Here is a 102,150-nt window from a genome sequence, read left to right as displayed (position 1 = left end):
CCGCCCCGCGCCCCCCCGCCGCCCCCCCCCCCCCCCGCGCCGCCCCCCGCCCGCCCGCCCGGGGGGCCGCCCCCCCCCGGGGGGCGGCCCGCCCCCCCGCCTCTTCGTGCGGGGGAGGCCCCCGGGGTCAGCGCCTGGGCACGTCCATCGGGCGGTTGCGCCAGGGCCGGCAGACCAGCAGGAAGCAGGCCATCGCGGCGACCGCGCTGGACAGCTGGACCACGGCCATCGGCGTCGCCGTGGACTTGCCGGCGACCCCGACGAGCGAGGACGCGATCGCGCCCATCACGAAGCACGACGTCCCCACGAGCGCCGAGGCGGAGCCCGCGGCGTGCGGGGTGCGCATCAGGGCCAGGGCGTTGGTGTTGGGCAGGATCAGACCCAGCGAGGAGATCATCACGAACAGGCAGGTCGCGATCCCGACCGTGCCCGCGTCACCGAAGACCTCCGTCGTCACCAGCAGCAGCGCCAGCCCGCCCGCGGCCAGCAGCCCGAGCCCCGCCCCGAGGACCTTGTCCAGCCGGACCCGGCCCACCAGCAGCTTGCCGTTGATCTGGCCGACGAGCAGCAGACCGAACGAGTTGAGGCCGAACAGGAGCGAGAAGGCCTGCGGGGACGCCCCGTAGATGTCCTGGATCACGAACGGCGAGGCGGCGATGTAGGAGAACAGCGCCCCGTACGCGAAGCCGTTCGCCAGCAGGTACCCGGTGAACACCCGGTCGATGAACAGCCCTCGCATGACCCACAGCGCCCCGCGTACCCCGCCGTGCTGACGCCGCTCCGGCGGCAGGGTCTCCGGCAGACGCCGCCACACCAGCGCGGTGAGTGCGACGCCGATCACGGTCAGGACGACGAAGATGCCCCGCCAGTTGGTGAAGTGCAGGACCTGGCCGCCGATCACGGGCGCCACGATCGGCGCCGCACTGGATATCAGCAGCAGCGTGGAGAAGAAACGGGCCATAGCGAGCCCGTCGTACAGGTCGCGGACCACGGCCCGCGCGATCACGATGCCCGCCGACCCGGCCAGCCCCTGCACCACCCGGAAGGCGATCAGCAGCTCGGCGTTGGGCGCCAGCGCGCACATCGCGGCGGCGACGACGTACACCATCAGTCCGGCCAGCAGCGGCCCGCGCCGCCCCCACCGGTCGCTCATCGGCCCCACCACGAGCTGTCCGAGCGCCATGCCGATCAGACAGGCGGTCAGCGTCAACTGGACGGTCGTGGCGGTCGAGTCCAGGGCCCGGGTGACCTCCGGCAGGGCGGGGAGGTACATGTCCATCGACATCGGCGGCACGGCGGCGAGGGCGCCGAGCAGGACGGTGACGAACAGCCCCGTCCGGCGCGTCGACCGGTCGCCGGCGGTGGCTTCCCGGCCGCGCCCGGCAGAGGACCGCAGCCCTGGGAATCGCCTGCCTTTGGCGGTGGCTTCCTCGGCTTGCTGAGACATGCGCCCTCCGCGTCAGGTTCGTTTCGTGGCCAGGCGGTGTTGCGGAACTTTCGCAACACCGCCTAGCGCCGATGCTCGCAGCAGACCGCTACAGAACCGGCAGCGCGGCGGTTGCGCCTGAGGTGAGGCGATACTCCGGCAAGGCTGATGATCTTGCGGGGTGGAGGGCCGTCAGCGCGCTGCTCGAGTTTCCCTCGGGACAGCGCGGATCGCTTTCGGACGGTCTTGGCGCGGGGAGTTCGGACGTGTCACTATTCCTGCACGCCTTCCCTGCCCGAAATCATTTCCGGGACAGGGGATTGAGCATGCGTCCACCGGTTCCGAACCGGTGAGAACGCCGCCGTGCCGGATTCGGCACGGTTTCTCTCGCATCGAATCCCCGCGCGCCGCGGTGTTTTTCCCGTGCGCTGCGCTCTCTCCGGAAGCTGTGCGCAGATTCTTCACGTACAGAAGGCAGACTCTAGAGAAAGTAGAGCCCAGATATGCCCAGGCTATGCAAGCCCGCGGTGAGCGCGCCGGAACACATCATCACCATCGACGAGACCCTCGAGTTCGCCGCGCAAGCCCATGCGGGAAAGCCGCAGCTTCCCTTGGCGCTCCGGCTGATCCGAAACACCGGTGTGCTGAAGCGGCATATCGTCCAGCCCATCGAGCAGACCCTCAAGCACCCGGGCCTGACCGAACGCAACCGCATCTACGAGGCCGAGTCGAGGAAGCTGACCCCGCCGGTCATCCAGGACGCGCTCAGGAACGCCGACCTCGCCGCCCGTGACATCGACGCGATCATCTACGTGTCCTGCACCGGCTTCAGCATGCCGTCGCTGACGGCCTGGCTGATCAACCAGCTCGGCTTCCGCTCCGACACCCGCCAGATACCCATCGCCCAGCTCGGCTGCGCGGCGGGCGGCGCTGCCGTCAACCGGGCGCACGACTTCTGCCTGGCCCACCCCGGCAGCAATGTCCTGATCGTCTCCTGCGAGCTGTGCTCGCTGTGCTACCAGCCCGACGCCGACGACATCGGCTCCCTGCTCTCCGACGGTCTGTTCGGCGACGCGGTCGCCGCCGCCGTCGTCCGCGGCAACGGCGGTGTCGGCATCGAGCTGGAGCGCAACGCCTCCTACCTCATCCCGCACACCGAGGACTGGATCTCCTACGCCGTCAAGGACACCGGCTTCCACTTCCAGCTGGACCGCCGCGTCCCCGGCACGATGGAGCCCCTCGCGCCGGTGCTGCGTGAGTTCGCCAAGGACCACAGCTGGGACGCCGGCAGCCTCGACTTCTACATCGTCCACGCCGGTGGCCCGCGCATCCTCGACGACCTCGCCAAGTTCCTGGAGGTCGACCGCACCGTGTTCCGGCACAGCTGGTCGACGCTGACCGAGTACGGGAACATCGCCAGCGCCGTCGTCTTCGACGCGGCCCGCAGGCTGTTCGAGGAGGACACCCCCGTCCAGGACGCCACGGGTCTGATCGCCGGCTTCGGACCCGGCATCACCGCCGAGATGGCGCTCGGCCGCTGGAGCGTCGACGGACCCGAAGAGCTGGACTGATTCCGGCACCGGAACGCGGCTCAAGTGAAACTCTGCGCCGACAAAGGAAGCTGAGCACATGACTGGCCTCATCCTCCCGCCCGGTCAGGGGCGAAAGCTGATCACCAAGGCGCAGGAAGTGACCTTCAAGGCCACGCAGGACCATGGATCCTCCATATCGATATTCGAGGTGGTCGTACCGCCCGGATTCGATGTGGGGGCCCATGTCCACAGCGATGCGCAGGAGTTCTTCTACGTCCTGGAAGGGGAGCTCCAGCTCCTGGCCTTCGAGCCGACCCGGCGCACCGAACAGGACTGGCACGAATGGCGGTCGCCCGACGGCGACGGTGCCGTCCAGGCCGCCGAGGGTGCCTTCATGTTCGTACCGCCCGGAACTCCGCACGCCTTCAGGAACTCCTCGGACAAACCGGCGCGGATGCTCTTCCAGTGCTATCCGTCGCCCGTCCACGAGTTGTACTTCGAGGAGATCGCAGAGATCTGGGCGGCCGGCGGGATCAATCCCGACGCCATCGACGAGATGCGCAAACGCTATGACGTCGACCAGATCACGCCGCAGCGCTACAACCCGCCAGCCTTTCTCGATTCCCCGTCCTCCGAACCGCGCGGAGCGTAAACAGAGATGAGCGACATCGACAAGATCCCACTGGTTTTCGCCAGCCTGGGGGAGCAGGAACTGGCGGCGGTCGCCGAGGTGTTCGCCTCGGGCTGGCCGGCCGGCCAGGGACCGAAGGGGAAGGCCCTCGAAGCGCAGTTGAAGGAGCGCTACGGGGCCGGTGACGCGGTCGCGATGAGCAACTGCGGCGCCGCCCTGCACGCGGCGATGATCGCGCTCGGCGTCCAGCCGGGCGACGAGGTCATCGTCGCCGACTACACCTTCCCGGCGCCCGCGCACGCGGTGTGCTACGTCGGCGGGACCCCCGTTTTCGCCGACGTCCGGCCCGACACCGGCACCGTCGACCCGGACGCGGTCGCCGCGCTGGTCACCGAACGGACCGTGGGCATCATCGCCGTCGACGTCGTCGGACTGCCCGCCGACTACACGGAGCTCCAGGCGATCGCCGACCGGCACGGCCTGTTCCTCGTCGAGGACGCGGCCTGCGGTGTCGGCGGCACCTACCAGGGGCGGGAGGCGGGCTCGCTGGCCGAGGTGGCCTGTCTGTCCTTCCACGGACGCAAGGGCGCCACCAGCGGCGAGGGCGGCGCCCTCATCGCCACCGACCCGGCGATCGGCGCGAAGGTGCGCCAGCTGTCGTCGTTCGGCATCGGCAGCATCTTCGACATGGGCCAGGTCATCGGCCTGCCGATCCCCGAGTTCACCGAGATCGGCTACAACTTCAAGCTCTCCGACATCGCTGCGGCGATCCTCGGCGTGCAGCTCGGCCGGATCGAGGAACTGATGGCGCGGCGCAACGCCGTCGCCGCCCGCTACGCCGAACTCCTTGCCGACGAGGAGCTGTTGACGGTGCCGTTCGTGCCCGCCGACCGCACCCACTCCTGGCAGTCCTACCTGGTGACCCTCGACCCGCGCGTGGACCGCGGGGCCGTCGCCACCGAACTGCGCCGCCAGGGCATCGGCACCCTGCACGGCACCTGGGCCAGCCACGTGCAGCCCGCCTTCGAGTCCCGGCAGGTCTGCCCGGTCTCGGCGGACCTCTTCACACGCAACCTCGGCATACCCATGCACGCCGAGCTGACCATGAGCCAGGTCGAGCGGGTCGCCGAGGTGCTGCGCAGCGCGCTGCGCACCCACGCGACGCCCGCCCGGACCCTGAAGGGAGCGGCATGACGAGCAACCAGCCTGCACCGGACGGTGTGATGAGGCTGATCAACGGCTACTGGAACACCGGCGTCATCGGCGCCGCGGCCACCCACTCCGTCTTCACGCACCTGGAGAACGGCGCGGAGACGGCCGCACAGGTCGCGGCCCGGGCCGAGATCTCCGAGCGGGGTGCCCAAAGCCTCCTCGACGGTCTCGTCAGCGTGGAGCTGGTGGTGCTCGAAGGCGGGCGCTACCGCAACACCCCCGAGGCGACCGAGTTCCTCGTGGAGGGCAAGCCCGCCTCCCTCGCCGGGTTCGCCAGGCTCAAGCTCCAGCACACCGGCAGCCTCATCGACCTGCCCGAGGTCGTCCGCATCGGCGGCCCCCTCGCCGGCGGTGAGACCGAGGTCGCCGACAACCCGCACTGGGAGGGCATCGTCCCGGCCATCGCCGCGGTGTCGGTGCCCGCCGCGGACGCCGGTGTCGAGGCCCTCGGCATCGCCGACGCCGGGGAGATCTCCATCCTCGACGTGGGCGGCGGCTCCGGCATCTACTCCTCGATCTGGCTGAAGGCCAACCCGCGGGCCCGCGCCACCCAGCTCGACTGGGAGCCGATCAACGCCATAGCCCACCGCCTGGTCGGCGAGCACGGCGTCGGCGACCGGTTCACCACCCTCGACGGTGACTTCCACACCACCGACTTCGGCACCGGGCTGTACGACATCGCGGTGTACTCCCACATCGCCCACCAGGAGAACGCCGACAGCAACATCGAGGTGTTCACCCGGCTGCGCAAGTCCCTCAAGCCCGGCGGCGCCCTGGTGGTCGCGGACTACGTCGTCGACGACGACCGTGCCGCACCCGCGTTCCCGCTGCTTTTCGCCCTGGAGATGCTCCTCAAGAGCAACGAGGGCGGCACCTGGCGGCGCGCCGATTACCGCGAATGGCTCCTCAAGGCGGGCTTCGAGGACGTCTCCTTCCACGCCGCGCCCCCCGCGACGATGGTCATCGCCCGCTAGGGCCGGTCCGGTTCGCCGGGCCGGCAGCCGAACGGTGGCAGCATGGGTCAGGTCGGTCCCGACCGCCTACGGGGGCACCCTCGGCCAAGCCGTGGTCGCCTCCGGGTGGCGACGGCGGAACGTGACGTGGGCGACCTCGACTGCCGCTCCACGTCGCTGCCGCCCGACCCGGACCCGTACGCGGTCGCCGTGCGGCACGGGCCGGTCGAGGCCACGGACCACCCCGTCGCCAGCCTGCCCGGGGAACGGCACGCGCGGTTCCCCAACGGGTTCAGCGGCATCGGCTTCGGCGTGGTCGGCGGCTTCGAGAAGACCTGGTCGTCCTTCCCGCTGGACGATCCGAAGCCGCCGTTCGAACCGGTCGACGCCCTCCCGTCGTTGCCGGCCGCCGCGGCCGGCGGCCTCGGACGGCCCGCGCCCAGCGAACGGCTCCTGCGGATCACCGCCGCCGCGATGACCGACGACCCGCTGTCCCTGCCGGCGGCGAGTGCCACAAGCTCCAGTCCTGCTACCGGTGGTGCTCCCAGGTGGAGCCCACGCTGCCGGTGCCGGACAGCCGCAGAGGCATCCGCACGGCTGTCCGGCACCCACCCGCACCACCGGCTCACCGGACCCGCACCCGGCCGAACCCGTCGAAGGAAAACGTTGATGAACATTGCCCTGTGGATCGTCGCCGGGGTGCTGGGCGCGGCCTCGCTCGCGGGCGGAGCCATGAAACTGGCACAGCCCAGGGAGAAGCTGGCCGCCTCCGACTGGGGCTGGGTCGAGGACTTCGACCCCGGCACCGTCAAGTTCATCGGCGCCCTGGAGGTGCTGGCCGGGCTGGGGCTGATCCTGCCCGCCGCGCTCGACCTCGCCCCGGCGCTGGTGCCGCTCGCCGCGACCGGTCTCGTCCTGCTGATGATCGGCGCGGGCCTCACGCACCACCGCCGCCACGAGATCCAGTCGATCGCCGTGAACGCGGCCCTGCTCGCCGTGGCCGCCTTCGTGGCGTGGGGCCGCTTCGGGCCGTACTCCTTCTGACGACCGCACACCCCTCAAGTCACCGGATCAGAAAAGGAGACAGCCCCCATGAAGGGCTCCGTGGCCTACAAGTCGATACAGAAGCGCGGTCTGCACATCGGTCTGCTGCCAGAGATGGCCGCCGCCGTGAACCCGCGCACCCCCATCACGCTCGACCACGACCTGGACGTCCTGCCCGAGGCGGGCCGGCATCTGACGGTCGCCCAGTACGCCGACCACGTCGACGACCTGGCGGCCCGGTTGTGGGCGGCCGGCGTACGGCCCGACGAGCACGTCGTCATCTACAAGACCGCCAACGCCGACCACTGGATGCTCGCCGCCGCGATCTCCCGAATCGGCGGCATCGTCGTCAACCTGTCGCCCGCGCTGGACCCGCAGACCGTCGCCGTGCTCCTGGAGCGGGTCGACCGGCCCACCCTGCTCACCGACGGCACCAAGCTCGACACCCTGGACGGCGTCCCTCTCACGGACCTCACCCGGCGGGTCATCACCTCCGCCTTCGACCGTCCCGGCTCCGTCTCCCTCGCCGAACTCGCGGGCTCGCCGCGCGTGAAGCCGGTGGTACGGCCCATCGACGAGGCCGCCGTCATCACCCACACCTCCGGCACCACCGGCATCCCGAAGCTGGTCGTGCACACCGCCCGCACCCAGGGCATCCGCCTCGTACCGCAGTGGCGGCTGCTGAAGGGGCTGCGCAAGCAGGAGACCGTCGCCATCCACGTGCCGTTCGTGCACTCGCGGATGGTCGCCGCGATGTCGCTGGCGCTGCTGCGGGAGTACCCGGTGCTGCTGCTGCGCGAGACGGACCCGGCCGTCGTTGCCGAGCAGTTCCTCAGGCACCGGCCGGTCCTCGTCGAGGCGCTGCCCAACTCCTTCATGGACTGGGAGCACCTGGCCGACGACCCGCGCGCCCCGTTCTCCTCCGTGAAGGTGTTCAGTTCCACCTTCGACGCCATCCATCCCGGCACCATGAGCCGGCTGCTGAAGGCATCCGACCGGCGCGGCGCCCTGTTCTTCCAGATCTACGGGCAGAGCGAGGTCGGACCGGCCGTCGGCCGCGCCTACTTCCGAGGCTCCGCGCACAAGGCCAACGGCCGCTGCGTCGGCTGGGCCATGCCGCTGGGCGCCGCCCGTATCCGGGTCGTCAGCCGCGACGGCGGGACGCCCACCGAGCAGAGCCCCGGCCGGATCGAGGTCGCCTGGCCCGGCATCGCCAAGACCTACCACGGTGAGCAGGAACGCTACGACGCGAACTGCGACGGCGAGTGGTGGGGCACCGGAGACGTCGGCTACCGCACCCGGTTCGGCTGTCTGCACATGCTCGACCGGGAGATCGACATGATCCCCGGTGTGACGTCCTCCCTGGAGATCGAGGACGTCGTCCTCGGCAGGCTCGACGAACTCACCGAACTCGTCGTCGTCAAGGGCCCGAACTCCGAGGCCGTCCCCGTGATCTGCACCGTCGACGACAAGCCGCTCGACCTGAACCGCTGGCGCGCCGCAGTGGCCGCCGAGTTCCCCCAGCTCGCCGAACCCGTCCAGATCCCGCAGGCGGAACTGCCGAGGACGGCCACGCTGAAGGTGCAGCGCGTCGCGCTGGCCCGACGCTTCGAGGAACGGACCCGGGACCGGACATGAGCGGTGATCCAGGCACCGTGACGGCCGGGGGAACCACCTGCTCGAAAGCGGCCGACGCCTTGAGCACACGAGCCGTGCTCGCCCGGTTCCGGGAGCACGTAGTGGGGCCGTCACGGTGCGTGATCCTGCTGTCCGTCTTCCGGTCGGGCGTCCTCCGCACCCTGCGCGAGACACCCGGCCAGACCGCCGACGACCTCTCGGCGCGCACCGGCGTCAGGCCCGACGTCCTCGAACACCTGCTGTTCCTGCTGGTCGAGGAGGGGTTCGTCGCCCACGACAGGACCACGGGCGGCCACCGCCTTGACGGTCTGGCCGGGGTGCCCGAGAGCGGCCTCGCGCGGGCGCTCGTCTACATGAACCTGATCAAGGGCACCGCGCTGAGGCAGCTCTTCCACCTCACCGAGTCCGCGCGTACCGGCACGGTCGTCGGCCTGCGCGAGCTCCACGGCGCAGAGGCCCCCCAGGGGTCCGACGCCGTGCTGATCAAGCACTTCCTGGACATGTTCGACAAGGAGAACGTGCTCAGGATCGTCGAGGGGGCGGGGAAGCCCTCGAATCCGGCGGCCGAGCCTGCTGGAGCGGGCCGGCTTCGAGGTGATGCAGGCGATCACCAAGGACGCCGCCGAGGTCCCGCCGGACGTCATCCCCGTCCAGGCGGTCCTGTCCGCCACGAAGGTCGCCTGACCCCGACGAAGGTCGCCTGACCGCGACGCGGGTCGGCCGGCCGCGAGGAAGGCCGGCCGGCCCGCACCCACCCACGTCTCCTGGAGAGTTTGGAGAGTCATGTCCCGCCGCCTGTTCACCTCGGAGTCCGTGACCGAGGGCCACCCTGACAAGATCGCCGACCAGATCAGCGACGCGATCCTCGACGAGCTGCTCCGCCAGGATCCCGCCTCGCGCGTCGCCGTCGAGACCCTGATCACCACCGGCCAGGTGCACATCGCTGGCGAGGTGACCACCAGCGCGTACGCCGACATCGCCGCCCTCGTGCGGGGCAAGGTCCTGGAGATCGGCTACGACTCCTCCGCCAAGGGCTTCGACGGCGCCTCCTGCGGGGTGTCGGTGTCCATCGGCGCGCAGTCCCCGGACATCGCGCAGGGCGTCGACACCGCCTACGAGTCGCGGGTCGAGGGTGCCTCCCGGAGCGAGGAGGGGGACGAGCTGGACCAGCAGGGCGCGGGCGACCAGGGCCTGATGTTCGGCTACGCGACGGACGAGACACCGACGCTGATGCCGCTGCCGATCTTCCTCGCGCACCGTCTGTCCCGGCGGCTGACCGAGATCCGCAAGGACGGCACGGCCCCCTACCTGCGCCCCGACGGCAAGACGCAGGTCACCATCGAGTACGACGGCGACAAGGCCGTCCGCCTCGACACCGTCGTCGTCTCCTCGCAGCACGCGAGCGACATCGACCTGGGCTCCCTGCTCACCCCGGACATCCGCGAGCACGTCGTCGAGCACGTCCTCGCCGAGCTCGCCGACGAGGGCATCAAGCTCGACACCGAGGGCTACCGGCTGCTGGTGAACCCGACCGGGCGCTTCGAGATCGGCGGCCCGATGGGCGACGCCGGCCTCACCGGCCGCAAGATCATCATCGACACGTACGGCGGCATGGCCCGGCACGGCGGCGGCGCCTTCTCCGGCAAGGACCCCTCCAAGGTCGACCGCTCGGCCGCCTACGCCACGCGCTGGGTCGCCAAGAACGTCGTCGCGGCGGGTCTCGCCTCCCGCTGCGAGGTCCAGGTCGCGTACGCGATCGGCAAGGCCGAGCCCGTCGGCCTGTTCGTCGAGACCTTCGGCACCCACACCGTCGACGTCTCCCGGATCGAGGACGCCATCACCGAGGTCTTCGACCTCCGCCCGGCCGCGATCATCCGGGACCTCGACCTGCTGCGCCCGATCTACGCGCAGACCGCCGCCTACGGCCACTTCGGCCGTGAGCTGCCCGACTTCACCTGGGAGCGCACCGACCGCGCCGACGCCCTGCGCAAGGCCGCGGGCGAGGGCTGACCCACCCCGCACCCACTTCAGTACCTTCTGGTGAACCACCCCCCGGCCCCCGGCCGGCGGGGAGCGGCGCCCCTTCCCCCCGGCGCCGTCGCTCCCCGCCCGCCGGGGGCCTCTTCCTGTCTTCGTCCCGCCGCGACGGTCTCCCCGCCCCATCCTCCTCCCCCCGCCTCAAGGCCTGCTGGAAGGCGGCTCGGCGCCCGCTCGGCGCGCGGCGACTCCCCGCCCGGGGGCGCGCACACTGACGGAGGAAATGTCTGCCCAGGTTCCACGTCAGGCGCAACACGCCGGTGGAGAGGGAGAGTTCACGGATGCCGAACGAGAGGGTCGACGCCGGTGCCGCGAGCCCCGGCACCCCCGATGCGTGGCGCATCGCGGAACTGGAACGCGAGGTCCGCGAACTCCGCCGCACCAACCGGGCACTGCGCGGTCGCGTGGCCGGGGACCACGTCCCCGAACCCGCGCCGACGCCCCGCGCCCGGGTCGCGTTCCGCGCACTCGGCCCGATCGAGGCCGTCGTCCAGGACCGGCTCGTCGACCTGGGCGCGCCCAAACAGCGCGCCCTGCTGGCGCTGCTGGTCAGCAAGGTGGGGCGGCTGGTCGCCTTCGACCTGATCGTCGAGGAGCTGTGGACCGGGCACCCGCCGCCCGCCGCGGTCTCCTCCCTCCAGGCGTACGTCGCCAACCTGCGCCGGATACTGGAACCCGGCCGCGCGCCCCGTACCCAGCCGACCGTGCTGCGCACCTACGGGCGCGGCTATCTCCTCGACGACCGGGTCGTCGAGGTCGACGTCCAGCGGTTCGGCGAACGGGCCGCCGCCGGCTGGCAGACACTGGACCGAGGCGACGCGCGGTACGCGGTGCACGAGTTCGAGGGCGCGCTCGCCCTGTGGCGCGGCCCCGCCTACCCTGAGGTCGCCGACACCGGCTCGGTGCGGCCGGACGTGGCGCGGCTGGAGGAACTGCGGCTGTCCGCGGTCGAGGGACGCTGCGCGGCCCTGCTCGCGGCGGGCGTCCACGAGATTGCCGCGGCCGAACTAGAGGCGTTCGTCCAGGACCATCCGCTGCGCGAGTACGGCTGCGAACTGCTGAGCCTGGCCATGTACCGGGCGGGACGGCAGGCCGACGCCCTGGCCGTGCTGCGCACCAACCAGCGGCGGCTGGTGGAGGAACTGGGCATCGACCCGCGCCCCGCGCTGCAACTGCTGGAGCAGCAGATCCTCAACCACGCCCCGGTCCTGGACTGGCGACCGCGCCCGAGGACGGCCATGGAGCCGCCCTGGGAGCCGCTCCCGCTGCCCGACGGCGGCCACGCCCCGCACGGGACGCCCCGTCTCCACCCCCTGCACGCGACCCCCTGACCGACCACGGCCATACCCCGCAGGCACCTCGACGCCCCACCCCCCGATCAGGGGTGGGGCGTCGACGTGACGGACGGTCGAGCCGGGTCAGGCCTTGGCCGTCTCCGGGGTGGTCGGCTGCGCGGAGGAGGCGGACGACTGCGGGGCGGCGGCCGTCTCCTTCCCCGCCACACCGAGGGCCTCGGCGTTGGCGTCGCGCTTCTCGGCGCTCACCTTCCCGAGCAGGGCCAGCGCGATCACACCCGCGGCGGCGAGCACGCCCGCGGCGCAGTACAGCGCCAGCGCGTAGCCGTCGGAGGCGACCACCGGGAGGTTGCCCTCCGAGGCGTGGTCGGTGACGTAGCGCAGGGCGACGGGCACCAGGACGGCGAGACCGAGCGCCGCGCCGATCTGCTGCATCGAGGTCTGCACACCGGAGGCGAGACCCGCCTCCTGCCCGCTGACCTCGTGCAGACCGCCGTTGATCAGGAGCGGGAAGCCCATGCCGTTGAAGAAGGCGAAGAAGATCAGGCCGGGCATGACCCCGCCGACGTACGTGGCGTCGGGACCGAAACCGCTCGCGGCGATGACCTGGCCCACGGCGGCACCGAAGAAGGCGATGACGACGAGGGGCTTCACCCCGACGCGGGGTGCCAGCGCGGTCGACAGGCCCATGCCGACACCGGTTGCGATGGTGAGAGGGATGTAGGCCAGACCCGTCTCCATCGGCGAGTACCCCAGCACGTGCTGGAGATACAGAGTGGCCACGAAGGCGTACGTGTAGAACGACGCGAACGACATCATGCTGATGACGTTGCTCGTCACCCGGGTGCGGTTGCGGAAGAACCGCAGCGGGATCATCGGGTCCGGTACACGGGCCTCCCACACGATGGTGAAGGCCAGCGCGGCGAGTCCGCCGAGCAGCGGCAGCAGCACCGTCGAGGAGCCCCACGCGTGGTCGGTCGCCTTCAGCAGGCCGTACACGACGGCCACCAGGCCGACGGTCGTCCCGAACGCCCCGACCCAGTCCAGGCGCTGGCCCGCACGGCGGGCCATCCGGCTCTCCGGCATCAGACGCGGGATGGCGAGCAGCGCCAGCACCACGACCGGGATGTTGATGTAGAACACCCAGCGCCAGTCGATGAAGTCGGTGACCAGACCACCGGCGACCGAGCCGACGGCCCCGCCGAGCGCGGACAGTCCGCCCCAGATGCCCAGGGCCTTGGCCCGCTCCTTGCCGTCGGTGAACAGCACGGCGATCAGGCCGAGCGCGGCCGGTGCCGCGAGCGCCTCGCCGAATCCCTGGAGGAACCGGCCGGCGACGAGCAGACCGGGGGAGTTGGCGGCGCCGCACATGATCGAGGAGACGCCGAAGAGCAGGACGCCCGCCACGAAGATCTTGCGGCGGCCGAGCAGGTCGGCGATCCGCCCGCCCAGCAGCAGGAAGCCGGCGGCCATCAGCAGATAGCCGTTGACGACCCAGGCCAGACCCTCGGTGGTGAAGCCGAGGTCGTCCTGGATGTTGGGGAGCGCGATGTTCACGACGGTGACGTCCAGCATGAGCATGAACTGCACCGCAGTGAGGACAGCCAGCGCTTTCCAGCGCAGAGGGCTGCCACCGCTGTCGCCGCCCACCTGCCCCTGTGAGTCTGTGCTTACGGTACTCATGACGTTAGTTGTCTCCCATGGTCCGAGGCCGGTCGGTGCCTGCCGCTGGTCGGTGTTTCCGCTGGCCGTGTGTCACACGAGCACAGGCGTGTAGTAGCGCTGGATCGTGGGCGCGATGAGCGCGAGGATCTCCTCGTGCGACGCCGACGCGATCGGCTCGATCTTGAGGATGTAGCGCAGGATGATCAGGCCCCAGACCTGGCCCGCCGCCGCGTTGGCGTGCAGCGGCGGCACCTGGAGCAGCTCCGCCGACGCCTCCTTGAGGCCGTTCACCGACTTCCCGAGCGCCGCGGCGCCCTGGGCGGGGAGCTGGGACAGCATCCACTCGCGCATCCGCGTCGCCCCCTCCTCGGTGGCGACGGCGATACGGAACGCCTCCAGCGTCCGCGGCCCCGTCCCGGGGTCGTCGAACGTCTTCAGGAGCGCGCCGACGAGACGTTCGCCGAGCTCCTCGCGCGGCCCGGTGAGCGCCGCCGCCCCGGCCTGCGCTATGGCGCGCCCGTACGCGGCCAGGGCGGCCGAGCCCTCTTCCACCGCAACTGCTTCAGACATTTTCTTCCTCCAGGTATCCGCACTATCGGCCACGCGCACAGCACAGTCGGTCGGGTGAGCGCCAATACTGTTGCCCACCCCGCTAGTCATCCGCTCGACAACCACTCGAAATCGGCTAGGACGCGCTGTCCTTCTGCTCGGTCGCGAAAGCGGCGTTCGAGGTCTCTCGTGCCTTCTGGTAGTAGGCGGCGAGTTTGTAGTAGGGCTCGCCGGACGGTGCCAGGGCGACGGCGGAGACGAATTCCCGGCCGCCCTCGTACGCGTGCGGCACACCGCTCGCGAACTTCTCGATCTCCGGGTGGAAAGGCGCCGGGAGTTCCGCCGGATTCTGCGTCTTCACCGAGAAGCAGATGCGTTCGACCGCCGAGGAGTCCCAGTTGAACGTGGGATACACGGAGAACGACCGGTCGACGAACTCTGCGACCGCGGCGTCCGGCTCCGGGAACCCGAACGCGCGCATCAGCGCGAGCTTGTTCTCCGTCGCCACGTCCTGGGAGGCGAGGTAGAGGTTCAGGGTGCGCTTCTCGTAGTTGACCCCGAGGGCCGACAGCTTCCCGTCCAGGCTCAGCCCGGTCAGCGTGTCCACGTACTCGGCCAGGCAGGACGGCGCGGACGGCAGGGCGGCGAACCGGGCCAGCGGCGGGAAGTCCCCGAGCGGGAAGAACACGTAGGACTTCTTGAAGCCGCCGACGATGCCGTACTCGACACCGTAGCTCGCGACGGCGAACTCCTTCTGGAGATCCGTCAGCAGGGCGCCGACCGGGTGGTCCGTCGGCTCGATCAGACCGTGCGCCAGCGCGGTGGCATAGGGGTCGGCGCCCTTGGGGCTCACCGAGAAGTCGAAGTCGACCTCGCCGCGGTGACTTTCACCGGCCGCCATGCTGAAAACGATGTGCGCCGAGGGGAGTTCGTCACCGAATGCCTTCAGGGCCGGCTCGACCTGTTCAGGCGAGCAAGGCACGCCCAGCAACCGGGACGTCGCCTCAACCGCCGAATAGACCGCATCCAATCCAGCGGGTTCTGGCATGAGCTCCTCCAAGGGTCAGCCTACGTATGCGACACAACCCTCGCTCACCCCACTTGGCGATGACTTGGTGACCTGTTTTCCCTTCCCTTTCTGCCGTTCCGCTTGGTTTCCGCTCCAACCACGCTCCACCTCCGCTGCATTCACGGCGCGCACGCTGACGCAGCCAGCACCTCCGCGTTGTCGCCGCAGCGCACGAGCCCGTCCAAGGAGATGTGTCGTGACCACTGAAGTGACCCGCCGGGTCGTCACCGACCAGGAGCAGGCCGCCGCAGCGCGGCGCACCGTCGAGGAACTGCTTCAGCGCGTGGACCACCGGCTGCACTCCTTCCTCTCGGCCGAACGCGCCCGCTACGCCGCCGTGCACAGCCACGCCGTCGTCGCCGTCGACGCGCTGCTGGACCTCGTCTCCGCCGGCGGGAAGCTCATCCGCCCCGCGTTCTGCCTCACCGGCTACCTCGCCGCGGGCGGCGACCCCGAGAACCCCGGCATCGTCGACGCGGCGGCGGCCCTCGAACTGCTGCACATCTCCGCCCTCGTCCACGACGACGTCCTCGACGACTCCCGCACCCGCCGCGGCAAGCCCGCCGTGCACCTCCTGCACAGCACCCTGCACCGCAGCCGCGGCTGGCAGGGCGAGTCCCGTCGCTTCGGCGAGGGCGTCGCCCTCCTCGTCGGCGACCTCGCGCTCGTCTACTCCGACGAGCTGATGTCGCACGCCCCCGCAGGCGGCTTCCCCGAATGGCACCGGCTGCGCTCCGAGGTCATGATCGGCCAGTACATGGACGTCGCCGCGGCGGCCGAGTTCAACATCGACCCCGACCTGTCCCGGCTGATCGCCCTCATCAAGTCCGGCCGCTACACCATCCACCGCCCTCTCGTCGTCGGCGCCTCCGCCGCCGGCCGCCCCGACCTCGCCCCCGCCCTCGTGGAGTACGGCGAGGCCGTCGGCGAGGCGTTCCAGCTCCGCGACGACCTGCTCGACGCGTTCGGCGATCCCGCGCTGACCGGCAAGACCGCCGGACTCGACTTCAGCCAGCACAAGATGACCCTGCTCCTCGGCTGGGCCATGCAGCGCGACGCCCGCATCCGCGACCTCGTCACCGAACCCGGCCACACCCCGGACGAGGTCCGTCTGCGCCTGCTGGACACCGGCGTTCCCGAGGACGTCGAACGGCACATCGCCGGCCTCGTCGAGCGGGGCCGCGCCGCCATCGCCGACGCGCCCCTGGAACCGGTGTGGCGCGGCGAACTCACCACCATGGCCCTGCGCGTGGCCTACCGCGACAAGTGACCAGCCCGAGCACGACAGTTGGAGGAAGAATGTCGGGAACCACCCAGCCGGTGGACGTCTACGCGGCGGTCGAGGCATCGGCGGGACTCATCGACGTCACCTGCGCCCACGACAAGGTCTGGCCCGTCCTGAAGGCGTACGAGGACGTCCTCCCGCAGGCCATCATCGCCTTCCGGGTGGCGACCAACGCCCGCCACGAAGGGGAGTTCGACTGCCGCTTCACCATGCCCGTGAGCATCGACCCCTACCTCAGGGCCCGCGCCCACGGTTTCGTCACCGAGACCGGCCGCCCCGCCGAGACCCTCCTCGCCGACATCCAGCGCACCTGCCCCATCGACAGCTACGGCATCGACTTCGGGGTCGTCGGCGGCTTCCGCAAGATCTGGGTGTACTTTCCCGGCGGCCACAGCCAGAGCCTCGCCGCCCTGCGCGACCTGCCGTCCATGCCGCCCGCCCTCGCCGAGAACTTCGACTTCTTCGCCGAACGCGGCCTCGCCGACAAGGTGGACGTCGTCGCCGTCGACTACCGCAGCGGCACCGTCAACCTGTACTTCACCGGATTCACCGGCGAGGTGAGCCGCCCCTCCGAGGTTCTCGCCATGCACCGCGCCATGGGCATGCCCGACCCCAGCGAGCAGATGCTCCGCTTCTGCGAGAAGGCCTTCGGCTTCTACACCACCCTCAGCTGGGATTCCCCGCACATCCAGCGCTTCGCGTTCAGCGTGAAGACCCAGGACCCGCTGTCACTGCCCGCCCGCCTCGGCCCGAAGATCGAGCACTTCCTCCAGAACGTCGCCTACGGCGGCGACGACCCGAAGATGGTATACGCCGCCATGACGTCCTCCGGCGAGGAGTACTACAAGCTCCAGACGTACTACCGGTTCCGGACGCGCAGCCGCCTGGACCTGATGCCGTCGATCGACCATGCCACCGACGCCGCGTGACCCGGGCGGACCCGTCGAGTTCCGGTTCGGCCGCCTGCGGCGCCTGTCGCGCCGCCGGCCGGTCCGCACCGTGCGCGTGGACGGCGAGCCCGCCGAGTTCCTCACCGACCCGGCCCTGGTCCGCCGCGTCCTGGTCACCGACGGCAAGCTGTACGGCAAGGGCGAGCTGTTCCAGAAGGCCAGGATCCTCAGCCGGGCGGGACTGCTCGCCCCCGACGACTCCCAGCACCGGCACTACCGGCGTCTCGCGCACCCCTACCTGCGCACGGCGGCGGTCGCCGGGCACGCCCCGCTGATGGAGCGGATCGCCCGTGACACGGTCGCCGCCTGGCGCCCCGGCCGGCCCGTTGACGTCCAGGCCGAGATGGGCCGGGCCGCCGCCCGTATCGCGCTGGCCACCCTCCTCGGGACGCCGCCGCACGGGCGGGCCGACGAGCTCGCCGAGCGACTCGCCGTCCTGTCCTGGGAGATGAGCAGAAAACCGCTGCACGGCCGGGCGGCCCGCCGCCAGGATCCGTCCCGGCGCCTCGCCAGGGCGTTCGGCGGCTTCCGGACGCTGCTCGCCTCCCACGTCGCCGACGCGCTCACCGCCCCCGCCCAGGACGTCGCACCCGGGTACCTGTCGGCGCTGCTGGCGGACGCCGGGCACGGGGACGCCGACGCGCTCGGCGCCGACGAGATCTGCGCCGAGGCCGTCATGATGCTGGTCGCCGCCACCGTCACCACGGCGTCGGTGATGTCGTGGTCGCTGTACCTGCTCGCCGAACACCCCCTCGTCGAGGAGAAGGTGCTCAAGGACCTCGCGCGGACGGCCGCCGAGGACCCGGGTGAGACCGGGACCGCCCCGGCCGGCCACGGGCACGGCGGACCGCCCGGCTACACCCTGCGGTTCCTGACGGAGGTCCTGCGGCTCTACCCGCCCGTGTGGGTCACCTGCCGCAAGGCCCTGACCGAGGTTGCCCTCGGAGAGCGCACCTACCCCGCGGGCACCCACGTGATGTTCAGCTCCTACTTCCTGCACCGGGATCCGGTCCGCTACCCCGACCCGCACCGCCTCGACCCCGACCGCTGGCTCACCGCCCGCCCCACGGCACACGACGGGGCGTACCTCCCCTTCGGTGCCGGGGCTCGTGGCTGTGTGGGGGAGGCGTTCGCCTGGCGGGAGCTGGAGATCCTGCTCGGCACGGTGGCCCGGGAGTGGCGGCTGACCGTCCCGCCCGGCAGCCGGATCACGGCGTCCGCCGACACCACACTGCACCCGCGGCGGCTGGTCATGATCCCGCAGCCGCGTTGACCCTCCACCCCGGCCCGGGAAACGGCCGGACCCTCGACCTCCGCGGCAGCCGTGCTCGAACTCCCCTAGCGGGCAAGAGACATGACCGCGGACCGATCCTAGGGTGGGACCGCAGGCCGTCCCGCCCGTCTCCCTCCCCCCGGAGACGGGCGGGCGCGTCGGCCCCCGTACGTTCCGCGGCTCCACCCCCTCTGCCGCGACGTACGTCCGCCGACCCGGTACGGCGGCGCGGGCGGCGCGGAGGTCACGCCGCACAGAGGAAGCCGGCCCCGCCGCCGACCGGGAGACGCGCACCGGGGACGGCGGCCCGCCGCCCGCCCGGATCCAAGGAGGGGCCCGCATGAGCCGGATCGAGGAGTTCGAGGAGGCCCGACCCCTGCTGCTGTCGGTCGCCCGCCGCATGTTGGACGGCGCCGGCCGCGCCGAGGACGCGGTCCACCAGGCCTGGCTGCACTACGAGGCCGCCCCCGGACAGCCCGCCCCGGGAAAGGAGTTCCTCATGGCCGCGGTCACCCGGATCTGTCTCGACGCCCAGCGGCGGCGGGACGGACCGCACGGACCCACGGCCTCCTCCACGGCAGCCCTGTCGCTGCTGGCGAGACTCCCCCCGCTGGAGCGCGCCGTGTTCGTGCTGCGGGACGTCCTCGGCTGCGGCCCCGCGCAGATCGCGTCCGCCGTCGGCTGCTCCGAGGCCGCCTGCCACCGCCTGGCCGCCGCCGTGTCCCGGGCCGGCGACGGCGGCACCCCGCCCTGGCCGCGCCGCGTCGTCGGCGCCGACCACGTCGCCGAGGTCCTCGCCGGGATCGTCCCGCCGCTGGTCCGCGTCGGCGTCACCCTGGAGCCCCGCCAGGTCGACGACCGTCCCGGCGCCGTCTTCCGCGACCGCAACGGCACCGTCCTCAGCGCCCTCGCGCTCGACATCCTCGACGGGCGGATCCAGACCATCCGCTGGGTGGGCGACCCCGGCCCGCCTTGGGACCGCAGGACCGTAGAAACACAGAAGGAGGAGTCCGCGTGACCCGCACCGAGGAGTTCGAGGAACTGCGGCCGCTGCTGTTCGCGATCGCCTACCGCATCCTGGGCAGCGTGAGCGAGGCCGAGGACGCCGTCCAGGAGAGCTGGCTGCGCTGGGCCGCCTCCACGACCGTACCCAGGTCCGCCAAGGCCTACCTGTCGACGACGGTCACCCGGATCGCCATAGACGTGCTGCGCTCCGCCCGCGTCCGGCGCGAGACCTACGTCGGGCCCTGGCTGCCCGAACCCCTGCTCACCGACTCCTACGACGACCCGGCGCGCTCCGCGGAACTCGCCGACTGCCTCTCCGTGGCCGCGCTGCTGCTGCTGGAGCGGCTCTCCCCGCTGGAGCGGGCCGTGTTCGTGCTGCGGGAGGTGTTCACGTTCGGCTTCCCCGAGGTCGCCGCCGCCGTGGGCCGCTCCGAGTCCGCATGCCGCCAGCTCGCCGTACGGGCCCGTCGGCACATGGACGAGGGCAGGCCCCGCTTCGAGGCCGACCGCAAGGAGTGCGAGGCGCTCGCCGGCCGCTTCTTCGACGCCCTCAAGGACGGCGACGTCGACGGACTGCGCGAACTGCTCGCCGCGGACGTGCAGCTGGTCGGCGACGGGGGCGGCAAGGCACCCCAGCTCGCCCGGACGATGGTCGGCGCCGACACGGTGGCCCGCCTCCTCACCACGTTCCTCCAGCACCTGTCCCGCGTCGATGTCACGCTCGAGACCCGCGAGGTGAACGGGCAGCCGGGCGCCATGCTGCGCGACCGCGACGGCAAGGTCCTCAACGTGTGGATGCTCGACGTCCGCGACAGCCGCGTTCACACCGTCCGCTCCGTCACCAACCCCGACAAGCTCGCCCACCTGGGCGAGGTGGCGGACGCCTGGGCCCTCAACCGGGAGGTCCACGAGACCTACCGGGCACTGAGCTGACCCGACGGCCCGCCCCCTCTCACGCCGCGCGCGGCCCTCACAGGGCGATCGTCTCCTGGAGGTGCCGGCGGCGCAGCGCGCCGGAGGAGGTGCGGGGCAGGGCGCCCCGCAGGAGGAGCCCGGCGGGCAGATGCGCGGGCGGGACGCCCCGGGCGGTGAGATGCTCACGGAGCTCCGCGAGGGTCGGCGGCGTCCCGTCGGGGACGACGACAGCACAAGCCAACTCGCCGTGCCGGGGGTCCGCGCGGGCGACGAGCGCGGCCTCCGCGACCCGGGGATGGACCGCCAGCAGCGCCTCGATCTCGGTGACCGGTACCAGGAACAGTCCGCCGACCTCGTCGGTGTGGTCCGGGGCCACCACCGCACCCGCACCGTCGCGCCCCCAGGTCGGGGCGAGACTGCCGTCGCGCCGCCACACCGCGAGCGGCGAGGAGGGGCCGGGCCCGTCCTCGGCGCGGGCCGCCGGACCGGGCAGGGCCCGCAACGGCACCCCCAGGGCGGCCCGCGCCCCGCGGGCCAGCGCGGCGGGCACACCCGCCGGATCGGAGACGAACGCGCCGTACAGCCCGGCGCCCGCCTCCCGGGGCCCGCGCTCCCGCTCGGCGACCAGGTCCGCCCACTGCGCGGGCGTCGCGTACACGTGACCCACCTCCTCCGCCGCCAGCAGCGCGAGCGCGGCCCGCGCGTCCCACACGTCCTGGAGGACGGCCGTCCCGCCGCGCGTCAGCGGAGCGAGCACCCCGTGCGCCAGCGACGGCGACGCGGCCAGCGGCAGCGCGGAGAACGCCGCCTCCGCCCACCCCACACCTCCCGGCAGGCCCGCGTGCAGCGTGTTCGGCGTGTACAGGGCCATGGTGTGCGCGGACCGCAGCCCCAGCGAGGTCACCGCGAGACAGACCTGGTCCGCTGGCCCGGACGGCAGCCGGAGCCACCCGGCGGACCGGTACCGCTCGTGCGGCGAGCGCACGAAGTGCCGTACGAAATCGATCGCGCCCGCGTCCACGGCGTCCGCCCCCGCCACCGCGTCGGCCAGCACCACCCGGTGCCGCAGCCACGGCAGCCGGGGCGCGAGGGAGGCCAGGACCCGGGCGGGCTCGGCGCCCTCCCACCGGTCCGTCACCACGCACAGCCGCGCCTCGGACGCCCCGAGCACCGCCTCCAGGTCCCGCGCCCCGTACCCGGTCATCACCGGCACGGCCACCGCACCCGTGCGCAGACACGCCAGCAGCAGCGCCACCGTCTCCCACCGGTTGGGCAGTTGCAGCGCGACCGGGTCCCCGGGCCGCACCCCGAGCGCGTCCAGGGCGTGCGCGAAACGGCCGGTGTACGCGGCGAGCTGGGCGTACGAGATCCGGGTCACCCGGCTGCCGTCAGGGCGGTGCGCGCGGTGCGAGACGACCGCGGCGCGGTGCGGATGCCGGGCCGCGCCCCGGTACACGTCGTGCAGGACCGTCTCCGTCCGCCAGCGGCCCCGGCCGACGAAGCCCCGCCCGGCCCCGGCCGGCGGTCCCAGCTCCCGCAGGAGTTCCGCGAACGGCACCGTCACCGGCTCCTCCCCACCGCCCAGGCGATCTGCACCCGGGAACCGCACCCCAGCTTCCGCATCACGCCCCGGACATGGTTCACGACCGTCCACTCGGCGATGTCCAGATGCCGGGCGATCTGTCGGTTCGTCATGCCGTCGGCCACCAGCAGCGCCACCTGCAACTGGCGCGGGGTGAGCGCGACGCCCTCCGTGCCGCCCTCGTCACGGCCCGGCTCCGTCGCCGCGAGCGCCTCGGCGGCCATCGCCTCGGGGCGCAGCCGCAGCCCCTCGGCCCACGCGGTGGCGAACACCGCCCCGCCCAGCCGGCGCCGCAGCTCCTCCACGGCGGCCCCCAACCGGTCCGCGCGCTCCCGCTCGACACCCACCCCGGTACGGGAGCGCAGCGCGCCGGCCGCCGCCAGCAGCCGCGCGGCCCGCTGCGGCTGGCCCGCCTGCTCCAGGACCAGCAGCGCGAACAGCTCCAGGACAGCAGGCAGTTCGGTGCGCTCACCGATCGACTCGTACAGCCCGATGCTCTCCTTCAGCGCCGCCCGCGCACCGGCGTCGTCGCCCTCGCACACGCACAGCCGGGCCCCGATGTGCACGGTGCGCGCCAGGTCGCGGACGGCGCCGTTCTGCCGCTGGATGCGCCCGACCCGCTCCAGCAGGACTCGCGCCCGTTTCGTCTCGCCCACCGCGAGATGCACCTCGGCGAGCGCGGCGGCGGCCTCCGCGGACCCGGCGGTGTCGCCCTGGGCGTCGAGGGTGACCAGCGACGCGGACAGCAGCGCCTGCCCCTCGGCCCGCTCCCCGCACCGGAACAGCGCGTGCCCGAGCCGCGCGGAGGGCAGGGCGGCGGCCTGCGGGTCGCGCAGCCGCCGGTACAGCGCGACGGCCCGGCGGTGGCGGTGCGCCGCCCCGTCGTGGTCGCCGAGCGCCGCGGCCAGCACCCCCGCCCCCGAGTACAGACGGGCCCGGGTGCGCAGCCACTCCTCGTCCTGGGCCCGCTCGGCGCGCCCGGTGCCCTTCAGAGCCTGCCCGGTGGCGTCGAACCAGCGCAGCCCCTCCTTCAACTCGCCCCGCACGAGCCAGGGTTGCAGACACGCGGCGACCAGCCCGGCCCGTTCCGGCAGCGCGGTCCCCCGCTCGTCCGCGTCCCCACGGTCCTCCAGGTGACGCAGCGCGGCGAGGATGTTGTCGTGCTCGGCGACCGCCACCCGCAGCCAGTGCTGTTGTTCCGAGCCCTGGAAGCGGCCCTCCAGGGCGGGCAGCAGCCGCTGGTAGTGGCGGGCGTGCGCCTGCCGGGCGGCCAGAGCCTGCTCCTCGCCCGCCGCGTCGAGCAGGGCGAGGCCATGGGCGCGGATCGTGCGCGGCATCGTCAACCGGCTCTCCGCGCGCGGCTGTTCGTCGAGGGTGAGCAGCCCCAGGTCGAGCAGGTGGTCCAGTGCGACGGCGGTCTCCACCGGCCCCAGCGGCGACACCTTCTCCGCCGTCGCGAGGGTGGCGCCCCCCTGGAACAGGGCGAGCCACGACAGCAGCGTGCGGTGCGGCCCGCTCAGCGAGCGGCAGCTCCACTCGGCGACCGCGAGCGGGGACCGCTGCCGCTCGGGCAGGTCCACCGGCCCGGGAAAGCGCCGGTCGCCGCCGCGCCGCAGCCAGCCCAGCAACTCCTGCGGCGGGTACAGCCGCAGCCTGCGCGCGGCGAGCTCCAGCGTCAGCGGGACGCCCTCCAGCAGATTGCAGATGTCGACGACCGCGCCGACGTTGTCCTCGGTCAGCGCGAAGCCCGGGTCCGCCAGCCGGCCGCCGCGGACGAACAGCCCGACGGCCGGATTGTCCTGGACGTCGGCGACGTCGGCCTCCGCCAGCGGTCCGGGAGTCGGCAGCGGGGCCACGGGCAGCACGCACTCGCCGTACACGCGCAGGATCTCCTGCCCGGTGGCGAGGACGGTCAGCCGGGGCGTCGCGGTCAGATGCCGGGCGAGTGCCGTGGCGAGGTCCCGGGCCACGTGCTCGACACCGTCGAGGAGCAGCAGGGTGCGGTCGGTGACGTCCCGGACGGTCTTGTCGATGCCCTCCAGCGCCGACTCGAGGTCGACGCACGCGGGCAGGTCGATGACGTGGATCCCGCCCGGGAACAGGCCCGCGACCCCGGCGGCGGCCTCGGTCGCCAGCCGGCTCTTGCCCACACCACCGGGCCCGGTCAGCGTGACCAGCCGCACGGAGGGGTCCTGGAGCCGGCCCTGGACGGCGACCACGTCGAGTTCCCGGCCCACGAGTTCGGCCGCCGGCCGGTACGTCCACAGATCCGTTTCCGTTGGCATACCTTCCCCCGTACGGCAGTCGGCGCCGATCCTTGCCTCCGAGGATTGCCAAGGACGCTCGAACAGGGCTCAAGACGGGGCTGAGACACCCTCGCGCCGACGGCGCGCGCCCCGCAGCAGACCGCTCTCCCAGGCGATGGCGACCAGCTGGGTACGGGTACGCGCGCCCAGCTTCACCATGGTGCGGCGGACATGGGTCTTCGCGGTGACCTCGGCGACGACCAGCCGGTCGGCGATCTCCTGCGTCGACAGGCCCGTGCCGACCAGGGACAGCACCTCGCGCTCGCGTGGGGTCAGCCGCCCCAGGTCGGGCCCGACGACGGTGACCGCCCCGTGGACGCACGCCTCGATGAGGGGCCGGGTCAGCCGGGGCGACACCAGCGCCCCGCCGGCCGCCACGAGCCGTACCGCACGCGGCAGTTCACGCCCGTCGGCGTGCTCGACCAGACCGCGCGCGCCCGCCCCGAGCACCGCGAGCGCCAGCGGCACCGGCGCCCCGTCGACCAGCGCCACGACGCGCACCCCCCGCGCGGCGGCCCGGCGGGTCAGCTCGACCCCGTCGAGGCCCGGCAGCCGCAGCCCCGTCACCAGCACATCGGGGGGCAGCCGGCCGGCCAGCGCGAGCGCCCGCGTGCCGTCCGCGCACGCCCCGACGACGTCGAGGCCGTCCTCGGCGGCGAGCAGTGCGGCGAGCCGGGCCGCGGTGGCCTGGCTGGGGTGGGCGAGAAGGACCTCGACGGGCATGTGGCGACTCCGGGGGAGGGGGATCAGTCCGGTTGCAGGGGGAGCACCGCCGTCGCGGACAGACCGCCCGAGGCCGCGCGGGCCAGTTCGAGACGGCCGCCGGAGGCGGTCAGCAAGGAGGAGGCGATCGACAGGCCGAGCCCGCTGCCGGTGCGTCCCGCACCCGCCTCACCGCGCCAGAACGGGCGTCCCGCGTAGGCGAGTTCGGCGTCCGACATGCCGGGCCCCTCGTCGGTGACGCTGACCCGCGCGTAGCGGCCGGCCGCATGCACGGCGCAGGTCACGGTGGTGCCGGGCGGGCCCGCCTGGACCGCGTTGTCCAGCAGCACGTCGAGGGCGTGCTCCAGCGCGCCGTGCGTGTGCAGGGCCGTCACCGCGGTCCCGGTGAGGTCGACCCGCACGTCCCGCGCCCCGGCGACCACGCTCCAGGCGTCCACCCGCGCCGCAGCGACGTCCAGTGCCTCCACCGGCTCGGGGCCGGGAGCGGAAACCCCCGCCGCGCCCCATCGCAGGATCTGGTTCAGGAGCGCGGCGAGCCGGTCCACCTCGCGCAGCACACCCGGGAGTTCGGCGACGTCGGGCAGCCGCTCGCCCAGCAGCTGCAACCGCAGCCGGATCGACGACAGCGGCCCCCGCAACTGGTGCGCGGCGGCCGCCGCGAGCCCGTACGGCCCGGCGTCGGCGTGCGCGGTCACCTCTCGCACCCCGCGCCCAGCGCCGTCGGCACGGTCAGCCGGTAGCCGACGCCCCGGACCGTCTCGATCCACCGTGTGCTGCCCAACTTGCCGCGCAGGGAACCGACATGGACGTCGAGGGTGCGGGTGGAGCCGAACCAGTTCTCGTCCCACACCCGGGCCATGATGTCCTCGCGCTGCATGACCGCGCCGGGCTCCTCCAGCAGCATCGTGAGGAGGTCGAACTCCTTGCGGGTGACGTGGATCTCCTCGTCGTCGAGGACCACCCGACGGGTGCGCGCGTCCAGCCACAACGGGCCCGCGCTCAGACGTTCTTGGACCCCGGCAGGCTCCCCGGCGGCCTCCTGCGGGGCGGGCCGCCGACGCGGCTCCTGCACCGGGAGCGACGCGGGGTCGGCGGCCGGGCCGTCCTGGGGGCGCCCGCAGCGGCAGGCGCTGCGCCGCAGCACCGCCTCGATCCGGGCGAGCAGTTCATACCGGCTGAAGGGCTTGGGGACGAAATCGTCGGCGCCCGCGTACAGCGCCGTCACCCGGTCCAGTTCGTGGTCGCTGCCGCTGAGGACCACGATCGGTACGTGCGAGTTCTCCCTGATCCGCCGGCACACCTCGTGCCCGGCCAGGTCGGGCAGGCTCAGATCGAGCAGCACGAGCGTCGCACCGCTCAGGCTGGCCAGGGCCTCGCCGCCGGTACCGGTGCGACGGGTGTCGTAGCCGTGCTGGCCGAGCATCTGCTGGAGTGCCTCGGCCATCCCGTCGTCGTCCTCGACGACCAGTACGTTCATTGCGCTCACGCTCCTCTCGGGTAATCCGGGGGAGAGTCCGGCGATATCCCGGGAGTTCCGGGAGATCCGGGGGAGTCCGTCCACATGACCGGATGCCTGCGAGGTTGATGAGCGGGCGCGACGGACGTCAACGTTCCGCGGTCGCGACCGGAAAACCGTGCGCTTGACCGGTAGTTTCATGGCTGGCCTCTGCCATGGGCGACGGGGCGCGCCGCCGGTCTGTCATACGGGGTGCGGTCCGCGCCGGGACCTTGTCATACCCCTGGGAAGATCATCAGGAAAGCGCAGCTCACAGCGGGTGTGCGCCCGGCGGTCACCTGGCGCGCGACCGCGTTTCGCGGGGGTGTCCGAGGGTGATCCGCGGTGGTCCGCAGCGGCTGCGGGCGATCTTGTCATGCCGCCCGTGACGATCCGGTGCCGTCCGTCACGGCCGGCCAGTCGTCGAGGTCCGGCCCGCACACGGCGATCGAGACACCGCTGCGGGAACCGGCCAGGGCCAGACGGGTGCGGGAGGCGGCGAGGGAGGTCAGGGCGCGGGCGACCGCGGCGGGCACGCTTGCGCCCACCACTGCCCGGTAGGGGTCGGCGGCGGTGGCCAGCGCGAACAGGTCCAGTGGCAGATCCGCGGTCGCCCGGTCGAGATGGACGGCCCCCTCGACCGCGTCCGCCACCGCCTCCCGCGCCACCGGCGCCGACAGCCGCGCCAGCGGACGCGGCTCGGCGCCCGCCGTCCGGTGCAGGACGCCGTCCAGACCGCCGTGCGCGGACAGCGCCGCCCGCACGGCGGCGCGGACGTCGTCGTACCGGCCGGGACGGCCCGGGACCCGCAGTACGCCCCGAACCTCGCCCTCGCCGGGCTGCAACAGGGTGACGCGGGCGCCCAGCCCACGCACCAACCGCAGCGCGAGGCGCTCGCCCAGGCCGCCCGCGTCGGACGCCACGAGATAGCGGCCGCCCCGGCGCAGCGGTGTCCGCGGAGTCCCGGGCCGCTCACCGGCCCGCAGCACCCGCACCTCACGGCCCGCCGGGGTGTAGCGCACCTCCGCCAACCCCGGCCGGGGCAGCGCCAGTTCGGCGCGTGCCACATGGAAGGGGTCCGCCGCCCAGCCGGGCAGCGCCGCCACCCGCACCGACACCGCGCGCACCCGGCCGTCCTCGACGGCGGCGATCTGCGCGACGGCGCCCAGCGCCGCCGCCAGCTCGGGCCGGGCCCGCCCGGTCGTCAGGAACGCCACGTGCAGCGGGCCGCCCCCGGCCGAACCGCAGGCCGCCCGCAGCAGCGGCAGTACCAGCTCCATCGTCCGTCCCGCACCGGTCGTCCCGGACGGCAGATCGACGACGACGCCCGCCGGGCGCAGCCCGTCCAGACACTCCGACCACGACAGGGCGCTGCCCGTGACGTCGCGGCCCGCCCGCACCGTGCGCACCGAACCCGGCACCCAGGCACGGGCGTTGTCCCGGCCGTCGACGACGAGCAGCAGCCCCGCCACCGGGAACAGCGGCGGACGCGAGGGATGCGCCGCGGCGGGCACCCACACCGGACGCCGCCCCGCCCCGTCCTCCGGCCCGCCCGGCCACGCCGTACGTCCCACCGCCGACACACTGTTCATGGTCATGGCTCCACTCCGTCGTCGTAGCCGGTGATCGGGAGGATCAGTGCTGCTGTCAGCATCGGGCGCCTCACGACAAGTCCACCGCACAGCCGTGCCAGGGCAGCCGCACCGGCATGTCAACCTTCCGCAAGCCGGACCCGGCGGCCCGCCCGTGTCGATGGCGAAGCCCGTGCCGCCCGTTGCGCATCCTCTGCACTTGCTCTGACCGGGGCTTGGCACGCGGTTTCCTAAAGTGGCCGAAATGCTGCACGCGCCTTGGAATCAGGCCACCCCGGAGGTGAGTCATGCGTCAGGCGACAGCCGACCTGCTCAGCCCACGACCACCGGCGCGCCGTGAGATGTCCGAGCTCACCGCGCCCACCTCGACCCCCGCCCACACCGCCTGGCGGGTTCTGATCGTCGACGCCCGCGCCGACGACGCCCAGCCGCTGGCCGAGGCCCTGCGCCGGCACGGTCACCACGTGGACCGTGCCCGCGACGGCTACGCGGCCCTGGAGACCTACGGCGAGACGGACGTCGACGTCGTCCTGCTCGACCTGGACCTGCCCGACGTCGACGGCCTCCAGGTGTGCCGTCAGCTCTCGTCGTCGGGGCGCACCGCCGTGATCGCGCTCACCGCCCGCGGCGGTGAACTCGACGTCGTCCTCGGCCTCCAGGCCGGCGCCGACGACTACCTCGTCAAACCCTGCGGGCTGCGCGAGCTGCTGGCCCGTATCGAGGCCGTGATGCGCCGCGTCCAGCCCCGCACCACGAGCCGCGTCCTGTCGATCGGGGCGCTGCGCATCGACGCGCAGCTGCGGGAGGTCCGCCTCGGCGGACGCACCGTCGCGGTCACCCGCAAGGAGTTCGACCTGCTGCACCTGCTGGCCTCACGGCCCGAGGCCGTCGTCACCCGCGAGCAGCTGCTGCGCGAGGTGTGGGCGGACTCCTGGTCCCGGCGCACCGTCGACACCCATGTCAGCAGCCTGCGCGGCAAGCTCGGCTCCCGCGACTGGATCGTCACCGTGCACGGGGTCGGATTCCGTATCGGCCGCGCCTGAGCCTTTCCCGCACTCGATTTTCCCGCACCGGTTGTGCCGTACCCGTCCTTCTCGTATCCGTCTTTCTCGTACCCGCTTTTTTCGCACCCGCCTGCCTCGCTCACGGCCTTTGTTCCGGCAACCGGCAAAGCCGTGCGCGCGCATGCCCTTTCAACCGTCCACGGGGGATTCGAATGAACCACGTCGACCTGCCAGGAATCGCCTCCACCGAGACCCGCACCCGCTGCGAGGGAACCGACTGCCGCACGAGCGACTCCGCCCGTCTCGCGGGACACCGCATGCGGCTGTGCCCCGACTGCCTGCGCCTGCTGGTGACCCGGCTGCGCGAACTGCCCGGCCTGCACGAGGACCTCGCGGACGCCCTCGGCGGCGCCCTCGGGGCGCGCGGCGACGACCCGCGCGAGCGCACCAGCGGCGGCCCGGTGCCGTCCGGACTTCCCTTCAACGCCGCCGCCGCCGACGTGCGCGCCGACATCGTCACCACCCTCAGCTCCTGGTGCGGGGTCGTCGTCGAGCAGCGCCGCGTGCCCACCCCGCTGCGCACCGTCGGATCGCTCGCCGCGCTGCTGGTGCGGCACGCCCCCTGGCTCGCCGCGCACCCGGCCGCCGCCGACTTCACCCGCGAGGTCGCCCGCCTGGTCCGCGCCGCCCGGCGGGTCGCCCACCACGAGGCGCCGCGCCGCGTGACGGTGGGGCGGTGCGTCGCCCCGGGCTGCGCCGGACGGCTGTCCACGGAGCTGGGCGACCGGGCCCGCATCCAGTGCGACACCGACCCCGCGCACTCCTGGCCGGGCGGACGCTGGACCGAACTGCGGCGCGCCATGCGGGACACGGAGGCGGCGCGGGACCGCTGGCTGAGCGCCGCGGACGTGGCCCGGCTGTGGTCCACCTCAACCGGCACCGTCTACCGCCTCGCCAGCGAACAGCGCTGGCGCCGGCGCACCCGGGCGGGCCGCACGTACTACGCCGAGACCGACGTCCACGCCCACTTCTCCCGCCGCGGCGGATCCGGAATCTGACGGTCCACGGCAGTCGCCTGAGAAAAATCTGACATGGATCTGCACGGATGCGCGTTGTTATCCGGACAAGGACCGAAGAAGCTGTAAGCGAGGATCCGGTGAACTGTCCGCACGGCGATGCGAATTCCACGAATTCCCGCCCGGTGCGCCCCAGATTCCCTAACGCATTCAACGAAATGCGCTCACGGAAACGCATCCCGAATTCCCCCAGGGAGACTACCCATGCACAGCACATTGATCGTGGCGCGGATGGACCCGGGAGCCGCCGCCGATGTCGCGCGGATCTTCCAGGAGTTCGACGGCACCGACATGCCGCACCTGATGGGGACCCGGCGCCGCCAGCTCTTCTCCTACCGCGGCCTCTACTTCCACCTCCAGGACTTCGACACCGACCACGGCGGCGAGCACATCGAACAGGCCAAGACCCACCCCCTGTTCATGAAGGTCAGCGACGACCTCAAGCCGTTCATCGAGGCCTACGACCCGGCCACCTGGCGCTCCCCGGCCGACGCGATGGCCTCCCGCTTCTACCACTGGGCCTCGTCCTGATGGCCCGCCAGGTAGTGATCACCGGCATCGGCGTGGTGGCGCCCGGCGGGGTCGGCGCCAAGGCGTTCTGGGAACTCCTCAGCGACGGCCGCACCGCCACCCGCACCATCTCCACCTTCGACGCCTCCCCGTTCCGCTCCCGCATCGCCGCCGAGGTCGACTTCGACGCCGAACTGCACGGGCTGACCCCGCAGGAGGTCCGGCGCATGGACCGCGCCGCCCAGTTCGCGGTCGTCTCCACCGCCGAGGCCCTCACCGACAGCGGACTGGCCCTGCCCGAACTCGACCCGTACCGCGTCGGCGTGACCGTCGGCAGCGGCGTCGGCGCGACCATGGCCCTGGACCGCGAGTACCGCATCGTCTCCGACGGCGGACGCCTCGACCTCGTCGACCACCGCTACGCCGTTCCCCACCTGTACGACTACTTCGTCCCGTCGTCCTTCGCGAGCGAGGTCGCCTGGAAGGTCGGCGCCGAGGGCCCCGCCGCCGTCGTCTCCACCGGCTGCACCTCGGGCCTGGACTCCGTCGGCTACGCCACCGAGCTGATCCGCGAGGGCAGCGCCGACGTCATGTTCGCCGGCGCCGCCGCCGCCCCCATCTCACCGATCACGGTGGCCTGCTTCGACGCCATCAAGGCCACCACCCCGCGCAACGACGACCCCGAGCACGCCTCCCGCCCCTTCGACCGCACCCGCAACGGCTTCGTCCTCGGCGAGGGCGCCGCCATGTTCGTCCTGGAGGAGCGCGAGCGGGCCGAGCGGCGCGGCGCGTACATCTACGCCGAGATCGCCGGGTTCGCGACCCGCTGCAACGCCTTCCACATGACGGGACTGCGCCCCGACGGGCTGGAGATGGCGGAGGCGATCCGCCTCGCCCTCGACGAGGCGCGGATCAACCCCGAGCAGGTCGACTACATCAACGCCCACGGCTCCGGCACCAAGCAGAACGACCGGCACGAAACCGCCGCGTTCAAGCACAGCCTCGGCGAGCACGCCTACCGCACCCCGGTCAGCTCCATCAAGTCCATGGTCGGGCACTCGCTGGGCGCCATCGGCTCCCTGGAGATCGCCGCGTCCGTCCTCGCCATCGAGAACGACGTCGTCCCGCCGACCGCCAACCTCCACGAGCCCGACCCCGAGTGCGACCTCGACTACGTGCCGCTCACCGCCCGCGAACAGCGCACCGACACCGTGCTCAGCGTCGGCAGCGGATTCGGCGGCTTCCAGAGCGCGATGGTGCTGCGGAGGGCGGCATGACCACGACCCCGGACCTTCAGGCCCCCACCCGGACCGCGTCCACGACCACCCGGGTCGTCGTCACCGGCATCGGCGTCACCGCCCCCAACGGCCTGGGCACCGACGCCTACTGGGCCGCCACCCGCGCCGGCACGAGCGGCATCGGCCCCATCCGCCGCTTCGACGCGAGCGGCTACCCGGCCCGGCTCGCCGGAGAGGTCCCCGGCTTCGTCGCCGAGGACCACCTGCCCGGCCGGCTCCTCCCGCAGACCGACCACATGACCCGCCTCGCCCTCGTCGCCGCCGACTGGGCGCTCGCCGACGCGGGCGTCACCCCCGAGGACTGGGCGCCGTTCGACATGGGCGTCGTCACGGCCAGCTCGGCCGGCGGCTTCGAGTTCGGCCAGCGCGAACTCCAGGCCCTGTGGAGCAAGGGCGGCCAGTACGTCAGCGCCTACCAGTCCTTCGCCTGGTTCTACGCCGTCAACACCGGCCAGATCTCCATCCGGCACGGCATGCGCGGCCCCTCCGGCGTCGTCGTCTCCGACCAGGCGGGCGGCCTCGACGCGCTCGCCCAGGGCCGCCGGCAGATCCGCAAGGGCGTCCCGCTCATCGTCTCCGGCGGCGTCGACGGTTCCCTGTGCCCCTGGGGCCACGTCGCCCAGCTCGCCGGCGGGCGCCTGTCCACGAGCGACGACCCCGCCCGCGGCTACCTCCCCTTCGACCCGGCCGCCGCCGGACACGTGCCCGGCGAGGGCGGCGCGCTGCTCATCCTGGAGGACGCCGCCTCCGCCCGCTCCCGCGGCGCCCGCGTGTACGGCGAGATCGCCGGATACGCGGCCACCTTCGACCCGCCCGCGGGCACCGGCCGCCCGCCGGGGCTCCAGCGGGCCATCCGGCTCGCCCTCGCCGACGCGGGCACCGCACCCGGCGACGTCGACGTGGTCTTCGCGGACGCCGCCGCCGTCCCCCACCTCGACCGCGCCGAGTCCGACGCGCTCGCCGAGGTCTTCGGCCCGGCCGGCGTCCCGGTGACCGCGCCCAAGACGATGACCGGACGCCTCCTGTCCGGCGCCGCCTCCCTCGACGTGGCCGCCGCCCTCCTCGCGATCCGCGACGGCGTCATCCCGCCCACCGTCCACGTCACCCCGGACCCCGCCCACCGCCTCGACCTGGTCACCGGCGCGGCCCGCCCCGCACCCCTGGACACCGCACTCGTCCTGGCCCGCGGCCACGGCGGCTTCAACTCCGCCCTCGTCGTGCGCCGGAGCACCGGATGAGCGCCGCCGACCCCACCCCCCAGCCGACGTCCGCGCAGGACGAGAAGAAGGTGACGCGTATGCCCAGCAAGGTCATGGCCCAGGGCCAGGCCAAGAAGTCCGACAACGTGACGCACTGCGACGTGTTCATCCTCGGCTCCGGCCTCGCCGGCTCCGTCAGCGGTGCCATCCTCGCCCGGCAGGGCGCCAAGGTCGTCCTCGTCGACGCGGGCCAGCACCCGCGGTTCGCCGTCGGCGAGTCGATGACCCCGCAGCTCATCGAGTGGCTGCACATCCTCAAGTCCCGCTTCGACGTCCCCGAGCTCGGCCACCTCCTCAGCGCCAAGGCCGTCGCCGACCACATCGGCCCCCACCACGGCAAGAAGCAGAGCTTCGGCTTCATCAAGCACGAGGCCGGCCAGGAACCGGACCCCGAGCAGGCGACGATGTTCGTCATCCCCAAGGTCCTCACCGACGCCAGCCACCTCTTCCGCCAGGACAGCGACCAGTACTACTTCAACGTCGCCGCCAAGTACGGCTGCACCACCCGGCAGAACTGGTTCGCCACCGACCTCGACTTCGACGACGACGGCGTCACCGTCACCGGCCGCAACGGCGAGGTGTTCCGCGCCAAGTACCTCATCGACGCCAGCGGCTTCCGCTCCCCCCTCGCGGAGAAGTTCGACCTGCGCGAGCAGCCCTGCCGCTTCAAGCACCACGCCCGCTCGATGTTCACCCACTACATCGGCGTGAAGCCCTTCGACGACGTCTCCCACCACCCGGTCAGCAAGCGCCCGCCCGCCCAGTGGCACGGCGGCACCCTGCACCACCTCATCGAACGCGGCTGGTTCTGGATCATCCCCTTCGACAACGTCAAGGGCTCGAAGAACCCGATGTGCTCCGTCGGCATCACCATGGACGAGCGCACCTACCCCAAGCCCAAGGACCTCACCCCCGAGCAGGAGTTCCGCTCCTTCCTCGACAAGTACCCGGCCGTCAAACGGCAGTTCGTCGGCGCCAAGCGGGTCCGCGAATGGGTCTCCACCGACCGCCTCCAGTACTCCTCCTCCCGCTCCATCGGCCCTCGCTGGTGCCTGATGTCGCACGCGGCCGGCTTCCTCGACCCGCTGTACTCCCGCGGCCTGTCCAACACCTTCGAGGTCGTCCACGCCCTGTGCACCCGCATCCTGGAGTCGATCGCCGACGACGACTGGTCCGTGGAGCGCTTCGAGTACGTCGAGCAGGTCGAGCGCGGGCTCCTGCGGCACAACGACGACCTCGTCAACGCCTCCTACATCTCCTTCTCCCACTTCCGCCTGTGGAACGCCGTGTTCAGGGTCTGGGGAGGCTTCCTCACCCCCGGCGTGATGCGTCTGCACCGCGCCCGCGCCCAGTACGAACTCACCGGCGACGAACAGCACTTGAAGGACCTGGAGAACACCCCGTACCCGGGCCTGTGGTGGCCGCACGACGAGTTCCGCAAGATCCTCGAACTGACCGCGGAGACCTGCGAGAAGTACGAGGTCGGCGAACTCGACGGCGACACCGCCGCCGACATCGTCTTCGCCGCCCTGCGCGACTGCGAGGGACTGAACCCGGTGTTCGGCTGGAAGGACGACGAGTCCACCCGGTTCGTGTACCCGAGCACCGCGATGGTCGCCAAGTTCATGAACTGGTCGCTGCGCAAGGCCCCCCAGGGCGAGATGCGCGACATCGCCCGGTCCCTGGTCAGCAGCGGCCTGCGCTCCGCGCTCCAGGGCAAGAAGGCCCTCTAGCCGTTCCGTGGAAGGAAGGCCCATGTCCCAGACCAGCACCCGGCCCGAGGACAAGGCGGCGCTGTCCTCCTGGTCGTCGACCCGCCCTCAGATGGAGAACACCAACCCGTTGGTCCAGGCGTTCACCCGGTTCAACGTCTACCTGTACTCCAAGCCCCCGAACAAGTACGTCAAGAAGGTCAACAAGTCCTTCCTGCACCTGCACCTGTTCCTCTACCGCAAGTCCCGCGGGCGCGTCATGGGCCACTTCGGCCGCCTCGACGCGATGCTCCTGACGACCAGGGGCCGCAGGACCGGCCTGGCCCGCACCCTGCCCATCGGCTACGTCTACGACAACGGCCGCTACATCGTGTGCGCCGCCCCCGGCCACTTCGACGTCCCCGGCGGCCCCCAGGCCAGCCACCCCGCCTGGTACCACAACGTGAAGGCCACCCCGCAGGTGACCGTCGACATCGGCCCCGAGCAGTTCCCGGCCACCACGCGCATCCTCACCGGCGACGAACGCGACCGCAGGTGGCGCGAGTTCTGCGAGGTCTTCCCGTTCATCGCCGAGTTCCAGAAGCGCGCGAGCCGCCCCATCCCGGTCATCGAGATCACCCCGGACGACCTCGACCCCCAACACCTCTGAGCCGAAAGGCAGCCATGAACATCCAGGCGCTGGACGAGTCCACCCCCCTGATGAAGCAGTTCCAGACCCAGACCGGCCCGATCACCCTGGTCAACGTCTTCGACGTCCCCGAGGACCTCTACGACGAGTTCCTGAAGATCTGGCGCGAGGACGCCGCCTACATGAAGGGCAGCCCCGGCTGCATCCAGACCCAGCTCCACAAGGGCACCGCCGGCAGCCGCCTCCTGGTGAACGTCGCCGTCTGGGAGTCCACCGAGGCCCTGTTCGCCGCGTTCAGCAAGCCCGAGTTCCAGCAGTCCGCCGCCAAGTACCCCGACGGCATCACCGCCTACCCGCACGTCTACGAGAAGATCGCCGTCGAGGGAATCTGCGTCGCCTGAACCGGCCGGACGGGCCCCCGCGCCCTGGCCGTCGCGGCGCCGATGGCGTACGACGGCCAGGACGCACGCACCCTCACCCCAGGAGCACGCCGTGACGACAGGCAGCGCACCCACCGCGGACCTCACCGGCTTCACCAGGCGGCCCTTCACCGCCGGACCGCACACGCACGACGTGTACGAGAAGGGCACCGGACCCGGTGTCGTCCTCGTCCCGGAGGCTCCCGGGATCACCCCGCAGGTGCTGGGACTGGCCGAGCACCTGGTCGCGGAGGGCTTCACGGTCAGCCTGCCCTCCCTGTTCGGCACCCCGGGCCGGCCGGAGTCGGTGCCGTACATGCTCGGCACGATCACCCGCATGTGCGTGTCCGCCGAGTTCAGGGCGTTCGCGACCGATGCCCGCCGGCCCGTCGCCGACTATCTGCGCGCCCTCGCCAGGGACCTCGCGGCGCGCACCCCCGGCCCCGGCGTCGGGGTGATCGGCATGTGCTTCACCGGCGGGTTCGCGCTCGCCGCGGCGGTCGACCCGGCCGTCCTGGCCCCGGTCGTCAGCCAGCCGTCCGTACCGCTCCCCGTCAGCGGGGCACGCAGGGCGGACCCAGGCCTGTCGTCCGGCGAACTGGACACGGTGACCGCCCGGACCCGCACCGAGGGCCTGTGTGTGCTGGGCCTGCGCTTCAGCGGGGACGGCCTGTCCCCGGCGGACCGCTTCGCCACCCTGACCAAGCGCCTCGGGGACGCCTTCGAGGTCATCGAGCTCGACTCCGGGCCCGGGAACGGCGGCGGCTTCGCCAAGGGCGCCCACTCCGTGCTGACCGCCGAGGTCCGCGAGACCCCCGGCCACCCGGCCCTCGCGGCCCGCACCCGGGTCGTCGCCTTCCTGCGCGAACGGCTCACCCCCACCCCCTGAATGTGACGTGCGTCTCACCGTCGGCCGGTCATGTCACACCTCACCGTCACCCGCCCTCTTGGGTGCACCGCCACACACCGTGCGCGCCTCATGCCGCAACAAGGAGAGGAACATGACTCGAGAACGGCAGACGAATCCGTGGGCGGTTCTGAGCGTCCTGTGTCTGGGGTTCGTGATGACCCTGGTCGACCTGACGATCGTGAACATCGCCATCCCGGACATGACCGACGACCTCGGCGCGTCACTCGACAAGGTCCTGTGGGTCGTCAACGCCTACACCCTGGTGCTCGCCACCCTCATCATCACCGCGGGCCGGCTCGGTGACATCCGGGGCAAGGGGAACCTCTTCCTCTCCGGCGTCACCGTCTTCACCCTGGCCTCCCTGGCCTGCGGCCTGGCCCAGGACCCGACCCAGCTGATCGCCTTCCGCGCCGTCCAGGGCATCGGCGCGGCGATGCTGATCCCGCAGACCCTCTCGATCATCACGGACGTGTTCCCCGTGGAGAAGCGGGGCGCGGCCTACGGCGTGTGGGGCGCGGTGGCCGGCGTCTCCGGCGCGATCGGCCCGACGGCCGGCGGCCTGCTGGTCACCCACCTCGACTGGCGCTGGGTGTTCTTCATCAACATCCCGGTCGGGGTGATCGTCCTGCTGGCCGGGATGCGGGTCATGCCGAAGCACACCCGGGTGGTGAGCCACCGCTTCGACCTGGTCGGCGTGCTGATCGCCTCGGCGGCCCTGTTCTGCCTGGCCTTCGGCCTCATCGAGGGCGAGCGCTACGACTGGAACGGCGGGATCTGGGCCCTGATCGCCGGGGCGGCGCTCCTGCTGGTCCTGTTCCTCCTCTACGAGAAGGGCCAGCAGGACAACGAACCCCTGCTGCCGTTCTCCCTCTTCAAGGACCGCAACTTCACCGTCGTCAACCTCGTCGGCATCGCCGTCTCCTTCGGTGTGCTCGGCATCCTGCTCCCGACGACGATCTACCTCCAGTCCGTGCTCGGCTTCAGCGCGATGAAGACGGGCCTGGTGCTCGTCCCCCTCGCCCTGGGCTCGATGTTCACGGCGGGCCCGGCGGGCATCCTGTCGGAGAAGCACGGCGGCAAGTACATCCTGACGGCGGGCCTGTCCCTGTTCGGCGCGGGCATCACCTGGATCTTCCTGGTCGCCGACACGGACAGCTCCTGGACGGCGTTCGTGGGCCCGCTGTTCGTCGCCGGGCTCGGCGCGGGCTGCACCTTCGCCCCGATGGGCTCCGAGGTCATGCGCAACGTCCCGCCCCGGCTGACGGGCGCGGCCTCCGGCGTCAACAACGCGCTGCGGCAGGTGGGTTCGGTGCTGGCGGGCGCGGTCATCGGAGCGGTGCTCCAGGCCAAGCTGGTCTCGGCGCTGCGCGAGGGGGCCACGACGGCCTCCCAGACGCTGCCCCCGGACTACCGCGCCGACTTCGTGGACGGCTTCGCCAACGGCGCCGACCACGTGGGCGTCGGCACCCAGCAGGGCGTGTCCCTTCCGTCGGGCGTGCCCGAGGACGTGGCGAACACCATCCAGAACCTCGCCTCCAAGGTGTTCTCCGAGGGCTTCGTGGACGCCCTCCAGCCCACCATGCTGGTCCCCGCCCTCACGATGTTCGCGGGCGCGGCGATCTGCCTGGCCCTCAGGAGCGGCCCCACCCCCTCCGCCCACGGCGCCCCGCCGTCCGACCCGGAACCCACCAGGACCGAGAAGAACGCGACCCCCGCCCACTGACCCCCACCACACCCCCCGCACACAGGAGCCCCCGGCCGGCAGGCCGGGGGCTCCGTCGTACCCGGCCGACTCGGCACCCGTACCCCCACACCCCGACTCGCTCCCGCCGACGGCGAATCCGCCCCACCGGGGTCGCCCGCACCTGACCCGCGCAAGCCGTACGCATCCCCCGAAGGGGCCCGCCATGCTCACCAGAAGAACCCTCCTCGGCGCCTCGACAGGCGCCGTCGCGCTCGCCGCCCTGCGCCCCGCGTTCGCCCACGCGGACGCCCCCTGGACCCAGCTCCGCTCCCACCTCACCGGCACCCTCGTGCTGCCCGGCGAGTCCGCCTACGCCACCGCCAAGCAGCTCGAACAGACCCAGTTCGACACGACCAACCCCCAGGCCATCGCCTACTGCGCCGGCCCGACGGACGTCACCCTGTGTCTGCTGTTCGCCCAGGACAACGACATCCCCGTGGCCGTCCGCAGCGGCGGACACAGCCTGGGCGGCTACTCCACGACGACCGGCCTGATCATCGACGTCTCCCGCCTCGACTCCATCACCCTGAGCGGGAGTTCGGCCACCTTCGGCCCCGGCGCCCACAACGTGGACCTGCTCACCACCCTCGCCCCCTCCGGTCTCGCGGTCACCGGCGGAGCCTGCCCCACGGTCGCCGCGGGCGGCTTCGTCCAGGGCGGCGGCCTCGGCTTCCTCACCCGCCCCCTCGGCATGGCCTGCGACGCCCTGACCTCCGCCCGCCTCGTCCTCGCGGACGGCCGCCAGGTTACCGCCTCGGAGAAGAAGAACAGCGACCTGTTCTGGGCGATCCGCGGCGGAGGCGGCGGCAACTTCGGCGTCGTCACCTCCTACACGGTGACCCCCTCCGCCGTCACCGACGTGGCCACCGCGACCCTCGTCTTCTCCTACGACAAGGCCCTCGACATGATCGACGGCTACGTCAACTGGCTCGCGGACGCCCCGCGGACGATCGGCGGCGCCTGCGTCGTCACCCTCGCGGACGCCGCCGCCGGAGCCGTCCCGGTCCCCGCGATCCGCCTCATCTCCACCGGCACGGCGGCCGAACTCACCGACGAGCTCGGCAGGTTGCTGGCGCTGACGGGCCAGCCGGTCGTCCGCCAGGAGGCCGTGATGCCGTACAGCACGCTGATGATGGGCGTGTACGGGTGCGCCACGAAGACCACCGAGCAGTGCCACCGTGTCGACGTCAGCCCCGAAGGGCAGCTCACCAGGCCGGAGTTCGGCCTGGAACGCAGCCGGATGTTCACCGCGCCGATCGCCCGCAACGCCTGGGCGTCCGCGCTCGCGGTCTTCGACGCCGACCGCCGAGCCGGGCAGATCCACCAGCTCCAGGTGCTGCCGCTGGGCGGCGCCGACTCCGACCTGGCCCGCTGCGACACCGCCTACGTCCACCGCGACAGCCTCTACACCACCAACTACCTGTCCACGATCCCCACGGCGGCCACCGACGAGGCCAGGGCCGCGGCCCGCGCCTGGGTGGACCGCGGGTTCGCCGCGATCGACCCCTACTCCGGCGGCGAGACCTACCAGAACTTCATCGACCCGGCGCTGACGGACTGGAAGTCGTCCTACTACGCCGAGAACTACCCGCGGCTCGCCGCGACGAAGGCCGCGTACGACCCGTACCGGGTCTTCTCCTTCGCGCAGGGCATCCGCTGACCCCAGGGCATCCGCCGACCCACCCACCCTCAAGGAGGCAGGTGTGACCCCGACCCACCAACAGGCCCCCGTCACCGGCATCGACGGCAAGCTGCTGCGCAGCGTGTGCGGCATGTTCGTGACCGGCGTGACCGTGATCACCAGCGGCAGCGGCTCCCAGGCGGCCGGCACCACCGTCAACTCCTTCACGTCGGTCTCCCTCGACCCGCCGCTCGTCCTGTTCTGCCTGCACAAGGACTCCCGGCTGCGCGCCGTCGTCGAGGAGTCCGGCGCCTACACCGTCAACTTCCTCGCCGGCCGCCAGGAGCCGCTGGCCTGGGCGTTCGCGGGCAAGCACACCGCGACCCTGGACGGCGTCGACCACCACTACTCCAGCGCGAACGTGCCGGTCCTCAGCCACGCGATGGCGTTCCTGTCGTGCCGCCTGGTCAACGCCTTCGAGGGCGGCGACCACACGATCTTCGTCGGCGAGGTGGCCGAACTCGGCGTCCCCAGCGGCGAGTCGGAGCCGCTGATCTTCTTCCGCGGCTCGATGGGCTGCCTGGAGGAGGAACAGCGCGGCACACATCCCATGTTCGACGCCTGACCCACCCCGCCCCGACTCCGAGGAGCTCCGGATGTCCGCCGTCCAAAGGCGACTGGCCCGCTTCAACCGCAACGTCGCCAACCGCTTCGTCGGCCCGGTCCTGACCCGCATGCCCGGGTTCGGCGCCGTCGTCCACACCGGCCGCAGGTCCGGGCGCGCCTACCGCACCCCGGTCAAGGTGTTCAAGCGCGGCCCGCACTACGTCATGAACCTCCCCTACGGCCCCGAGTGCGACTGGGTGCGCAACACGATCGCCGCCGGCGGCTGCGAGCTGCACACCCGGGGCCGCCGTATCCGTCTGACCGCGCCGCACGTCTTCAACGACCCCGCCCAGGCCGTCGTACCGGCGCCGCTGCGGCCGTTGATGCGCCGCTTCAAGGCGTTCGACTTCATCGAGCTGCGCCCGGTGGACGTGCCGGCACCCACCGCGGCCCGCCCTTAGGCCGTGTCCGCAAAGTCCCGCCCGTCCCACAGGATGTCCCACAGGAGAGAGAGCTGTGCCCCACTCCGAATGGATCAGCGTCACGGCGATCGGCGGCATCGCGCTGATCCTCGCCCTGGCGACCGTGTTCACCGCCCTGATCCGCAGGATCGGGCAACCCGCGGTGATCGCCGAGATCACCCTCGGCATCTGCCTGGGACCGAGCCTGCTCGGCCTGTTCCCCGGTGACCTGCCCGACCGGCTCTTCCCCGCCGAGATCCGCCCCCACCTCGGGGTCGTCTCCCAGGTGGCGCTGCTGCTGTTCATGTTCGTCATCGGCTGGGAGTTCGACGGCGGCAGCCTCAAGGGCCGTTTCCGCTCCAGCGGCGCCATCTGGATCAGCTCGCTGGCCCTGCCCATGGCGCTGGGCGTCGGACTGGCCTACCTCATCCACGGCTCGCACGACGTGGTGAACGGAAAGAGCGTCCCCTTCACCGAGTTCGCCCTCTACCTCGGTGTCGCGATGTCCATCACCGCCTTCCCGGTGCTGGCCCGCCTCATCGCCGAACAGGGTCTTCAGTCCACCCGCGCCGGCACCCTCGCCCTCGGTCTCGCCGCCGCGGACGACGTGCTCGCCTGGTGCATGCTCGCCGTCGTCGTCGCCCTGACCACCGCCACCGGCACCGCCGGATTCCTCACGGTGATGGCCTGGTCGGCGGTGTTCGTCGCGGCCATGCTGTGGCTGGTCCGCCCGGCGCTCGCCGCGCTCGCGGACCGGCTGAGGGTCCGGCACACGCCGTACGTGCCGGTCCTGGTGGCCGCCGGGGTGTTCGCGTCGGCGTTCGTCACCTCCCACATCGGCATCCACGCCATCTTCGGCGCGTTCATGTTCGGTCTGGTGATGCCCCGGCGCCACGACAGCCTGCTCGGCCGGGTCGCGCTCCCGCCGCTGGAGTCCGTCGGACGGCTGCTGCTGCCCGTCTTCTTCGTGGTGACCGGCCTGTCCGTGGACCTGACCACCCTCACCGCGGGCGGCGTCGTCCAGATGCTCGCCATCATCGCCGTCGCCTGCCTCGGCAAGCTGGGCGGTGTCACCCTGTCCGCGCGGCTGACCGGCATGGGCTGGAAGGACGCCACCGTCCTCGGCGTCCTGATGAACACCCGCGGACTGACCGAACTGGTGCTGCTGAACGTGGGGTTGAGCCTCGGCCTGCTGACCGTGCAGCTGTTCTCGGCGATGGTCCTGATGGCCCTGGTCACCACCGGCGTCGCCGCCCCGGTCCTCACCCTGCTCCTCAAGGACCGCACCGAGGCGCTCACCCCGCGGGACACCGACCGCGCGGCCGGGTCCCCGCTGGTGGGGAGCGCGGCAGGACGGCACGACGGCGCCGAGGCCGCCTGACGGCGGGGGAGTTCACTCCCCGCTCCCGCCGACGACCGGCTCGCCGTCCCCCTCGCCCACGGTGTCGTCGTCGCTCTCACCGCTGCGCACCCGGGCCAGCTTGTCCGGGTTGATCACCGCGTAGATGCCGCGCACCTGGGCGTCCTCCGGGGTGAGGTCCATGACCAGCACCGCGTACGGCGAGTCCTCGGAGAACACCACGGCCGACGGGTCGCCGTTGACGTGCCGGTAGTGGATGTCGATGTCCTGCGGCGCCCGCTGCGCGTACCCGGCGAGCAGCCGGCACACCTTCTCCCGCCCGACGACCGGACGCAGACCCGCGGTACGCACCTTGCCGCCGCCGTCGGTCCACATCGTCACGTCCGGCGCGAGCATGTGCATCAGCAGCCCCAGGTCGCCGCCGAGCGCCGCGTCGATGAACCGCTCGGTGACCTGTCGCTGGATCTGCGGATCGGCCTGGTAGCGGGGGCGGCGGGCCTGGACGTGGGCGCGGGCGCGGTGGGCGAGCTGGCGCACCGAGGACGGGTTGCGGTCGAGGATGCCCGCGATCTCCTGGTGCGCGTACCCGAACACGTCGTGCAGCACGAACACCGCCCGCTCCAGCGGGGACAGCGTCTCCAGCACGACCATCAGCGCCATCGACACCGACTCGGTGCGCAGGGCGCCCTGCGCGGCGTCGGCGGCCGAGCTCTCGGTGCCGCCCGTGCCGCGGGTGACCAGCGGTTCCGGCAGCCACGGCCCGACGTACGTCTCGCGCCGCCGCTTGAGGGCGGCCTTGCGGGCCAGCGCGTGGTTGACGGCGATCCGCACCAGATAGGCCCGCGGATTGTCGATCTCCGTGCTGCCCGAGCGGCTCACCTTCGCCGACCACGACAACCAGGTCTCCTGGAGGACGTCCTCGGTGTCGGCGACCGAGCCGAGCAGGTTGTAGACGATCGAGAACAGCAACTCCCGGTAGCCCACGAAGACCTCGGTCGAGGCTTCGACGGAGCTCGCGGCGTGGTCGTCCGCCGGACTGTCGTGATCGGACATCGTGCACCTCCCTGTGACGCTCACACCCGAGACGCCCTGGCCGCGGAAAATGTGACATCCCACCCGCGAATGTGATTCACGTCACATGAGTGGGTCTCCGTGTCACACCCGCCCCCCGACCGCCCCTCTCATTCGCGAGGGCGTCCCGGGCCGCCGGCCCACGGCGGCAGGTTCTCGTATCCACGGATCGGCCACCCGCCGACCACCCACGAAAGGCACGGCTCACCATGGCAGTCGCACAACAGACACCGATCAACTTCGCCGTCATGTACGCGACGCACGACGCCTTCCGGCGCGACCTCCAGCGCCTCGCCGCGGCCGTCGCCGCGGGCCGCGCGACCGCCCCGGAGGTACGGGACGGCTGGGAGAACTTCAAGCACCAGCTCCACGTCCACCACACCGTCGAGGACTCCGACCTGTGGCCCCGCGTCGCCGCCGCGGTCACCGACCGCCCCGACGACCAGAAGCTCCTCGACGAGATGGAGGCCGAGCACGCCCGCCTCGACCCGGCGCTCGCCGCCGTCGACGACGGCCTCGCCCGCAACGCCCCCGACCTGCCCGCCCGCGTCGCCGACCTCACGACCCTGCTCGGCGACCACATGCGGCACGAGGAGAGCGCGGCCCTGCCGCTCATCCAGGACGTCTGCACGACCAAGGACTGGGACGCCTTCCGCGGCGCGATGGCCCGCAAGCAGGGCCCCAAGGGCGCCGCCGTCTACTTCCCGTGGATCACCGACGGCCAGAACGCCACCGAACGCAAGGCGTTCCTCGACACGATGCCCGGCCCCGTGAAGGTCCTCAACAAGCTGTTCTGGGAGTCGAGCTACCGCAAGCGCCGGATGTGGGGCATCTGACCTCACCCCGGACGCCCGCGCCCTCGAGGCGCACCCGAGACACGCCCCTGCCGGCGACATCCCCCGCCCCGGCAGGGGCGTACTCATGCCCGCGCACAACCCCGGCCCGCCCCTCCACCCACCGAAGGAACCCCTCATGACCTCCTCCGCGTTCACCCTCGCCGACCTCAAGCGCATCCTCCTGGAGGGCGCCGGCGCCGACGACGGCATCGACCTGGACGGCGACATCCTCGACCTCGACTTCGACTCCCTCGGCTACGAGTCCCTCGCCCTGCTGGAGACCGGCGGACGCATCGAGCGCGAGTACGGCATTGCCCTCGACGACGACGTCTTCACCGACAACCGCACCCCGCGCACCCTGATCGCCGCCGTCAACGCCCTGCTCCCGACGGTCGCCGACGCCGCCTGACCCGGCCGGCCACGCCCGCATCACCAGACCACGGACAGGACAGGGAGAACCGCCATGCAGCAGGACCAGCGCACCGCCGTCATCACCGGCGCGACCAGCGGAATCGGCCTCGCGACCGCCCGACTGCTCGCCGCGAACGGCCACCGCGTCTTCATCGGCGCCCGCACCGCCGAGAACGTCACCTCCACCGTCAAGCAGCTCCGTGAGGAGGGCCTCGACGTGGACGGCGCCGCCGTCGACGTCCGCGACGCCGAGAGCGTCACCGCCTTCGTCACGGCCGCCGTGGAACGCTTCGGCACGGTCGACGTGCTCGTCAACAACGCGGGCCGCAGCGGCGGCGGCGTCACCGCCGACATCGCCGACGAGCTGTGGGACGACGTCATCGACACCAACCTCAACAGCGTGTTCCGCATGACCCGCGAGGTCCTCAACACCGGTGGCATGCGCGGCAAGGACCGCGGCCGGATCATCAACATCGCCTCCACCGCGGGCAAGCAGGGCGTGATCCTCGGCGCCCCCTACTCGGCGTCCAAGCACGGCGTCGTCGGCTTCACCAAGGCCCTCGGCAACGAACTCGCCCCCACCGGCATCACCGTCAACGCCGTCTGCCCCGGCTACGTCGAGACCCCGATGGCCCAGCGCGTCCGCCAGGGCTACGCCGCCGCCTACGACACCACCGAGGACGCCATCCTCACCAGGTTCCAGGCGAAGATCCCCCTCGGCCGCTACTCGACCCCCGACGAGGTCGCCGGCCTGGTCGGCTACCTCGCCTCCGACACCGCCGCCTCCATCACCGCGCAGGCGCTCAACGTCTGCGGCGGCCTCGGCAACTTCTGACACCCCCACCCCGGAAGGGAGTTCAGCCATGACGCTCCGCGAGGTCGAGCACACCGTCGACATCGACGCCCCCGCCACCGCCGTCTACCGCCTGATCGCCGAGGTGGAGAACTGGCCGCGGATCTTCCCGCCCACCATCTTCGTCGACCGCGTGGAAACGGACGACGACGTGGCGGGCGGCGAGCGCATCCGCATCTGGGCCACCGCCAACGGCGAACCGAAGAACTGGACCTCGCGCCGCACCCTGGACGCCGAGGCCCTGCGCATCACCTTCCGCCAGGAGGTCTCCACCCCGCCGGTCGCCGCGATGGGCGGCACCTGGATCATCGAGGCGCTCACCGCGTCCACCTCCCGGGTCCGCCTCCTGCACGACTACCGGGCCGTCGACGACGACCCCGAGGGCCTGGCCTGGATCGACGAGGCCGTCGACCGCAACTCCCGCTCCGAGCTGGCCGCGCTGAAGACGAACGTCGAACTCGCCCACGCCACCGAGGAGGTGACGTTCTCCTTCGAGGACTCGATCACCGTCGACGGCTCCGCGAAGGACGCCTACGACTTCGTCAACGAGGCCGGCCTGTGGCCCGAGCGGCTGCCGCACGTGGCCACCGTCCGCTTCGAGGAGCCCGCCCCCGGCCTCCAGAGCCTGGAGATGGACACCCGCGCCAAGGACGGCTCCACGCACACCACCAAGTCGTACCGGGTGACGTTCCCGCACCACCGGATCGCCTACAAGCAGGTGACCCTGCCCGCGCTGATGACCCTGCACACCGGCTACTGGACGTTCACCGAGGACGCCGACGGCACCACCACGGCCTCCTCCCAGCACACCGTCGTCCTCAACACCGCGAACATCGCCCGCGTCCTCGGCGCGGACGCCACGGTCGCGGACGCCCGGGAGTACGTCCACGGCGCGCTCAGCACCAACTCGCGCGCCACCCTGGGCCACGCCAAGGACCACGCCGAGAACCGGCGCTGACCATGGCAGGCCCTCGGCTCGACACCGACGTCGTCGTCGTGGGCGGGGGACCGGCGGGGCTGATGCTCGCCGGTGAACTCCGCCTCGGCGGCGCCGACGTCGTCGTACTGGAGACGCGCGAGGCCCCGACCACCGAGTCGCGGGCCTCGACCCTGCACGCCCGCACCATGGAACTCCTCGACAGCCGGGGCCTGCTGGAGGTCTTCGGCACCCCGCCCCACGAACTCCGCGGCCACTTCGGCGGCATCCCCCTGGACCTGACCCTCCCCAGCACCCATCCGGGCCAGTGGAAGGTCCCCCAGACGGAGACGGAACGCCTCCTGCAGGACTGGTCGGCGGATCTCGGCGCGAGCATCCTGCGCCGGCACACCCTCCGTGCCCTGCGCACCTCCTCCGAGGGCGTGGAGGCGGTCGCGGCGGGCCCGGACGGACCGCTCCGCATCCGGTCGGCGTACCTCGTCGCCTGCGACGGCGAGAACTCGACCGTACGACGGCTCCTGGACGCCGACTTCCCCGGCGAGGACGCGACCCGCGAGCTGCTGCGCGCGGACGTGGCGGGCATCGACGTCCCCGACCGCCGCTTCCAGCGCCTGGAACACGGCATGGCGGTCGCCGCACGGCGCCCCGACGGCGTCACCCGGGTCATGGTCCACGAGTTCGGCCGACCGGCGGAACTCCGCACCGGGGAACCGGACTTCAAGGAGGTCTGCGAGGTCTGGCACCGGGTGACCGGCGAGGACATCACCCAGGGCACCCCCCAGTGGGTCAACGCCTTCGGAGACGCCAACCGCCAGCTGGCCTCCTACCGCCACGACCGGGTCCTCTTCGCCGGCGACGCCGCCCACCGCCAGATGCCCATCGGCGGCCAGGCCCTCAACCTCGGCCTCCAGGACGCGATGAACCTGGGCTGGAAACTGGCCGCGGTCACCACGGGCAGGGCCCCGCACACCCTCCTGGACACCTACGCCACCGAACGCCACGAGGTGGGCCGCAGGGTCCTAGCCAACATCCGGATCCAGTCCCAACTCCTGCTGGGCGGACCGGAGTCCCGCTCCACACGGTCCCTGTTCCAGGAACTCGTCCCGTACGAGACGGTCCGCACCCACCTCGCCTCGATGATCGCGGGCCTGGACATCACGTACGGGGACGAGGGCTCCCGCCTCCCGGAACTGAGGCTGAGGGTGGACGGCCGGGCGCGCACGTCCACGGAGCTGCTCCGCCGGGCCCGGCCCCTGCTCCTCCTCCTGACCCCCGAGGCCACCGCCTTCGCGGCGGAGGCGGCGCCGTGGTCGGACTACGTCACCCCCGTCACGGCCACCACGGACGCCCTCCCCGGCACCACCGCACTCCTGCTCCGCCCCGACGCCCACCTCGCCTGGACGTCCCCCGGTCCCGCTCCCTTGCCCGAGACCCTGACCCGCTGGTTCGGCCCCCCGGCACCCGCCGCCGCGTAGCACCGGGGCAAGGCCCCCCGGAACCACCACCAGCAAACGCCCCCACCCCTCCCACACCCCCACCCCCGTCCCCCGACGCCCACCCACAGACCCCTCCGCCCCCGCCGAGGGCCCTCGATCCCGCAGCCGCCGACGGCGATCCCGCCCCGTCAGGGGCCACCCGCACCCGTCGCTGCCGACGGCGATCCCGCCCTGCCAGGGGCAGCCGCACCCGTAGCTGCCGACGGCGATTCCGCCCCCTCCCCGCAGGTGCACCCGCACCCGGTCTCCGAAGCCGCACCGCCCGGCCACCCCGCCGGGGGACCTCGATCCCGTAGCCGCTGACGGCGATTCCGTCCTGCCAGGGGCCACCCGCACCCGCCGACAGCGGATCCGCCCCTCCCCGCAGGTGCACCCGCACCAGGTTCCCGAAACCGCACCGCCCGGCCACCCGGCCACCCCGCCGAGGGCCCTCGATCCCGCAGCCGTCGACGGCGGTTCCGCCCTGCCAGGGGCCATCCGCGCCGGCAGCCGTCGACGGCGATTCCGCCCCGTCAGGGGCCATTTGCACCGGCAGTCGCCGACGGCGGTTCCGCCCTGCCAGGGGCCATCCGCGCCAGCAGCCGTCGACGGCGATTCCGCCCCGTCAGGGGCCACCCGCACCCGCAGTCGCCGACGGCGAATCCGTCCCACCAGGGCCACCCGCACCCGATCACGAAATCCGCACGGGCGGTGCGGGTGGGAATCCAGAAGTCGGCCGACGGCGGAGCCGAGGCCATCCATCAACTCCCCGAAGGGCGCCCCATGAAGAAGAACCCGCACAAGCGCCACGACGTAGCCATCCTCGGCGCCGGCATGGCGGGCGGCCTGCTCGCCACCGTCCTCGCCCGCCACGGCGTCGACGTCCTCCTCATCGACGCCGGCACCCACCCCCGCTTCGCCGTGGGCGAGTCCACCATCCCCTACACCTCGGCCATGACCCGCATCATCGGCGAACGCTACGACGTCCCCGAGATCGTCCACCTCGCCAGCTTCCGCGGCATCCAGGACCACGTCTCCCCGATGAGCGGCCGCAAGCAGAACTTCGGCTTCGTCTACCACCGCGAGGGCCGGCCCCAGAACCCCGACGAGGTCAACCAGCTCGTCGTCCCCGAATGGCAGCGCACGGAGAGCCACCTGTTCCGCCAGGACACCGACGCCTACCTGTTCCACCTCGCCGTGCGCCACGGCGCCACCCCCCTCCTCGGCACCCGTATCGCGGACATCGAGACCGGCCCGGACGGCGTACTGCTGCGCTCGGACCGCGGCGAGGAGTACCACGCCGAGTACCTCGTCGACGGCGGCGGCCACCGCTCCCCGGTCGCCGAGAAGTTCGGCCTGCGCGAGGAACCCACCCGCGCCCGCCACCACTCCCGCACCCTGTTCACCCACATGGTCGGCGTCACCCCCTACGACGACGCCCCCTCCGCCGCCGCCCACAAGCAGCCCAGCCCCTGGCACCACGGCACCCTGCACCACGTCTTCGACGGCGGCTGGCTGTGGGTCATCCCCTTCGACAACCACGACGGCGCGCTCAGCCCCCTGTGCAGCGTGGGACTCACCCTGGACGAACGGAAGTTCCCCAAGCCCGACCCCCAGGACCGCACGCCCCAGCAGGAGTTCGACGACTTCCTCGTCCGGTTCCCGCAGATCGCCGAGCAGTTCACGAACGCCCGCACCGTCCGCCCCTGGGTCGCGACGGGCCGCCTCCAGTACTCCTCCACCCGCACCGTCGGCGAGCGCCACTGCCTCACCGCACACGCCGCCGGCTTCACCGACGCGCTCTACTCCCGTGGCCTGACCAACACCACCGAGGTCGTCAACTCCCTGGCCTGGCGCCTGATCGAGGCCGCCAAGGACGGCGACTGGTCGACGTCCCGCTTCGAGTACATCGACCGCCTCCAGCAGGGCCTGTACGACGTCCACGACGACCTCGTCTACAGCTCCTTCGTCGCCTTCCGGCACTACGACCTGTGGAACGCGGTCACCCGGGTGTGGGAGTCGACGAGCATCATGCCGACGATGACCGTCGAGCGGGCCTACCGCCGCTTCATGGAGCACAAGGACGACCAGATCCTCAAGGACCTGGAGCAGACCACCACCCCCGGCCTGCCCGCACCCGTCGGCGAGGACATCAGCGCCCTGCTCACCCTGACCCGCACCACCTGCCAGGCGGTCGAGGCCGGCGGCCTGGAGGCGGCGGAGGCCGCGGAGCTCATCTTCGAGCAGCTGCGCGAGTCGAAGTTCCTCCCGGCACCGTTCACGCTCGGCGACCCCGCCAACAAGTGCTTCGAGGCGACCCCGGAACTGCTCGGCGAGGCCCTGGAATGGGGCCGCACCCAGGCCCCGGAGCACATCGCCGCCCTGTTCCGCTGACCACCATCCACCCCGCAGGGGAACCCACCCCGCAGGGGAACCCACCCAGCAGGAGAGAGGAGAGACCATGATGGACGCCGACGTCATCATCGTCGGGGCCGGCCCGACCGGTCTGATGCTCGCCGGAGAACTGCGCCTGGGCGGCGCCCACGTCGTCGTCGTGGAGCGCCTGGAACAGCCCACCGGCCAGTCCCGCGGGCTCGGCTTCACCGCACGCGCCATGGAGGTCTTCGAACAGCGCGGCCTGCTGCCGTGGTTCGGCGACCTGGAGAAGGCCCCCATGGGCCACTTCGGCGGCGTGCAGTTCGACTACACCGTCCTCCAGGACGCCCACTTCGGCGCCCGCGGCGTCCCCCAGTCGCACACCGAGGACGTCCTGGAACGGTGGGCGATCTCGCTCGACGCCGACATCCGGCGCGGCTGGGAGTTCCTCGAACTCGACGAGAAGGGCGACCACGTCGAGATCACCGTCGCCACCCCGCAGGGCGTCCAACGCCTCACCGCCCCCTACCTGGTGGGCTGCGGCGGCGGCAGCAGCCCCGTGCGCCGGGCGGCCGGATTCTCCTTCCCCGGCACCGACGCCACCCGCACCATGTACCTCGCCGACGTCGCCGGCTGCGAGCTGCGCCCGCGCTTCCTCGGCGAACGCCTGCCCGGCGGCATGGTGATGGCCGCCCCGCTCGGCGAGGGCGTGGACCGCATCATCGTCGTCCCCGACGTCGAACCCGGCCGCGAGCGCGAACGCACGGTCAGTTTCACGGAGGTCGCCGACGCCTGGCAGGACATCACCGGCGAGGACATCAGCGGCGGCACCGCCCACTGGGTCAGCTCCTTCACCGACGCCACCCGCCAGGTCACCGAGTACCGCAGGGGCCGCGTCCTCCTCGCGGGCGACGCCGCCCACGTCCACCTCCCGGCCGGCGGCCAGGGCCTGAGCACCGGAGTCCAGGACGCCGCCAACCTCGGCTGGAAACTCGCCGCCGAGGTCACCGGACGCGCCCCCATCGGCCTCCTGGACACCTACCACACCGAGCGCCACGCGGCCGGCGCCCGCCTCCTGATGAACACCCACGCCCAGGGCATGCTCTTCGTCGGCGGCCCCGAGATGAGCCCCCTGCGCGAACTCATGGGCGAACTCATCCAGTACGACGACGTCAAGCGCCACCTCTCCGGCCTGGTCTCCGGCCTCGACGTCCACTACGACGTGGGGGAGGGCACCCACCCGCTGCTCGGCCGCCGCCTGCCCCCACGCACCCTCACCACCCCCTCCGGCGACCCCGTCACCACGATGGAACTCCTCCACCAGGGACACGGCGTCCTCCTCGACCTCGCCGACGACCCGGCGTTGCGCGCGGCAGCCGCCCCCTGGCAGGACCGGGTGACGACGGTGACGGCCCGCCCCGACCCCACGGAACCCGTCCTGACGTCCACCACCGCCCTCCTGGTCCGCCCCGACGGCTACCTCGCCTGGGCCACCGGCACCACCCCCGACCCGGCCGGACTCCGCACCGCCCTGCACCGCTGGTTCGGAGACCCCGGGAACACCACGCAGGGAACCCCGCAGTGACTGTGGACGTCCCCCCACCGGGCGGGGCGCGCACGACAGCCGCCCCACCCGGCCCCCGCCGCATCACCCTGGACGCCGGCGGCACCCCTCTCTCCGCGCTCCTCGCCGCCCCGCCCACCGCCGCCGCACCCCGCGCCACCGTCCTCGCCCTGCACGGCGGCGGCATGACCGCCGGCTACTTCGACGGCCGGGCCCACCCCGGCCAGTCACTGCTCGCCCTCGGCGCCCGCCTCGGCTACACGGTCCTCGCCCTGGACCGACCCGGATACGGCGCCTCGACGCCCCACCTCCCCACCGGCCAGACCCTCACCGAACAGGCCGCCACGGTCCGCACGGCCCTCGCCGCCTACACGGCCACCCACACCCTGGGCGCCGGCCTGTTCCTCCTCGGCCACTCCTACGGCGGCAAACTCGCCCTGACCTGCGCCGCCGACGGCCTCCCGGCCCACCTGCTGGGCGTGGACGTCTCCGGCATCGGCCACCGTCTGGCCGTACCACCGCACACCCTGCCCTCCGCGTCGGCCGACCGCCGGGGCCAGTGGAAGCACAACTGGGGCGCCCTGCGCCTGTATCCGCCCGACACGTTCCGCCACTGCCCCGGCATCGTCGCCCCGATGCCCGAACGGGAACGCGCCGAAGTCCCCTCCTGGCCCGCCCGGTTCACCGCGACGGCCGCCCGCGTCCGGGTCCCCGTCCGTTTCACCTTCGCCGAGCACGAGAAGTGGTGGCGCCACGACGACCAGACCCTCGCCGAACTCCCCGGCCTGCTGCCGCACGCCCCCCGCGTCCTGGTCGAACGACAACCCCAGGCGGGCCACAACATCAGCCTCGGCTGGACCGCCCACGCCTACCACCTGCGCGCCCTGGCCTTCCTGGAGGAATCCCTGGCAGCCCGCGAGACCACGGCCGGCGCCACGGCACTCGCAGCCGCGTAGCACCGCACGCCCTGCCCCCTGTCCCGTCCACCCGACCGATGGAAGCGACCGTCGATGAACCACACCACCACCCCGCTGTTCGTACGGCCACCCGCACCGTCCGCGCTGCGTGCCCTGGACCACGACGCCCGTACCCGGACGATCGCCGCCTGGCTCTGCCGGGAACTGGCCCACGCCCTCGACGTACCACCGGCCCACCGGGTGGGCCAGGACCGCCCGTTGCACGCCCTGGGCGTGGACTCCCTGCTCGCCCTCTGCCTCAAGCGCCACCTGGAGGACGGACTCGGCGTCCGCATCAAGGCCCACGACCTGCTGCGCGACGACACGGCGGCGGAGATCGCGGCGTTACTGGCCGACCTGATAGCCGAACCCACCTACGGACGGGCGCGATGACCCCACTCCCCTCCCCGTACGCCACACGCACCGCCGCCGCCTCCCGCCCGGCCCTCGACCCCTCCCAGATCCACCTCTGGGTCATCGGCACCGAATGGGCGGGCGAGCACCCCGAACACATGGTCACCAGCGAGCTGGACGACCGGGAACGAGAACGCGCGGCGGCCTTCGTGCGCCCCGTGGACCGTCTCACCTACCTGATGGCCCACATCGCGTTGCGCCGCCTGCTCACCGCCTACACCGGCATCCGGCCCGCCGAACTCCCCCTGGGCCGGGACACCTGCCCCTGCTGCGGAGGCCCGCACGGCCGTCCCGTCCTGCACGGCACCGGCCTGCACTTCTCCCTCTCCCACAGTCACGGCATCGCCTTGATCAGCATCGCGACCGCCCCGCTCGGCGTGGACGTCCAGCGCGTGCCGACGCAGGAGACCGTGGAACTGTGCCTGCCCGAACTGCACCCGGCCGAGCAGCGGGAGCTGCGCGCCCTCCAGGACGCCGAACAGCCTCTGGCCTTCGGCCGGTTGTGGACCCGCAAGGAGGCCTACCTCAAGGGCCTGGGCACCGGCCTGGGCCGTGAGCTGAGCCACGACTACCTGGGCGAGCGCACCGACCCGGACGCCCCCGTCCGCCCCCGGGGCTGGCGTATCGAGAACATGCCGAGCTGCCCGGCGCACGTGGCGGCCGTGGCCCTCGCGACCCCCGCCGACAGTGTCGCGGAGCCCACCGACATCCTCGCCCGCCGGCTGCCCACCGAGTGCCTGTACACCGACGACGCCACCGAACGGATCGCCGCCGAGCGGCAGGTCTGCCCCAACTGGGAGTGATGGTCATGCACAGCACACCGTCCACCGCGGCGGCACTGGAGCTGAAGGAGATCAAGGACCGCATCCTCCAGGGCCCCGACCCCGCCGCCACGCAACGCCAGCACGACAAGGGCAAGTTGACGGCCCACGAACGCATCGGGCTGCTCCTCGACAAGGGCAGCTTCACCGAGATCGAGGCGCTGCGCCGGCACCGCGCGACCGGCTTCGGCCTGGAGGCCAAGCGGCCCCACACGGACGGAGTCGTCACCGGCTGGGGCACGGTCGAGGGCCGGACGGTCTTCGTGTACGCGCACGACTTCCGTATCTTCGGCGGCGCGCTGGGCGAGGCCCACGCCACGAAGATCCACAAGATCATGGACATGGCCATCGCGGCCGGCGCGCCCCTGGTCTCCCTCAACGACGGCGCGGGCGCCCGCATCCAGGAGGGCGTCTCGGCGCTGGCCGGCTACGGCGGCATCTTCCGCCGCAACACCCTCGCCTCGGGCGTCATCCCGCAGATCTCCGTGATGCTCGGCCCGTGCGCGGGCGGCGCCGCGTACTCACCCGCCCTCACCGACTTCGTCTTCACGGTCCGGGACATCTCCCAGATGTTCATCACGGGCCCGGACGTCGTGAAGGCCGTCACGGGCGAGGAGATCACCCAGAACGGCCTCGGCGGCGCGGACGTCCACGCGGCCACCTCGGGCGTCGCCCACTTCGTCTACGACGACGAAGAGACCTGCATGGCCGAGGTCCGCTACCTGATCGCGATGCTCCCGGCCAACAACAGGGAACTCCCCCCGGAGACGGTCACCGAGGACCCCGCGGACCGCCGCTGCCCCGCCCTCCTCGACACGGTCCCCGCCGACGGCAACCGCTCCTACGACATCCGGGCCGTCGTCGAGGAAATCGTCGACGACGGCGAGTACATGGAGGTCCACGCGGCCTGGGCCCCCAACCTGGTCTGCGCCTTCGCCCGCCTCGACGGCCGCACCGTCGGCATCGTCGCCAACCAGCCCGCCTCCATGGCCGGCGTCCTCGACATCAGGGCCAGCGAAAAGGGCGCGCGCTTCGTACAGTTCTGCGACGCCTTCAACATCCCGCTGGTCACCCTGGTCGACGTCCCCGGCTTCCTCCCCGGCGTCGACCAGGAGCACGAGGGCATCATCCGCCGGGGCGCCAAACTCCTGTACGCCTACTGCAACGCGACGGTGCCCCGCGTCTCCGTCGTGCTGCGCAAGGCGTACGGCGGCGCGTACATCGTCATGGACTCCCGCTCGATCGGCGCGGACGTGGCCCTGGCCTGGCCGACCAACGAGATCGCGGTGATGGGCGCGGAGGGCGCGGCGAACGTGGTCTTCCGCCGGGAGATCGCGGCGGCGGAGAACCCGGACGCGATGCGCGCGCAGAAGATCGACGAGTACAAGCGCAACCTGGTGCACCCCTTCTACGCCGCCGAACGCGGTCTGGTGGACGACGTCATCGACCCGGCGGACACCCGCGCCTCCCTGATCAGCGCCCTGACGATGCTCGCCGCGAAGGACGCCGCCCTCCCACGCCGCAAGCACGGCACCCCGCCCCAGTGAAAGGCGACCGATGACACCCTCACCCCTCCACATCAGGATCGAGCGGGGCGATCCGACCCCCGAGGAACTGGCGGCGGTCCTGGCGGTGCTCCACCAGCGCCTGGCGGCGGCCTCCTTCACCTCGCCGGCGAATAACCGCCTTCCTGCACCGGCCCGTTGGCACCGTCAGCAGCCCACCCCGATCCAGCCCAGGGCGTGGCGCAGCATCCAGTTCCAACGAGCAGCGTGACGAGCCCCTCCCACCCACGACGTGAGGAACGACCGCAGATGACTGCTTCCCTCCACCCCGAGGCCGGCCTGGAATCCCTCCACCGCCAGCTCCGACTCCTCAACGACCGCGACGAGTTGACCCGGCTCTGCGACCGCTACGTCCACCACCTCGACAAGGACCGGGCCAGCGACGCCTGGCTGGACGGCATCTTCACCGAGGACGTCCATCTCACCTTCCCCTTCGGCGAGTTCAAGGGCCTGGAGGGTCTGACGGACTTCCAGCGGATGGCCCGTACGACGTTCGCCCGCACCCACCACATCAGCGCGAACCACACGGTGGACCTGGACGGCGACGAGGCCCGTGTGACGGCCCACCTGATGGCGATCCACGTCCGCGCGGCCGACGAGCCGGCGGCCCACTTCGACATCGGCGGCCACTACGAGGCACGGGCCCGCCGCACCCCGCACGGCTGGCGCATCCACCGCTTCGTCTTCGACCTGGTCTGGCAGTCCGGCGAAGCCCCGCAGGCCAAGACGGCGGCCTCCTGAGCCACCAGAGGACTCCACCCACTCTCAAGTGGGCCTGTGGAAGGCTGAGGGAGCGAGTGCCCAAGACAGGAAATCCCACAACGCAGCCGTCCTGGAGTGACGAATGAAGCAAGGTCCGCTGTTCCCGATCGCGCGCTGGACAGGCCTGCTCTTCGGCGGAGTCTTCACGGGCTTCCTGGTCTGCGTCCTGGTCCTGGAGACCTCCCTGCGCGACTACGACGGCACGGTCTACACCCAGGTCCGCCAGGTGGAGCTGGACAACCTGGACACCCTGGCCTCGGCGACCCTGATCCCCACGATCATCGCGACGGCGATCGTCGTGCTGGGCGCCTGGCGGGCGAAGGGCCCCGCCCTCTACCTCCCCCTGGCGGCGCTGGTCCTGTTCCTCCTGATCCTCGTCCTGACGATCGCGGTCAACCTGCCGATCAACGCGGACCAGAGGGACTGGACGGTCACGTCCCCGCCGGCCGACTGGGCGGACGTCCGGGACAGGTGGCAGACCTCCCACGTGATCCGCACGATCGCCTCGGTCGTGGCCTTCGCCCTCCTCTCCCTCTCGGCCCTGACCCAGAAGGCCAGGTCCCTGACCACACCCTCCACCGAGCCGGCCCTCTCCACCCGTTCCTAGCTTCCCCGACAGCCGAACACATCCGGCCCGCCGGCATCCGCCGGCGGGCCGGACGCGTTCGTGACCCACGAGGACACCCCATGACCGCCTACGTCATAGCCGAAGCCGAACTCACCGGCGACCCCGAGATGGTGGCGAAGTACAGCGCCCAACTGGTCTCCACCCTGGAACCCCACGGAGGCCGCTACCTCGTCCGGGGAGCCCCCTGGCAGATCCTGGAAGGCGAGAGCAAGGCCTTCACGGGAGTCATCGAGTTCCCGACCCCCGAGGCGGCCCAGTCCTGGTACGACTCTCCCGCCTACCAGTCGATCATCCCCCTCCGCCGCCACAACACCACAGGCCGCATCCTCATCTTCGAGTCCACCCCGCCTGCCTGACCCACCCCACCACCAGGGCTCCCGCTCCGCCAACTCGGCGAAGCGGGAGCCTTTTCGCGTTCCCCGGCGAACTCAAACCGCGTGATTCACTGGCTATTCACCCAGTGAAACGTGCGTGTTTTCCTGTCGGCGCCGCAGTATTTGAACCGAGTACTCGCAGACGTTCGCGAACCCTGACGGCACGTACTCCCTGACTCAGTCGACGTCCCCTCGGCGGGCCAAGGACGCCTCTGGCACCTGGAAGGACATTGGCACGACTCTTGAGCGTCGCAGCGATGGCACCGTCGGCCCGGCCGTTGCCGCGGTGGACGTGTCGTTCTCCGCCGGTGGTGCTGCGGACATGGTCAGTCTGAAGGAGGGGCAGCGGCGGCTGTCCGTTCGTTGGCCGGGTGAGTTGCCCGTTCCGGCCCTGGGTGGTGCGACGGCTACCTGCACAGATGTGCTGCCGGGAGCGGACCGCCAGCTGACGGCGATGCCGGACGGGTATCGAGAGGTCCTTCGGGTCAAGTCGGCAGAAGCAGCGCAAAATACGGCTCTGGAGCAGCCCCGGTTCGCTGTCGCGGGCGAAGGCGTAAGCGTTGTCACGGGTGCTGGGGGCGGTCTGCGGGCCCAGGATGCCGATGGCAACGCTGTCTTCACCGGACCGGCTGGTCAGATGTGGGAATCGGCCGGAAGCGACGACGGCGCTCAGACGATATCGAACTAGAAAATTCTGTCATTCAAGTCAAGGCGGGCCCCGGAAGGGCGCCGGTGATCAGGCGACCCGTACTGTGGAAGGGACGGATAAGCCTGTCATTGTTTACGATCCAAAGTTGCGGCCGTCCGTCGTCGGTGAACGGTAGCCCTGTGTGGTGGATGATGAAGATGATTTTTTCGGGCTGGGTGTCGATTATCTTCATCGTCGGCAACGCGGAAACTACGTGCCTCATTCAACCGCCTAACGCTGCGTCCTAGGTCCTGGTCTGATCCCAAAGGGTCATTTTCAGAGGCGTGTCCCAGTGTTCCGCTTGAGGTCATGTGAGCGACCGCGAATCTGAGGCGATGGCCCGTCGTTTCCCATGGCCTGGCTGGGGCACGGAAGAACGCTGTGAGAAACCTTGGCTGGTATCCGGTCTCTGTCCGAGCCGAGCGTGGTGAAGGTGTAGGCGATCATCACGAGATCCCCTGGCAGATGCTGAAAGCCATCCAATGGGAATCTCGGACAGGTGTTCCCTCTCGACCGGACCGATGGCCGGCGTGTGCGCGTGGACGCGTTCAGCCGCTGGCCGTCCTTCGGTCGTCACCGGAAGGTGAGCGCGATACCGGAGCAGGGACGCAGCCAGGCGGAAGGGTCCCCGTCCGCGGACATTCGCGAGACCGAGGCTTCGGGAGTATCGGGAACAGTGAAGTTTCTCCGGGGCGTCCCGCTCGCGGTCACCCTGGTGGCGTTCGTGGTCGAAGGCACCATCGCGCTCTTGTCACGCGCTTGTGTTGCGAGGACGAACTGCCTCGCAGGTCGAACAGGGATGATCCGAGATCGGCGTTCACCGGCCCAAGAGGCAGAGACAGGCTGCGCCTGCGGTCAGTCTTGGTCGCCGAGGATCTGGTCTTCTTCGTAGAGTCTCTCGGCGAGGTCGTCGGCCCACTCCACTGCCCAGGCCCGCAGTGCGGTGATGGCGGATGCGTCGAGGCCGTAGGCGGCGAACGCCTCGTCGTCGGTCCACTCGGCGCCCGCGAGGTTGGCCTGGAGGTCCTCGCGTTCGAAGCGTCCTCGTGAGTGCCGTCGGCCGAATTCCTCTAGGTCGGCCGTGTTCCAGCGCTGGGAGGCCGCGAACACGTCGATCAGGTCCCGAGGCGCGCCTCTGTCTCCCAAGGCGCGCACTTTCGTCCCGATCACGTCTTCTTCCGCGAGAACGGGGCCGTAAGGGCTGTCGGCGACGGGGCGCCAGAAGATCTCTTTGAGGATGTCGACTTCGACCTCCTGGCCCGCGTCCGGGTCGCGGACGGTGAAGCGGGCGGACAGTGGGGCCGTTTCCAGGGACTGCACCTGCCAGCCGAGTCCTTCGAGGCCGTCGCGCAGTGTGGCGGCGATGTCCGCCATCGGAGCCGGGTTCTCGGTGGCGACATCGAGGTCCTGGCTGGGACGGTCGACCAGCTGGTGCGCGCGCACCGCGTAGCCGCCGGTCAGCACGAGGGGGTAGGGGGAGCCCAGGGCGATCACGTCCGCCAGGAGCCGTGCGTGCAGCTCCGGCATGTCTTCGCTCATGCGGCCAGTCGGCCGCGCGCGGCGAGCTGGGGGAAAGCTTCTTCCCACACGGTGCGCACGGTGCGGCCGACCAGACGCCGGAGTGTGGGCCACAGCTCCAGCAGAACGTCCTGGTTCAGGAAGGACGTGAGGTCCTCACGCAGGCCCTCGTGCAGCACGGTGCGGTACAGGCCCATGCGCTGACGGGGCTTGTCCAGGTCGTACGAGGTCAGCCCGGACCACGCCACATGCAGGGGAAGATCCACGACCCCCCGGACCGGCCCCCGCAACTCGTCCAGGGAGCCGGGCAGACGCTGCTGGAACTTGCGCCGGTACAGCGCCAGGTCGTCCGCGACTGCCCCGGCCGGCTCAGGTCCGGGGGTGGGAGAGTGCGCACTGGCTGCCATGTCCTCATTATGACGGCGGGCACGCCGGACCGCGGGTGGGGCGGTGCCGTAGGTGGGTCGTCAGGGCGCACCTACCTCGGCCCGCCCTGCCCCGGCGCACGAATGGACTCAGCGGACGCGACCAGCGGCTGTGTGCGAGGAACCTGGTTCAGGCTGTCGTCACAGGCGCCACTGAGGAGGTCCTGTCCGGGCTCCCTGGGTTCTCCGCCTCGCTGGTGAACCACACCGTCGCGTCCGGCGGTACTTCGTCCGTCACCGGTGTCGAGGCGATGAGTACGTGGGCGGTGGGTGGGAGCGGGACCGGGGTGGGGGTGAGGTTGGACAGGACCTCGACGGGGCCGTTGGTGAAGTGGAGGAGCCCGGTGGGGGAGGGGATCCAGTGGAGCTCGCCCGCGCCCAGGGCGTACCGGCGGCGCAGGTGCAGCAGGCGGCGGTAGAGGGTGAGGGTCGAGGCGGGGTCGTCGCGTTGGGCGTCTGCCGCGTAGAGGGCGTAGTAGGAGGGCTGCGGGAGCCAGGTGGTGGAGGCGCTGCTGAAACCCAGGGTCGGGCCGTCGGCGGTCCAGGGCAGGGGGATGCGGCAGCCGTCGCGGCCTCGGATGCGGTGGCCGGAGCGTTCCCAGACCGGGTCCTGGCGGGCGCTGTCGGGCAGGTCGGTGGCCTCGGGCAGGCCCAGTTCCTCGCCCTGGTAGAGGTAGGCGGATCCGGGCAGGGCGAGCATGAGGGCGGTCGCGGCGCGGGCGCGGCGCAGGCCGAGGGCACGGTCGGGCTGGGGGTCGTCGGCGCCGACGCCGTGTTCGAGGGCGACGGGGCCCTCGTAGCCGAAGCGGCTGGCGTGGCGCATGACGTCGTGGTTGGACAGGACCCAGGTGGTGGGGGCGCCGACGGCGTCGTTGGCGGCCAGGGACTCGTCGATGACGGCGCGCAGGGCGTCCGGCCGCCAAGGGGTCTCCAGGAAGCGGAAGTTGAAGGCCTGGTGCATCTCGTCGGCGCGGATGATGCGGGCGGCGCGCTCGGGCGGCAGCCACGCCTCGGCACACAGGATGCGCCGGCCGTCGTAGGAGTCGAGCAGCTCGCGCCAGGCGCGGAAGATCTCGTGGATGCCCTCCTGGTCCCACATGGGCGGCATCACGCCGTCGACGGGTTCGACGACGCCGTGGGCGGCGTGCGGCCAGTCGGGCAGGCCGGGGGCCTTGACGAGGGCGTCGCAGACGTCGACGCGGAAGCCGTCGACGCCGCGGTCGAGCCAGAAGCGGAGCGTCCTCTCGAAGTCCTCGCGGACGGCGGGGTCGTCCCAGTTCCAGTCGGGCTGGCCGGGGTCGAACAGGTGCAGGTACCACTGTCCCGGGCTGCCGTCGGCCTCGGTGACGCGGGTCCAGGCCGGGCCCTCGAACATCGACGTCCAGTCGTTGGGCGGCAGGTCGCCGTGCGGGCCGCGGCCGTCCCGGAAGTGGAACAGGGCCCGCTCCCGGCTGCCGGGCCGCGCGCTCAACGCGGCCTGGAAGGAGAGGTGTTGGGAGGAGCAGTGGTTGGGGACCAGGTCGACGACGACGCGGATGCCCAGGGCGTGGGCGCGGGCCAGCAGCGCGTCGAAGTCGTCGAGGGTGCCGTAACGCGGGTCCACGGCGCGGTAGTCGGCGACGTCGTAGCCGCCGTCCACCTGCGGTGAGGGGTAGAACGGTGAGAGCCACAGGGCGTCGGCACCGAGGTCGGCCAGGTGGTCGAGGCGGGCCGTGATGCCGGGCAGGTCGCCGGTGCCGTCGCCGTCGCTGTCGGCGAAGGAGCGCGGGTAGACCTGGTAGATGACGGCGGTGCGCCACCAGGAGTCGTCCGCCGCGGGGCCGTTGGCCACCGGCGCGGGCGTGCTGTCGGCTGGCGTCATAGCTGAGGGCTCTCCTGGGCGTAGAGGTCGGTGCGGCGGTCGTGGAGCAGATCGTTGTGCGGGGAGAGGGCCTTGTCCCGGGAGAGGTGGAGGAAGAGGTCGCAGACGGCCCGGTGCTCCGCGGCGGCGGTCGCGGTGGTGGTGAGCCAGCCGTACTGGTTGATGACGGCCGTGCCCTGAGTCCAGGCCTGGCCGCGTTCGGTGCCGCCGCGGTCCGCGCAGGCGATGTAGAGGCCGTTGGCGCGGGCGGCGGCCTGGGCCTGGATGATCTCGGCGGGACGTTCGCCGGCGGGCTGCTCCTCCAGGGGCCAGTTGGTCGGTACGGCGATCAGGTCGGCGCCCGCCAGGGCCAGTCGGCGGGGCATCTCCGGGAATTCGAGGTCGTAGCAGATCAGGACGCCGATGCGGCCGTGCGGTGTGGTGACGACCGGTGCCATCCGGGCGCCGGGGGTGAAGAACAGTGTCTCGCGGTCCCACAGATGGGTCTTGCGGTAGACGGCCCGTACGCCGTCCGCGTCGACGACGGCCGCGCTGTTGAACAGGGTGGGCCCGCCGTCCTCGCAGAAGCCCAGCACGACGACCGTGCGGGTGCCGGCCAGCAGGAGGGTGAGGTCGGTGAAGAAGGTGTCGTCGGGGGTGATCGCCGTCCGCCGTGCCTCGTCCAGGTCGGCGAACACGTAGCCCGACGTGGTGAGTTCGGGCAGGACGACGATGTCGGCCCGGTCGGCGAGGGCGCGTCGGACGGCGTCGAGGGCGAGCGCGGTGTTGTGGGCCAGGTCGCCCACGCGCGGCGCGAGTTGCTCGCACACCACACGGGTGACGCCACTGTCCTGAGCGGAGGCGGGCGTGGTCACTTCACGGCTCCTTCGGTGAGTCCGCTGATCAGGCGCCGCTGGAGGAAGACGTACGCCAGCAGCACCGGCAGGGCGACGAGGACGGCCGCCGCCGCGGTCACGGCCGGGTCGCTGGAGCGGGCGGCGCCGGAGAAGAAGGACAGTGCCAACGGCACCGTCTGCACGGAGGTGTTGTCGGGGACGAGGATGAGCGCGAGCAGGAACTCGTTCCAGGTGAACAGGAACAGCACGGTGCTCAGGGTGGTGATCGCGGGCCCCGCGATGGGCAGGACGACCAGGCGCAGGCTCTGGAGCCGGCTGGTGCCGTCGATACGGGCCGCCTCCAGCAGCTCCACGGGCACCGAGGCGAAGAACGACCGCATCCACAGCACGCCGAGCGGCACCGACAGGGCGATCTGCGGCAGGATCAACGCCCAGTAGGTGTCGATGAGCCGCCAGCCGGAGAGCAGTTCGTACAGCGGCAGCACCGTCACCTCGTACGGCAGGACGAGGCCGAGCAGGAGCAGGCCCACGATGACCTTGCCCGCGGGCACCCGCATGGTGGCGAGTGCCCATCCGGCCAGGGAGGCCAGGGCCACGGTGACCACGACGACGGTGACGGACACCAGCGCGCTGGAGAGCAGGGCGGAGCCGAAGTGGCCCTGGGTCCAGGCCGTGGAGTAACTGGCGAAGGACATCCCGCCGTCGGAGCCCGCGCTCCCGCGCAGGGACGAGACGACGATCGAGGCCAGCGGGAAGACGGCGACGACGGACGCGAGGACGAGCAGCGCGTGCGTGGCGACGCTCTCGCTCCGGGCGATCCTCATGAGTGCACCTTCCTGTCCGGCGTGCCCCGGTCGGCGGAGCGTGCCGTGCCGCGGGCGAGGGTGGACCGGCGTCGCGGCGCCTCGCGTTCGCGCAGCGCCAGTTGGACGACGGCCACGACGACGAGGATGACCACGGTCAGTACGACGGCCAGGGCCGAGGCCCGGCCGAGCATGCGGTTCTGGAACGCGTCCTGGTAGACGTACAGGCTGGGGACGGTCGTGGTGGTGCCGGGGCCGCCCCGGGTGGTGTTCCAGATCAGGTCGAAGTTGCGCAGCGCGAACGTGATCGTGAGGATCAGCGCGATCGAGATCTGCGGGCGCAGGGCGTGCAGCGTGATGGCGAAGAACTCGCGGACCGGTCCGGCGCCGTCGAGGCGGGCCGCCTCGTAGGTGGAGCGGTCGATGGCGACGATGCCGCTGAGGAAGAGCACCATGCACAGCCCGTACTCCACCCAGGCGCCGATCGTGCCGATCGAGGGCAGGGCGGTGTCGAAGTCGCCCAGCCAGCTGGTGGCGAACCGGCCCAGGCCGATGCCTCTGAGCACCGTGTTGACGGGGCCGTCCTCGGCGAGCAGGTTCCGCCAGGCGACGGCGACGACGACGCTCGAGAGGATCTGCGGCAGGAAGAGGGCCGCGCGGAAGACCGTCAGTCCGTACACCCGGATCCGGGACATGGCTCCTGCCAGCAGCAGGCCGGCGCAGACCGGCAGGGCGGCGTAGAAGAACAGCAGGACGAGGGAGTGCAGGAGCGCGGCGCGCAGGTTGCCGTCGGTGAAGACCGCCGTGTAGTTGCCCCAGCCGACCGGGGTGCCGACGGTCAGTCCGTCGTAGGCGTAGAACGAGTACCAGACGGAGATGCCGATCGGGTACAGCACGAACACGCCGAAGAACGCCATGGCCGGGGCGATGTACAGCAGCGAGGTCCAGGACAGGGACGACAGGTGGGCGAGCGGGGACGGACGGCGGCGCCGCTCGTGGGTGCCGCCGCTCACGGCGGGGGCGGTGGTGGTGGGGGCGGCGGTGGTCATTGCGCCTGCCTCGCCTTCTGCCAGGACGCCTGGACCGCCTTGAGGAATTCCGCGCTGCCGGTGCGGCCCGCCATGACCTCCTGGAGTCCGCCGCCCATGACGTTGAGCATGTCGGTGGCGGTCCAGTCGTAGTAGCCGACCTGGGTGCCTGCGGCGATCGTGCGCTTGAGCGCGTCCAGGGTCTGGCTCTGGAGACTGTTGCTCCCCTTGACGCCGTCGGTGACGACGGGCAGCCGGCCGGTGTCCAGGATCGCCTGGCCGGTCTCGGGGGTGTGCAGGGCGGCGAGGAAGGCGACCGCGGCGGGGGTGGCCTTGGAGGAGGCGGAGATGTGCCAGGGCGAGGCGGTGGCCCCGGCGCCGCCCGTGGTCAGTGCGCCGAAGCCGAACTTCTCGGGGTCGAGGCCGGCGCCGTTCCAGGAGCCGCCGACGAAGAAGACGCCCGAGCCCTTGGCAAAACGGGAGATGGCGTCCTCGTTGCTCAGGCCGTCGTAGCCGGAGCCGAAGTACCCCTTCCTCGCCCAGTCGGCCATCGTCTCGGCCGCCTTCGCGTTGCCGTCGGTGACGAAGGTGGTGCCCTGCTCGCCGCCGATCCAGTCGCGGATCGAGACCGGTGACTGCTCGGTGGCGGCCAGGTCGGAGAAGATGTGGGTGGCGGCGTACTGGTCGCTGTTGCCCAGCATGATCGGCTGCTTGCCGGCCTTCTCGACGAGCGGCAGGTCCTTCTCCAGGTCCGCGAGGGACCGCGGCGGTTCCAGCCCGAGTTCCTTCAGCTGGGCCTTGTCGTAGTAGATGCCCTGGACCTCGCTGATGGGCGACATCCCGTAGAGGTTGCCGTTGCCGAACGCGGTGCCGGAGCCGTTCCAGCGGGCGGGGGCCAGGGTGCTGGCACCGGTGCCGGAGATCCAGTTGTACGCGGCGGCCACGTCGTCCAGCGGCCGGACCAGCTTGGCCTTGACCAGCGCCCCGTCGACCGCGTAGCCGATGTTGCCCTGGAACAGGTCGGGCGGGTTGGTGCCGGAGGCGGCGTTGACGACGGTGGCGACGAGGTCGTCGAAGCTCTTGTAGGTGATGTCCACCTTGACGTTCGGGTACTGCTTCTCGAAGGCCGGCACCACCGTTTTCATCAGCGGCTTCTCCGCCTGGTCCGCCCACATCCGCAGCGTGACGTCGCCGAGTTCGGCGACCTGTGCGGGGGTCACCGGGTCGGTGACGGCGATCTGGCCTGCCGTGGCGGCCGTACCCTTCCCGGCCCCGGGCGGGCTGCATCCGGCGCAGACCAGCAGCGCGGCCAGGGCGGCGGCCGTGGCGGCGACCGGGACGAACCTGGGCGGGCCTGCCCCTTCACGACGTACGGATTTCATGTGGTGCACCGGTTCTCTGTACGGGGTTGCTGGTCGGGGAGGTGGGGGGGGAAGGAGGCTGGGTCGTGTGTGCCGTTCTGGGGACATCGGGGGATTGGGTCGGGTGTGTCCCTGGATTCTCCGCCGTGCGCCCGAGGGGTCCGCGCGGGGCGGGCCCTTCAGGCGCGCCGGGTCCCGGCTCTCAGGGCCGGGGCGAGAGGGGCCGGGGAAGGGCGGGGTCAGCTCGCGTAGCTGCGCAGGCGCAGGGTGGCGGTGGCCTCGTGGGCCGTCATGCCCTCGCTGGCGGAGATGACCTGGACGGCCTCGGCGAGCAGCGGGGTCGCCTCGCGGCTGATGCGCTGGTACGTGAGCGGCTTGAGGTAGCGGGAGACGGACAGCCCGGCGCTGTGCTTGGCGCCGCCCGCGGTCGGCAGCGTGTGGTTGGTGCCGGCCATGCCCTTGTCCGAGTAGGCCACCGTGCTCCAGTGGCCCAGGAAGAGGGAGCCGTAGTTGTGCAGGGCGTCGTGGTACCAGTCGTCCTCCGCCGTGTGGACCTCAAGGTGCTCGGGGGCCAGCTCGTCCATGACCGCGACCGCGTCCTCCCGGTTGCCGACCAGGACGACCGAGCCGTGGTCGTGCCAGGCGGGGCCGCAGATGTCCTGGGTGGACAGGGTCGCCAGTTGGCGTTCGACCGCCGCGATGACGTCCCGTCCCAGCTGCTCGGAGGTGGTGACGAGGGCGGCGGGGGAGGTGGGGCCGTGCTCGGCCTGGCCGAGCAGGTCCGCGGCGACGGCCTCGGCGTCGGCCGTCGCGTCGGCGATGACGGCGACCTCCGAGGGGCCGGCGAGCAGGTCGATGGCGACCGTGCCGAACAGCTGGCGCTTGGCCTCGGCGACGTAGGCGTTGCCCGCGCCGACGAGCATGTCGACGGGCGGCAGGTCCAGCAGACCGAAGGCCATCGCGGCCAGGGCCTGCACACCGCCGAGGACGTGGAGGTGGTCGATCCCGGAGAGGTGGGCGGCGTAGGTGACGGCGTCGTTGGCGCGGCCGTCCGGCTGCGGCGGAGTGCACCCGACCACGGTCGGGACACCCGCGGCCTTGGCGACACCCACCGTCATGAAGGCGCTGGCGGTGAGCGGGAAACGGCCCGCCGGCAGATACGCCCCGACCGCGCCGACCGGCACATAGCGCTGTCCGACCAGGAGCCCGGGGGCTATCTCCTCCTCGAAGTCCGTCAGGTGCGCGCGCTGGAGCGCGGCGAAGCGCCGGGTGCGCTCGGCGCCGAGTTCGATCGCCTCCCGGAGGTCCTTGGGCAGACGGTCGCCGCTGCGGGCCACCTCGGCCGCGCCGAGCTCGACCGCGCCGTCGGACTGGCCGTCGAGGGAGCTCGCGTACCGGCGGATCGCGTCCACGCCGTCGCGCTCGATCTCCGACAGCATGCGGCTGACGGTCTCGATCACCTCGGGGTCGCGCTGGGCCGGCGGTGCGTCCACCGCGGGTGCCTTGAGCAGGGTGAAACGGTCGGCGTAGGCGGTGGTGAAGCGGTGGCTCAATTTCATACGGCTGAGCCTGAACCAGCCCTTCCTCTAGGACAACCCCGATTTGTCCGCGACACTTCATAGGGTTGCCCTATGACACGATGGCGGACATGCCTCCTTCCTCCGCTCCGGGGATCACCCTCAACCAGCTCCGGGCCTTCCTGGCCTCCGCGCGCCTGGGCACCTTCTCGGCCGCCGCGACCGAGCTGCGGACCACCCAGCCCTCGGTGTCGGAACTGATCAAACGCATGGAGGACCACTACCGGGTGCCGCTGTTCACCCGCGGCCCGCGCCGGCTGGTCCTGACCGCCGCCGGTGAGGAACTCCTGCCGTACGCCCAGCAGGCGACCGAAGCGGCCGACGGCGCCGACCGCGCCCTGCGCTCACTGACCTCGCTCGACGGCGGCGTGGCCACCTTCGGCCTGCTGCGCAACGCCGACTACTACTTCCTGTCCGAGCTGCTGGAGACCTTCCACACCCGTCACCCCAAGGTGCGGCTGCGGATCGTCGGCCTGAACTCCGCGGAGGTCGCGGAAGCCGTCGGCGCCGGTGATCTGGAGGCCGGTCTTGTCGTCCTGCCCGTCGACGCCGAGGGCCTCGACGTCACCCCGCTCATGCGCGACGAAGTCGTCTACGCCTCCGCCGATCCCGGCCGCACCGCACGCCCCGTCACCATGGCCGACCTCGCGACCGCCAACCTCATCCTGTACGACGCCCACTACGGCTGGCGCGACCCCACCCGCCGCCAACTCGCCGAACGGGCCCAGGTGGAGGGCGTCACCCTCTCCGCCGCCATCGAGGTCGAGCACGTCGAATCCGCCCTGCACATCGTCGCGCGCGGCGCCGGTGACACGATCGTCTCCCGGGCGGTCGCCCGCAGCCGCGCCTTCCCCGACACCCTCCACACCGTCGGCTTCGCCGAGCCGCTCTACGACACGATCGCGGTCGTCCGCAGACGGGGTTCGGTCCTGTCACCGGCGACGCGGGAGCTGACTCGGCTGGCCCGGCGGATGCTGCTGGCGCACTGAGCGGCAGGCGTCCGGGAGGGCGACCACCGTCTCGTCGTCCCGATGCGCGATCGGCGCGCGATTCGCCGAGTGATTCAGAAGTTGATCAGGGTAAGGTGCGTGCTGTGCGTGCTGGAGGTGTGCCCTGTGACTGCTGAGAACGAGCTGTTCAGCGCTGTCGACGCCCTGCTGGAACAGGTCGCCCAGGACGACCTTCCGGAGCCCGTCGAACGCAGGCGGCTGCGCGAGGCCGCCGGTCTCAGCCAGGCCCAGATCGCGGCGGCGCTCGGCACCCGCCGGGAGGCCGTGGGCAACTGGGAGGCCGGCCGGACGGACCCGCGGCCACCGCAGCGCGCCGCGTACGCCCGCCTCCTCGAAGGGCTCGCCCAGCGTTTTCCCGACGCGGTTCCCGAGGCTGACCCGGCGCCTGCTTCTGCCCCTGTTCCTGCTGACGAGGCCGCTGCCGCACCTGCGCCCACCGTCCCGGAGCCGACGCCCGAGCCGGAGCCGACTCCGACGCCGGAGCCGACGCCCGAGCCGGAGCCGACTCCGACGCCGGAGCCGACGCCCGAGTCCGTCTCGCCGCCCCGCCCGCGCCCCGGCACTCGGAAGCCGGGGACGCGCACCGGGCCGGGGCGGGCGAAGCAGGCGGCCGTCCCCTCGGCCTCGGCTCCCCCCGCCGACCCCCGCTTCGAGAACGGCCCCCTCGCCGTGGTCGACGTCGCGGACGGGCACGTGTCGGCGTACTGCGTAGGCGGACTGGTCCTGGACGTGCCCGCCAAGTCCCTTCCCGCGCTGGTCGATTGGACGCTCGCCGAGGCGAAGCTCGGGCAGGCGCGGCTGCACCGCAACGGCCGGGACGCCGACCCCGTCCTGGTCCTCACCCCGGCCGCGCTGGAGCGGTACGGCCTGCCCGCCGCCCTCTCCGACGAGGAGCGCCGCGCGGGACGCCTCCCGGACAGCCATAAGGTCGTCAAGCAGATCAAGAAGGCCGAACTCCAGCTCACCCAGCTCGGGTTCGGCCCCTGGGCCCGCGTCTACCGCGACCCGGAAGGCTCCCGGCGCCGCTGCGTACAGGTGTGCATCCCGTCCTGGAACGCCCTGGACGCACGCGAGTGGGACGACAAGGACGCCCCCCAGCTCCCGTCCATGCACCCCGCCGACCTCGCCCGCTACCTCGGCACGTACGCCCAGCAGGTGATCACCCCGCGCGGCACCGCGTCGACCACCGGCCTGGAGCTGATGACGGCGCTGCGCCCGCCGACCCGCGCGGAGAAGAACGAGACGACCGGCGAGTTCGAGCGGGCCTTCAACCCGGACGCGCTCACCGCCGTGTACGACGTCGTGGAGTGCGAAGTCCCCGACGAGCACCCGATCCTGAAGGGCAAGTGGCCCCGGCACCATCTGCGCACCCCGGACCAGATGCTCGCCGAGGAGCCGTACGACTGGTGCCGCGAGCTGACCGACGACGAGTGCATGCAGCCGTATCTGGTCGCGATCGACGTCAACATGGCGTTCGCCGCCGCCGCCAACGGCCTCACCGTCGGCCTGGACGGCCCCACTTACGGCAGGAACCCGGTCTTCGACCCGACGCTCCCCGGCTCCTGGCTGGTCGACCTCAGCCATGCCGACCTGTCCCGCGTGGAGGTCAACGGCCGTACGGTCGACGGGAATCGGCTCCCGTCCCCGTTCACGCCGAAGGGCGATCACCCCGCGGGCCCGGCCTGGTACGCCACCCCCACGCTCGCCTACGCGCAGGAACTCGGCTTCGAGGTCAGACCGATCGAGGCGTACGTCCGTCTGCGCAACGGCCGTTACCTGGACCCCTGGTACAAGCGGCTGCGCGACGCGTACGTGGCGACGATGGCCGAACTCGGCGTCACCACGGCCATGACCGGCCAGGAGTTCCTGGACGCGATGACCCGCTCCAGGACCACCGACCCGACGATGGCCCTGCTGGCCAAGGCGATCAAGGCGACGGCGAAGGGCGGCATCGGCAAACTGCGCCAGCGCAGCCGCGGCCAGGTGCCGTACTACGAGCCGTGGCCCGCGCTGAAGCGGGAGACCTGGCGCCCCGACATCCGCGCCGCCGTCCTCGCCAACGTACGCATCGGCATCCATCGCAAGCTGATGAAGACCGCGGCGACGGCCGGCCTCTACCCCGTCGCGATCGGCACGGACGCCATCGTCTACCCGTCCCCGGGCCCGTCCCCGCTGGACTTCCTGCCGCACACGGACGAGGGCAAGCCCGTCCCCGGCACGTTCCGGCTCGGCATCTCGCCGGGGATGGTGAAGCACCAGGGCACCCAGACCGTGCTGTGGGCGGAGGCCCGGTTCGAGGAGCAGGGCGGGGTCTTCAACGTCGCCAACCTCATCAAGACCGACCCGGCCGCCGGAGAAGGGGAGTAGCCGACGATGACGGACTCCGTCGGGGACGGCCTGGACCGCGCGCTCCAGGCCGCGTTCACCCGCCCCATCCCCAAGTCCGCCCAGGCACAGATGAAATACCTGGTCAGACAGCTCAAGACGACGAAAGCCGTCGCCGACCTGCTCGGCACCTCCCAGCGCACCGTGGAGCGCTACCTCGCGGGCAGGTTCAAGCGCCCCCGCAAGGACCTCCGCGACCGCATGGAACGCGAGGTCACCCAGCGCTGGCAGCCCCAGATCAGAGCCAAGGCGAAGAAGAAGGCCGCGAGCACCGACGGCGTCGTCCTCTCCGCCCGCGCCCGCTTCGGCTTCACCGCCGCCCCCGGCACCACCGACGACGCCCGCGTCCGCGACATCACCCAGGCCCTGCCCCCGCACTGGGCCGGCCGCCTCTTCGCGGCCCGCGACGCCGGCGCCACCGAACACCAGCTCCAGAGCATCACCGCCGACGCCCTCGCCGAGATGTACTTCCGCGCCAACAACTCCCGCGCCCCGGGCCTGGGCGTGGAGTTCACGGACATGAAGTTCATCGAGATCGAACTGTGAGGCCCGCCGCGCCCCGCCGTGCGGTAACAGCTGTTACCATGCCTCCATGGCGAAGACACAGCTGGGAGCGCGCGTAGACGACGAGGTGGCCGAGCTGGCCCGGGCCCGGGCCAAGGACCGGGGGCTGAGCGTCGGTGACTACATCGCCCTCCTGGTCAGGGAGGACGTGGACGGGCTGCGTGCCCGCGGGCTCGACGCCGCGCGCCGCTTCCTCGACGAGCACCAGGCCCTCTTCGACGAGGCCGAGGACGCCGACACCGGACACACCGCCGCCGCCTCCGGAGCCCACGCCGCCTGATGGACCTGCACATCGACGTCCCCTGGATCCTCCAGGTCGCCGAGCTTTCCGGCGCCCGCGATCCCGCGCCTGACGACTACGGCATCCCCGTCGCCGCGATCGCGGCCCACCAGGCGGAACTCCTCGACCACCCCGTCTACGACGGCCCCTACGCCCGTGCCGCCGCGCTCGTCCACATCCTCGGCCGCTGCCGCTGGCTGGAACGCTCCAACATGGCCGTCGCCGCCGCGACCGGCGTCATGTACCTCGAAGCCTCCGGCATCCCCGTCAAGCCCACCCGCGACGACGCCATGGCCCTGCGCGACCTGCTCCGCGACCCCGCCTGCACGACACGCAAGCTCGCGGCGCTGCTCCGCTCCTGGCCCACGGCCACCTGACGGCACTCAGCGGCCGGGCGGACAGCGCCTCCACCCGGGTGGAGGCGGCGGCCGGTGCCGGGCGCAGCCCACCGCACCGGCCGACGACCGTCCGGGCCGCGTCGGACTCGGCCGTGGGGCGCCGGCGTCCGGCAGCAGTCCGGGATCCGCCCGGAGGCTCCGCTGCCGCATGGCACCTCCTTGGCACGTCCTTCGCACGTCCTTGGGATCTCCCCACAGCAGGTCTTCGCAGGTCTCGGTACGTGGCGGCGCCTCCGCGAGGACGCCTCAACGACCCGCTGCCGGGCCTTCGTTCGCCAGCGCGGCCAGCGCTGCTCGGGCGTCGTCCGCCCAGTGCCGGGAGTTCCACCGCCCGGCCACGCGCTCGGCGCGCCCGAAGTGCTCCCGGGCCTCCTCCACACGGCCCAGGAGCAGCGCGAGTTCACCCAGAGACTGGGCCACGGGACGCAGGGCGACGGAGAGGGTCGTCGCCCCCGCCACCTGGTCCCGGAAGGGCGACAGCATCACGTAGAGCTCGGCGGCCTCGGCACGGTCGTCGAGGGCGACCACGGCCATGGCCCGCAGCGTCGCCTGGAGAGCGAAGGAGAAGTCCCGCCGCAGAGGCACGCGTTCGGCGTGGATGCGCCGCGCGCCTTCCCGGTCGCCCGTGGCGAGCAGGGCGAGGACGGGGAGCGCCTCGTTCGCGGGGCGTATCTGCTCGTACACGGCCAGCACCGCGGGCGCCGTCTCCGCCAGACGGCCCTGCTGGAGCCGCAGGCAGCCGACCGCCAGCGCGACGAACCCCTCCAGATTCACCATGCCCTGCGCGCGCAAGACGTCCACGGCCTGGAACAGGGCCTGTTCGGACTCCTCGTACCGCCCCTGCGCCATGGCGAGCATCGGGTGCCGCAGCAGGCCGAGCGTGTACGTGCCCGCCAACTCGTAGTCCCGCGCCAGTTCGTCGGCCAGGTCGAGACAGCGGGTGAGGGCGGGCAGGTCGTTGGCGGCGGCGGCCACACGCGCGGCCGTGTACCGCGCGATCCACGCGTACTCCGGCAGGTCACCGGCCTCGGTGAGCCCGGCGAGTTCCCGATGGAGCGTCACCACCGTGTCCGGGCCGTGCAGAAAGTCGACGATCTTCACAAGCGTGGCGATCGACTGGGCCACCAGGCGCGGTTCGCCGAGACCGCGGGCGAGCGCCACCGCCTCCCGCGCCGGCTCCAGCGCACGCGCGTCCGCGAGATCGTGGGCGCACGCCAGCCGGTCCAGCAGCAGACAGCGCCGGCGCGGCTCCAGGTCGGCGCCGTCCAGCAGCCGCGTCAGGTCCGCGACGGCGACCGCGTCCGTGATGCCGTAGCCGCGTGACTGCCACGGGGTGGGCTCGCTCCACGCGCTGTACGCGGCGGCCATCAGATCGTCCCGGCCGTGGCCGCGCGCCAGTTCCACCGCCCGGCCGAGGGCCTCCTGCGCGCCGAGGATCGCGCCGAGCCGGACCCGGATACGGACCAGCCGGCCGAGCAGCGCCACCTCCAGCGCCGGCGCGTCCGCCGCGGCGAACAGCGCGGGGCGCAGCTCCAGACAGCGCAGCGCCTCGTCGAGAAGGGCCTCGCCCACGTGGGGCGCATGGCGCTGGACCGCCTGTTCCGCAGCCTTCTGGGCGTACTCGACGGCGAGCGGAGCGTCGGCGGACAGGACGGCGCCGGACCGCAGGAAGTGGTGGGCGATCGCCGCCACGTCGCGCGAGCCCAGCTTCAGCAGGCAGTGGCCCAGCTTCGAGTGCATCCGGGCCCGGCGCACCTCGGTGAGGTCGGCCTCCAGGGCCTCGCGGACCAGCGCGTGGCAGAACCGGACCTGGCCGATGGACGGTTCGACGACCAGCCCGGCGGCGACGCCCGCGTCCAGGGCGTCGAGCACCCGCTCCTCGTCGACGTCGGCCGCGGCGGTCAGCAGATCGACCGCCGTCCGCCGCCCCGCGACCGCCATCAGCCGCAGCACCGCCAGATCGGCCGGCTCGAAGCGCGCGAACCGGCGCCGCAACGTGTCGAGAATGCCCTGCGGAATCCGGGCGAGAGCCCGCTCCTCGCCTTCCTCCGCCAGCAGCAGCGCGCTCTCGCGGAGGTAGAACGGGTTGCCGCCGGTCCGCTCCGCGAGCGCGACGGCCGCCCGCTCGCTCACCTCGACGGGACAGACCCGCTGCACCAGGTGCCGCGCCTGCGCCGCGGGCAGCCCGTCCAGGGGCAGCCGTACGGGATAGCAGCGCGCCAGCCGGTCCAGCGCCCGCGTCATGTCGTCCTCGCCGGGACGGTAGGCGGCGACCAGCAGCACGGCCGCGGTGCGCAGTTGCTCGGCGCACAGGAGGAACAGTTCGAGGCTCTCCTCGTCCGCCCGGTGCAGGTCGTCCAGGTACAGGGCGACGGGGCGCTCGGCCGCGGTCTCGCGGAGCCAGGACAGGAACGCCTGGTGCAGGCGGAAGCGGTGCGCCGGGTTGCCGTCCTGGACCGTCCACGCGGCGGCGCCGGGACCCCGGCCGGACAGCAGCAGGCCGAGGTCGTCGGAGAGCGGGACGGAGGCGGTGAGCGTGCCGACGATGGTGAGCCAGGCCCAGCCGGGCGGCGCGCCGTCGGTCTCGGGGCACTGCCCGCCCGCCACCAGCCACCCTTGCGGCGGGAGGGCGCCGACCAGGTGGTCGAGGAGGCTGGACTTGCCGATCCCCGCCTCACCGGAGAGCAGGACGACCTGCCCCTGCCCCTGACGCACCCGGGCCGCTGCGGCGTCCAGCTCGGCCAGTTCGGTGTCCCGGCCGATGAGTTCGATGCGGCCGGGGGCGGTCGTGGGGGCGGCCTGAACTCCGGCCTCCGGTGCGGGCGTCGACGTACGCGCACCCTCCCGCGCCTCCGTGGCGGTGGCGGTTGTGGCGGCGGCCGGGCGGGTGAAGCGGTACAGCACGTCCAGGCGCTGCTGGAGCACGGCCTGTTCCAGTGCGACGAGTTCGGGGCCGGGGACGACACCCAGGTCGCTGCGCAGCCGGTCCCTGATCCGCCGCAGCGCCGCGAGCGCGTCCCCCTGACGGCCGACGGCCCACAGGGCGACAGCCAGCAGCCGCCACCCCTCCTCCCGCAGCGGCTGGTCCCGCGTGAGCGCGTCGGCCTCCGCCAACGCCTCCTGCGGAGCACCGCTGTTGAGGTGCGCGGTCACCAGGGCCTCACGCCCGGCGCACCGCAGGTTCTCCAGCCGCGCCCGCTCGTCCGCCGCCCACGGCTCGTCGGCGAACTCGGCGTAGGCGGGGCCCGACCAGAGCTCCAGCACCGTCTTCAGCCGCCGGGCCACCTCGGCATGGTGATCCGGGGGAAGCGCGAGGCACGCGGCCAGCTCGCTCTCGAACTGCCAGGCGTCCACCAGGTGCTGGTCCGGGGACAGGCGCAGGGCGTAGCCGTGGGGTGCGCTGATCAGCAGGCGCATGGGCGCCCGCGGCGGCCGGTCCGGCTCCAGAACGCGGCGCAGTTGCGCGACGTAGGCCTGGAGGGACGCGCGGGCGCTGGGGGGCGGGGCCGCCCGCCACAACTGCCGTACGAGCCGGTCCGCCGAGACGGACGCCCCGCGCGCGATCAGCAACTGGGCGAGGATCGCGCGCGCCAAGCGGCTGCCGAAGTTCGCTGTCCGGCCTTCGACTTCGACCCGCAGCGGACCGAGCACGCATATCTTCACCATGGTGCGGCGACCTTAGGCCAGCCCTGGCCGAGGCGCGAAGCGGCCCGCCGGTGTCCCGCGATGTGGGCCAAGTCGTCTCCAAGGCAGTCCCGCGACGGTGGCCACCCCTTCGAACCGCCCTCCCCGGCTTCCCCGGCTTCCCCAGCTTCCCCGTTCTCTCCGCCCTCCCCGCTCTCTCCGAGGAACTGAATCCCCCATGGCCACACCGTCCCTCGTCACGCCCGCCGAGAAGCAGCCCGGCGGCGGCACACGGATGCGTCGGCTTGCCGGCGCCGTCATGCTGTCCGAGTTCGCCTGCACCATCGCGTTGACGACCCCCGTCCAGCTCCTGCTCGCCCTGCACCTCGACGCCGTCGCGGACACCGGGGCCGCCACGGCGTTCGGGATCGTCACCGGCTTCGGCGCCCTGGTCGCCATCCTGAGCAGCCCTGTCGCGGGCCGGATCTCCGACCGCACCCGCACGCGCTTCGGCCGGCGCCGCCCCTGGATGCTCCTCGGCTCCGTGGCCGCCGCGCTCGCCCTGGTGGTCATCCCCTTCACCACCGAGGTCTGGCAGCTCGTCCCGCTGTGGTGCGGTGTGCAACTGGCCTGCACGTTCCAGCGGGCGGCCGGCAGCGCTCTGCTGGCGGAGCAGGTGGCCGAGGAGCGCACCGGACGCATGGCGGGCCTCATCGGCCTCGCGGCGGCATGCGGACCTCTGGCCGGTCTGGCCCTCGCCGACGTCGCCCCCGGCGGCAGAGCCGGAACCTGGGCGGTCGTGGCCCTGTGCGCGCTCGGGACGACCGTCGTCTCCGTCCTGCTGCTGCGCGAGCGGCTCGGCGACGCGCCCCGGCCCCCGCTCGACCTCCGCGCGCTCGTCGCGTCGTTCTGGTTCGATCCCCGCCGCCACCCGGCGTTCACCTGGGCCTGGCTGGTCCGCTTCCTGATCACCTGCGCCTACGCGTCCAGCACGTACAGCACCTTCTTCCTGATGGAGCGCTTCGACACCACCACCGAGGAGCTGAGCGGGACGGTGCTCCTGCTCGGGCTGCTCACCATCAGCTGCGTCGCCGTTTCCTGCGTGGCCGCCGGGCATCTCTCCGACGCGCTGCGCCGCCAGAAGCCGTTCATCGCCTTCTCCGGTGTCCTGGCCGCCGTCGCGCTCGTCCTGATGGCGGGAGCCCAGGACATGGCGTTCGTCTACGGGGGAGTGGCCGTCATGGGCGTCAGCATGGGTACGTTCCTCTCCGTCGACCTCGCCGTCTGCGTGCGCGTGCTCCCCGACAAGGACGAGTCGGCCCGGGACCTGGCGCTCTTCAACGTCGCCAACGCGCTGCCGGACTCCCTCGTCCCGCTGGCCGCGCCCGCCGTCCTCGCGCTCGGCGGCTACACCGCGCTGTTCACCGGGCTCGCCGCCTTCGGGCTGCTGGGCGTCCTGGCGGGCTCACGGCTGCCCGAAGTCGGCCACGAGACCCGGCCGGGCCGCTGGACGGTGCCCGTGCACCGGACGTAACTCCGGAACCCCGGAACCCGGGCAGACGCGAAGTCACGTCTCCTCGGCGGCCGTTCACCGGGGTGAGCGGGCCGCCGTCAGCTCCGTCGCCGCCCGGCGCGCGGCCTCGGCGGAGTGCGGCGAGGACCAGATCCGGGCGGTGCGGTACGCCAGCGCGTAGTGGTCGGCCGCGGCCTGGCCCTCGCCCAGGAGCCGGTACAGATCCGCCAACGCGTGCGCGAGCGGCCGGGTGGCGTACGCGCCGCCCGCCGTGCCCGCGAACTGGGCGCCCAGCGGCAGCAGATGCCCCACCAGCAGCGCGGCCTCCTCCGCGTCGCCTTCGAGGACGGCGAGACGGGCACGGAAGTCGAGTTCGATGCCGTAGAGATGATCGGTCACGGGCTGCTCGGGCATCTGGACGGCGCGCGCCTCGTCGGGCCGGCCCATGAGGAGCAGGGCGAGGGCCAGCAGGATGCCCACGGGCGCCCCGACGGTGTCGTACAGGGCCCGCATCACGGGCTCGATCTCACGGGGCCGGCCCTGGGCGAGCCGGATCGTGGCCATGCCGAGGGTGTGCAGCCCCTGCGCCTTGTGGGCGCCGACCCGCTGCAACAGCTTGTCGGCCTCGATGTACTGGGCTTCCGCGTCCTCGAAACGGCCTTGGACGGCGGCCAGCATGGCGGAGGTCGCCGTGTCGAGGCCCTGGGCCCACACCATCCGGTAGCGGTGCGCGAGGCTCAGCCCCTCCGCGGTGTGCCGTACGACCGCGGCGGGGTCGTTGACGGTCGCGGCGGTGAGCGCGTCGAGGCGCTCGCAGACCCAGCGGTAGGCGGGCAGGTCGTGCGTGCGCGCGAGTTCCCGCAACTCCGCGACCAGAGGGGTCCGTTCGGCGCCGCGCACCTCGTGCGGGAGCAGTTGCGCGGACGTCATCAACGCGGCTGCCAGCAGGCGCGGTTCACCGTTGGTCCGGGCCAGCAGCAGCTGGGTGCGGGCCATCCGGGCCGCCCGCCGCGCGTCCGTGGGCGCGACGGTGGCCACGAGCGTCTGGAGCATCCCGATCCGGCTCGCGTCGTCCAGGTCCGGGTCCGACGCCAGTTCGTCGATCCGCCGGAGCACGGCGTCGTCGTCCTTCGTGCCCAGGCGGCTGTGCCAGGGGGAGGGCTCGGTCCAGGCGCCGTACACCGCGGCCACCAGGTCTCCCCGGCCGGCGCGTTCGGCGAGCTCGACGGCCCGCCGCCGGGTGTGCCTGGCCGCGTCCGTCGAACCGGCGCGCACCTGCGCGCCGAGCAACCGCACCAGCAGCCCGACGGTGTGCTCCGGCCCGTCGTCCGCGCCCTCGTGACCCGCGGCGGCGCGTACCTCGATGGCCTGCTCGATGAGGACCGCGGCGATCTCGTGGGCGTAGCGGCGTTCGGCGGCCTCCGCCGCCCGCAGCGCGTAGTCGACGGCCGCGGGCGCGTTCGCGGTGCTGCCGGAACGGGCGTAGTGATGGGCCAGGGCGGCCAGGTCGTCGGGCCGGTGGCGGCGCAGCACGTCGGCGAGCCGGTTGTGCAGACGCGCCCGCCGGATGCCCGACAGGTCGGTGTACACCGTGTCGCGCACCAGGGCGTGCTCGAACCGCACCCGGCCCGGGCGGGGTTCGACGAGGAGCCGTGCGGTGAGGGCGTCGTCGAGCCCTTCGAGCAGGTCGTCCTCGGTCGTGTCGGACGCCGCGGCCAGGACGCTCACATCGGCCTCCATGCCCATCGCCGCCGTGAGTTGGACCGCCGACCTCGCCCGTGCGGGCAGCTTGGCCAGCCGCCGCCGCAGCACATCCCGTACGCCCTGGGGCACTTCGGAGGTCGCGACCAACGCGCCCTCGCTGGCCAGCAGTCGGGCGCTCTCCAGGACGTAGAACGGGTTGCCGCCGGTGCGTTCGGCGAGCGCGGTCATGGTCGCGGCGTCCACGCCGTCGCCGCAGACGGTCCGTACGAGGGTGGCGACGTCCTGCGCGGGCAGGCCGTCCAGCGTCAGGCGGTGCGGGGCGCGCGGCGCGACGTGGGCCAGGGTCTTGACCAGGTGTTCGCCGGTCTCCGCCGGACGGTAGGTGACCACCGTCAACAACGGCACACCGGTGATGTCGGTCGCCGTCTCCAGCAGGGCGAGCGCCTCGCTGTCGGCGCGGTGCAGGTCCTCGACCACCAGGGCGATCGGGTGGGCGGACGCCGCCGCGCGCAGCCAGGCCGCGAACGCGCGATGCATCCGGAACCTGCTGGTGGCGGCGTCGTCGGGGTGCGGCGGGGTGACGTGTTCGTGCTCGTGCAGCAGGGCCGCGAGTTCCTCCGGGTCCTTGGGCGGTGTGACCTGGGCGAGCTCGCGGAGCATCTCCGACCAGGACCAGGCCGGCGGGGCGCCCTCGTACTCGGGGCAGCGTCCGACCAGGACGGTCCAGCCGTCGCCGCGCAGCCGCTGCGCGAGGTGGGCGACGAGCGCGGACTTCCCGGCACCGGGCTCGCCCGTCACCACCAGCATGCCGCCGCCCTGCCGCGCGGCGCCGATGGCCGCGGCGGCGGTCCGCAACTCCGCCGCCCTGCCGACGAACAGCTCGCGCAGCGGGGGGTGGTCCGCGGTGTGCGCGGCGGGGGAGTGCGCGGCGGGGGCGGGAGCCGTGGCGTGCGCGGCGGGGGCGTGTGCCGCCGCGACGGAGTGCCTCGGCCGCGCCTCGTCCGCCCGGCTCCACGACGGTGCCGCCGCGGCGCGCAGTACGTCGAGGCGCCCGTTCAGGACCGCGTCCTCCAGCTCGGCCAGTGCGGGGCCGGGCTCGCAGGCGAGTTCGTCGCGGAACGTCCGGGCGGCCCGGCGCAGCGTGGACAGCGCGTCGGCCCGCCGGTCACCGGCCCACTGGGCGAGGGCGAGCAGGCGCCATCCCTCCTCCCGCAAAGGGTGTTCCCGCACCAGCGTTCCGGCGTCGGCCGCCGCCTGGGCCGCGTTTCCCGTACGGATGTCGCACGCGATGGCCAGCTCGCGGGCCTCGGCGCGCAGCTCCGTCAGCCGGGCCACCTCGGCCGCCGCCCAGCCCGCCTCCTCGTGTTCCGCGAACGGAGGGCCCTGCCAGGTGCCGAGCGCCCCGGCCAGCAGCGACCGGGCCCGCGCGGGTTCCTCGTCACGTGCCCGGCGGACGGCCGTCTCGAAGCGCCAGGCGTCCACCGCGTCCGGGCCCAGCCGCAGGAGGTACCCCGGAGGGGCGGTCGCCAGGACCGTCGCCGGGCTGCGCGGCGGACGGTTGGGTTCGAGCACACGACGCAGGTTGGATATGTAGGCGTGCAACGAGGCCGGGGCCTTCGCCGGCGGCACGTCCCGCCACACCCCGTCCACCAGACGGTCCACGGGCACGACACTGCCCCGCGCGGCGAGCAGCATGGACAGGATGGCCCGCTGCCGTGGCGTCCCGAGGTCGATCGGCTCCCCGTCGAACTCGGCGCTCAACGATCCCAGGATGCGTATGTGCAACACGGCAGCGCAATCTACCCGAGGCGGCCTGATGGGCTCGGCCGGCTGCGCCGGCACGGTGAGCTGGTCCGCCTTCGCGCTCGGCTGAGCCCGCGCTTGCATTCGCCCTCGGCCGCGCTCTTGCTGGCCTTCGCCCGCCAGCCCGCGCTCGCTCGCCTTCGCCCGCGCCCTCGGACGTGCTCTCGCCCGCGCCCGCCCTCTGCTGTGCTCGCGCTCTCGTCCTTGGCCGCGCCTGCGCTCTCGTCCGCGCCCGCCTCCGGCCTCAGCCGCGCTCTCGCCCTCCGCCGTGCTCTCGCCCTCGCCAACCCCACCGGACCGGTCGGCCCCCGCCCCCTCCCTTCCGTCTCCCCCCTCTCTTCCCCCCGGAGCAGCCCTCCGTGATTCCAAGAAGGCGCCAAGCATGTTCCAAGTCCCCCGCGGCAACTTGAGAGGCTGTTGCCGAAACATGATCGTTTGGAGCAGGTAAGCGTGTCCCCCAGCAGCGCGACTGGCGAACTTCCCGCCACCGAGCGCCCCTACACCCACGAGATGGTCGTGGTTCACCGGGTCTTCCGCCGTGAGTCGAGGTTCCTGCCGCGACTGGTGCGCGCCGTGCCCGACAGTGAGACGGCACGCGCGACCGAGGTCGCCGACTTCCTGCGCGAGTACACGGCGGGTCTGCACCACCACCACGAGCTGGAGGACGAACTCGTCTGGCCGCTGCTGCGCGCCCGCGCCGAGCAGGACGACGAACTGGTCGGCCGGATGGAGGAGCAGCACCGCCGCATCGACCAGAGCCTGGCGGCCGTCGCCGAGTGGACGCCCCTGTGGGAGCAGGGCGCGGACGCCATCGCCAGGGAGGAACTGGCGCTGGCCCTGGAGGAGCACCGGACCGCGCTGCTCGAACACCTCGACGACGAGGAGCAGTTGGTCCTGCCGCTGATCGCCGAGCATCTGACGGTCGCCGAGTGGGACCTGGTCGGCCACCGCGGAATGGAGCGGCTGCCCAAGAACAAGCTGATGCTCGCCCTCGGCGCGATCCTCGAAGACGCCACGCCGCAGGAACGCGCCTACTTCCTCGGCAAGGCACCGCTGATCGGCCGCCTGCTCTGGAAGGCCGTCGGCCGACGCCAGTACGCCGCGTCCTGCCGTGCCCTGCGCGCGCCTCTGGACCAGGGAGCGGGACGGTGACCCTCCTCGACTCCGCCCCGCTCGACGTCCTGGACGCCTACCGGACCTGCGAGTTCGTCACCCTGGGCCGGGACGGCACCCCGCTGACCTGGCCGACGGCCGTACGGCGCCGCGAGGACGGGACGCTTCTGCTGAGCACGTCCCTGGCCTTCGCGCAGAAGGCTCTGAACGTGCGCCGCGACGGCCGCGTCGCCCTCCTCTTCTCCGACCCCACCGGCAGCGGCCTCGACCACGCCCCGCAGATCTTCGTCGGCGGCCGGGCCGAGTGCCCCGACGCCATCATGACGGGGCCCCAGGGCGCGGAGGAGTACTGGCAGATGCTCTTCGAGCGGCAGCCGCACAGCCGGTCGTACCTCGCCGCTCCCATGCGGCGCCTGATGGACTGGTACTACCTGCGGCTGCTGATCACCGTCACCCCGGAACAGCTGACGGTGCGGTCCCCGCTCCAGCCGCTCACCCCGCCCGAGCCGGGCCCGCCGTCCCCGCTGCTCGGAGCCGCCCAGCTCGCCCGCTTCCCCACCGCCGTGCTGGGCGCCCGCGACGCCTCCGGGGCGCCCGTCCTCGCCAGGACCCGGCCGGTGGCCACGGACGACGGCTTCACGGTGGTGCTGCCCGCCGACTGCGCCGCGACCCCTGGCCCCGCCTCCCTGCTGGTGCACCGGCACGACGAACGCCTCAACCACATGCACAACGCGCTCGTCCGTGGCCAACTGCGCGAGAACGGTGACGGCTGGCTGCTGGTCCCCTCCAAGGTGATCGAGCCGATGGGCTCGGGCCGCCCGACCGACGCGATCCGCGTCCTGCGCCACACCAGGCAGGCCACCAACCGCTACCTGGAACGGCGCGGCCTGCAACGCCCCCGGGTGCAATGGGACGAGTTCAGGAAGCTCTCGGCCCTGGCACGGGAGCGGACCAACGCCTGACGGCGTTCGACGCGCACGGGGCTCCAGTGGCCGACGCGGCATCTGTCCGACTGCGTCGCGTCGACCACTGGACGCCAGAAGTCCCTCACGAGCGGTCTTCCACGCGCCGCCCCGCGCGCGCCGGGTACCGACGGCTGGACCGGGGACGCCCGGCGGGTTGATCTCCGCGGCCTAGGGGCGGACCGCGGAGATCAACCCGCCGGGCCGTTCCTCGGGCCGCGGCGGGCTGTCGATGGGCCGGCCGTAGGCGGCGGCGCGCTCGCGCAGGGTGTGGCACTCGGCCCGCCACCCGTACCCGGCCAGCCATTCCACCGGATCGTCGGGCATCTCCGAGACCCACAGGGACGCCGCCGATCCCGGCGCGGCATCCGCCCCGAAGCGGTCGATCACACCGCGCGAGCCCAGCGTCAGCCCCATCCGGCTCTCCTTCGCCGACCGCGCCCCGACCCTCGCCAGCAGCGACTCCACGGCCTCCGCGGGCAGATAGATCAGCAGCCCCTCGGCGATCCACACGGTGGGCTGCGACGGATCGTGCCCCGCGGCGGCCAGCGCACTCGGCCAGTCCTCCCGCAGATCCACCGGGACGGCGATCCGCTCGCACCGCGCGACGGCCCGCTCCCGCTCCAGCACCGCTTCCTTGAACTCCAGCGGCGCACCGGTGTCGACCTCGAACAGCCGCGTCCCCTCCGGCCAGTCCATCCGGAACGCACGGCTGTCCATACCGGCGCCGAGCAGCACCACCTGACGCACCCCGGACGCGGCAGCCCGCCGCAACAGGTCGTCGAGGAACCTCGTCCTGATGACGATGGAGAACGCCACGGCCCGCCGGCGCCGCCGCGCGGCCTCTCCCTCCGCCGGGGGCGAGGAGGGCCACAACCCGCCGGCGGCGGCGAAGGCCCGCGCCAGCGGATCACGGAACAGAGCGTCCTTCCGCCCGCTCTCCAGCGCCCGCACCCGGGCCACCCCCACAGCCGTGGCCCACACCCCTGACGGCTTCACGTGCTCGTGCTCCTCTACGGCTTCCACGGCTTCTACGGCACTTACGGCTTCCACGGCTTCTACGGCTTCGCCTGGGACGCCCGCAGTCGGGTGGCCCGGGGCGGGGGTGACGCGAGGGGGAGGTCAGCGGTCGGTGCGGGGAGGCCGTAGAGGGTGTGGAGGCGGCGGCGGATCCGCTCGACGGGGTACTGGTCGCTGTAGACCGCCGTCTTGAAGACGACGCCTTCGAGGACGCTGCGCAGCAGGACCTCCTCCGTGCGCGGGTCCTCGGCGCCGCGCGCGGCGAACAGGGCGCGCAGGCTGTCCTCCAGGGCCGTCACCCGCTTCTCCTTGCGCCGCTCGGCCGCCGCGAACAGGGGGTGCGTGGCCGGGTTGATCACCAGGCTGAGCGTGATGCGCTGCACCGGGGCCGTCGAGGCGGCGAGGAGCATCACCCCGTCGATGATGGCGGCCAGGCGCTCGTCCGGGGTGCCGGTGACGTCCGTGAGGGCGGTGACGCCGTCGAGGTAGCGGTCGAGGAGTTCGTCGACCAGGTTCTGCTTGCCGGGGAAGTAGTAGGTGAGCAAGCCCCGTGAGACGCCCGCCCGTTGGGTGATGTGGGAGATCGTGGCGTCGTGGTACCCCTTCTCGGCGAACACCTCCAGGGCCGCCGCGAGGATCCTCTCCCGCGACTGGGCCCTCAGTTCCTCGTTGGCTTCCGCCGACCGTGGCGACACCCGCCCCCCACTCCCGCTCGTCGCTGATGCCGTGCCTCGCCGGCCGGCCCGCTACGCCCATTCTCGCCGTTGTGCTGCAGGGCCTCGGCCCTGGGGCGGACGGGTGAGCCAACTCCGTTGACGGAGGACGTAGTTGGGATTCGGTCTTTTGACTGGCTGGCTGTACAGTCAACGCCAGTTCTGACAGTCTCGGTACTCGTAGGGAGTGCGAAACAGTGGTGAGCAAGGAACAGCTCAAGGCGGAGATCCACGCGGCCTTCGACGCCGCCGTGCCCGACGGCGCGGGCTACACCAAGGTCTACGCCTCGGACATGAAGGAGCGGAACTTCATCGTCTACCGCAGTACGACCATCTACAACTACGCGGTGGGCTTCCGGCCGGGCAGCACCGAACTCGTCATCGTCCCCGTCGACGAGAACAACGGCCGGGTCACCGCGGGCACGCCCGTCACCATCTCCGACGCCAACCGCGGCGCCACCAAGAAGCGTGACCTCCAGGGCCGTTTCCACATCGCGACGCAGGACGGGCAGAAGTTCCGGCTGTCCGTCATACCGTCCGTCCCGAAGATCACCGCGGGTTTCTACCAGCTGCCCGTGGACCAGAAGGCCGAGTACGACGCCTTCCAGGAAGTCCGCAACCTGATCTGCGCGTAGGCGACGAGGACGACCTGCCCTGGCGCCGCCGCTCGACAGCGGTGCCAGGGAGTGGGAGTGGGCCGTGGTCCTCGCGGCGCCGTGGGCGTCAGCCGAGGAAGTCGGCGATCAGTTCGGCGAACTCGTCCGGGGTCGCCAGCCGGACACCGAGCGTCTCGGCCTTGGCCCGCTTCGAACCGGCACCGTCCCCGGCCACCACGAGGGTGGTCTTCTTGGAGACGCTGGAGGAGGACCGGCCACCCGCCCGCTCGATCAGCTCGTTCATCTGGTTGCGGCTGAGCTGCTCCAGAGGACCGGTCATCGCGCCGGTGACGACCACGGTCATCCCGGCCAGCGGCCCCTCCTCGCGCGCGGCACCGCCCCCTGAGCCGTCGCCCCCGCCGCCCTTGGTCTCTCCGTCCTCGGTCTCGTCGTCCTGGGGGACCGGCGGGGTGGCGCCGGGCTCGGTCATGTTCACTCCGGCGGCCACCAGCTTGTCGATGAGCGGGGCGAGTTCGGCGAGTTCGGCGACGATCGACGGCGCCTTCTCGACACCGATGCCCTCGACCTGCTGCATCGCCGCGGCGTCGGCGGCGCGGATGTGGTCCATCGTGGCGAAGTACCGGGCGATACGGCGCGACATGGAACGCCCGGTGCCGCGGATGCCGAGTGCGCACAGCACCCGTGACAGGGGCTGGCCCTTGGCCGCGGTGAGCGCGGCGAGGAGGTTGTCGGTGCTGGTGTCGCCCATCCGGTCCAGGGCGAGGAGCTGCTCGCGGGTGAGCGCGAACAGACCGGCGAGGTCGGTGACGAGACCGGCGTCGACGAGCTGGACGACACGGGTGTGCCCCAGGCCCTCGATGTCGAGCTGGTCGCGGCCGGCCGCGTACGACAGCGCGGCGACCAGGTGGCAGTTGCGGCCGTTCACGCACCGCCAGCGCTGCTCGCCGGAGTCGATGCCGGCCCCGCATCGCGGACACACGTCGGGGAAGACGATCGGCCGCTCCTCACCGGTCCGCAGATGGGCGACCGGTGCCTCGATGCGCGGGATGACGTCGCCGGCCCGGTGGACCATGACCCGGTCGCCCAGCCGCAGGTCGCGCCGGGTGATGTCGGCCGGGTTGTGCAGGGTGGCGTACGTGATGGTGGCGCCGTCGATCTCGACGGGCTCCAGGACGGCGCGCGGGGCGATGATGCCGGTGCGGCCGACGTTCCACTCCACCTCCAGCAGCCGGGTGATCTTCTCGACCGCGGGCAGCTTGTAGGCGATCGCCCAGCGCGGGGCGCGCGAACCCGAACCGGCCGCCTGCTGGTCGGCGGCTAGGTCGGCCTTGATGACGATCCCGTCGATCCCGAAGGGCAGCTCGGCGCGCAGCGCGGCGATCTCCTGCACCCGGGCCAGCACCCCGTCGACCGTGTCGGCGGTGACGCCGGGCACCGGCGTGCCCGCGGTGGTGTTCACCCCGAGCTCGCCCGCCTTGGCCATCAGCGCGCTGTGCGGGCTCTGCTCCAGCAGGGCGGCGAGCTCGGGCTCGGTACCGGCCACGGGCAGCAGGCCGTAGCCGAAGAACGTCATGGGCACGGTGTAGGCGCGCTCCTTGGCCCGCAGCGTGCCCGCCGCGGCGCCGCGCGGGTTGGCGAACGGCTGCCCGCCGTGCGCGGTCCGGACGTCGTTGCCGTGCTCGAACTGTGCGGTGGTCATGAGCACTTCGCCCCTGACCTCGACGGTGAGGGGTTCGGCGAGTTCGTCCGGCAGGCCCTCGATGGTGCCGATCGCGTGCGAGACGTCCTCCCCGGCCACCCCGTCCCCCCGGGTGATCAGCTGTCTGAGTCGGCCGCCGCTGTACCGGGCGGCCACCGCGAGCCCGTCCAGCTTCGGCTCGACGCTGAACCGCTCGACGTCGTGGCCGATCCTGCGGGCCAGCGAGGCCGTCCAGGCGGTGAACTCCTCCGGCGAGAACACGTTGTCCAGGCTCAGCATCGCCACCGTGTGCGGGACATCGCCCTCGACGGCGCCACCGGCGACCTTCCCCGTCGGCGAGTCGGGCAGCACCTGATCGGGATGCCCGGCCTCCCACGCGGCGATGCCGCGCACCAGTCGGTCGTAGGAGTCGTCGTCCAGGGCCGACGTGCCGCCCGCGTAGTAGGCGGCCGACGCCTTCAGCGCGTCCTCGACCGCCTGCGCGTAGGCGGCACCATCCATGATCACTGCTGCTGGTGAACTCATACCGCCATCCTGCCTCCCACCACTGACAACGCCTCTGGGGCCGCGGGGGATGGGAGGTGATGTGAGCCGGAGCCTGCCTGAGGGGGCGGGATCAGTCGGTGTTCCACCTCATCAGGAACTCGATCTCGCGGACCGCCAGGTCGGCGCAGGCGTCCACCTCGTTGTCGTGCTCGACGACGTCCCTTTCTCCGCGGTCCCAGAGGCCGACCACCAGTCCCTTCATGTACGGGGCGGGGCTGCGGCGCAGGTCCTCCACGTAGCGCTGCCAGAGCTCGATGAGTTCGGGGGAGTCGCGTACGCGTTCGGTCACCAGGCGGGTGAGTTCGGCCCTCCCCGGACGGGGTGGATCGGTCTCGGTGACGAGTTGGGTGATGAGTTGATGGGGGCTCTTGGAGCCTTCCTTGTGGTCACGCGGGAAGTTGAGGAGACGGTCGAGCCAGTCGTTTGAGGTCACGGGGTGAGCGTGGCGTCCCGGCGGCCGGGAGGGAAGCTCTGCGTGCCCTCGGTCAAGGGAGGCGATGGGGGCGGGTGACGGGCGTGAGCAGCCACTCGACCCATTACTTGGCTAGCCACATATTCGGTGCTACTTTTATGTGGCTGGCCACATTAAGGGGTCGGCGCGGTTCGCGACCATGGAGGACAGTCATGAAGGCCATCGTTTTCGACGCGTTCGGTGGTATCGAGGTTCTGCGTGAGGCGGAGCTGGAGGTTCCCGAGCCCGGTCCCGGGCAGGTCCGGGTGCGGGTGAAGGCCGTCGGGGTGAATCCGGTGGACGGCAAGATCCGTGCCGGGGGTATGGAGGCCGTCTTCCCGACCGCGCTTCCCGCGGTTCCCGGTGGTGAGATCGCCGGTGTGGTGGACGCCGTGGGCGAGGGCGCCGGCCTGGAGGTGGGGGACGAGGTCCTGGGCTGGTCCGACACCGGCTCCTACGCCCAGTACGCCCTGGCCTCCGCCGACGTTCTGGCCCCGAAGCCCGCCGCACTGGACTGGACGCATGCCGCTGCCCTGCCGGTCGCCACCGACGGTGCTGAACGTGTCCTGGACCTGCTGGACGTCGGTGCCGGCGACACCCTCCTCATCCACGGGGCGTCCGGGGCGCTGGGCACCATCGCCGTCCAGCTCGCCGTCGCCCGCGGCGCCCGTGTCCTTGGCACCACCTCGCCCGCCAACCAGGAGCACGTCACCTCCCTCGGCGCCACCGCTCTCGTCTACGGCGACCACCTCGTCGAACGGGTCCGCGCGCTGGCCCCCGAAGGAGTGGACGCCGTTTTCGACGCCGCGGGCAAGGGCGCGCTGGAGGACTCCATCGCCCTGCGCGGCACGACCGACCGGATCGTCACCACTGCCGACTTCCGCGCCCGTGAACTCGGTGTCGTCTTCGCCGAGGGCCCCCAGCGGCGCTCCGCCGCCCGGCTGGCCGAACTGGCCCGGCAGGCCGCCGACGGCACCCTGGTCACCACGATCAGCGCCACCCACCCCCTGACGGACGCGGCCAAGGCCCAGCAGGCCAGCGACGCCGGCCACAACCGCGGGAAGATCGTCCTCACCGTCAACTGACCCCGCACGACGAGGAACAGACCATGCCCGACACCCCCACCCCCGCACCCGCCCCCGCCCCCGCGCCCGATCCTGCCCCGGCCGCCGCCTCCGCGCTCCCCGACACCGCGCGCGACGGACGCCTGAGCTACGCCGTCTTCCAGCTCGCCCGCGCCCACCGCGCCCACGCCGCCACCATGCTCCGCGCCCTGAACCTGCACCCCGGCCAGGAACTCCTGCTGATGCAGCTCTTCGACCGCGACCACCGGACCCAGGCGGAACTCCTCGACCACGCGGGCCTCGACCACTCCACCGTCTCCAAGTCCCTGCGCCGCATGCAGGAGGCGGGACTGCTGACCCGCGAGCCCGCCGAGCACGACCGGCGCGTCATGGTCGTCCACCTCACCGACCAGGGCCGCGCCCTGCGGCAGCCCATCGCCGACATGTGGCGCGCCCTGGAGGAGATCTCCGTACGCGAACTCACCGCCGAGCAGGCCGAGTCGTTCACCACCTGGGCCCGCACCATCGAGAAGTCCCTCAAGGACCACGCCCGGCGGAGCGGGTGAAGCCGTTCTGTGACGCGGATCCGGCGGGCTCTACCCGAGGGGGTGAGGATGTTCCTCCGGTGCGGGGACATCCGGCCCGTGAAGGGGTGAACAACTGCCGCGGGCCATGTCCCCGAAGGGGGTCACGGGCGTTGGCCGGGCATGAACAGCACGTCGACCTCCCCGATACTGACCGCCCCGGCTGTGAAGGCCGTGGCCGGCACCGAACAGGGCGCGGACGCCGCGCCCGGCCACATACTCACTCTTCTCAGCACCACCCCGGACGCCCGCACCCTGCACGTGGTCCTGGCCGGTGAGGCCGACCACTTCAGCAGCCGCCCGCTACGGACCCTGCTGGCCGCCGAGGCCGTCCACGGCCGCCGCAGCCTGATCCTGGACTGCCGCCGCCTGAAGTTCGCCGACAGCGCTCTGCTGTCCGCGCTGGACGGCTGGCGACGCAGGGGAGGACAGGTACGCGTCGACCATCCGCCACCCCAGCTGAGCCTCCTGCTCGCCGCGGACGCCCGTCGCCCGCAGAAGGCACGCACGGGGCGGGTGGAGCGGTGATCTTCACCTTGTTCACCGCGGGCCCGCTCCTGCTCGCGCTGATCCTGCTGCACTGTCCTGCGCCCGTAAGGCCCGTAAGGCCCGTAAGGCCCGTAAGGCCCGCGAGGTCTGTAAGGCCCGCGAGGCGCGCACGGCCCGTGAGACACGTAGGACACGTCGGACACGTCGGACACGTAGGGCGTGTGCGGCCCGTAAGGCCCGGCACACCCCGCAGGCCGGTCGGCCGAGCGTTGCGGCCGTTGCCTTCCACCTGACCGGCGACCGACGACGACGGGCTGCACAGCGTGATGCTGTGCAGCCCGTTCGTGCATGGCCTGTTCGTGCATGGCCCGTTCCTGTGCGGCCCGGCCGCCGGCCGCCCGGAACCGTCACGCATGAAGCGCGCGGTCCTGGGCAGCGGCAGATCAGCGGAGGCGATCAGGCCCCGTTCGCCGCGAGCCGGTCGGGCACCGTTCGTTCACCGCGACGGCTGGGCCAGCTGCGCGGCGAGCAGGTGCGCGTCCAGCAGGGCGGTGTCGGAGGTGCGGGCGGCCCGGGCGAAGCCGGTGAGCATACGTTTCGTCAGGTGCAGGGCTCCGGGTGAGCGTCGGGAGAGGGGTCTGGTCCAGGCGGTGATGGTGTCGTCCAGGGCGTCGAGGGGGGCGACCTTGTGCAGGAGCCCGAGCTGATGGGCGGTGGAGGCGTCGAAGTCGTCGCAGGTGAGCATGAGTTCACGGATCCGGGAGGCGCCGGCTTCCGTGATCAGGCGTCCCATGGCGCCGCCCCACGCGGGGGCGAGCCCGATGCCCACCTCGGGCATCCGGAACCGGGTGTCGTCGGCGCCCGCGCGCAGGTCGCAGTAGGCGGCCAGAGCGAGCCCCGCGCCGATCACCCGGCCGTGCAGGCGGGCGATGGTGACGGCGGGGGAGTCCTCCAGCGCCCGGCAGACGCGTTCGGCCTTGCCGGCGATCCGGCGCAGGGCGGCGCCGGTGGGATCGCCGTGCAGGGCGTTCTGGAACTCCTGGCGGTCCGCTCCCAGACAGAAATCGTCGCCCAGGGAGGAGAGCACCAGGATGCGTATGTCGGGTTGGTCATGGAGGTCGTCGAGGACGGTCGTGAGGGCGTCGAGGACGGCGGAGTTGAGGACGCTGTCCGGTCCGGCAGGGGTGAGGCGGACGTGCAGGACGGCGCCGGCGCGGGTCAGGGAGAGGGGACGGTCGGTGGGAGCGGAGGCCGGGACGGTGGCGGTCTCCTGGGCTTTCCGGTGCGGGGCAGCCGCTGTGGCGGGGGAGGACGGGGGGTTCATGCGGTGGTGACATCCAGGTTCATGAGGCGCCGGAAGGCCACCCGGGGCGCCCGCTCGGGGCGGCGCACCAGGGCCAGTCGCGGCAGGCGGTCGATCATGTGACGGAGCAGGGTGTGCGCTTCCAGCCGGGCGAGCGGGGCACCGAGGCAGTAGTGGATGCCCCAGCTGAAGGCCAGGTGGTTGGGGTTGCGGCGGGGGTCGAAGCGGTCGGGGTCGGGGAACCGGGCCGGGTCGCGGTGGGCGGCGCCCACCATGAGGTGCACCATCTCACCGGCCTTGACCTGCGTGTCCTCCAGGACGGTGTCCTGGCCCGCCACCCGGCTGATGACATGGGTGGGAGCGTCGTAGCGCAGGGTCTCCTCGATGAACGAGGGGACGAGGTCGGGCTGCTGGGCCAGCAGGGTCCACCGGTCGGGATCCTCGACGAGATGGAGGGCCGCCGTCGACAGCATGGTCGCGGTGGTCTCCAGCGCGGCCAGGAGGACGAACAGGGCGAGGAAGTAGACCGCCTCGTCCGCCTTGTCCTGGTCGGGTTCGAGTTCGTCCCAGGTGCGGATCCACTGGGAGACGGGATCGTCGCCCATACGGCCGCGCCGCTCGCGCACCAACTGGAGGAAGTAGGCGCGCAGTTCGGTCATGGCGAAGTCCGAGCGGGCCAACTGGCTGGCGTTGGGCAGCAGTTCCTGGGTGAAGACCTGATCGTGCGTGAGTTCCCGTAGCCGGGGCCAGTCGGCGCTGGGCAGTTCGAGCCAGGCGCCGATGGTGGCCACGGGGAGTTCCTCGGCGACGAGTGCGGAGAAATCCGCCTCGCCCGCCTCCAGCCGTTCTCGGAAGACGTCGAGCAGGTCGTCGACTGTTCGGCGGACCTGGTGGCCCATCCGGTCGATGGTGGACCGGTCGAAGGTGCCCGCGGACCGGCGCACCCGGGTGTGCTCCGGTGGGTTGAGCGCGGGCAGCGTGCGGCTGATCTCCCGGGAGGAGGGGGCGCTCCAGCGGGTGCGGGCACCCTGCTGCTCGCGCCACTTGCTGTCGGGTTCGAGCCACACGCCGTTGCGCAGTACGTGCTCGCAGGTGGCGTACCCCGTGACGAGGTGCCCGCCCCAGGGCGCGGGGCTGACCGAGCCACGCGCCCTGAGTTCCGCGTAGAAGGGGAAGGGGTCGGCCTGTCCTTCAGCCGTCCGAAGACGGGAGAACAGGGAGATGGTGGCGCGACGGTCCGTGGTGGCCCGTCGGTCCGTACTGGTCCGAGGGTCCGGGGACTGGGTCGTGACACTTCCCACGATGACGGCTCCTTTCTGCCAGCCGCCATCCGTACCCGTTCACTGGTTCAACCATCCAATAACACAGTGTTCTCGTATGGTTACTTACGTCACTCGCCATTCATCCAGGCACGGAACCGGCTGAACATGCCGCCCTTGGGCCGGGGCGCACTGGAGGTGTGACGAACCGCCGAGGTCAGCGGCGGTACGGCGTGCGTGGCGACCGGCTGCGCCGAAGACGGCCCGGCCGGACGGGTGGTGACGGCCTTGGGCACCGCGCGCGGCGTGTACCGCACGGGCACGGTCACCAGCGAACGGCTCCACGGGGTGGGCACCCAGGCGAGATCCTTGAACGGGACGCGCATCTCGATGTCCGGCAGGCGGTTCAGGAGCGCCTCCACGGCCGTCGCCGCGATCATGAACGCCGGGTCCTTCGCCGGGCAGGCGTGCGGGCCCGCGCCGAAGGCCAGGTGGGCCTTGGAGCTGAGCTGCTCGCGGTGCTTGGTCAGCTTCGGGTCGGTGTTGGCCGCCGCGAAGGAGATCAGCACCGGATCGCCCGCCCGCAGCGTCCGGTTGCCCACCTCGACGTCCTGCGTGGGATAGTGCCCCGCGTAGTTGGCGATGGGGGCGTAGTTCCACAGCGTCTTGACGACGGCGTCCTCCACCGGCAGACCGGTGGGCCAGTCCTCGCTGAGGTACAGCGCGCTGCTGGTGCCGATCGCCCCGCTCAGCGGTGCCGTACCGCCCGACAGCAGGGTGACGAGCTGGTGCAGCACCTCCTCGTCGGTCAGCCGCGCGGAGTGCACCATCAGCCGGGTGGTGAGGTCCTCACCGGGCTGCTGCCGTTTGAGGGCGATGAGTTCGGCGAGCGCTCCGCCGAGGACCTCGTCCGCGCCCGGAGTGCCCTGGAAGATGCCGCTGATACCGGCGATCACCCGGTCACCGAGCTCCGGCGGACAGCCGAACAGATCGCTGAACACCAGCAGCGGCAGCGGCTGCGCGTACGCCGCCATCAGCTCCGCCTGCCCGATCGCGTCCGAACTGAACTGGCTGATCAGGTAGTCCGCCGACTGCTGCGTCAGCCGCACCAGCCGGCCCTGGTCGATGGTGGCGAGCGAGTCCGTCACCGCCTGCCGCAGCCGGGCGTGCGCGGCGCCGTCGCTGAACAGCGCGTTGGGCCGGTAGCCCATCATCGGCAGGGCGGGGCTGTCCTCGGGCACCCGGCCCTCGTTCAGCGCGTTCCAGCGGCGCGAGTCCCGCACGAACAGCGTCGGGTTCTGCAGGATGTACAGGCTCGCGTCGTAGCTGGTCACCAGCTCCACCTCGACACCGGGGGCGATGTCGACGGGCGCGGTGGGGCCGAGGGCGCGCAGCTGGTCGTAGGCGTGCTCGGGGTCGGAGCCGAACTCGGGCCCGTGCAACGGGAAGTTGGCGTGCGCGGGGCAGCCGGCCGGGATCCCGGTCGTCTCGAAGGGCTGTTGCATTGGGAGTTGGCTCCTAGCCGAGTGAGGACAAGAGGTGCTTCACGAGCGTGATGAGGGCCTGCATCGAGGAGTCCTGGTCACGGACGTCGCAGTCGATGACGGGGGTGTCGTCGGAGATGTTCAGGGCCTCGCACACCTCGTCCAGCGGGAAGTGGTTCTTCCCGTCGAAGGTGTTCACGCCGATGACGTAGGGCAGCCCGAAGGCCTCGACCAGGTCGAGGATGGGGAAGGTCTCCTCCAGCCGCTCCGGGTCGACCAGGACCAGCGCGCCCAGCGCACCCCGGGACAGCCCCTCCCACATCTGCTTGAACCGCTCCTGGCCGGGGGTTCCGAAGATGTAGAGGACCAGGTCGTCGCTGAGGGTGAGACGCCCGAAGTCCATCGCCACCGTGGTGGTGGTCTTGTCCGGTGTCTCGGAGAGATCGTCGAGGCCCTCGCTCGCCTCGGTGATCTCCTCTTCGGTCTGAAGCGGCTCGATCTCGGAGACGCTTCCGATGTACGTCGTCTTCCCCACCGCGAAATGGCCCACGACCAGGACCTTCACGGAGCGGGAGACATCGGGATCCAAGTACACGGCTGGCTACGCTCCGGTTCGTATTCGCATCAGGCCGTCCAGCACGGCGGTGAGCAGGACGGGGTCGTGGCGTTCGGCGTGCGGCACCGGAGCACGTACGTGGATCAGCCTGTCCTCGGCCATCTGGGCCAGCAGGATGCGCACGATGCCCAGCGGCAGCCCGGTGTGGGCGGCCACCTCGGCGACCGAGAGGAACCCGTCCGCGATCAGATCCATGACCGTACGGGCCTCCGGAGTCAGCGTCCGGGCCGAGGCCTGGGCACCCTCCTGCGCCGTGATCATCGTGGTGTGCTCGTACTCGCTGTCACGCGGCAGCGCACGGCCGCCCGCGATGACGAACAGGGGGACTAATGGGGTGGTCAGTTCCAGTTCGCCGGCCGGGTCCTCATGCATCGCTGGCCCTTCCTCCCTGGGCGACACTCCGCGAAGTGAGCGCGGGGATCGCGTCGTTGAGCTGAGTGGTGAACTCCTCGATGTCGCAGTCGTGCTCCGCGGACGCGGCGAGGAAGTCGCCGTCGCCGGCCGCGATCAGGAACACCCAGCCATGCTGGAACTCGATGACCGTCTGGCTCCACTCGTCGTCCCGCGCCCCGCCCGCGAACGGCGCGGTCGCGCGACTGTAGGCGTGGATGCCGGTCATGGCCGCCGAGATGGTGTCCGCGAGGTCGCGTCCGATGCCCGCGCTCGCCCCGCGCGGCAGCCCGTTCGCGCCGAGCAGCAGCGCGTGCACCGCCCCCGGCACCGAGGCGACCGCCTTGTCCAGCTCGCCCAGCACGGTCACCGAATGGTCCGCGTCGCGGTCCTGCGTCTGCCGGCCCTCACCCGCGTTCTCCGCGTCGGCCGCGTTCACCCGCGGCGGCGCGGTCAGGTTGCTGCCCAGGCGTGCCACCAGCCGGTTCATCCGGAAGCTGAGCTGCTCCATGTCGACGTCCGGCTCGGCGGCGGCGGCCAGGTACGCGCCCTGCCCGGCCCCGATGAGGAACACCCAGCCGTGCTGGAACTCGATCACCGTCTGGATCCAGGCGCGCTCCGGGGACAGCCCGGCGAAGTGCGCGGTCGCCCGGCTCAGCGACTGCATCCCCGCCATGGCCGCGGAGATCGTCCGTACGTCCTGCCCGGTCAGGCTGTCCGTGGAGCCGCGCGGGATGCCGTCCGCGGAGAGCACCACCGCGTGCCGCGCCCGCGGCACGTTGTCCACGATGTCCTGGACCATCCACGACAGGTCTGTCGTACTCATTCGCTCTCAGACCCTTCGGACGCGGAGCCGTCGAGGGACGTCACGTCACGCCCGGTCTGGGCGCCGCGCTGGAGCGCGGCCAGACTGCCCGCGCCCCGCCGTGCCGTACGCCGGACCGGAGGCTCGGAGACGCCGCCACCGCCGTTGACGGGGGAGGTGCGGCTGCCGCGCTTGGGCAGGCCGCCCGCGGTACGCGCGCTGCGGCCGGACTCCACCGGCCTGATGTTGCTCACGGGCGCCGACTCGGGGGTCGGCGGCAAGGTCTCCTCCATGGTCCACAGCTCCTCGGGAAGCAGGACGACGGCGCGGACACCGCCGTACCGGGAGACACCGGTGACATCGACCTGGAAGCCGTGCTGGCGGGCGATCAGCCCGATCACGGGGAAGCCGAACTTCGGCTGGGTGCCCAGCTGCGACAGGCGGGGCACGTCGGAGCCGGACAGCAGGTCGCTGGCCCGCTGGCGCTCCTCGTCGCCCATGCCGACGCCGGCGTCGTCGATGATGATGCAGAGGTTCTTCTGCGCCTGCCGGAACGTGACCTCGATCGGGGCGTCGGCCTGCGAGAAGCTGGCCGCGTTGTCGAGGAGTTCGGCGACCGCCAGCGCGACCGGCGCCACCGCGGACGCCTTGAGCGCGATCCCGCTGGGCTGCATGACCTCGACCCGCTGGAAGTTGCGGATCTGGCTCTGGGCGCTGCGGACGACGTCGTAGACACTGGCGGGCTGGTTGCGGCGGCCCAGCGGCGCACCGCACATCACCGCGATGCCCTGGGCCTTGCGGGCCATCTGGGCGTTGGCGTGGGTGATGTCCATCAGGTCGGAGAGGACGGCGTGGCCGCCGTACTCGCGCTGGACGCCGTCCAGCAGCATGGTCTGCTCGGCGGCGAGGCTCTGAAGGAACCGCGCGGCGCCCTTGAGGACCGTCTTGGTGTTCTCCTCGGCGGCCTGCTCGGCCTCCCGGATGACACTGCCCTGCTCATCGCGGAGCCTGGCCAACTCGGCCTGTGCGCGGCCCAGTTCGTCCTGGCTGTAGTGCAACCGCGCCTCCAGCGCGGTTTCGGACTCCTTCTTCCTCCTCTTCAGGCCCCTGCTGCGGAGCACCAGTGCGACGGCGGCGGCTATCGCTGTCACCGCTATCGCGACCAGGCACCAAAGAAGCGCGTATTGAGACATGGAAACCTTTCCCGGCGCGTGGTGCAGGCGTCCATGCGAACGCCTCGCAAGGTTCCGCAACCCGTCCAGGTGCACGCACAACTGAGGGGGAGTCAGCCCGTTCGGGTCGATGCCCGAACAGAAGTGGATCAAGGTCGCAGACGGCCGAATGCTATCACCGTCAACACCCGTCCCAGTGGCCCCGTCCACGCCCTTAACACGTCCAACACATCCCGAGGTCAGCCCGGTTGGAACGGCACCTTCCACCCCTCGGGGCGAGGTGGTCTGACTTACCGTCATGGGTCGGTCTATGGGTGCTTTACGGCCATTGCGTGGGGGGTGCCCGGTCTGGGCGGGCAGGGGTCAGCCGTTCCAGCGCAGCCGCATCAGCAGGCGGTCGGCTCCCGGGCCGAAGTAGTTCTCGCGCAGAGTCGATTCGCCGACGAAGCCGAGGCTCTCGTAGAGGAGTATCGCCGTCTTGTTCGCGGGTGCGACGGTGAGGGCGACTTCGCGCACGCCGAGGTCGCGGAGCCTGCGCAGCGCCTCCTCCATCAGCAGGCGTCCGAAGCCCTGGCCGCGTTCGTCCGGGGTGATGCCCAGGCCGAGGACCCAGCTGCGGCTCAGGTCGGGTGCCGTACCGCACAGCACGTATCCCTTGAGGGCGGTGCCGTCGTCGAGAACCAGCAGGTGGCCGGCGTAGATGTCGAACATCTGGCGGAGGACGAAGTAGGGGTAGGGCTCCTCCGGGAACGACTCCCGGTCGAGGAGGGAGAGTTCCTGGAGTTCCGCTTCCCGGACATCGCGGGGCTGGAGGCACCTTGATGTGCGACCGGAGGGCACCGCAGTCATTTCACCCCCTGGTGTGAAAAGTGAGGCGCTAATTGACCACTTGAGAGTGAATCGATCCGAGGTCCGATCAGGATGACGGTGCGTTGCCGGTGCAACAAGCGACTTCAAAGCCAAGTCTGCTTGTCGATATGCTTATTCGACGGACGTGATGCCGCTCTACCACTTATCCTGTTGCACTGTTACCCGGCGCCAGCGCGTGTACGCTAGAACGATGCATTTCCCAGCTCCGGTCGACGAGTGCGTCCTGAATGATCAGGCGCCTTGGAATAACTTCGACAACAAGGCCTATGTCGCGCAAAATTACCTTGAGCTTCTGCCTGTCGACGAGGAGATCCTCGTCAAGGTGGGCAGGTACTTCAGCCGTCACTGCGAGAGCGGGAGCGAGGGCGAAGGAAGGCCGGTTCTGGGTATTGACATGGGCGCTGGAGGGAACCTCTATCCGGCGCTGGCGATGCTTCCCTGGTGCAGGAAGATCACCCTTTTCGAGCGGGCTCCGGAGAACGTCGCGTACCTGCGGCAGCAGCGCGACGATGTCGGCCAGAACTGGGAAGCCTTCTGGAAAGTGCTGTGCGAAACGAAGGCCTACTCCCGCCACGATTCGAAATGGAAGATTGACTTCCAGGAGGCTGCCCGGGTCGAGCAGGGGAATCTGTTCAAGATGGGGCAGCGGAATTGGCTCGGGCTCCGTAGATCGGCGGGCAAGTACCAGATCGGCACCATGTTCTTCGTGGCCGAATCCATCTCCACCTCGCCCGACGAGTTCCGGCAGGCCATCGACTGCTTCATGAACGTTCTGGCGCCGGGCGCCCCTTTCGCCGCCGCGTTCATGGAAGGCTCGCACGGGTACGACGTGGGCACTGAACACTTTCCGGCCTGCGATGTCGACAAGGATGAGGTCGAGGCCGCTCTCACCCCCTATGCGAGCGACCTGGAGATGGTGCGCCTCAGCGAAGCGGGCCACCTCGTGCGACCTGGCCATACGGGAATGATCCTGGCATGCGGAAAACGGAGTTCAGGGGGCTGAATTTCCCCTTCCGCCCTTCCGTGCCGAAGAACGGGCAGTGTGCGCGACGACCTGTGTGAAGGGCGTGTGGATGGAGATCAAGCCGAGAGCTCATCTGCTCCAGATCTGGGAAGCGATCGCACGGCACTCCTTCGACGGCGGGCGGTTCGCCTGGGGTGACTCCGGCGGGCGCAGCAGCGTCGCGGACGCCGAACGCCTGCTGAGCCTCATGTACCCGGCCACCGAGATCCCCGAGTTCCGCCTGGACGAGCCGGACACCACCCAGAAGGACGTGCAGCGCGCCCTCCGCCCGGCGGGGGGACGCACCGAGATTCCCGCGACGCTGATCGCCGCCCTCCGCGACTTCATGCGCACCCACGCGGAGCCGGACGGCACTCCCACCTTCGGCGGCGGCCACTACTTCACCACCCCCGACCCCGACGCGGAGATCACCACCGAACAGCGGGACCTCGGAATTGTCGACTCCTACAGCATGTCGGTCACCCTCTGCCTCGCGACCCTCGGCTTCCTCGACAAGTTCACCGGCCCCACCGTCCGTTCCGACCTGCGCGAGGCCGTCGGGGAACTCAGGGAGGCGACGAGCAGGCGGCTCACCGCCGCGATGGTCGGTCTGCTGCGGTCCTTCACCGTCAGCGTCTTCGACGCCGACACCACCCAAGGGCGCCGGCTCAGTCGTACCCTCGGCCAGCGCAGGCTCTCCGAACGGGCGGTCCTGCGGCAGTTCCAGGAGCGCTTCGAGACCCTCCGCGCCACCATCGGCAACCGCATCACGTTCGGCGTGGACGTCGAGGACGGCCTCAAAGACCCCGGGATGATGTTCGAATGCGGGTGGGCATGGGGTGTCGTCAAAGACGCACCGCCCGTCACCCGCACCGGCAAGGACGGCAAAGAGGAGCCGATCGGCCGCCAGAGCGTCGGGGTGGCGGACCCCATCCCCTACCTGTACTTCACCGTCGTCGCCCTCGACGGCATCCAGGACCTGTCCTCCGACCGCACCCTCACCCTCGGCCTCCTCGACGAGGAGCAGCAGACGCTCGCCGAGGCACTGCGGCTGCGCTGGACCGTCACCCGGGAGTACTGGTCCGCCCTCGCCCGGTTCAGCACCGACCGGTGGCCGCTGGAGGACATCCCCTGGCGCGTCACCCACCAGAAACTCGAATCCGAGTACTTCTCCCTCTCCGTGGCCTCCCTCGTCGTCCACGACCTGGTGCGCAGCCGCGCGGGCGACGAGGACTTCGCCCGCACCGCCGACGTCCTCGCCCGGCTCGCCGAACGCGGCCGTATCACCAGCCCCCTCACCCGTGACGACTCCGCGCTGGAACTCCACAGCCCCGGCGTCGTCCTGCCCCTCCAGGGCAGTGAGCAACTGGGCCCGCCCCTGGAATGGACGGTCGCCGATTTCTCCGCGCACCTGCTCAAGCGCACCGTCCAGCTCGCCACCTACTCCCGCAGCGCCGCCATCCAGGACGAACTGCTGGCGCTCGCGGAGCAGACCTTCGACCACCTCTGGCAGCGGCGCATCGCCGACGGCGAGGGCACGGACCTGTGGGACGACGCCCAGGCCGTCTTCCCCACCGCGCCCAAACGCGAGGGATCACCCTCCTGGAGCATGACCGAACGCCTCACCGAGTGCATGGTCGCCGCCTACAACTTCTACGACCGCAAGCCCGTCGGCAGCCCCGAACTCGGCTCCTTCGCCACCGCGTTGCTCAGCGAGGCCACCCACCGCTTCGGCCGCGAGCAGATGCGGTCCGCCGTCGTCTCCGACAGCGACCACGCCAAGTCCCTGCGCACCATCGAGATCCGGCTCCGCAGAGCACGCGAACTCGTCGGCGACCAGCCCGGCACCGCCGGCGCGCTCGCCCTGTCCGTGCTCGGCGAACTCGACACCCTCGCCCAGGCCCGCAGCGCCGCCGCGGGGGAGGTGTGGCGGTGATCGTCTTCGCCGCCTCCGACAAGGGAGGCACCGGCCGGTCCGTCACCAGCGCCAACCTCGCCTACCAGCGCGCCCTCACCGGCGACCATGTCGCCTACGTCGACTTCGACTTCGGCTCGCCCACCGCACCGGCCGTTTTCGACGTCCCCGACATCCTGCGCGGCACCGGTGAAGGCGGCCTGCACTCCTACCTGGAGGGCCTCGCCTCCGAACCGGCCCGCGTCGACGTCTGGCGCCGCACCGAACACCCCGTGCTGCGGCGCACCCCGATCGGAGCGGGACGGCTCGTGCTGCTCCCCGGCGACGTCAGCGGCGGCGAGTTCGTCACCGACGAGGACTCGGTGCAGCGCTGCGTGGACCTCTTCCTGCGCCTGCACGGCGAGTTCGACCTGATCCTCGTCGACCTCAGCGCCGGACGCAGCTACGCCATGGACATGGTCCTGGAGGCCACCGCACGCCCCGAACTGCGCAACGTCCCCCACCGCTGGGTCGTCTTCCACCGCTGGACCCGGCAACACGTCATCGCCGCCGCCGGACTGGTCTACGACACCCGCGGCATCCTGGAGGGCGGCGCCGAACTCGGCCACGACAAGGACGCGCTCCGCTCCGTGATCCGCTTCGTCCGGGCCGCCGTACCCGACCCCGACTCCTCACTGTGGTCGCACGTCTCGCCCGCCCAGTCCGCCTGGATGCAGATGTACGACGAACGCCTGCGCCGGCTCGCCGCCGAACTCCGCGTGGGCGACACGGTGTTGCTGGGCACCGTGCCGCTGGAGCCGATCCTTCAGTGGCAGGAACAGCTGATCACCGAGGAAGAGGTCGTCGCCACCAAGATCGCCAACCAGGAG

The 102,150-nt window shown here is 71.9% G+C and carries 92 protein-coding genes (1 of these 92 only partly in view); 59 read left to right on the top strand and 33 right to left on the bottom strand.

What is annotated here, in order from left to right; all coding sequences use genetic code 11:
- Positions 1 to 127 precede the first annotated feature (127 nt).
- A complete protein-coding gene (locus ACIPSE_RS33110) occupies positions 128 to 1,447 on the bottom strand; it encodes a multidrug effflux MFS transporter (protein ID WP_401669924.1) in 1,320 nt (439 codons plus the stop codon).
- Positions 1,448 to 1,929: 482 nt separating this feature from the next.
- On the opposite strand from ACIPSE_RS33110, the gene ACIPSE_RS33105 reads away from it, so the two are divergent.
- From ACIPSE_RS33105 to ACIPSE_RS33065, 9 genes are all read left to right on the top strand, one after another.
- Positions 1,930 to 2,997, top strand: coding sequence for a type III polyketide synthase (locus ACIPSE_RS33105; protein WP_401669922.1), 1,068 nt, complete (start codon positions 1,930 to 1,932; stop codon positions 2,995 to 2,997).
- A gap of 58 nt (positions 2,998 to 3,055) precedes the next feature.
- A complete protein-coding gene (locus ACIPSE_RS33100; RefSeq protein ID WP_401669920.1) occupies positions 3,056 to 3,610 on the top strand; it encodes a cupin domain-containing protein in 555 nt (184 codons plus the stop codon).
- Positions 3,611 to 3,625: 15 nt separating this feature from the next.
- Positions 3,626 to 4,783, top strand: coding sequence for a DegT/DnrJ/EryC1/StrS family aminotransferase (locus ACIPSE_RS33095; protein WP_401669994.1), 1,158 nt, complete (start codon positions 3,626 to 3,628; stop codon positions 4,781 to 4,783).
- On the top strand, positions 4,780 to 5,775 hold the full coding sequence (locus ACIPSE_RS33090; RefSeq protein WP_401669917.1) for a methyltransferase: 996 nt from the start codon (positions 4,780 to 4,782) through the stop codon (positions 5,773 to 5,775). Before ACIPSE_RS33095 ends, ACIPSE_RS33090 begins: the two co-directional genes overlap by 4 nt.
- Before the next feature lie 126 nt (positions 5,776 to 5,901).
- The gene (locus tag ACIPSE_RS33085; protein ID WP_401669915.1) at positions 5,902 to 6,798 is read left to right on the top strand and encodes a DoxX family protein; all 897 of its coding nucleotides are present in this window, start codon (positions 5,902 to 5,904) and stop codon (positions 6,796 to 6,798) included.
- Positions 6,799 to 6,846: 48 nt separating this feature from the next.
- Positions 6,847 to 8,436 (top strand): AMP-binding protein, encoded by a 1,590-nt coding sequence (locus ACIPSE_RS33080; protein ID WP_401669913.1) that lies wholly within the window; start codon positions 6,847 to 6,849, stop codon positions 8,434 to 8,436.
- Positions 8,433 to 9,140: a hypothetical protein gene (locus ACIPSE_RS33075; protein WP_401669911.1), complete on the top strand. Its 708-nt coding sequence runs from the start codon at positions 8,433 to 8,435 to the stop codon at positions 9,138 to 9,140. Before ACIPSE_RS33080 ends, ACIPSE_RS33075 begins: the two co-directional genes overlap by 4 nt.
- Before the next feature lie 79 nt (positions 9,141 to 9,219).
- Positions 9,220 to 10,446, top strand: a complete 1,227-nt coding sequence (gene metK, locus ACIPSE_RS33070) for a methionine adenosyltransferase (protein WP_401669908.1) — start codon at positions 9,220 to 9,222, stop codon at positions 10,444 to 10,446.
- 308 nt (positions 10,447 to 10,754) lie between these two features.
- Positions 10,755 to 11,804, top strand: a complete 1,050-nt coding sequence (locus ACIPSE_RS33065) for a BTAD domain-containing putative transcriptional regulator (protein ID WP_401669906.1) — start codon at positions 10,755 to 10,757, stop codon at positions 11,802 to 11,804.
- Positions 11,805 to 11,891: 87 nt separating this feature from the next.
- Here the strand turns inward: ACIPSE_RS33065 and ACIPSE_RS33060 are convergent, their stop codons facing one another.
- The 3 genes from ACIPSE_RS33060 to ACIPSE_RS33050 form a co-directional block, all read right to left on the bottom strand.
- Positions 11,892 to 13,451, bottom strand: a complete 1,560-nt coding sequence (locus tag ACIPSE_RS33060) for an MFS transporter (protein ID WP_401669903.1) — start codon at positions 13,449 to 13,451, stop codon at positions 11,892 to 11,894.
- A gap of 72 nt (positions 13,452 to 13,523) precedes the next feature.
- Positions 13,524 to 14,003: a hypothetical protein gene (locus ACIPSE_RS33055; RefSeq protein ID WP_401669900.1), complete on the bottom strand. Its 480-nt coding sequence runs from the start codon at positions 14,001 to 14,003 to the stop codon at positions 13,524 to 13,526.
- Positions 14,004 to 14,118: 115 nt separating this feature from the next.
- Entirely contained in the window at positions 14,119 to 15,030 is a 912-nt protein-coding gene (locus ACIPSE_RS33050) for an aromatic prenyltransferase (protein ID WP_401669897.1), read from the bottom strand.
- 217 nt (positions 15,031 to 15,247) lie between these two features.
- Here ACIPSE_RS33050 and ACIPSE_RS33045 point away from each other — a divergent pair, with 217 nt between their 5' ends.
- From ACIPSE_RS33045 to ACIPSE_RS33025, 5 genes are all read left to right on the top strand, one after another.
- Positions 15,248 to 16,321: a polyprenyl synthetase family protein gene (locus tag ACIPSE_RS33045; protein WP_401669894.1), complete on the top strand. Its 1,074-nt coding sequence runs from the start codon at positions 15,248 to 15,250 to the stop codon at positions 16,319 to 16,321.
- A 29-nt stretch (positions 16,322 to 16,350) separates the two neighbouring features.
- Positions 16,351 to 17,265, top strand: a complete 915-nt coding sequence (locus ACIPSE_RS33040; protein WP_401669890.1) for an aromatic prenyltransferase — start codon at positions 16,351 to 16,353, stop codon at positions 17,263 to 17,265.
- A complete protein-coding gene (locus tag ACIPSE_RS33035; RefSeq protein ID WP_401669888.1) occupies positions 17,246 to 18,559 on the top strand; it encodes a cytochrome P450 in 1,314 nt (437 codons plus the stop codon). Before ACIPSE_RS33040 ends, ACIPSE_RS33035 begins: the two co-directional genes overlap by 20 nt.
- Before the next feature lie 340 nt (positions 18,560 to 18,899).
- On the top strand, positions 18,900 to 19,577 hold the full coding sequence (locus ACIPSE_RS33030; RefSeq protein WP_401669886.1) for a sigma factor-like helix-turn-helix DNA-binding protein: 678 nt from the start codon (positions 18,900 to 18,902) through the stop codon (positions 19,575 to 19,577).
- Positions 19,574 to 20,497, top strand: coding sequence for an RNA polymerase sigma-70 factor (locus tag ACIPSE_RS33025; RefSeq protein ID WP_401669883.1), 924 nt, complete (start codon positions 19,574 to 19,576; stop codon positions 20,495 to 20,497). Before ACIPSE_RS33030 ends, ACIPSE_RS33025 begins: the two co-directional genes overlap by 4 nt.
- A 37-nt stretch (positions 20,498 to 20,534) precedes the next feature.
- Here ACIPSE_RS33025 and ACIPSE_RS33020 read toward each other — a convergent pair whose 3' ends face one another.
- The 6 genes from ACIPSE_RS33020 to ACIPSE_RS32995 all read right to left on the bottom strand — a co-directional run bounded on the left by ACIPSE_RS33020 (position 20,535) and on the right by ACIPSE_RS32995 (position 28,183).
- The gene (locus ACIPSE_RS33020; RefSeq protein WP_401669881.1) at positions 20,535 to 22,043 is read right to left on the bottom strand and encodes an AMP-binding protein; all 1,509 of its coding nucleotides are present in this window, start codon (positions 22,041 to 22,043) and stop codon (positions 20,535 to 20,537) included.
- On the bottom strand, positions 22,040 to 24,346 hold the full coding sequence (locus tag ACIPSE_RS33015) for an ATP-binding protein (protein WP_401669879.1): 2,307 nt from the start codon (positions 24,344 to 24,346) through the stop codon (positions 22,040 to 22,042). Before ACIPSE_RS33015 ends, ACIPSE_RS33020 begins: the two co-directional genes overlap by 4 nt.
- A gap of 69 nt (positions 24,347 to 24,415) precedes the next feature.
- Positions 24,416 to 25,090, bottom strand: a complete 675-nt coding sequence (locus ACIPSE_RS33010; RefSeq protein ID WP_401669877.1) for a LuxR C-terminal-related transcriptional regulator — start codon at positions 25,088 to 25,090, stop codon at positions 24,416 to 24,418.
- 23 nt (positions 25,091 to 25,113) lie between these two features.
- Positions 25,114 to 25,785: a sensor histidine kinase gene (locus ACIPSE_RS33005; protein ID WP_401669874.1), complete on the bottom strand. Its 672-nt coding sequence runs from the start codon at positions 25,783 to 25,785 to the stop codon at positions 25,114 to 25,116.
- The gene (locus ACIPSE_RS33000; RefSeq protein WP_401669872.1) at positions 25,782 to 26,567 is read right to left on the bottom strand and encodes a response regulator transcription factor; all 786 of its coding nucleotides are present in this window, start codon (positions 26,565 to 26,567) and stop codon (positions 25,782 to 25,784) included. Before ACIPSE_RS33000 ends, ACIPSE_RS33005 begins: the two co-directional genes overlap by 4 nt.
- 392 nt (positions 26,568 to 26,959) lie before the next feature.
- Positions 26,960 to 28,183 carry a KR domain-containing protein gene (locus ACIPSE_RS32995; protein ID WP_401669870.1) on the bottom strand — a complete coding sequence of 408 codons (1,224 nt, stop codon included), beginning with the start codon at positions 28,181 to 28,183 and terminating at the stop codon, positions 26,960 to 26,962.
- Positions 28,184 to 28,464: 281 nt separating this feature from the next.
- Here ACIPSE_RS32995 and ACIPSE_RS32990 point away from each other — a divergent pair, with 281 nt between their 5' ends.
- The 14 genes from ACIPSE_RS32990 (at position 28,465) to ACIPSE_RS32925 (ending at position 42,806) form a co-directional block, all read left to right on the top strand.
- The gene (locus ACIPSE_RS32990) at positions 28,465 to 29,220 is read left to right on the top strand and encodes a response regulator transcription factor (protein ID WP_401669868.1); all 756 of its coding nucleotides are present in this window, start codon (positions 28,465 to 28,467) and stop codon (positions 29,218 to 29,220) included.
- A gap of 173 nt (positions 29,221 to 29,393) precedes the next feature.
- Entirely contained in the window at positions 29,394 to 30,239 is an 846-nt protein-coding gene (locus tag ACIPSE_RS32985) for a hypothetical protein (protein ID WP_401669865.1), read from the top strand.
- Positions 30,240 to 30,461: 222 nt separating this feature from the next.
- Positions 30,462 to 30,788, top strand: a complete 327-nt coding sequence (locus ACIPSE_RS32980; RefSeq protein WP_401669862.1) for a TcmI family type II polyketide cyclase — start codon at positions 30,462 to 30,464, stop codon at positions 30,786 to 30,788.
- The gene (locus ACIPSE_RS32975) at positions 30,788 to 32,044 is read left to right on the top strand and encodes a beta-ketoacyl-[acyl-carrier-protein] synthase family protein (protein ID WP_401669860.1); all 1,257 of its coding nucleotides are present in this window, start codon (positions 30,788 to 30,790) and stop codon (positions 32,042 to 32,044) included. The genes ACIPSE_RS32980 and ACIPSE_RS32975 overlap by 1 nt, the downstream gene beginning before the upstream one ends.
- Complete coding sequence (locus ACIPSE_RS32970; protein WP_401669858.1) at positions 32,041 to 33,303, top strand: ketosynthase chain-length factor; 1,263 nt, start codon at positions 32,041 to 32,043, stop codon at positions 33,301 to 33,303. The genes ACIPSE_RS32975 and ACIPSE_RS32970 overlap by 4 nt, the downstream gene beginning before the upstream one ends.
- On the top strand, positions 33,300 to 35,057 hold the full coding sequence (locus ACIPSE_RS32965) for an NAD(P)/FAD-dependent oxidoreductase (RefSeq protein ID WP_401669856.1): 1,758 nt from the start codon (positions 33,300 to 33,302) through the stop codon (positions 35,055 to 35,057). Before ACIPSE_RS32970 ends, ACIPSE_RS32965 begins: the two co-directional genes overlap by 4 nt.
- Before the next feature lie 22 nt (positions 35,058 to 35,079).
- Positions 35,080 to 35,685, top strand: coding sequence for a nitroreductase/quinone reductase family protein (locus tag ACIPSE_RS32960; protein ID WP_401669853.1), 606 nt, complete (start codon positions 35,080 to 35,082; stop codon positions 35,683 to 35,685).
- A gap of 14 nt (positions 35,686 to 35,699) precedes the next feature.
- Entirely contained in the window at positions 35,700 to 36,065 is a 366-nt protein-coding gene (locus ACIPSE_RS32955) for an antibiotic biosynthesis monooxygenase family protein (RefSeq protein WP_401669850.1), read from the top strand.
- 91 nt (positions 36,066 to 36,156) lie between these two features.
- Positions 36,157 to 36,972: a dienelactone hydrolase family protein gene (locus ACIPSE_RS32950; protein ID WP_401669847.1), complete on the top strand. Its 816-nt coding sequence runs from the start codon at positions 36,157 to 36,159 to the stop codon at positions 36,970 to 36,972.
- Positions 36,973 to 37,084: 112 nt separating this feature from the next.
- A complete protein-coding gene (locus ACIPSE_RS32945) occupies positions 37,085 to 38,716 on the top strand; it encodes an MFS transporter (protein ID WP_401669845.1) in 1,632 nt (543 codons plus the stop codon).
- Positions 38,717 to 38,900: 184 nt separating this feature from the next.
- On the top strand, positions 38,901 to 40,397 hold the full coding sequence (locus tag ACIPSE_RS32940; protein ID WP_401669843.1) for an FAD-dependent oxidoreductase: 1,497 nt from the start codon (positions 38,901 to 38,903) through the stop codon (positions 40,395 to 40,397).
- Between the two features lie 43 nt (positions 40,398 to 40,440).
- On the top strand, positions 40,441 to 40,983 hold the full coding sequence (locus ACIPSE_RS32935) for a flavin reductase family protein (protein ID WP_401669841.1): 543 nt from the start codon (positions 40,441 to 40,443) through the stop codon (positions 40,981 to 40,983).
- A 31-nt stretch (positions 40,984 to 41,014) separates the two neighbouring features.
- Positions 41,015 to 41,425, top strand: coding sequence for a nitroreductase family deazaflavin-dependent oxidoreductase (locus ACIPSE_RS32930; protein ID WP_401669839.1), 411 nt, complete (start codon positions 41,015 to 41,017; stop codon positions 41,423 to 41,425).
- Between the two features lie 55 nt (positions 41,426 to 41,480).
- Positions 41,481 to 42,806, top strand: coding sequence for a cation:proton antiporter (locus ACIPSE_RS32925; RefSeq protein WP_401669836.1), 1,326 nt, complete (start codon positions 41,481 to 41,483; stop codon positions 42,804 to 42,806).
- A 12-nt stretch (positions 42,807 to 42,818) separates the two neighbouring features.
- Here ACIPSE_RS32925 and sigJ read toward each other — a convergent pair whose 3' ends face one another.
- Positions 42,819 to 43,838 (bottom strand): RNA polymerase sigma factor SigJ, encoded by a 1,020-nt coding sequence (gene sigJ / locus ACIPSE_RS32920; protein WP_401669834.1) that lies wholly within the window; start codon positions 43,836 to 43,838, stop codon positions 42,819 to 42,821.
- Positions 43,839 to 44,065: 227 nt separating this feature from the next.
- On the opposite strand from sigJ, the gene ACIPSE_RS32915 reads away from it, so the two are divergent.
- The 16 genes from ACIPSE_RS32915 (at position 44,066) to ACIPSE_RS32840 (ending at position 58,516) form a co-directional block, all read left to right on the top strand.
- Complete coding sequence (locus ACIPSE_RS32915; RefSeq protein ID WP_401669831.1) at positions 44,066 to 44,692, top strand: hemerythrin domain-containing protein; 627 nt, start codon at positions 44,066 to 44,068, stop codon at positions 44,690 to 44,692.
- 136 nt (positions 44,693 to 44,828) lie between these two features.
- A complete protein-coding gene (locus ACIPSE_RS32910) occupies positions 44,829 to 45,101 on the top strand; it encodes an acyl carrier protein (RefSeq protein WP_401669829.1) in 273 nt (90 codons plus the stop codon).
- A gap of 54 nt (positions 45,102 to 45,155) precedes the next feature.
- The gene (gene fabG / locus ACIPSE_RS32905) at positions 45,156 to 45,938 is read left to right on the top strand and encodes a 3-oxoacyl-ACP reductase FabG (protein WP_401669826.1); all 783 of its coding nucleotides are present in this window, start codon (positions 45,156 to 45,158) and stop codon (positions 45,936 to 45,938) included.
- Between the two features lie 28 nt (positions 45,939 to 45,966).
- On the top strand, positions 45,967 to 46,914 hold the full coding sequence (locus ACIPSE_RS32900) for an aromatase/cyclase (RefSeq protein WP_401669825.1): 948 nt from the start codon (positions 45,967 to 45,969) through the stop codon (positions 46,912 to 46,914).
- A gap of 2 nt (positions 46,915 to 46,916) precedes the next feature.
- Positions 46,917 to 48,368 carry an FAD-dependent monooxygenase gene (locus ACIPSE_RS32895; RefSeq protein ID WP_401669822.1) on the top strand — a complete coding sequence of 484 codons (1,452 nt, stop codon included), beginning with the start codon at positions 46,917 to 46,919 and terminating at the stop codon, positions 48,366 to 48,368.
- Between the two features lie 717 nt (positions 48,369 to 49,085).
- A complete protein-coding gene (locus ACIPSE_RS32890; protein ID WP_401669819.1) occupies positions 49,086 to 50,762 on the top strand; it encodes an NAD(P)/FAD-dependent oxidoreductase in 1,677 nt (558 codons plus the stop codon).
- A gap of 70 nt (positions 50,763 to 50,832) precedes the next feature.
- Complete coding sequence (locus ACIPSE_RS32885; RefSeq protein ID WP_401669992.1) at positions 50,833 to 52,329, top strand: FAD-dependent monooxygenase; 1,497 nt, start codon at positions 50,833 to 50,835, stop codon at positions 52,327 to 52,329.
- Positions 52,326 to 53,264 carry an alpha/beta hydrolase gene (locus ACIPSE_RS32880; RefSeq protein WP_401669817.1) on the top strand — a complete coding sequence of 313 codons (939 nt, stop codon included), beginning with the start codon at positions 52,326 to 52,328 and terminating at the stop codon, positions 53,262 to 53,264. Before ACIPSE_RS32885 ends, ACIPSE_RS32880 begins: the two co-directional genes overlap by 4 nt.
- 54 nt (positions 53,265 to 53,318) lie before the next feature.
- Entirely contained in the window at positions 53,319 to 53,657 is a 339-nt protein-coding gene (locus tag ACIPSE_RS32875; protein WP_401669815.1) for an acyl carrier protein, read from the top strand.
- A complete protein-coding gene (locus ACIPSE_RS32870; RefSeq protein WP_401669812.1) occupies positions 53,654 to 54,481 on the top strand; it encodes a 4'-phosphopantetheinyl transferase family protein in 828 nt (275 codons plus the stop codon). The genes ACIPSE_RS32875 and ACIPSE_RS32870 overlap by 4 nt, the downstream gene beginning before the upstream one ends.
- Before the next feature lie 5 nt (positions 54,482 to 54,486).
- The gene (locus ACIPSE_RS32865) at positions 54,487 to 56,046 is read left to right on the top strand and encodes an acyl-CoA carboxylase subunit beta (RefSeq protein ID WP_401669810.1); all 1,560 of its coding nucleotides are present in this window, start codon (positions 54,487 to 54,489) and stop codon (positions 56,044 to 56,046) included.
- A 10-nt stretch (positions 56,047 to 56,056) separates the two neighbouring features.
- Positions 56,057 to 56,275 carry an acyl-CoA carboxylase subunit epsilon gene (locus ACIPSE_RS32860; RefSeq protein WP_401669808.1) on the top strand — a complete coding sequence of 73 codons (219 nt, stop codon included), beginning with the start codon at positions 56,057 to 56,059 and terminating at the stop codon, positions 56,273 to 56,275.
- 38 nt (positions 56,276 to 56,313) lie between these two features.
- Complete coding sequence (locus ACIPSE_RS32855) at positions 56,314 to 56,805, top strand: nuclear transport factor 2 family protein (protein ID WP_401669805.1); 492 nt, start codon at positions 56,314 to 56,316, stop codon at positions 56,803 to 56,805.
- Between the two features lie 103 nt (positions 56,806 to 56,908).
- Complete coding sequence (locus ACIPSE_RS32850) at positions 56,909 to 57,433, top strand: anthrone oxygenase family protein (protein WP_401669801.1); 525 nt, start codon at positions 56,909 to 56,911, stop codon at positions 57,431 to 57,433.
- 80 nt (positions 57,434 to 57,513) lie between these two features.
- Positions 57,514 to 57,810 carry a DUF1330 domain-containing protein gene (locus ACIPSE_RS32845; RefSeq protein ID WP_401669798.1) on the top strand — a complete coding sequence of 99 codons (297 nt, stop codon included), beginning with the start codon at positions 57,514 to 57,516 and terminating at the stop codon, positions 57,808 to 57,810.
- A 340-nt stretch (positions 57,811 to 58,150) separates the two neighbouring features.
- The gene (locus ACIPSE_RS32840) at positions 58,151 to 58,516 is read left to right on the top strand and encodes a hypothetical protein (protein WP_401669796.1); all 366 of its coding nucleotides are present in this window, start codon (positions 58,151 to 58,153) and stop codon (positions 58,514 to 58,516) included.
- Positions 58,517 to 59,371: 855 nt separating this feature from the next.
- On the opposite strand, the gene ACIPSE_RS32835 is transcribed toward ACIPSE_RS32840, so the two are convergent.
- The 8 genes from ACIPSE_RS32835 to hisD all read right to left on the bottom strand — a co-directional run bounded on the left by ACIPSE_RS32835 (position 59,372) and on the right by hisD (position 67,907).
- Positions 59,372 to 60,043: a nucleotidyl transferase AbiEii/AbiGii toxin family protein gene (locus ACIPSE_RS32835; RefSeq protein WP_401669989.1), complete on the bottom strand. Its 672-nt coding sequence runs from the start codon at positions 60,041 to 60,043 to the stop codon at positions 59,372 to 59,374.
- 8 nt (positions 60,044 to 60,051) lie between these two features.
- Positions 60,052 to 60,441, bottom strand: coding sequence for a hypothetical protein (locus tag ACIPSE_RS32830; protein WP_401669794.1), 390 nt, complete (start codon positions 60,439 to 60,441; stop codon positions 60,052 to 60,054).
- A 148-nt stretch (positions 60,442 to 60,589) separates the two neighbouring features.
- A complete protein-coding gene (locus ACIPSE_RS32825; protein ID WP_401669792.1) occupies positions 60,590 to 62,320 on the bottom strand; it encodes a glycoside hydrolase family 13 protein in 1,731 nt (576 codons plus the stop codon).
- A complete protein-coding gene (locus ACIPSE_RS32820; protein ID WP_401669789.1) occupies positions 62,317 to 63,174 on the bottom strand; it encodes a nitrilase-related carbon-nitrogen hydrolase in 858 nt (285 codons plus the stop codon). Before ACIPSE_RS32820 ends, ACIPSE_RS32825 begins: the two co-directional genes overlap by 4 nt.
- Complete coding sequence (locus ACIPSE_RS32815; protein ID WP_401669786.1) at positions 63,171 to 63,980, bottom strand: carbohydrate ABC transporter permease; 810 nt, start codon at positions 63,978 to 63,980, stop codon at positions 63,171 to 63,173. Before ACIPSE_RS32815 ends, ACIPSE_RS32820 begins: the two co-directional genes overlap by 4 nt.
- Positions 63,977 to 65,008 carry a carbohydrate ABC transporter permease gene (locus tag ACIPSE_RS32810; protein WP_401669784.1) on the bottom strand — a complete coding sequence of 344 codons (1,032 nt, stop codon included), beginning with the start codon at positions 65,006 to 65,008 and terminating at the stop codon, positions 63,977 to 63,979. The genes ACIPSE_RS32815 and ACIPSE_RS32810 overlap by 4 nt, the downstream gene beginning before the upstream one ends.
- Entirely contained in the window at positions 65,005 to 66,369 is a 1,365-nt protein-coding gene (locus tag ACIPSE_RS32805; RefSeq protein ID WP_401669781.1) for an ABC transporter substrate-binding protein, read from the bottom strand. The genes ACIPSE_RS32810 and ACIPSE_RS32805 overlap by 4 nt, the downstream gene beginning before the upstream one ends.
- A gap of 218 nt (positions 66,370 to 66,587) precedes the next feature.
- Entirely contained in the window at positions 66,588 to 67,907 is a 1,320-nt protein-coding gene (gene hisD, locus ACIPSE_RS32800; protein ID WP_401669778.1) for a histidinol dehydrogenase, read from the bottom strand.
- An 89-nt stretch (positions 67,908 to 67,996) separates the two neighbouring features.
- Between hisD and ACIPSE_RS32795 the strand changes: the two genes are divergently transcribed.
- From ACIPSE_RS32795 to ACIPSE_RS32775, 5 genes are all read left to right on the top strand, one after another.
- A complete protein-coding gene (locus tag ACIPSE_RS32795; RefSeq protein WP_401669776.1) occupies positions 67,997 to 68,914 on the top strand; it encodes a LysR family transcriptional regulator in 918 nt (305 codons plus the stop codon).
- 126 nt (positions 68,915 to 69,040) lie between these two features.
- Positions 69,041 to 71,302 carry a telomere-associated protein Tap gene (gene tap, locus ACIPSE_RS32790; protein ID WP_401669773.1) on the top strand — a complete coding sequence of 754 codons (2,262 nt, stop codon included), beginning with the start codon at positions 69,041 to 69,043 and terminating at the stop codon, positions 71,300 to 71,302.
- A gap of 6 nt (positions 71,303 to 71,308) precedes the next feature.
- On the top strand, positions 71,309 to 71,866 hold the full coding sequence (gene tpg / locus ACIPSE_RS32785) for a telomere-protecting terminal protein Tpg (RefSeq protein ID WP_401669770.1): 558 nt from the start codon (positions 71,309 to 71,311) through the stop codon (positions 71,864 to 71,866).
- Positions 71,867 to 71,912: 46 nt separating this feature from the next.
- Positions 71,913 to 72,164 carry a hypothetical protein gene (locus ACIPSE_RS32780; RefSeq protein ID WP_401669767.1) on the top strand — a complete coding sequence of 84 codons (252 nt, stop codon included), beginning with the start codon at positions 71,913 to 71,915 and terminating at the stop codon, positions 72,162 to 72,164.
- The gene (locus ACIPSE_RS32775; protein WP_401669764.1) at positions 72,164 to 72,541 is read left to right on the top strand and encodes a fic family toxin-antitoxin system, toxin component; all 378 of its coding nucleotides are present in this window, start codon (positions 72,164 to 72,166) and stop codon (positions 72,539 to 72,541) included. Before ACIPSE_RS32780 ends, ACIPSE_RS32775 begins: the two co-directional genes overlap by 1 nt.
- 267 nt (positions 72,542 to 72,808) lie before the next feature.
- Here ACIPSE_RS32775 and ACIPSE_RS32770 read toward each other — a convergent pair whose 3' ends face one another.
- Positions 72,809 to 76,228 carry a BTAD domain-containing putative transcriptional regulator gene (locus tag ACIPSE_RS32770; RefSeq protein WP_401669761.1) on the bottom strand — a complete coding sequence of 1,140 codons (3,420 nt, stop codon included), beginning with the start codon at positions 76,226 to 76,228 and terminating at the stop codon, positions 72,809 to 72,811.
- A gap of 196 nt (positions 76,229 to 76,424) precedes the next feature.
- Between ACIPSE_RS32770 and ACIPSE_RS32765 the strand changes: the two genes are divergently transcribed.
- The gene (locus tag ACIPSE_RS32765; protein ID WP_401669759.1) at positions 76,425 to 77,720 is read left to right on the top strand and encodes an MFS transporter; all 1,296 of its coding nucleotides are present in this window, start codon (positions 76,425 to 76,427) and stop codon (positions 77,718 to 77,720) included.
- A gap of 54 nt (positions 77,721 to 77,774) precedes the next feature.
- Here ACIPSE_RS32765 and ACIPSE_RS32760 read toward each other — a convergent pair whose 3' ends face one another.
- Complete coding sequence (locus tag ACIPSE_RS32760) at positions 77,775 to 81,164, bottom strand: BTAD domain-containing putative transcriptional regulator (RefSeq protein WP_401669757.1); 3,390 nt, start codon at positions 81,162 to 81,164, stop codon at positions 77,775 to 77,777.
- A gap of 492 nt (positions 81,165 to 81,656) precedes the next feature.
- Here ACIPSE_RS32760 and ACIPSE_RS32755 point away from each other — a divergent pair, with 492 nt between their 5' ends.
- Positions 81,657 to 82,358 carry a hemerythrin domain-containing protein gene (locus ACIPSE_RS32755; RefSeq protein WP_401669755.1) on the top strand — a complete coding sequence of 234 codons (702 nt, stop codon included), beginning with the start codon at positions 81,657 to 81,659 and terminating at the stop codon, positions 82,356 to 82,358.
- A complete protein-coding gene (locus ACIPSE_RS32750) occupies positions 82,355 to 83,281 on the top strand; it encodes a pyridoxamine 5'-phosphate oxidase (protein ID WP_401669752.1) in 927 nt (308 codons plus the stop codon). The genes ACIPSE_RS32755 and ACIPSE_RS32750 overlap by 4 nt, the downstream gene beginning before the upstream one ends.
- Before the next feature lie 171 nt (positions 83,282 to 83,452).
- Here the strand turns inward: ACIPSE_RS32750 and ACIPSE_RS32745 are convergent, their stop codons facing one another.
- Together ACIPSE_RS32745 and ACIPSE_RS32740 are read right to left on the bottom strand one after the other, a co-directional pair.
- Complete coding sequence (locus ACIPSE_RS32745) at positions 83,453 to 84,265, bottom strand: class I SAM-dependent methyltransferase (RefSeq protein WP_401669986.1); 813 nt, start codon at positions 84,263 to 84,265, stop codon at positions 83,453 to 83,455.
- A 74-nt stretch (positions 84,266 to 84,339) separates the two neighbouring features.
- A complete protein-coding gene (locus ACIPSE_RS32740; RefSeq protein WP_401669749.1) occupies positions 84,340 to 84,996 on the bottom strand; it encodes a TetR/AcrR family transcriptional regulator in 657 nt (218 codons plus the stop codon).
- 218 nt (positions 84,997 to 85,214) lie between these two features.
- Here ACIPSE_RS32740 and ACIPSE_RS32735 point away from each other — a divergent pair, with 218 nt between their 5' ends.
- Positions 85,215 to 85,649, top strand: a complete 435-nt coding sequence (locus ACIPSE_RS32735) for a hypothetical protein (RefSeq protein WP_401669747.1) — start codon at positions 85,215 to 85,217, stop codon at positions 85,647 to 85,649.
- 88 nt (positions 85,650 to 85,737) lie between these two features.
- Here the strand turns inward: ACIPSE_RS32735 and ligA are convergent, their stop codons facing one another.
- Together ligA and ACIPSE_RS32725 are read right to left on the bottom strand one after the other, a co-directional pair.
- On the bottom strand, positions 85,738 to 87,855 hold the full coding sequence (gene ligA / locus ACIPSE_RS32730) for an NAD-dependent DNA ligase LigA (protein ID WP_401669744.1): 2,118 nt from the start codon (positions 87,853 to 87,855) through the stop codon (positions 85,738 to 85,740).
- A gap of 91 nt (positions 87,856 to 87,946) precedes the next feature.
- Complete coding sequence (locus ACIPSE_RS32725) at positions 87,947 to 88,309, bottom strand: hypothetical protein (protein WP_401669742.1); 363 nt, start codon at positions 88,307 to 88,309, stop codon at positions 87,947 to 87,949.
- A gap of 191 nt (positions 88,310 to 88,500) precedes the next feature.
- Here ACIPSE_RS32725 and ACIPSE_RS32720 point away from each other — a divergent pair, with 191 nt between their 5' ends.
- The 3 genes from ACIPSE_RS32720 (at position 88,501) to ACIPSE_RS32710 (ending at position 90,503) form a co-directional block, all read left to right on the top strand.
- On the top strand, positions 88,501 to 89,412 hold the full coding sequence (locus ACIPSE_RS32720; RefSeq protein WP_401669740.1) for an NADP-dependent oxidoreductase: 912 nt from the start codon (positions 88,501 to 88,503) through the stop codon (positions 89,410 to 89,412).
- A 23-nt stretch (positions 89,413 to 89,435) separates the two neighbouring features.
- Entirely contained in the window at positions 89,436 to 89,957 is a 522-nt protein-coding gene (locus tag ACIPSE_RS32715) for a MarR family winged helix-turn-helix transcriptional regulator (RefSeq protein ID WP_401669737.1), read from the top strand.
- 141 nt (positions 89,958 to 90,098) lie between these two features.
- Positions 90,099 to 90,503, top strand: a complete 405-nt coding sequence (locus ACIPSE_RS32710) for an STAS domain-containing protein (RefSeq protein WP_401669735.1) — start codon at positions 90,099 to 90,101, stop codon at positions 90,501 to 90,503.
- A gap of 457 nt (positions 90,504 to 90,960) precedes the next feature.
- Here the strand turns inward: ACIPSE_RS32710 and ACIPSE_RS32705 are convergent, their stop codons facing one another.
- The 8 genes from ACIPSE_RS32705 to ACIPSE_RS32670 form a co-directional block, all read right to left on the bottom strand.
- A complete protein-coding gene (locus ACIPSE_RS32705; RefSeq protein WP_401669732.1) occupies positions 90,961 to 91,788 on the bottom strand; it encodes an enoyl-CoA hydratase/isomerase family protein in 828 nt (275 codons plus the stop codon).
- Positions 91,785 to 93,068 carry a cytochrome P450 gene (locus ACIPSE_RS32700; protein WP_401669730.1) on the bottom strand — a complete coding sequence of 428 codons (1,284 nt, stop codon included), beginning with the start codon at positions 93,066 to 93,068 and terminating at the stop codon, positions 91,785 to 91,787. Before ACIPSE_RS32700 ends, ACIPSE_RS32705 begins: the two co-directional genes overlap by 4 nt.
- 89 nt (positions 93,069 to 93,157) lie before the next feature.
- Positions 93,158 to 94,531, bottom strand: coding sequence for a cytochrome P450 (locus tag ACIPSE_RS32695; RefSeq protein WP_401669727.1), 1,374 nt, complete (start codon positions 94,529 to 94,531; stop codon positions 93,158 to 93,160).
- A 13-nt stretch (positions 94,532 to 94,544) separates the two neighbouring features.
- The gene (locus tag ACIPSE_RS32690) at positions 94,545 to 95,105 is read right to left on the bottom strand and encodes a GTP-binding protein (RefSeq protein WP_401669725.1); all 561 of its coding nucleotides are present in this window, start codon (positions 95,103 to 95,105) and stop codon (positions 94,545 to 94,547) included.
- A 6-nt stretch (positions 95,106 to 95,111) separates the two neighbouring features.
- Complete coding sequence (locus tag ACIPSE_RS32685) at positions 95,112 to 95,498, bottom strand: DUF742 domain-containing protein (protein WP_401669722.1); 387 nt, start codon at positions 95,496 to 95,498, stop codon at positions 95,112 to 95,114.
- Positions 95,491 to 96,318, bottom strand: coding sequence for a roadblock/LC7 domain-containing protein (locus tag ACIPSE_RS32680; protein WP_401669983.1), 828 nt, complete (start codon positions 96,316 to 96,318; stop codon positions 95,491 to 95,493). Before ACIPSE_RS32680 ends, ACIPSE_RS32685 begins: the two co-directional genes overlap by 8 nt.
- Positions 96,319 to 96,338: 20 nt before the next feature.
- The gene (locus tag ACIPSE_RS32675) at positions 96,339 to 97,514 is read right to left on the bottom strand and encodes an ATP-binding protein (protein WP_401669719.1); all 1,176 of its coding nucleotides are present in this window, start codon (positions 97,512 to 97,514) and stop codon (positions 96,339 to 96,341) included.
- A gap of 342 nt (positions 97,515 to 97,856) precedes the next feature.
- Positions 97,857 to 98,342, bottom strand: a complete 486-nt coding sequence (locus ACIPSE_RS32670) for a GNAT family N-acetyltransferase (RefSeq protein ID WP_401669716.1) — start codon at positions 98,340 to 98,342, stop codon at positions 97,857 to 97,859.
- 211 nt (positions 98,343 to 98,553) lie between these two features.
- Between ACIPSE_RS32670 and ACIPSE_RS32665 the strand changes: the two genes are divergently transcribed.
- The 3 genes from ACIPSE_RS32665 to ACIPSE_RS32655 all read left to right on the top strand — a co-directional run.
- Positions 98,554 to 99,366, top strand: a complete 813-nt coding sequence (locus tag ACIPSE_RS32665) for an SCO2525 family SAM-dependent methyltransferase (RefSeq protein ID WP_401669714.1) — start codon at positions 98,554 to 98,556, stop codon at positions 99,364 to 99,366.
- A 70-nt stretch (positions 99,367 to 99,436) separates the two neighbouring features.
- Positions 99,437 to 101,302: an SCO2524 family protein gene (locus ACIPSE_RS32660; RefSeq protein WP_401669712.1), complete on the top strand. Its 1,866-nt coding sequence runs from the start codon at positions 99,437 to 99,439 to the stop codon at positions 101,300 to 101,302.
- On the top strand, positions 101,299 to 102,150 hold the 5' portion of the coding sequence (locus ACIPSE_RS32655; RefSeq protein ID WP_401669709.1) for an SCO2523 family variant P-loop protein. The gene runs 66 nt beyond the window's last position; the window shows 852 of its 918 coding nt (coding positions 1–852); the start codon lies at positions 101,299 to 101,301; the stop codon falls past the right edge of the window. Before ACIPSE_RS32660 ends, ACIPSE_RS32655 begins: the two co-directional genes overlap by 4 nt.

It is taken from the genome of Streptomyces sp. NPDC090106, assembly GCF_044747265.1.
Classification (GTDB): Bacteria; Actinomycetota; Actinomycetes; order Streptomycetales; family Streptomycetaceae; genus Streptomyces.
Note: the sequence above shows the minus strand (reverse complement) of the source record. Positions and strands in the feature narration are given on the sequence as shown.

Coding starts and splice junctions, on each gene's coding strand:
- ACIPSE_RS33110 (WP_401669924.1), bottom strand. CDS start 1,447: ATGTCTCAGCAAGCCGAGGAAGCCACCGCCAAAGGCAGGCGATTCCCA.
- ACIPSE_RS33105 (WP_401669922.1), top strand. CDS start 1,930: ATGCCCAGGCTATGCAAGCCCGCGGTGAGCGCGCCGGAACACATCATC.
- ACIPSE_RS33100 (WP_401669920.1), top strand. CDS start 3,056: ATGACTGGCCTCATCCTCCCGCCCGGTCAGGGGCGAAAGCTGATCACC.
- ACIPSE_RS33090 (WP_401669917.1), top strand. CDS start 4,780: ATGACGAGCAACCAGCCTGCACCGGACGGTGTGATGAGGCTGATCAAC.
- ACIPSE_RS33080 (WP_401669913.1), top strand. CDS start 6,847: ATGAAGGGCTCCGTGGCCTACAAGTCGATACAGAAGCGCGGTCTGCAC.
- ACIPSE_RS33075 (WP_401669911.1), top strand. CDS start 8,433: ATGAGCGGTGATCCAGGCACCGTGACGGCCGGGGGAACCACCTGCTCG.
- metK (WP_401669908.1), top strand. CDS start 9,220: ATGTCCCGCCGCCTGTTCACCTCGGAGTCCGTGACCGAGGGCCACCCT.
- ACIPSE_RS33065 (WP_401669906.1), top strand. CDS start 10,755: ATGCCGAACGAGAGGGTCGACGCCGGTGCCGCGAGCCCCGGCACCCCC.
- ACIPSE_RS33060 (WP_401669903.1), bottom strand. CDS start 13,451: ATGAGTACCGTAAGCACAGACTCACAGGGGCAGGTGGGCGGCGACAGC.
- ACIPSE_RS33055 (WP_401669900.1), bottom strand. CDS start 14,003: ATGTCTGAAGCAGTTGCGGTGGAAGAGGGCTCGGCCGCCCTGGCCGCG.
- ACIPSE_RS33050 (WP_401669897.1), bottom strand. CDS start 15,030: ATGCCAGAACCCGCTGGATTGGATGCGGTCTATTCGGCGGTTGAGGCG.
- ACIPSE_RS33040 (WP_401669890.1), top strand. CDS start 16,351: ATGTCGGGAACCACCCAGCCGGTGGACGTCTACGCGGCGGTCGAGGCA.
- ACIPSE_RS33035 (WP_401669888.1), top strand. CDS start 17,246: ATGCCACCGACGCCGCGTGACCCGGGCGGACCCGTCGAGTTCCGGTTC.
- ACIPSE_RS33030 (WP_401669886.1), top strand. CDS start 18,900: ATGAGCCGGATCGAGGAGTTCGAGGAGGCCCGACCCCTGCTGCTGTCG.
- ACIPSE_RS33015 (WP_401669879.1), bottom strand. CDS start 24,346: ATGCCAACGGAAACGGATCTGTGGACGTACCGGCCGGCGGCCGAACTC.
- ACIPSE_RS33010 (WP_401669877.1), bottom strand. CDS start 25,090: ATGCCCGTCGAGGTCCTTCTCGCCCACCCCAGCCAGGCCACCGCGGCC.
- ACIPSE_RS33000 (WP_401669872.1), bottom strand. CDS start 26,567: ATGAACGTACTGGTCGTCGAGGACGACGACGGGATGGCCGAGGCACTC.
- ACIPSE_RS32995 (WP_401669870.1), bottom strand. CDS start 28,183: ATGACCATGAACAGTGTGTCGGCGGTGGGACGTACGGCGTGGCCGGGC.
- ACIPSE_RS32990 (WP_401669868.1), top strand. CDS start 28,465: ATGCGTCAGGCGACAGCCGACCTGCTCAGCCCACGACCACCGGCGCGC.
- ACIPSE_RS32985 (WP_401669865.1), top strand. CDS start 29,394: ATGAACCACGTCGACCTGCCAGGAATCGCCTCCACCGAGACCCGCACC.
- ACIPSE_RS32980 (WP_401669862.1), top strand. CDS start 30,462: ATGCACAGCACATTGATCGTGGCGCGGATGGACCCGGGAGCCGCCGCC.
- ACIPSE_RS32975 (WP_401669860.1), top strand. CDS start 30,788: ATGGCCCGCCAGGTAGTGATCACCGGCATCGGCGTGGTGGCGCCCGGC.
- ACIPSE_RS32970 (WP_401669858.1), top strand. CDS start 32,041: ATGACCACGACCCCGGACCTTCAGGCCCCCACCCGGACCGCGTCCACG.
- ACIPSE_RS32965 (WP_401669856.1), top strand. CDS start 33,300: ATGAGCGCCGCCGACCCCACCCCCCAGCCGACGTCCGCGCAGGACGAG.
- ACIPSE_RS32960 (WP_401669853.1), top strand. CDS start 35,080: ATGTCCCAGACCAGCACCCGGCCCGAGGACAAGGCGGCGCTGTCCTCC.
- ACIPSE_RS32955 (WP_401669850.1), top strand. CDS start 35,700: ATGAACATCCAGGCGCTGGACGAGTCCACCCCCCTGATGAAGCAGTTC.
- ACIPSE_RS32945 (WP_401669845.1), top strand. CDS start 37,085: ATGACTCGAGAACGGCAGACGAATCCGTGGGCGGTTCTGAGCGTCCTG.
- ACIPSE_RS32940 (WP_401669843.1), top strand. CDS start 38,901: ATGCTCACCAGAAGAACCCTCCTCGGCGCCTCGACAGGCGCCGTCGCG.
- ACIPSE_RS32930 (WP_401669839.1), top strand. CDS start 41,015: ATGTCCGCCGTCCAAAGGCGACTGGCCCGCTTCAACCGCAACGTCGCC.
- sigJ (WP_401669834.1), bottom strand. CDS start 43,838: ATGTCCGATCACGACAGTCCGGCGGACGACCACGCCGCGAGCTCCGTC.
- ACIPSE_RS32915 (WP_401669831.1), top strand. CDS start 44,066: ATGGCAGTCGCACAACAGACACCGATCAACTTCGCCGTCATGTACGCG.
- ACIPSE_RS32910 (WP_401669829.1), top strand. CDS start 44,829: ATGACCTCCTCCGCGTTCACCCTCGCCGACCTCAAGCGCATCCTCCTG.
- fabG (WP_401669826.1), top strand. CDS start 45,156: ATGCAGCAGGACCAGCGCACCGCCGTCATCACCGGCGCGACCAGCGGA.
- ACIPSE_RS32900 (WP_401669825.1), top strand. CDS start 45,967: ATGACGCTCCGCGAGGTCGAGCACACCGTCGACATCGACGCCCCCGCC.
- ACIPSE_RS32895 (WP_401669822.1), top strand. CDS start 46,917: ATGGCAGGCCCTCGGCTCGACACCGACGTCGTCGTCGTGGGCGGGGGA.
- ACIPSE_RS32885 (WP_401669992.1), top strand. CDS start 50,833: ATGGACGCCGACGTCATCATCGTCGGGGCCGGCCCGACCGGTCTGATG.
- ACIPSE_RS32875 (WP_401669815.1), top strand. CDS start 53,319: ATGAACCACACCACCACCCCGCTGTTCGTACGGCCACCCGCACCGTCC.
- ACIPSE_RS32870 (WP_401669812.1), top strand. CDS start 53,654: ATGACCCCACTCCCCTCCCCGTACGCCACACGCACCGCCGCCGCCTCC.
- ACIPSE_RS32865 (WP_401669810.1), top strand. CDS start 54,487: ATGCACAGCACACCGTCCACCGCGGCGGCACTGGAGCTGAAGGAGATC.
- ACIPSE_RS32860 (WP_401669808.1), top strand. CDS start 56,057: ATGACACCCTCACCCCTCCACATCAGGATCGAGCGGGGCGATCCGACC.
- ACIPSE_RS32855 (WP_401669805.1), top strand. CDS start 56,314: ATGACTGCTTCCCTCCACCCCGAGGCCGGCCTGGAATCCCTCCACCGC.
- ACIPSE_RS32850 (WP_401669801.1), top strand. CDS start 56,909: ATGAAGCAAGGTCCGCTGTTCCCGATCGCGCGCTGGACAGGCCTGCTC.
- ACIPSE_RS32845 (WP_401669798.1), top strand. CDS start 57,514: ATGACCGCCTACGTCATAGCCGAAGCCGAACTCACCGGCGACCCCGAG.
- ACIPSE_RS32840 (WP_401669796.1), top strand. CDS start 58,151: ATGGTCAGTCTGAAGGAGGGGCAGCGGCGGCTGTCCGTTCGTTGGCCG.
- ACIPSE_RS32835 (WP_401669989.1), bottom strand. CDS start 60,043: ATGCCGGAGCTGCACGCACGGCTCCTGGCGGACGTGATCGCCCTGGGC.
- ACIPSE_RS32830 (WP_401669794.1), bottom strand. CDS start 60,441: ATGGCAGCCAGTGCGCACTCTCCCACCCCCGGACCTGAGCCGGCCGGG.
- ACIPSE_RS32825 (WP_401669792.1), bottom strand. CDS start 62,320: ATGACGCCAGCCGACAGCACGCCCGCGCCGGTGGCCAACGGCCCCGCG.
- ACIPSE_RS32815 (WP_401669786.1), bottom strand. CDS start 63,980: ATGAGGATCGCCCGGAGCGAGAGCGTCGCCACGCACGCGCTGCTCGTC.
- ACIPSE_RS32810 (WP_401669784.1), bottom strand. CDS start 65,008: ATGACCACCGCCGCCCCCACCACCACCGCCCCCGCCGTGAGCGGCGGC.
- ACIPSE_RS32805 (WP_401669781.1), bottom strand. CDS start 66,369: ATGAAATCCGTACGTCGTGAAGGGGCAGGCCCGCCCAGGTTCGTCCCG.
- hisD (WP_401669778.1), bottom strand. CDS start 67,907: ATGAAATTGAGCCACCGCTTCACCACCGCCTACGCCGACCGTTTCACC.
- ACIPSE_RS32795 (WP_401669776.1), top strand. CDS start 67,997: ATGCCTCCTTCCTCCGCTCCGGGGATCACCCTCAACCAGCTCCGGGCC.
- tpg (WP_401669770.1), top strand. CDS start 71,309: ATGACGGACTCCGTCGGGGACGGCCTGGACCGCGCGCTCCAGGCCGCG.
- ACIPSE_RS32780 (WP_401669767.1), top strand. CDS start 71,913: ATGGCGAAGACACAGCTGGGAGCGCGCGTAGACGACGAGGTGGCCGAG.
- ACIPSE_RS32775 (WP_401669764.1), top strand. CDS start 72,164: ATGGACCTGCACATCGACGTCCCCTGGATCCTCCAGGTCGCCGAGCTT.
- ACIPSE_RS32770 (WP_401669761.1), bottom strand. CDS start 76,228: ATGGTGAAGATATGCGTGCTCGGTCCGCTGCGGGTCGAAGTCGAAGGC.
- ACIPSE_RS32765 (WP_401669759.1), top strand. CDS start 76,425: ATGGCCACACCGTCCCTCGTCACGCCCGCCGAGAAGCAGCCCGGCGGC.
- ligA (WP_401669744.1), bottom strand. CDS start 87,855: ATGAGTTCACCAGCAGCAGTGATCATGGATGGTGCCGCCTACGCGCAG.
- ACIPSE_RS32720 (WP_401669740.1), top strand. CDS start 88,501: ATGAAGGCCATCGTTTTCGACGCGTTCGGTGGTATCGAGGTTCTGCGT.
- ACIPSE_RS32715 (WP_401669737.1), top strand. CDS start 89,436: ATGCCCGACACCCCCACCCCCGCACCCGCCCCCGCCCCCGCGCCCGAT.
- ACIPSE_RS32710 (WP_401669735.1), top strand. CDS start 90,099: ATGAACAGCACGTCGACCTCCCCGATACTGACCGCCCCGGCTGTGAAG.
- ACIPSE_RS32705 (WP_401669732.1), bottom strand. CDS start 91,788: ATGAACCCCCCGTCCTCCCCCGCCACAGCGGCTGCCCCGCACCGGAAA.
- ACIPSE_RS32695 (WP_401669727.1), bottom strand. CDS start 94,531: ATGCAACAGCCCTTCGAGACGACCGGGATCCCGGCCGGCTGCCCCGCG.
- ACIPSE_RS32685 (WP_401669722.1), bottom strand. CDS start 95,498: ATGCATGAGGACCCGGCCGGCGAACTGGAACTGACCACCCCATTAGTC.
- ACIPSE_RS32680 (WP_401669983.1), bottom strand. CDS start 96,318: ATGGTCCAGGACATCGTGGACAACGTGCCGCGGGCGCGGCACGCGGTG.
- ACIPSE_RS32675 (WP_401669719.1), bottom strand. CDS start 97,514: ATGTCTCAATACGCGCTTCTTTGGTGCCTGGTCGCGATAGCGGTGACA.
- ACIPSE_RS32670 (WP_401669716.1), bottom strand. CDS start 98,342: ATGACTGCGGTGCCCTCCGGTCGCACATCAAGGTGCCTCCAGCCCCGC.
- ACIPSE_RS32665 (WP_401669714.1), top strand. CDS start 98,554: ATGCATTTCCCAGCTCCGGTCGACGAGTGCGTCCTGAATGATCAGGCG.
- ACIPSE_RS32660 (WP_401669712.1), top strand. CDS start 99,437: ATGGAGATCAAGCCGAGAGCTCATCTGCTCCAGATCTGGGAAGCGATC.